Here is a 115,343-nt window from a genome sequence, read left to right as displayed (position 1 = left end):
GTAATTGAACTGCTTCCACCATTTCTGGCGTTGGTAACGCGTAACCTGGTCCTACATATTCATCAAAGCATGTAACAGCTTCGCGCGGGATAAAGTTCGGAATACCAACGTGAGCTGAAGTTTCCTCTACAAGTTTTGCTACTTTCTCTTCTTGTTCTGCTTTTCCTCTACTTACGTTGATTCCAATTACAGGAATGTGACTTTGTGTTCCAGCAAAACCAGTAATTAAACCAGCGTGCATACCAGCGCTACCGCTTACGCAAACGACTGTACTGAAATCAATTCCTTGGTCAAATGATTGTGCCATAATTTCTTGCGCACAAGCAACGTATCCCATTGCACCAGTAGGATTTGATCCACCAACTGGTATGACATATGGTGTATTACCTTTTTCACTAACTTCTTTCGCTACTTTATGCATCTCTTCCATAAGATCTGCCCCGTTTGGTACAACAATTACATTTTCAGCACCTAGTAAATGATATAAGAAATAGTTTCCGTTAAAGTCTGGCTTCTCTTCTGGCTCAAGCCCTTCTTCTAATACAAGGATACATTTCATTTTTTCTTTTACCGCAGCTGCCAGTGTTAGACGGCAATGGTTTGACTGAATACCACCAGCTGTAATTAACGTATCTGCACCTTTTGCCTGTGCATCCGCAACTAGAAACTCTAACTTTCTCGTCTTATTACCACCAGCTGTTAAACCAAGTAAATCATCTCGTTTAAAATAAATAGTCGGCCCACCAAGTGCTTCAGAAAAATTGTTTAATTTTTCAATTGGTGTATATGACTCTGTATATTTTTTTCTCGGGAATTTAGCTAAATTCATAAATAACGCTCCTTTTGTACTTCTTTCACAATGTATGTAACGATACTATTATTACATGTAAAAATGATGAAGTCATCTTTCCGGGTGAAAAATGTGTTGGAATTCGGTGTTAGTGAATGAAATTGTATTAACACTTCGGCTCTTAATACGATACATGAAATTTATATCGGCGCAACTCGAATTATATCAGCGATTTTTCAAATATATCGACTTACCGAAAAGAACAAACAACACCAAAAGGCACACTCGATGAAAAGTGGGCCCTCTTCCAATCACTTATTTGCCGAAAATCGAAGAAGCTGCGTTAATCCTGGTTCTACATTCATTTCGCCTTTATGGCGTACGTATACAATCTTGTTCCCATCAAATTTTGGAGGATTTGCTGGATTATACGTCAGCCACTCGTTCGTTCCTTCTACAGAGTACTCCATATACTCCGTTGCACCGACGATTATATTTTTACTATCATCAGCGGCTACATTTGGTGCCATTTGTGCAATTTTCGAATCACTAATTAATAATTTTTTTATCTCCTTATCACGTTTGTAATCATAAGCTGTCACCATTACATCGCTACCATATGCTTTTACTTGCAACCCTTGTTTAAATGAATAGCCATCAGGAGCAGTCTTCTCTCCGCCATTTGGCCCAGCCGACATCCAGCCCGTTTCAATCCCGCCTGTATTTACAACAGTAAATCCTTTATTATCTCCGCCTGTAATTTTCTTTTTACCGGCCCAGTCTGGTAGGTTTAAATCCCAATGCGTGTGGCTTGTGAAGAAAACAACTTGCGGATAGTCTTTTAATATATCGTACAACTTATCAACGTTTAAATAATCTTGTAAATACGGATTTTGTCTTGATCCAGATACTGTATCAGGTAAAACGTGATGAGAGAAAATGAAAATCGGCTTATTTTTATCTTTTTGGCTATATTCTTCTAAATTTTGTTTTAACCAACCTAATTGCTCATCACTCATAAATACTTCATCCCACATTTTTGAATCGTGGTATTTCATATATTTTTCAGTTCCTAAAAATAAAAGCGGATGACCGTCTAATTCTTTTTTATGATATACCTTTTCTTGCCCGCTAAATTGTAAGTAGCGGTTGAATAGCGTTTCTTCCGTTACACCATTTGGCCATGTACTTTGAGAGAGCTTCCCATCAGCTGTCCATTTACCAGCATAAAACTCATGATTCCCAACAGTTGACCATACATTCTCTGGATGCTTATTTTTGTTTAACACACGCTTCACATCATCATATTGTGACTGTTGTCCCGTTGGCGTTATATCCCCATTCATAATAAGCGCTCTAGAAAGTGGTGTCACTTTGTTCATATCTTTTAATACGTGATCAAAATCCCCCAAATCCCCTTGAATATCACTAATAACGTTAAAAGTGGTAGCTGATTTTCGAACTTGTTCTTTCCCTTCCGCATGTGCTGAAAACGTCGGTAATAATGCCGTCATAACTGCTAACGAAGCAACTGTCTTTTTCATACAAATTCTCCCCCTAATCATAAAATGTATAAACTGACATGTTCTGCTTTCTCTAAGGTGCTTGTCCAATTCACATTATAAGGAGGGATTGTAAAGATAGATGACGTTAAAAGTTAAGTGTTTCTTAAGAGATTTTGTCGTTTTTTGCAAACCACAATTAGCGATTCACGCCAATCTAGCTTTCTAGCCTTTAACATTACATACATGTAAATTTTGATGTTAAATCTTTTAGTCTCATACGTTGTTTTTTATTACTTCTAATTTTCGGGAAAAATCCACTAATTAATAATGTTATAATCCATACCATTATTAGAATAAAGTTTATTGTATTACCGGAATTCAAGCTGAAAACTCTCCACAAATAGGCAGCAGAAAAAACGAGAATAGCAGTAATAATAAGTAAAAATGTCCTAACTACTAATCCGATGTAGGGTTTCTTCTCTTGCTTAAAAATGAAAGTTCTTCTACCTTTGTACAATCTAATTACAAATAGCAGCAAATATACACTAAGTGTGGCTCCAATAACAATTGATGTAATGGAATTGCTTTTTCTCTGCTCAGCTAGAGAGAAGTAACTTTCAGGTAATTTTCCAGTTTCATATTCCATCCATGCGTGGTAAATATCCTGTCGTAAATCTATACCACCTTCACCATTTGTAAGGATTACCAATCCATCTTTTGTATTAGGAATGAAACCATAAAAAGAGTGCCAGCCTCGATTGTCACCAGAATGATAAATTAATTCCCATTGATTAGATATTTTTTTTTCAAATATACCTAAACCATTCTCCCCTAATACTGGCTTTTGCATTTCCTCAACACGTTCACTTTTGATGACACCATTCCCTTTATTATTTGCATCCATGCTTGCAAGTATTAATGTCATCATATCCGTAACATTTGTCTTGAGACCTGCAGCAGCTTGTTCAGTAAATTGGTAACTAGGAAGTTCCTCTCCAAAATATCCATAAGCTTTCGAAAGGTTATAGTTTTCAGGACGTTGTAAGAATGAACTAGATTTCATTCCTAAAGGTTTCATAATTTGTTCTTCCATATAACGATTAAACGGTATTCCGGTAACCTCTTCAATTACAAGTTGTAAAATTGTATATCCGCCACCAGAGTAAATTGTTTCTGAACCTGGTTTATTGGTAACCTCCACTGGTTCATTAAGCCATCCTTTTCCAGACAGAGACTCCTCGATAGAATTAAGATTTTTCCCTGGTACAACCCCAAGGTATCCTTTATGTGCAGACAGTCCTGCTGTATGACTTAATAATCTTCTTATCGTAACTTCATTATTATTAAACTCTGAATTAGGTAATTTCCATTTGGTCAGATATTTTCCAACGGGATCATCTAGTGATAAACGACCTTCATCTACAAGATGTAGGATTCCCCACGCTGTAAGGCTTTTAGATATGGAACCAGCTTGAAACAAAGTATCATCACTCACCGCTTTTTTTGTCTTTTTATCTACATAACCGTAGTTTAGTGTATAAGCAATACGCCCCTCATGTACAATCCCTATTGCAATCCCTGGTACCTCATAATTCCCCTGCCATTTTGGTACCTGTTCATCCAACTTTTTTTTGAAATCCTCTATACTCCTATCAGTCAACATACCCGATTCTGCCCTCACCACATTTGTAAAACACGCTTCATTCGTAATAAATATGCAAATAATTAAACATAAAATACTTTTGCATATTATCGATGCTTTTTGCCTATTCTTCATTTGTTCCACCCCTTTTTTCAGAATATTCTACCCATCAATCAGAGTATCCCATTCTAATATCCCGTTCTATCGATTTTTATTACTTAACCTTACATAATTGTAATAAAAATCAAAAATTTACATGCTTAGGGGTTTTACTGTTCTTTATTCAAGGGCAGGAAATTTAATAAAAAAAGACACAGAGATTTCTCACCATGCCTACTAATCCTCTACCTCTTCACCGCATGCACATAATGCACCGTCTCAAAAGCTTCTAAATAATCATTTCGTCCTTCAAAGTATAACTTATCAATATCCTCTGGTGATAAGTGCTCATAAATGAGTAAGCCCGCCTTCTCTAATAGTGCTTCCATTTCTGTATAAGAAAAACACGATTTCATCGGTTCTCCGCCTACTGCAGCTATTTTCACCATATTTTCAACTCGATTGGACAGTCCTTTTTCCGTAAATAAATTTTCATCCGGATAATCAACAACGATAGAACTTCCATCTGGAACCATCGCAAATAAACGTTCTATTAAACTAGATAGTTCCTCTTTCGTTAAATAGTACGTAACACCTAATAGGCTAAAAAACGTCTTTTTATTTTCAAATCCTTCATTTACTAATGTTTGCTTCGAGAAATCTTTAGTGAAATCCATCGAAACAAAATGAAGATTGTTTGGAATTTCATACTTTGCTTCTTTCACTCTTTGTATTTTAAACGCTTGCGTAGAAGGATGATCCACTTCAAATATTTCTATTTTATTCTCTAACTCTCGGTGTCTAAAACTAAATGTGTCTAAGCCAGCACCGAGTATGACGTATTGTTTTGCGCCTAATGTAATTTCATGTAGTAATACTCTTTCACAATATGCCGCGCGTGCCAAAGGTGTTGGTGATAATTGAACTTGTGTAATCCATTTTAATATTTCTTGTGGATTGTCTTGAAACTGCTGTGCAATGTCTGTATTGAAAAAATGTATCCCTTGAACCATATTCGTTTCAATATCGTTACGTTCTTTTGGTGAAATGAAATCTTTAGCTACATAATCATCAAAGATTTTAGGACGATCAAATTCACTATGATACGCTCTTCCGAAAGCTGATACTAGCGACGTTACACTCGCTTCACCTTTTTTCACGCACATACACTCCTTCATTTTTACAACAAAAATAGGGTTCCCCTGGCCAGGAGAACCCTATTATACACTTTATTTATATATTGGTAAATTATAGAATAAATAAGTTTTTTTGTCAAGTTTCTAGCCTGCTATCAAACCAACAATTTGTATATTCTCTGGCAGGAAAATTGTCGATTCACACAGAATGTTCCAAATTATAACAATACATATGGAGGCCAATATGAAACGATTAGTCATTATTACCGTAGGAAAAACACACAGCGGAAAAACTACATTTGCTAAAGAACTAGAAAAAGAGTTACCCAACTCTTTCGTTATGGATCAAGATAACCAAGCTGAATTTATCAACACACATTACGAAAAATTACAGCCGGATGAAGGCACTAATACATTTAAGCACGGTTTTTCGAAATTCATTGTTGATTATGCAAAAGAACATACGAGTTTACACCTTATTATTTGCAACTCAAATAGAAGTCGAAACGGCAGGATGTATTTACTCAATGAATTGTTTCAGAAAGATGACTATGTACGCATACTCGTTCATTTTGATATTCCAGATGATGTCCTTTACGAAAGAGTAGCTCGAAGCACGCGAAGTACAAATATTTTTAGAGGTGATTATTCTAGTTTCAAAGAAGTACTCGATCGACAACATTCTGAATCACTTCACGAAGATGTGGTAGATCCTATAGAAAACGAGGCTGATTATTTGTTTGTTATTCGCAATAGCAAGGATATAAACTCTACTATAGAAGAAATTGTGCATCTTGCTAAAGATTTGTCCCCTACCCAAAAATAAGAGACTATAAAAATTACATAATCATAGATTATTATGCAAATACTTCCTCTAGACATCGTACATGGTATATAATGATAAGATAATCTACTTCTATATGCTCAATTTTACACAAAACAGCTCATGCATATGAAAGAAAAGAGGTACAATAATATGAAAACAAAACAAACAATTGCTGCGTCTACACTAGCTTTAGCAATGATTGCTGGCGCAAACTCTGCTCATGCGGAAGTAACTGATGCTACTCCTCAGCAAAGTACGGGAGATCGATTAGCTGAAATTAAGCAACATAGACAAGAGTTAGATGCGAAATTGCAGCAGCACAAAGAAAACGTGGATCAAACATTGAATGAACTTAACCAAGTTAAGGAAAATGTTGATACGAAGGTTAATGAACTACATGAGCGTAAACAAGTTGCTGATGAAAAAATTAACGAAATGAAACAACGTAAACAAGAGTTAGATGCAAAACTTCAGCAAGACAAGCAAATCGCCGAAGATAAAATCGCTGAAATTAAAGAGCATAAAAAACAAGTAGAAGACAAAGTTGCTGAAGTTAAAGAACATAAGCAAAATATCGATAATAAGGTTAATGAGATTAAAGAACATAAACAAACTGTCGATGAAAAAGTGAATGAAATTAAGCAACATAAAGAAAATATCGATCAAAAGGTTAATGAACTTAAGGAAGTTAAAAAACAGGTAGATGAAAAATTAGCTGAGTTAAAGAAAGCAAAACAAACTGCTGAGGACAAACTTGCTGAGCTAAAAGAAAATAAGCCGAATACTGGGAACACGTTAGAGGAACTTAAGAAAATTAAAGGCAATTTAGATAGTCTTTCCGCTAACTTAGAACTAGCTAAACAAGATGTAAAAAACAAACTAGCTGAATTACAAAAAGCTAGAGAAGATTTACTAAATAAAATTAACGAAATAAAACAAGCGAAACAAACTGTTTCAGACGATTTAACAAAGAAAAAACAAGACTTAGATATTAAAATCAACGACTTTAAACATACTGAGAAAAAAATTGATGACAAATTAGCTGAGGTACATACAACGAAGCAAAATGTCGATAACAAAATTAATGAAGTATCTCATTCGAAACAAACTGAAACAAAGACTGGTACTACAAACGCAAACAATAACGCTAGAGAGCTACCTAACGCTGGTAGTGAGCAATCAAATAATATGGCTTTAGGTATGTTATCTGTCTTAGGCGGGGTTTTATTAGTAACACGAAATAAAATTAAAGCGTTATTCTCAAAATAAAGCAATTATACCTATTTTAAAATAATTATACGAAAGACAACCGCACATTTATGTGTGATTGTCTTTTTTCTTTATATTAACTTCCCATCTCTAAGCGTCAATATACGATCACATACATCAAGCATTCTTTCATCATGCGTAATCATAATTGCTGCTTTTTGGCTCTCTTTCACTTCACGTTTCATCATTTCAACGACTTCACGTGCGCGTTTTGAGTCTAAACTTGCTGTTGGTTCATCCGCTAATATTAAGTCGGGGTTGTTCATAAACGCACGAGCGATTGCTACCCTTTGTTTTTCCCCGCCAGATAGTTGATTTGGATAATGATTTTTTCTTTCTCCTAATCCAAATGCCGCTAATAAATGATCCGAACGCTTTTCTGAGTCTTGTTTGTTTTCTTTTTTAAGCTTTGCAATATAAAGCAATTGTTCTTTAACATTTAAATATGGAACAAGATTTGCAAACTGGAAAATGAAGCCGATTTTTTTCAAACGAATATCTGTCATTTCCTTTTCTGATAACTGTGTAATATTTTGCTCACGAATGTAAATATCCCCTTTTGAAGGTGATAATAATGCACCCGCGATTGATAATAACGTACTTTTCCCTGATCCAGAAGGACCAACGATTCCGATAAATTCTCCAGCTTTCACATCAAGGGACATCGGATGAAGGGCTGTTACTTCCGTATTCCCTTCTCCGTACACTTTACTTACTTTGTCTAATTTCAATAATGAAGTCATTACATCCCGCCTCCAATTGCTTCTAATGCATCAACTTTTAATACTTGGTATAACGAAATAAGTGTTCCTAAAATACTAATTACGATAAAGATTGCTGCATATTGTGCAATCATCGGTGTTGTTAATAAGAACGGCATACCTGCTGGTAAAATTTGTTCTAATCCTTGTACAAGGACAATACTAATTACCATCGCAACGACTGATAAGAATAACGCCTGCACGACTAAGCTATTTGCTAAATAAGAATTCTTTGTACCGATTGCTTTTAATACACCTAATTGTTGTGTTTTTTGCAGTGTAATGACGTAGAAGAATACACCGATTAGTAACGCAGCGATAACAAGTAAGAACGCAATGATCATCGTTAATGTTCCTTGCTCTTCTTTAAATCCTGGAATACTTTGTAATACTTCTTTTTTGTCGATAACATGTGCATTTTTAATTTCTTTATCTGTATGCAGCGCAATTGCACTATAATCTTTTTGGTTTGGTTGTGAAATAGAGCCCCATACGTCTTCATTTACATACACGACTGGTGTATGGCTAAACATTTGGTCTTTCGTAAATCCAACAATTGTAAATTCTTTCTTTGAAACAGGATCAATAATTGTATCGCCAATATCGATTCCTTTTTCTTTAATTGATTCATCAGCAACCATTTCGTTATTTGCTGTACCTAATTTCTTACCTTTTACAATGTTCGGTTCTAAAAATGAATCACGTTCACTGGAGAAAATAGCAACATCCACTTTTTTCGAACTATCTTTCTTTTCATACGTTGAAACTTTCACACGAAACGGAACGGCCTCTTTCTCGCCTACTTGATTTACTACGTTATCTACATCATCTTTCTTAATTTGTGAACGAAGTAATTTATTTTCCGCATCATCTGCTAAAACAAACTTGTTTGCCTCCATATTTTGAATCGATGAAGCATTATCATATGATAGTCCATTTGCTAATCCTGAAATAACAAGAACTAAAAATGATAATAACACCATAATCAGTCCGATTAATCCGTATCTTAATTTTGATTGTTTCAATTCACGCAGAGCTAAAAACATTTCGCTCGCTCCTTCCTCTTTTTTTCTATGCACTAATCATAAAAAAGAAATATGAACGGAATATGAACAGAAGATTACAGAGGAGAAGATTTAATTTTCAGAAAGTATTGAAAATAACTAGAATCCTTGATACAATTCAGTCAAATAATCTTGACCGAGTAATTTTATTTAAGGAGTTGATCATTTTGAAGCCCATGTTAACACTCACTACTTATAGCCAACTAAAAGCAATAAGCGATCCACTACGTGTCGAAATGATGATGCGTCTATGCGAACGTCCTTATACAGGACAACTACTATCTGAGAAATTCGGCATTCCAAGGGCGAAAATTCATTATCATTTAAAAGAATTAGAAAAGAATGGTTTTATAGAAATTGTTTATACAGAAGAAAAGAATGGCATCATTCAAAAGTTTTATCAATCTGTCGCTAAAGGCTTCACCCCTGCCGCGAACCTATTACCTCATTTAGAAATATTAAGCGAATCCGGTCGCCAAATCTTTTTACAAATGACGGAAATGACGAAAAGCCATATTCTCGCTGCACCTGAAGAAGCTTTTACATTACGGAAAATCAGCGAAGATCCAGCTGAGTGGAATTACGTTTCATCTTGCTGGGAGTTTGATGCTACGCCAGAACAATTTCAAGTGTGGGTGAAAAAGTTTTATGAAGTGATGTCTGAATTAAACGAGATTACAAAAGATGCAGATAAAGATCCAAATAGTAAATCTTATTACATTTCTACTACTGCACTACAAATCGACGAACGAGCGATGCAGCGCTTTGTGAAAAAAGAAGAAAAATCGTAATACGATTTTTTTTACATAAACGGTCAAATTTATTTTACCGAATAAATTTATTATAAAGGAGTAGATTAAATGGACATATTGAAAAACCGGAATTTCCTCTTATTGTTTTTAGGGAGAATTTTTACAAACATAGGAGATAGTTTGTATTATGTAGCGGCGATGTGGCTCGTATATAAACTGAGTGGTAATCCTTTTTATTCTGGATTGGCTGGTTTCCTTACATTATTACCTTCTGCACTTCAATTTCTTACCGGTCCATTCGTTGATAGATGGTCAATCAAAAACACCCTCGTCATTACACAAGTTTTGCAATGTATTCTTATATTAATCATTCCTATTACACACTACTTCGACCTATTAACTGTTCAACTACTACTCATCATTATGCCCATCGTAGCCTTTATCGAACAATTCACCTATCCCGCACAATCAAAAGCTTTACCACTTCTATTGAATAAAACACAATTATTAAAAGGAAATTCACTCTTTTCATTTGCATATCAAGGCATTGATTTAATTTGCACGACGCTTTCTGGCATATTAGTAGCACTACTTGGCGCAATCACTTTATATGTAATCGACTCTTTCACATTCGCGATTACTGCCCTTTTGTTCTTTTCATTGAAAATGCCAAAGCAAGCGGAAAACAATACATCACTTTCAACTAAACAATATTTCTCTGATTTAAAAGAAGGCTTTTCGATCGTCTTCCGTTCATTAATGGGCGCCTTCTTAATCGGTTCAGTTGTCGCTAATTTTTCAATCGGTATGACAATGGCGATACTCCCTTCTTACGCTGATTCTGTTGGAGGCGTGAAATCATATGGCTTCTTCTTAGCTGCTATATCAGCAGGTAGTCTCATCGGTGCATTATTCAGTTCATGGGTTGGCAAACGTAATGTTGGCCGTGTCTCCATTATTAGCTTTGCGACTGGCGCTATCTTTTGGTTTCTCTCTACGATTGTACCGTTTCAATGGCTATCTATTTTCTTATTCGGCCTAGCTTGGATACCAATCGGTGCCACCAACATATTATTTGCGACAATTAGTCAAATTGCAATTCCAAATCAATATCTTGGACGCATTAACTCAGTCATGCGAAGTATGGGCACAATTGCTATGCCGTTCGGTTCTTTAATTGGCGGATACACCGCAAATGTATTTAGTAGCCAACTCATTTTTGCGCTCGCTAGCATCGGTATTTTATTTATTTCTCTCATATGGCTGCTTCATCCGAAATTACGAGCATTGCCGAAAGCTGATGAAATTACAGCGGATACTTTTGGAGTTCATTTTAGGGAAGAGCGCGGGAAAGGTACAGCTTTATAGCAGGAACAAACATAACCCCGTTCTAGATTTGGGACGGGGTTAAAATGTAGTTATTTAATTTTGGATGTAAAATACTTCACTAAAAATATAACAATAGCACCAACTAAAACGTTCAATTAACGATTTGATGGCCAAGACCCCTGCATTTTCCTTAATTGAATAATTTGGCCTGTATGATAAGCATCATGAAGCATGATGTCCAGTAATTTCTTCTCAAGTGAATTTTGTTCAAGCTCTTTTTCGGAAATCGCGCTCAATACCTGTCTTAAATTACGCTGAGCATTTTCAGAACGTTCAACGACTTCCTTCCATTCCGTGTCATCATTAGATTGCTTAGTAAGATAAAAAGTGTCATTACCGTCAAGATTATGTGTCCATTCACGGCCTTCCAAGTTTGCAGCAAGCCTCTCTTTGTAATAAATGAGATGATTAACGCTCTCCCAAATGGTATTCGTTGCCTCACCATATGGTTTCCACATAGCCTGTTCGGCTGTAAGTCCTTCTATAGCATGTTTAAACGGTGCATACCAACTCTCTTTATCGAATGTTGAATCTAGTACGTTTAATAACAAGTCAATTCGTTTCAAAGTAATTTCCTCCCTATACGGTTCAAATTTTAATACAATCCTTATAACTCTGTAGAGATTCTACATGTTTAAATAAACTTCCTCCTGAGCTCACTCCACAAACTCGTCCGATTATGTAATGAAAATGACTCACATTTTTTCACTTTACACGTATACTAGAAACCAAAAAAGAAGAGGCCCTTCCGTAGCAGCCTCTTTCATCTATTTCGGAAGCTCCACCTGAACAGTAGTCCCTTCCCCTTTCGTACTATACACTGAAACGTTTCCGTTATGCAGTTCTACAATCTTCTGTACAATCGATAATCCTAAACCGCTACCTTCTACGTTTCTTGCTCTTGCTGTATCTACTTTGTAAAAACGATCAAATATACGATCCATTTCTTCTGTTTCCATACCAATTCCGTTGTCTGATATATAGATCATCACACTTGATTCTAATTCTTCTACAACAAATTCAATCGTTCCGCCGTCGTTTGAAAACTTAATACTATTCGTAAAGATGTTACTCCATACTTGATGAAGTAAGTTTTCATCGCCTTGTATTGTAATGTCTGGCACATCAAATTCAACAGCGATATCTTTTTCACGCCATTTCCATTCGAGCATAAAAATGACGTCTTTAATTTGCTTCTGCAGATTAAATTCTTTTATTTGCAATACTTTCTCTTCTTTGTCTAAAGAAGCGAGCGTAAGTAACTGTTTACATAAACTAGACATTCGCTTACTTTCGCCCTCAATAATTTGTAAGTAATGGTTTCTTTCTTCTTCACTCATCTTTTCTGTTTGCAATGTTTTCGAAAAACCTTGTATGGATGAAAGTGGCGATTGAAATTCATGTGAAACGTTCGAAACGAATTCTTGTCTCATTTCATCTAACTCTTTTATACTTTTCGTCATCTTTTGGAAGCTTGTAGATAACGTACCAATTTCATCTTTTCGTTTTACATCTAATTCAATTTCATATTTACCACTCGCAATTTTTTGCGTAGCCCTCGTGAACTTACGAATTGGGCGAATGATATACCCTGCTGCAATCGCAATAAAAATAATACTTAATAAAACGATAAACCCTAGTAATACCGCTAGAAAAATTCGCATCTCACCAAATTGTTGCTGAATGTCAGGACGAATGAATAAAGCGTACTGTTTATCACCGTGTTTTACCGGCACACCGACACTATTAATTAATTCATTATCGAAAAACCCCGTAATAAAGAGGCGTGTTGGATATGTAGAAACGCCGTTAAACGTTTCCCCTTGCAATACTTTACGAACGGTGTCATCACTAATTGTCGTCTTACGAAACGCATTGCCAATACGCTTTCCGTTCTTTTGATCATCGACAATATAAATTTCATATCCTAATTTCGCGATAGACTGTAAGTACGCCTCTTGATTTTCTTCACTTTGCTTTTCATATAACGATTTTACTTCTTCCGCATACATTAAAATCTTTTCACTATTGTACGGTTTTAACTTCACTTGATAGTATACATTTGTTAATAAAAAACCGATAATACTGCTAAGTAGCATGATTCCAACCGTCATAAAAACAAATCTAGAGTATAATGATTTCATCTTATTTCAACTCCAACTTATAACCGAGTCCGCGTACTGTCGTAATTTGAAAATCATCCGTTCGTTTTGAGAAACGATCTCTCAGTCGCTTCACATGAACATCAACTGTTCGTTCGTCCCCTTCAAAATCCATTCCCCATACTAATTCAATTAATTCTTCTCTTGAAAATGTCCTTCCCGGATAACTAGCAAGTTGTGATAATAACTCAAATTCCTTTAATGGAAGCAGAATCGTTTGACCATTACACTTTACTTCGATACCTTTACGATCAATTGTTGTTCCATGAAGTGTAATAATATCAGCACTCACCATTTGATAACGACGCAGTAATGCCTTCATACGGAAAATGACTTCAGCTGGTTCAAATGGCTTTACAATATAATCGTCCGTACCAGAAATGAATCCTTTTTCTTTATCAACTAACTGATCTTTCGCAGTTAATAAAATAACCGGTATATCATGATACTTCCGGATTTCTTCACATAACGTATAGCCATCAACAAACGGCATCATAATGTCTACTATCGCAAGGTGAATATTCTCTTTCTCTAATACGTCTTGTGCTACCTTTCCATCTTCTGCTTCAAAAACTTTAAACCCCTCTTTTTGCAAATGGTAATGTAACAATTCTCTAATATGCTTATCATCATCAGCTAATAAAATATGTATCATCTTCATTAAACCCTCTCTTGTTCATCCTTCTACATCCTTACCTTAAGAAACAATTGGATTTTTTGCAAGAAAAAGAAAAACAAACCAACATTTTAAGATAAATAAAAAGAATCTATTTTGAAAAAAGATTATTCAAAATAGATTCTTACGTTTTAGTATTAAGATTATTTTAATGAAAAGTAATTTCTATGCTTTAGAAATATCTACGAATCCTTCTCCAAATACGTCACGAACATCGTGTATAGCAATGAACGCAGCCGGATCTGTAGTTTGAACAATCCGTTTTAGCTTGACTACTTCTTGCTTATTAATAACAACATAAAGAATTTCCTTCGGAGTTTTCGTGTAATAGCCATGACCTGAGTACACAGTAACCCCTCTGCCCATTAAGGTAGTTACCTTCCCGGCAATTTCATTCGGGTTATCAGAAATAATCGTAATGGCTTTCTTCGGATTTAAACCTTCAATTACAAACTCCATCACTTTCGTTGCTACATATAGCATAATAATTGTTATCATCAGTTTTTCTGCACCAATGATGAAATAAGATGAAAACGCAACAATTAAATCGAAGAACAGTAGACCGTAGCTAATGCTCCATCCTAAATATTTATGCGTCATCCTTGCTAAAATGGTAGTACCTGCTGTTGTTCCGCCAACGCGAATAATAAGACCAATCCCGCACCCAATAAATATTCCTCCGAAAATGGCATTTACAAGCATTTCATCCGAAGCAATCGTCCAACCTTCTGTCAAATGAAGGAATAGCGAATTCGTAACTACAGCGATAATCGTATAAATTGTTGTAATCTTATTCAAAAATTTATAACCAGCTATTAACAAAATCGCATTTAAAATTAAGTTAACTAAGCCTGGTGACCATTCAAATAAATAATACGTAATAATCGTGATACCAGTTACTCCACCCTCACCAAACTCGTTCGGGATAACAAACAAATTGACACCTAACGCAAATAGAAATGCACCAATAATAATAAAAATAATGTCTGTCGTTCTTTTTTTCATACAGTACCTCACTTCTTATGTAAATATTTATTCTGTCATAAACTCTCACCATTATATCGTGGAATATTCAAATCGAACAGTGGTTTATTTTTATTTTAATATAGGATGATAAAACAACTTTATCCTATATCCACATGTAATTTAAAAAGTAAAACAACTGTATTTATTATGTACTACAAGTAAAGTTTTGATTTCACATGCAGTTGATGCTAAAAAATGAATATGAACACTCACTCGCACAAACTTCGAATACAAAACAAATAGGCGAAGCTATAGAATAGACTTCGCATCAAACATTTGATCCCAGAGATTTATATTCATACATTCCAGAAATAAATTTACTTATCTTTCTCCATATATTCTTTAATCTTTCGTTCTTCCCACTCTTTTCCGAATATCCCAACTGGAAAAGTTGTCAAACCGTGTATAACGATACCGATCCCCCAACCTGCAAGTGGATATACAAACCATAATTTACTTGAATCAGAGCTTATATTTATAATAAAAAGCATTAAGTTCACTAGTATATAGACCGTTAAATGAATATAAAACGCTTGTAAATTCTCTACCCTTTTTTTAGCTCGTAAATAAACCTCATCTCGCTCCACCCTTAAACACCTCTTTTCATATTGTTTTTTTCACCTTCGCTCCAGTATTAACATCATATTCTAATCAGAAATCCGTTATTCTCAAAAAAACATAAAACAAAAAAGTACCCATCGAATTATCATACATATGATGATTCGATGGATACTGCATGATACATTTGTTATTTACAAGCGTCTAATTAAGACCAAATCCAAACATCATCATTATTTTCAACGTCGCTCTTTACCTCATGAACTTTTTCAATGTTGTCCGTTGTGTTCCAGTTAATAGAACTTCCGCCCCATCCTACAAACTTCATATCAATTTTTACTTTCTCACCCGTATGAAATACTTGTCCCTTCGTTAAGAAAACATCAATAATAACTTTCTTCCCGTTTAGTGATGGATACTCAACTACGACATATTTAGTAGAACCTTCTCCTTCCTCTTCCCTCGTTCCTACTTTTGATACTTCCCCAATCACATAATCAGGAGAACCATCTTCTTTCATGTGCATACCTAATTTATGTGACGTATTTTCAACTGAATTTGCAATCATATATTCCGTGAAATTACGCATCATAGATCCAGTAACTTTTACTTCATCTCCTACTTTCACATTTGAAAGGGAATCCATATACACACTAACAGGTTCCTCATATTGCTTAGATTTTACGACAATTACACCGTTATCTACTTCTATTACTCGTCCTTCTAACGTCGAGAAATTGGATTCCATAGAAGCGGCACTCGCTTTTGACAGTTCTAATCCTGGTAAATTCGTTCCTGATAATGCTGCGATTCCTAAAGCACCTGCTAAAATTATTTTTTTCATACCCATATGTAACCTCTCCATTCATGATGATTATATTTTTTGATTGGATACGACCAACCTGTAACCATTATAGTTACAGGTTGTACAAAATAGCAACTATCTTTCTTATGCAATGTTGCATACTGTAACTTTTAAATATACTCAACACTAAGACTGAATTCTTAAATACTGGCAGGTAAACGGATTAATGATGAAGAAAATAATGTGATGCATCATATTTTTTCAATGCTACAGTTTGTATAATCGTAGTCCATTACATTATGTAGGAGCGGAGTTAATATGTTAAAGAAACCAAAGAGATTACAGGCAGGAGATATTGTGGCAACAGTAAGTCCTTCATGGGGAGGCGCAGGCGATTCTGAGATAAGATGGCGTTATGAACAAGGAGTAAAAAGATTAGAAGAAGTTTTCGGTCTTACGGTTATCCCAATGCCAAATAGTTTAAAAGGTAGCGAATTCATTTATAACAATCCACAGGCTCGTGCGGAAGATTTAATGACAGCTTTTAAGGATACGCGCGTGAAAGCAATTATTGCGAATATTGGCGGTGAAGATAGCATCCGCTTACTTCCTTATATAGATTTTAATGTAATACGTGAAAATCCGAAAATTTTTATGGGGTACTCTGACGTTACCGTTTCACACTTGTTTTGTCATAAAGCAGGAGTTTCCTCTTTTTACGGTCCAGCCATTTTAACTGATTTTGCCGAAAATGTAGAGATGGATCCATATACAGTTGAAATGGTAAATCGGACTCTCTTTTCAAATGAGACAATTGGCGAGATTCAACCAGCTCCTGAATGGACAAGTGAGCGTTTAGAATGGATAGAGGTAAATAAAGATACAAGGCGTACGATGCAACAAAACAATGGCTATGAACTACTTCAAGGCTCTACTACCGTACAAGGACGCTTAATTGGTGGTTGTATAGAAGTATTGGAATTTGCAAAAGGTACGGAGCTTTGGCCTGAGAAAAAATATTGGGAGAATCGTATCCTTTTCTTTGAAACTTCTGAAGACCATCCAGAACCAAGCTATATAAAGTATTGGTTACGAAATTATGCAGCACAAGGCATTCTGCAAAAAGCAAGGGGCATCATTTTTGGTAAACCAAAAGACGAAATGTATTATGAAGAATATAAACATGAAATACTGCAAGTTATGAAAGAACATAATTTAGAAGATTTGCCGATTCTTTATAATTTAAATTTCGGCCATACCGAGCCAAAGTTTATTTTACCTTACGGCGCAATGGCAGAAATTGATTGTGAAAATGGATCTTTCTCTATTTTAGAGAGTGGCGTGGAATAAAGGAAAACTTTAAATAAGTATAGCCATTTTCCTGATCCTACAGAAAAAATAGCGTGTTTTTTCATTTTAGAGAGTATTTTATTTTGGTTAGCTTGATAGCGCCATGAAAGGACCCCAATAAATAAAATCACTCCTATGAGATATAACTGTGAATTAATACTTTTTAAAAGTATATAATTGGAGGGAGATTACGTGTATGGAAGTAACATTTACAGTAAGTAAATGGGATGAAAAACTAATCGATGATACTAGAAAAGATTTCCCTATCAATATTGCCCATGTTGAATATGATATTGATGGTGAATTAAAAGGAAAAGCTTTTGTTGAATACTTGTTATATTATTTAGACTCAAATATAAATGATGGTCACTTGGCTACTGCTAAAATTTCTGGATTTTTACACTTTGAAGGAATTTATAAGGGGCAACAAGGGACATTTACAGCTATAGAGCAAGGAATATTTGATAAAGGAAATCTAGATTCCCCAGGAACAATTATTAAAGCTACTGGTAACTTAGAAAATCTGAGAGGGTCCTACCATTATCAGTTTACAGGTCAAACTAGTAAACTGATTTTAGAGTTTGAATTTTAGCAAAATATCCTATAATTTAGTGGAAAGGACATTTCTTGTAATACTAGGAATGTCCTTTTTTTGTTGACGAGCTTATTCAACTATTCTTCTATTAGTTAAGAAAAGAACAGAGTATATTACATAACGTCTTATTATCAGTATTCAACGATGCATAAAATTTTCGTTATGGTGGAATTAAAAATCTAAGCTCGAGAGGCATGTGGCCCCCACCTATTCATTACTTTTCCTACTAACTAAAGAATAATCCCAGAAAAACTCCCCTTCATAACTTCTTTTTCAAGTTGATTCCTACATACAAACATCGCAATAATCTTTGTACGATTTTTTTCATCAGGCTCAAATTGTTCAATGGTTACGTCACAACGAATCGTATCACCGCTAAACACAGGACGTAAAAATTCAAAATCCATCTTGCGAGCTAATACGTTATAATCACCGCCAATTTTTGTAGGCAATGTTGATGTTAACAGTCCTTGTACAACGAATCTCCCCTGCTCATCTGGTGTAACATGATGAAGACCTTCATCTTTCGATACTTCCGTAAATAACGCAACATCTTCTTTTGTAAAAGTTCGTTCAAAGGTGATTTTTTCTCCTACTTTCAATTCCATCCATACCCCTCCTCAAAAACACTTTTAACATAAGAAAAACCGAAACTATAATCATTTCGGTTTTTCAATCTAACGAAGTCTATATTTACTTTAAAGAATGTACAAACAACCCACTACGCAGTTTCGGTTCAAACCACGTTGATTTCGGCGGCATAACTTCTCCAGCGTCTGCGATTGCTAATAAAGATTCCATTGATGTCGGATATAGTGAGAACGCTGCTTTATATTCACCGCTATTTACAAGGCGTTCTAGTTCTTCTAATCCGCGGATTCCTCCTACAAAATCGATACGTGAATCAGATCGCGGATCATGTATTTCAAGTACTTGGCTTAATAAATGATCTTGCAGAATAGATACATCTAAACCTTTTACAAGGTCGTTCGCATCAAATGTTTCCTCTTTCACATTGAGCTTATACCATTTCTCGTTTACATACATTCCAAATGTTTTTGGCTCATTTGGTTTATACGGAGAAACAGCTGCTTCTTCTACATAAAAGTATTGTGCAATTTGCTTTAAAAACTGTTCTTCTGATAAGCCGTTTAAATCTTTCACAACTCGGTTATAGTCCCAAATGGATAATTCATCGTGAGGGAATAATACAGATAGGAAGAAATTAAACTCTTCTTCTCCTGTGTAATTCGGATATTGTTCTCTTCGCATGATCCCTACTTTTGCAGCTGATGCAGAGCGGTGATGTCCATCTGCAATGTACAGGTTAGGAATATCTTCAAATAAGTTTACTAAACTTGCAATTACTTCTTCATCAGCTATTTTCCAAGCAACGTGCCTAACGCCGTCTTCTGCTGTAAATGTATAGATTGGCGCATGTTCTTCTTTCCAGCTGGCAATGAAACGCTTTATCTCTTCTTTTGTACGATACGTTAAAAAGATAGGACCCGTATTTGCGTCACATACATCTACGTGGCGAATGCGATCTAGTTCTTTTTCATGACGTGTTCTTTCATGTTTTTTAATTGTATCATCTTCATACTCATCAATCGATGTACAAACGACAAGGCCTGACTGCGTTCTTCCTTGCATCGTCAGTTCATAAATGTATAACGCTGGCTCTTCGTCTTGAGTGAACACTTCTTCTCGTATAAATCGATTTAAATTTTCACCCGCTTTTTCATATACACGATCATCGTACGGTGAAAGTGCCGGGTCTAAATCAATTTCTGCTTTATCAACGTGTAAGAAAGAATACGGATTCCCTTTTACAACCTCTCTTGCTTCTTCACTATTTAATACGTCATACGGTAAAGCTGCAACTTCCCCTGCTTTTTCTTCTACTGGACGAATGGCCCGAAACGGTCGGATTTTTGCCAAGTTCCTCTCTCCTTTACACAATCATTCGAACGGCTACAACACCTGTAATTTTGCTTATATTTTCCACTATATTCTCTTTTATTATATCATCAATTCCGTTATCAATATCAATCATTGTGTACGCCCAAGAATGTTTACTACGATTAATCATATCGGCAATATTAATATGATGTTCTGCTAAACATCCTGTAATTTGTCCTACCATGTTCGGAACGTTTTGATGCATAATCGTAATTCGTTTTTTTCCGATATACGGCAGTTCGACGTTTGGATAGTTTACTGAATTACGAATATTTCCTGTCTCTAAATATTCACGTAATTGGCGCGCTGCCATGATCGCACAATTTTCTTCCGATTCAGACGTAGATGCACCAAGATGAGGCGTCGCTGTTACATTTTTCATCTTTATCACATTTTCATTCGGGAAGTCTGTTACGTAATGCGTAATAACATCTTCTTCTAACGCTTTTTGAAGAACATTTTCATCTACAAGTTCTCCTCTAGAGAAATTGAATAAACGCATACCTTTTTTCATCTTCTCTACAGCGTGTTCACCAATAATTCCCTTCGTTTGATTCGTAAGAGGAATATGAAGTGTAATATAATCACATGTTGCAAAAATTTCATCTAAACTAAATGCTCTTTGCACATGTGTTGAAAGGCGCCATGCAGTTTCAACTGAAATGTAAGGATCATATCCGACAACGTCCATTCCTAAAGCTAACGCATCATTCGCAACTAAAGCACCGATTGCACCAAGGCCGATTACACCTAGACGTTTCCCTGCAATTTCTGATCCAACGAATTGTTTTTTCCCTGATTCAACAAGCTGCGGTACTTCTTCACCCTCTAAATTTTTCGTCCAGCTTACACCGTTAATAATGTTACGTGAAGACATAATAAGACTAGCGATAATAAGCTCCTTTACTGCATTGGCATTCGCTCCTGGTGTATTAAATACTACAATCCCTTTTTCTGTACATCTCTCGACAGGAATATTATTTACACCAGCACCAGCTCTTGCAATCGCCTTTAATTCTTTTGAAAATTCTTCTTGGTGTAAAGAATAGCTGCGAAGTAAAATACCGTCTGGGTGGTCCATTCTATCCCCTACTTCATAACGCTCTCCGTCAAGAACTTGCAAACCCTTTTCCGCAATTTGATTTAACGTTTGAACACGAAACATATCCCCATCTCCCTATCTATTCTCAAACTCAAATTCCTTCATATAATTTACTAATTGCTGTACACCGTGTACTGGCATCGCATTGTAAATACTTGCACGCATACCACCGACTGAGCGATGTCCTTTTAACGTAACAAGGCCGTGTTCTTTCGCTTTTTGTAAAAACTCATTGTTCAGCTCTTCTGACTGTGTTGTAAACGGAATATTCATAAGTGATCGATACGTAGGATCAACTGGTGAAGTAAACAATTTTGATTCATCTAAGAAATTGTAAAGAAGTGAAGATTTCATTCTATTCTGTTCTTCAATCGCAGATACCCCGCCTTGCTCTTTCAACCACTCTAGTACAAGTTTCGTTACGTAAATACTAAAGGACGGCGGTGTATTATATAAGGAGTTATTTTTGCTGTAAGTTTCATAGTTTAACATTGTAGGACAAGAGCGTTCTGCTCCCCCAATTAAATCTCTTTTTATAATAGCAATCGTTAAGCCCGCTGGCCCTAAATTCTTTTGCGCTCCCGCATATATAAGACCAAACTTCGTAACATCATATTGTTCTGATAAAATATTTGAGGACATATCCGTAACGAGCGGTACTGTATCTAAACGTGGAATGTCCACATATTTCGTACCCTCAATTGTATTGTTTGTTGTAATATGTACATAATCTAGTTTTTCATCGCCTAGTAAACCATCCAGTTTAGGAATTGTAGTAAACTTCTCTTTTTCAGAAGAAGCAAGCACTTGTACTTCTCCTACTTTTTCAGCTTCTTGCAGTGCCTTTTTAGACCATGAACCAGTCAATACGTACCCTGCTTTTTTGTACGTATTCATTACATTTAACGGTATCATAGAGAATTGTAATGACGCACCGCCTTGTAAAAACAGTACTTCATACTCATCAGGAATGTTCATTAATTCACGAAGTAGTTTACTCGCTTCATCTATAATACTTTGAAAATAAGAAGATCGATGACTCATTTCCATAATAGACATGCCTGTCCCGTTATAATTTACAAGCTCCTTTTGCACTTTCTCTAAAACTGGCAAAGGGAGTATTGATGGTCCAGCTGAAAAATTATATACTCTCTCCATCACCTTAATAACCTCCCTATTTCTCATTTTTATTAATTTTTAAACTTTCTGAATTATAACCCGAAATATAATACGTGGTCAATTTGTTTTCCACTATTACGGCGCAAGACGCAATGGAATCGCTTGCAATTGCAAACTATTTTTTATAAACATACAAAAAAGTGTTAAGTACATAATCGTACTTAACACTCTAGTAATAAAGTATAATTGCTAATTGTCCGTGAAGAACCTATCAAAAATTTGATAAATAGCAGAAAGACCAAAGAGCCAATAAATAGTGTCCACAAGCGCCGGCATAGAACCAAACCATTTCTCAACTACATTGTAATCTAACGCTACAAATAACCAATTCAAACCGCCAAGAATCACCAAAATTACTGTAAGGTAAGACAAAAATTTCATTATGATTGCCCCCTAGGTGATAAGATGGTGAAAGGCCTTTCTCTAGAAATATATGTGGTAAAATTCAAAACTTACCTATTTAATAAAAATTATTTTTGATACCAGCCATTAATAACCGTTTCGGCTTCTTTACTATGTATTTGATACGCATGTGTACTATCATTAGAGCCAATAAACCAAATAGAAAAACCTTTAAAATACGGTTTCGTTTCTAATACTTCTCGGTAAGCGCGCCATCCGTTTAATTGTACGTCCTTTGAAAACATATTAGAAACATCTGGATTCCACGGATTTTGTAATCCAAGCTCACGCGCCGGAACGTTAAATCCACCAAAATAAACGGGCTTTCCTGTTGCTTTATGTAATTGTTCCAATTGCTGCACAACATTTTGCCCACGATTATACACTGTCGTCGCAAATAAACTTTGCTTTACTTCTTCGTATGTTGGATTTCTTTTTCCCGAAACTTCAAACCAACTATCGATACTTACAATATCAACCTTTTTTAAATACGGACGATTGATTTTCTCCTTAAACTTTGCTTCATACGAAAGATCAAAGCTTGCTGTTAACCACCAATTCATTTGATACAAAACATTTCCTTTATACTGCTTACGAACAAAATCAATCGTATCGTTCCAGTATCCTTCTGCATATTCCATGTTCACGAAATTAGAGGCAATCTTAAGTCCGTACACATTGTATTTACTCGTAATCGAATGAAAGATGTCTTGCAGAATAACCGTTTTCCAATTCCAGAAGAAATCATTAATATTACTCGGATTCCATTCCGTTTCCCCAACATTTCCTTGCTGAATATATGGGAACGGTTCCACAATAACTTGAATATTACGCTTTGATAATTCTTGAATTAAAATAATAGCCTGTTGCTTTTGCGCTTGATTAATTACCATGTTCGTAGAAGTCACGTTCGGAATATCTACCTGAATCGGTACATTTACTGTATTTAAATTTAAGCGCTCTACATCCGCTAACACTTTCGATACATTTCCAACTTCCCACACCGTTACGTTTCCTGACTTTATCTTTCCTGATTGAACAGTATTCACATCTGCCTGTACATTTCCTTGGAAACAAAAAGAAAACAACATCATACACACTCCTAAAAAACTTACTAAACTCTTATTTTTCTTCACAACTTTCCTCCTATAATTTTTGGCATTCTTGCTTATTCTATACAACGTTTCACATATATTCCATTAAAAAAAGAGTGGAATTTTCATCCATAAAAATGCTATTCATCCTTTATTCATATCTTATTCATACTAACCTCCTAAAAATAGTAAGGTAAATAAAAAGGAGCTTATTTCCGCTCCTTTTTTGTCCTTATACAATTGAAATTGTCGCCTTCCTTCTAACGGCCTAATTAAATTATATTTTTCATATAAATAAATTTTTATAATCATAAATGTATCAAAAAAATTTTATCTATATTCGCTTTTTATTTGTATTACTTTTATATTTACTTCATTATTTACTTTTGCAGTTAAGAATTCCTTTGTTCTTCTTTCAAAAATCACACCATCATACAAATAAATGCTTAACTGTGTACAAAGTAATAATTACTTCTTTAAGAAGTACCCATTTTCTTGTCTCAATATATGGACAAGAAAATGGGTACCAAATGAAAGGTGTCTATAGTTAATTCAGCATTCTACACTGTATAATTAGTTCCTACTTTCATGTCTTTCTACATCACAGTTATTGACTTTCTTGAATCCATATTGTTTCCGTATCTCCAGTAATCTTGTTTAAAGCTCGTTCAGCTACAATAACTGTTGATGCTGTAATATAAAGGTAATCCAAAAAAGTAATCGTAATTAAACTTGAGAAAGCGGATGATGGTTAGAAAATTAGTAAATCATAAAAAAACGTCCTAGAATTCTAGGACGTTTTTTTAGTTCCCTCAATCTTCTTCTTCGAAATCACGTAGACTAGCAAGTAATTCTGTAAATGTTGAGCAAACAGGATATATTGCTTCCTCTATGTCTTCTTCCTCATGATCCCAGAATACGATTATTGGTGAATCAGTGTTGTTTCGATAATCAAAGCATAGAAGATTGCCGAATGGATCTCTAGCAAAAGGATATATTTTGTCAGGTAATCTATCTTTCGTACTATTATATGTTTCTAGAATTGAATATTTTCTATCAGAATCTAAGGTTAAAAGATTATTAAGTGAATTTTCATCTTGATTTGGAATGTTAAATGTATCTGGCGTTGGATATCCACCATCATATTTTTGTACACAATCAATAAAATCATTAGGAAATTTAATATTTAAGTATTGTTCTAATTGTTTAATTTGGTCATCTGTTACTCTTTTTTCATTTACATTAATCCATGTAATGTGACTCATGGCTAAATACCTCCCTATTTATCGCTATCTTTTCCCCAAATTTTATATCCACCTGTATGACCAGTATCATGATGAGTCTGATAATCTACAATTTGCATCCTTCCAGTGTCTTGATGATGATGCCATGTATAATGCTCTGGAGTTTTTCCCATTTTAAATAATTGAATTTCTTCATCCGTAAATTTTAAAGCTAATTCAGGACTTTCCATTATTTGTTCATATAATGCCTTACTACACTTTCTAGACTGTGTTGTTCTAGACTTTTTGAAATCTGCCTCTTTTAACATTACCTCGCCTTTTGATTCAAAAATAGGAAATCCTTCAGCATCATACGGAATACCTGTAACAGGGTGCTTATCTCCTGCTAAGTCTCCTTTACGCAAACGAATCGTTTTTGGTCCATTTGCACCTTCATAAGTATACGTAGCTGCTTTCTGTAAATATGGTTGTGTACTACCGACACCTGCATATGAAAGATGATTACCAGCTTTAAATTCATAGTTATTTAATATGTGTAATGCATTTCTGTATGCCGGAGAATTAGTCACAAGTGATTTTCCCTTTAGTAAACCCTGTAATAGCAGCCACCTTACCTGCTTGTCCTACTTTATCTAGCCTTTGCTACCAACAAAGCCTGTGAGTAGCGTAGTGACTGCGTAAGCTGCATAATGTTCTCTGCTTTCCAGATCTCCATTCCAAAAATTATTCATAAATGTATCTGATACAGTGTTCCATACAGCAGGAATAGTCTCTCTATAGTTTACAATCGCATCTCGCATATTTAACTAAGTTTCTTTATCTCCTAAAGCTACGAATCCTTTCCATGCATCTACAACACCATCTACAAAACCAGTAGAAATACCCGTCCACGCAGCATTTAAATCCTTTTTATTGAAAAATGACTCTTCTGATTTTGGAGGGAGTTTTCCACACATGGCTCCTTCTTGAATATCAGAGTCAACTAAATTTCCGTCATACGATTCATCCGCTTCTCGGAATTTAACAGCTGCACGTTCTAATTCTACTGCGATTTTATCTAATTCTTGCAAAATGTTAAACATCATTGGTTTTGCTTCATTAAACATCTGATAGAAACGATCACTGCTTGCTCCGCTCCACTGAGAAGCTATATATTCAATTTGAGAGTATAAATCTTTATGTATATATTCTAATGATGATCTCGTATTGCTTACGGTTTTAGCAGCTTGTTCTAATTGTTCCGGTGTTACCTTTATTTGTGTGCTCATTCCATCCTTTCTTTGCATATATATTATGAAAATTATAACATATCATTATTTCATTAAGGGTTAGCATTTGAAAATATCCGTTCCTAAAAGTGAAAGTATATTCCATCATAAAAACAGCTCCAATTCCTCATTAGAAAAATGAACTGCCCCCTTAAATAACCCTCGTTGTTATAAAAGACATCACGTTTTTATACTGATAGTATTATAAAATAAGCGGTTTATTAATTTTGCAATGAAATTCATTTTATAGACCCCTCTCTTTGTCAATAATTTATCTATTCAACAAAATTATATATTCAGATATATAATTAATAAAAAAAACAAATTTCCGAAAAATATATTTCGGTCATTACATAATTTTTGATATTCGATTGATAGTCATAAGAAAAACATAATAGGGTAACGCCACATGCTCATCAAGCGAAGTTAAAATTATATCCTCAAAATAAAAAAACGCTATACTTATTGTAAAAACTTTCAACTGGAGTACTGATGAAATCAAAAGAATTGAATCAATGCTTTCAGTATCCGTTGTATTTCTTCCAGAAGTCCTTACTCCTCTTTTTACACAAAAACAGACTGTGGAGAAGATTTTCTCCACAGTCTGAAAAGAATCCATATATGTTTTTTTATTTATCACCTTAACTTACTGTAACCTATATTGTCCTGTTAATTGTTCTTCTGTCATTCGAACTAAGCGTTTTGTAATTTCTCCACCGACAGAACCATTTGCACGTGCTGATGTATCCGGTCCTAATGTGACTCCTAATTCACGAGCAATCACGTACTTCATCTGCTCAATAGCTCTCAGCAGAAATAAGAATCTCATTTGTATTACTTTCATGTCTTTGAACATCCATAATTGCGCCTCGTCATATTTCACTAATTGAATTTAAAACACATCCGTATGCTATTTAGTAAGATTTACTATTCGAGACGTAATTATTGCAGTAATTAAGATAATACTAGCGGTTATCAAGCCAGATTCTCCAATCCAAATCTCAGTTTGATATCCTGTACTTGCACGTGCGAAAGGTCCTTGTATAATGGCATTCCAAGTGGTATGGATGATAACCGAAGGCCAAACGCTACCTGTGATAAGTCGTAAATAAGCTGTAATATAACTGAAGGGCACAATACAAAAATAGATGCCAAGTACTGAAAGTAGGATAGATGATCCCTCTACATATAGACCAGCAATAACAATTGGAACATGCCACGTTGCCCAAATCAATCCACTAATAAGGATAGGCCGTGAAAACTCTGCATCGACTAGCCTTGTGAGCATATAACCTCGCCAACCCATTTCTTCTCCTAAAACTGGGATTAAGTTAAGCAAACTTCCTAAAATGCCGCTCAATATTACTAGATAAATGAAACTGAATGGTTCCGGTAGATACTGAAGTCCAAGTATATTGTAGATCGGTTCTAACATACCACCTTCGGGATGCTGAAACTCCGCAATTCCGCTCAACCAGGCGATAGAATAAGTAATTCCACAAATAATCATAGGTATTAGCAGAGCAAACCCAATCCCCTTCCATATCTTTAAGTTACCGAGACTAAAAGATACATCTTTAAACCCTTCTTTCAGTATTATGCGAGTCAAAATAGAAGAAAATGCTGGGGTAAACATATATACCACAATAAGCGGCATACTTTTAGTAATTATTACTACTACATTTAAGATAATAGAAGTAATGATTAAGATACTCAGAAAGAGTTGAAGTCCTATTTTAGCACGTTGGATTTTATCTTTATTGTGAAACGATTTTGCGTGTAATATCATTGTAATCCGCCCTTCCCCTTTAATTCACTTGTTTATCGAATTTACTTCTTCTCATTTCCACAGACACAACTTAGCATAAAAATATTTTGGCATACAGATTCATTCATCTTTAAAATCCCTCCCAAATTTATAATCTAGTCTTACTTGCGACTCATCAATGTAATTATTATTTATAAGTTGTCATAGCCGATAGTACAAAAGTGTAATGATTAGTCTATGACCTGTGTCAATTAACCTTATGACAATATGTAACTAGAAAATATGATATGGGATAGATAACAATTGAATGAAGGCAATTGATACGTGCAAGTACATGAATCAATCTTGCTTTTAAAAATAATTCAATTGGGGTGGAAAAAAATGAATAAGAAAAGAATAATTGCAATGGTTAGTACAGCTTTATTAGTCACAGGATGTGGGGAAGTAGGAAACGCTCAAACGGTAGCAGTCGAAAATTCAGGTCAATCAATCCAAAAAAATATAGTTAAATCAATACAATCACAGGCTTATCCATTAAAAACGATAGAGCCGTCAAAATCATTTGAGGATTTAAAACCACTTAAGAAAATGATTGGGAGTGCACAATATGTAGGATTAGGAGAGAATACTCATGGAAGCTCTGAAATTTTCACTATGAAGTTTCGACTTGTGAAATATTTGGTTACTGAGATGGGTTTTACAAATTTCACAATGGAAGAAGATTGGGGAAACGGCTTAAAGCTAAATGAATATATCCAAACAGGAAAAGGAAACCCTAGGGAATTTTTAAAATTGTTATATCCTACTGATGAAATTATAGCCATGATTGAGTGGATGAAAGATTATAATGCTGATTCATCCAATAAAAAAAAGATCCAATTTATTGGGCTCGACTTAAAAACGTTGGACCAAGGTAGCTTTAATAAAGTAATTGATTATGTAAGGGTGCATCGACCAGATTTGCTGGCAGAAGTAGAAGAAAATTATAAAGAATTATCGTCTTTTACTGGAAGTGTACAGGAATATATGAAACTTACTCCTGAATTGAAAGAGCAGTTCAAAGCAAACGCTGAGAGAGTAGCCCGATTACTAAAAGATGAGAATGTGCAAGCCAACACAGAAATAGTTTCACCTGAGTACATCTGGGTGAAAGCAACGGCAAGTGCAATAGAGAAATTTACCACAATGCTACTGCCTAACGACTATCCAAGTATGATAAAGCTACATGAGCAATACTTGGCCGATCATGCAATGTGGGCACAAGAGACATTTGGTGGTAAAACGATGGTTTGGGCACACAATATTCATATTGCTAAAGGCATTATCGATGAGGAATTATACCCTGATGTTGCGGGGCAGTTTTTAAAGGAACGTTTAGACAATAATTACGTCACAATTGGTAGTACAACTACGGAGGGGAATTTCACCTTATACAGCGAATATAATCCTTCCACCGGGGGTAAGATTACAACGGATACGATTCCACAAAATGTAAATAGTTTTAACTATACCCTCGGAAAAGTACCATATAACATGTTTTTATTGGATAACCGTCACCTTAAAGGACAAGCAGAGAAATGGGTTAAAGCAAAAAGACCATTACTAAGTTTAGGGGGACAAATCCTCCCGAACAGTTCGTTATACTTTGATACTTCATTGCTTGAGCAATTTGATATTATTTTTCACATTCGAAAAACAAGTCCATCTCATATTAAATAAAAGTACAAAACAATCCCTTCTTGCATCTGCCAGAAGGGATTGTTTTATGGAGATTAATATAAGCATCTTTTTTAACCAGAAGTAGGTTACTCTCCCCTTTTTAGCATCATTTAGAACTGTCATATGACACTTTTACACTAGTGAGAATGACAAAAAAAGCAGTACAATTCGGTTATTACATAGATAGGAGCGATGAACTTTATGAAATCAAGATTCATCCAGAACGGTTATTTTTTATTGCTAACTTTCGTTACAGGCTTGTTTTATTTTTGTTTTTATCTAATAGCTCTGCTATTCAGCTTCACCCTTTCATTCACGGTAATTGGGATTCCACTAGTTATACGCGTACTACAGACTACTACACCTTTTATCCAATTCGAGCGCATACAGACGAAAATTTATACAGACATTTCAACAGACTCTTACGATAGAAGGATAACAATGGATACATCGAACTGGGCTCAGATGAAATTAGTGCTTACAGATCGTCGCACTTGGTCTGCTGTCTATTGGTTAATGCAGAAATTTGCGATTGGCATTATTAGTCTCATTAGTGCAACCATTTTTTATGTAATGCCACTTATGTTGCTGTTGGCACCACTACTGTATCGATACATCGAAATGAACATTATATTCATACAGATAGATACTTTTACCAAGTCACTCTTTGTAATGTTTATGGGTATAGTATGTATCGCCATAAGTATTAGAATAGTAGATGGTTTGACAAAGAAAATTGGAGGCTATACACGTAGTATGATTCGGCAACTAAATCAATAGAAATTTGCAGTCTGTGAGTAGTATCGCCGTTTTAAAATAAAAAGTATAATAAGGCAGGAAGGATTAAATTATAATATAGGAAGTAAAAAGGTAGGCTATTTAGGGGGTAAATGACTTGTTTGATATGGTTAAATATTGGTTTTGGTATGATTGGATTATGTTAGGAATCCGTCTACTTGCTAGTGTGTCTATCATTCTAGCTACATTAAATTTTCAGGATGGTTTAACATTACCACTTTGGATTATTATTCTTTGGGAAATTATTGCCTTCTCTGTTCCATGGGTAGCCTTACTATTCAATTATAAATATTATTTATTCACAGAAATATTGCTTTATGGTGGACTATGTATATATTTAACCTCTTTATTTCCAGAGGCTTACAATATTTTTCTTATATCAGTGTTTCTTATCGCAGCAAATAGTAAGCATTTGTCCTATTATTGGACAGCTCCAACAACAGTTTTTATAACAACTGGAATTTTCTATGCGGTTGCGCCAAGTAATAGCTATTGGGTTATGGTCATCTATTATGGATTCGCTTATGTAATGGGATTCGCCTTTCATTTATTAATTGTCAATCATAAGCAAAATGAAGCAATTCGTAAACAAAACGCGGTACTTGAGCAGTATATGTCTCAGATTGAACGCATTACACTGGCAGAGGAACGAAACAGACTGTCGAATGAGCTTCATGATACAGTTGGTCACGCTTATACTTCTATTATTATGGGAATGGAAACGTTGCGTACCGAAATTTCTACTGAAATGGGTATACAGAGGCTAGACTCTCTGCTTGAAATGGGACGGAAAAGCATCGAGGACGTGAGAGGTTACCTACATCAAATGGATTCTCCGTGTCAATCGCCTTCCTTGATTCAATCTCTACAAAATCTTGGAGCCGAATTTCAGGAGCACGCCCAGGTAAATGTAAGTTTTCGGACATTCGGAGAGGAATATCAATTGTCTCGGCAAGCGAAGATCGCATTCATTCGTTGCTTACAAGAGTCTCTTACGAATGCAGTACGTCATGGTCAGGGAACTGAAATTATAGTTTCATTGCAGTTTGAACAACAATATACGAGGTTAGAAGTTCAAGATAATGGAAAAGGAAATGTAGAATGGCAGGAAGGCTTCGGGATGAATGCGATGAAAGAGCGGGCAATGAACTTGCAAGGTCAATTGTCTGTATATACAAAGCCAGAGGAAGGAATGCTTGTTACATGTACCATACCACGACAAACTGAAATAAAAGATGGACTTATTCGTTTGTTAATTGTAGACGATCAGCCATTTGTTCGAGAAAGTTTGAGGACATTACTCGATAGATATGAAGATTTAAATGTAGTCGGTTTGGCTGAGGATGGCAATCAAGCCATCGATTTGTGTGGGCGCCTTCAACCCCATGTTATACTTATGGATTTAGATATGCAGCACATGGATGGAATCAAAGCAACCAAAAAGATTAAGCAACAATGGCCACATATCCGCGTATTGATTTTTACAACGTTTCAAGATACCGAACAGGCGTTGGAATCGCTTCGCAACGGTGCGGATGGTTTTTTACTCAAATCTATTGAAACGTTGGAGCTAGCTAATACGATCCGACTTATTCACAAAGGTGGGACACTAATTGATCAGGAAATGTCTCACAAAATATTTGAGAAGTTTGATGAGCAAAAAGAGACACCACAATCAAAAGCAACCGCTTATGAGCTAACAGCTAGGGAGATAGAAATATTGCAGCTAGTAGCAAAAGGACTTCGTTACACTACCATAGCATCAAGGTTATATTTATCGAATGGTACGGTCAGAAATTATGCTTCCACAGCTTATACAAAGCTAGGAGTTCGTAACAAAGAAGAAGCTGTTCAAAAGGCTCTAGAAATTGGAATTATTGAATAACAAAATGTTTTGCGGTGTATAAAAATGAGTAACAAAAAAAGAACGCTTTCTGTGGTTTCTTTTGTAACAGAGTAAATAAGGCCCGTTATCGTATAAGTAAATGTTAAAACACTTACTGTTTTGTCATAATAAAATCATTGAATCTTATCCTCTAAAATACAATAGCCTACTATCAATTTATCTGATAGTAGGCTTTTAAAATTATTTAAGAACTTGGTTATGTTCTAATTTAACAGTTTTCATCAGTGGAAATATTATCACTTCGGCTCTAAAGTTAACACCTTCCCCTCTATCCCCTCCGTATTCAATGAAGTCGTATGATACGTTCCGTTTACCCAATCATCTATTTGATCATGGTACCAATCGCTTCTAAAATGTCCCGATTGTCCTGGTCCTACGATATGATAACCGTTTGACATATCTTTCGTATCAATCACGAATCGCCAAGAAGCTCCGTGATTGACAATACCGTTTTCTCCGTAACTCGCTGCTTGAACGGTAACTTGGCTGCCGCCGATTGGAATTGGTTTTTCACGATTAAATGCAAGTAGTGCTAGCATACTAGATGATTTTGAAATTGGATGTGTGAACGCCAGTTGATGGTAATCGCCCCACTTCCACTCCGCAACATCAGGGCCATATTCCTTCTGTAATTTCTTCATTACATTTTCGTACGATGTATGCACAACTTTCGTGAAACCTCCGTACTTCGTAAACCAAGCGCTATTTTCTCCTGCCACTTCTTTTCGAATCAATTCATCAACTACTTGTGACTTCCCTTCAAATAACTCCATCACATCTTTCGGTATTTCTTTTGAAAATAACGTATTCGAAATCTCTTTCATTAATAAATGGAATAGTAATGGTGCTGCTTCATCTTTACTATCGTTAAAATTCCACTTTGTTAATTGTTTTACGCCTTCTTTCTCTACTTCATTTAAAGATGCTTTATTTAACTCTTTTAACAATATAGGAGCAAATTCTTTCCCGTATAAATTTTTTTGATCCATCTGTAGCTCTTCTAAATCTTTCACCGTATACTTTTCTTTCTCTTGTAAAAATTCTTGAATACGCATTTGTCTATATGGCTGCGCCCACGTATTACTAATATGGTACGGATAATTATCATCCACAATTTTATTATTTGCAGTTGAAATAAACCCTTGTTTTGGATTTATTACTTTTGGAAGTTGATCATATGGGATATACCCTTCCCATTCATATTCATCTGTCCACCCTGGCACTGGCAAACTCCCGTCACCTTTTTTACGCACTGGTATATTTCCATTCGCTTTATAAGCAATTGTGCCGTCATTTGATGCAAATACAAAGTTTTGAGTTGGTGTATGAAAGTCTTGAAGTGCCGTTTCAAACTCATTCCAATCTTTCGCTTTGTTCATATTTAATACGGCCTTTAATTCAGCAGAAGGCTCCAAAGCAGTCCATTTCAAAGCGAATACCGTTTTCGTTTTCTCTTTTCCTTTATCCGCAAACTCTGAAATAACTGGTCCATGCCTCGTAACCGTCACATTATACGGAACTGTTTTCCCGCCTTTTACTTTAATAGATTCATCAACAACAGTAGCTTTTTCCCACTTATCGTTATACAAAAATTCATTTTCATTATTAGGATTTCGCTTCTCAATATATAAATCTTGCACATCAGGACCAGTATTCGTAACACCCCATGCTATTTTGTCATTGTGACCTAAAATAACACCTGGTACTCCTGCGAAAATAACGCCACTCACATTCAAACCTTTCATTTCAAGTTTCGATTGATACCAAATAGAAGGCGTCGCAAGAGATAAATGAGGATCATCCGCTAAAATTGGCTTACCAGACGCACTCTTCTCACCGCTTATGACCCAATTATTACTACCATTAAACTCTGGCGGAATGACCGCTTTTGCAAAACTTTGTGCTACGTCCACATTTGTATTTTTCAGTTCAGCTAACAATCTAGGTGCATCTTTCGGATATGTAGGAAATAGCTCATTTGCTTGCTCTTTCGGTAAATTTTTTAGCGCCCAATATCGAAACGCCTGTCCGTGCCAATGTCCACCTAAGTCAAATGCCATATACTTTCCAATCGTTAACGTATCAACAATGGACCATTCAGCAGGCTCATATCCTAATATAGTAAACTCAACTGGCAATTTCTTTTCCTCTTTTGCCTCGCGTATAAAAGCGTTCACCCCATCAGCAAATGACTGCAGGGCATATTTCGCTTCCCCGTCATATTGACTAACAGACGCTTCGGCTGCTCGTCGTAAACCGAGTGTTCGAAACAACTTATCTCGATCGACAGCTGCTTCCCCTACAACTTCACTTAACATCCCAGAAGCTTGCCTTCTACTTAAATCCATTTGAAACAAACGATCTTGTGCTTGTACATACCCTTGCGAAAAATATAAATCGTGTGCATTTTCCGCTTTAATATGCGGTACCCCTTTACTATCCCGCTTTACCTGAACAGCATGTTGTAAATCCTCTAGCTTTATCGTCCCATCTATCTTTGGCACAGAACTAAGCGTATATATGTTCAAAAAAATCACTGTACAAATAACTAACAAAAGAACGATACTACTAGACCAAATAAAAATTCTCTTACCTCTAGTTCGTTTCTTCTTTATGACGACTTCCATATAACCCCTCCTTTCTCAAACTATTCGCTTCTATTTAATGAAGAACCTTTTAGAAAAGTTGAAAAACCCATACTTTCTCATACTATGGATCATACAAACTACATACCTCTCTCTTATGTACACCTTCCTTTCTTTCAATGAAATCTACTCGCCCTTTCTTACACCAATTCCTCAAAATCCCCTTCACATAAGCAAGCGCTCGCTTATTATGTTCAAACGCAATTTTAAGTGCCTTTCGTACTGTCTCTCCTGAAACCTTTTGTATCCACTCTTTCAATTCTTTCACGATATATGGAGATAGATTACTTATATGTCGTTCGTAAAACTTATAAACTTCACTATGCAACGTATCCTCTTCTATCTCTTCTTCCTTCTCCTCAACAACTTCTTGTAAACTACTATTATCCTCTTCTTTTGGCATACCAAAATGCTGCAATAACAATGGAATCTTCCATTCTTCAAGACATTTACATAAAAACATATGTATGAACTCTTTATTTTTTACAGTCTTTAACTCACGTAACACACACTTCTCTACATTTGTATTTAAAATAGGGTTATAGTGTAGCCAATTTAGTATGTATAACTCTTTCGTTTCCGCATCGTATAAAATCTTTCCGTATTCAACAAATCTATTTAACAGCTTCTCAACAGTTTCCATACTGTAGCCTGTTTCCAGTTCTGCCACACGCTTCGGTAATACGTAAATTCCACATTGCTTCGTTTTCGTACCAGTTAACAAATATATGTAAAAATAACGCTCCTCTGGCGTTAAATCTAATATGAATTCATCTTGCCAAAAGCTCACCTGCACATTACGGTACACCGCCATATATTTACCTCCTCCTTTTATTCATAAAAAGGCAGAATTCAATCTTTCAATATACATATAGGAATAAGGGCTTTGTTTTTGCATTTGAATTCCAAACTTTTTTAACTACTACAACGCCGGTTTTATTTTTTCGCGCTTTGTTGTTCTTGTAGTTGTTTTTGTTTTTGTTTTTGTTTTTGTTTTGTTTTTTTAGTGATTTATTACTTGGTAGGTGCTTATGAGGGGCTTGGAAGGGGCTTCATAGGGGCTAAAATAAAAAGGAGCTGTTCCAAATTTTCATTTTGGATAGCTCCTTTACCATTCTTTCTATTTTTGACTTGCATCTAACATCTTCACTAAAAAGGCAGCTGCCTCACCACGAGTTGTTGTACCTTTAGGATTAAACTCATTATTTCCAACGCCAGTAACTACCTGCAAGCTGTATAATCGTTGAACAGGCTGTTTGTATGTGATCAAATGTGTATCCCTAAATGGTAATGCGACTAATTCACCTGTAACACCTTTATACTGTAATGCGTTATCAATCATAATCGATGCTTCTTCACGAGTGATTGGTGCATTCGGGTCAAAAACCCCTCCGCCACGACCGCTAATAATCCCTGCACTTGCACTACGTTTAATACCGCTATGAAGTGATGAATGCGCTTTGTTAATATCTATAAATGACTTATTTCCTTCTGGTAGTTTAAGAGCATTTGCGATTAATGTCGCAAACTCAGCTCTCGTTACATTACGGTAAGGCGCAAATACACCATTTCCTTCCCCATGCATAATACCTAGACTGTGAAGTTTACGAATATGTCCCTCAAACCATCCACCTGTAATATCATCTTTTGGCTTTTGTACTTCTTCTTTTGGTACATTGTAGTTAATTTTAATCCAACTTGGATTATAAAAAATCCATTCTCCATTTCCTACTTTGTACCAACCGTCTTTAACTGCTAACACTTTGTAACGGTCTCCGTTTGAAGCTTTACGAACAGTTTGATGTTCAATTCCTGCACCGCTACGTACGTTTATACCGTCACCATTAACGACTAGCTCCATGCTAGGTTCCGCTGGATTAAATTCATTTGAATCAAATAACTCGTTTCTTTCTTGTAAAGGCGAGTCAATTTGCGCATTAACATTTGCATACCATTGAATACCTTGTACGAAGCCAGTCCAATTCCCACGAGAAATTAAAATATCAGGACATTTTTTTCCGCTCCATTGTTGATGCCTGTAAATGTGATCCGCGCTAATTCCTTCTTTATTCATTAAGTAACCTGCAAGTCGCTTCGCATTCTCTAACGCTTTATTGTAATCTCCGTCTTGGTTAACTGAAATTTCAATACCGATAGATTCTCTGTTTCCTGAGCCATCACCATCTCCTGCATGCCAACCATTTTCATTTGTTGGTAGGTGCTGATAGATTTGTTTATCGTCTACTGTAAAATGCCATGAAGCTGTTCGGAACGTACCTTCCGTTGCTTGTTTATACAAATATTTCGCATGATTTTCAGCATTCGCACCGCGAGCTGTGTTTGCAGTCTCATGAATTGTAATGTAACGTGCTTTCATCGGATTGGCCGGGCGAATATCAGGATTTCCTGCTGGAACAATCCACTCTACAAACGGGGCACCTGCAAGTGTTCCATATTTCTTTGTAGTCATCGATGCACTATACTGAATAGCTCTTGGCTTTTCAACCGGCTTCATTTCGCGAGGAGAACCATCATTTCGACCATCTACATGTTCAAATGCCTTTTCAATGTTTGAAATAGCTTCATCTTCTGCTACTTGACCTGTTTTAGCTTCTTTCATTTTATTTAGTTCTTCTGTTTCAGAATGTTTATGCTTATATTCTTCTAGAAGTATTTTCTCGTTTTCTGATACTTCTGTTTCGTTAATTTGCATGTGATCTGGGGTTTCTAGATTGAAATCAGAATAACTTAATCCGCTCGTTCCACTCTCCCCTTGTGCAATACGAAGTTGATCAGTTTGAAGGTTTTTACTCTCTTCTGCTGATATCACTAAAGGTGCGCTCCCTAACATTACTAAACTTGTTGATAGTGCAATTACTCTTTTTTTTATAATTGTATTCATTGCTATATGTAATATTTACACAGCTCGTGTAAATATCTTAACCTCCCTTTATCTTCTCATTAGTGAAAGACTATGAATCTACTATGTACTTCTAATATAACTTTTTCATCACTTATGTATGTATAAAAATATGTTTATTATATCCTTTTATAAATACTTTCTATCCTCAGCAGGCAAATCATAGTTTCTAAGTCAAATTTCTATAAAATCCCTTAACGAACATTATTTTACAACTAATTATAAGTACCGTCAAAAACACTCACAAAAGGGATAATTAATAAAGTAAACTTACATTTTTTCATTTTAACTTTTATTACAAATTCCCTTTAACGTTTTCGACAATCTCATTTATCGTATTTCGATCAAACTTATCACTAATTTCATATGGATCACGATCTCCTACTAGTTGTACGCCTACGATATCGTTGCGGTCCTTACCAAATTGCACTTCAATAATAGCTCCCCGCTCTACTTGTTTCCAAATGTAACTTGCTTCATCTTTATTATCTAAAATAATACAGTCCTCGATATTTTCATCAATCCCTATTAACTTGTTATCATCTATAAACCCAACCTCGTATTGTTGACGCTCTTTCGCTTTGCCACTTACTAATATACCTTTGCTACCATATGAATAATCCATATAGTCCTTTTTCTCAGATTGTACCACTTTCGGCTCTTTTGCTTTAGTTTTTTCATCGTTCTCACAACCCATAATGAAACTGATTGGCATCACCGTAGTTAGTACCACTCTAGTAAATTTCTTTATCATTTAGAATCGACCTCACATATTTAATATAAAACCCCATTTATTACCTTATTAAAGGATAACATGATACTACAGCAAACGCGTCAAAGAGAAAGCATTATTTACATCCCCTCACTATGCGGAGAGCCATACATCCATATTGTTTCTCCCCCCTTTTATCTTCATGTTGTATCTTCACAACAATAAACAACTAACTAAATTATCGATAAATTACACAAAGTGGACATCCTACTCACATAAGACTTAAAATTGAGATGTATGGAAGACATGATAAAAAATATAGGCTAGTTGTTCGCAGTTAAAATGGTCTTTATATTAAGGAAGGAAGTGCACAGCAATGGATTTTAATACAGTTATGCAAGAGCTTGAGGCCCTTGGTAAAGAAAGAACAAAAAAAATATACATATCTAACGGCGCACACGAGCCAGTTTTCGGCGTAGCCATAGGTGCTATGAAACCAATCGCTAAAAAAATAAAATTAAATCAAGAATTAGCTGAAGAACTTTATGCCACAGGCAACTACGATGCTATGTACTTTGCAGGCATTATTGCCGATCCAAAAGCTATGAGTGAATCGGATTTTAATCGGTGGATGGATGGGGCGTATTTTTATATGCTATCTGATTATGTTGTAGCAGTAACTTTATCAGAGTCAAATATAGCACAAGACGTTGCTGATACATGGATTGCAAGTGGAGACGAGCTACGAATGTCTGCAGGCTGGAGTTGCTACTGCTGGCTTTTAGGCAATCGTAAAGACAATGAATTTTCCGAAAGCAAAATTTCCAATATGCTTGAAATGGTGAAAAATACGATTCATGATTCGCCAGAACGAACAAAATCCGCTATGAATACTTTTCTAAACACAGTAGCGATTTCATATGTGCCACTACACGAAAAGGCAGTCGAAATCGCAAAAGAAGTTGGTATAGTCGAAGTAAAACGTGAAAATAAAAAGAGCAGTTTGCTAAATGCTACAGAAAGTATTCAGAAAGAACTTGATAGAGGAAGACTTGGTTTCAAACGTAAGTATGTTAGATGTTAAATGATCAAAAAGGTGTCAATCTAAGCAAGATTGACACCTTTTTGATGAGAAAAACGAATGAACTTCCCCTGGAAATTATTCATCCCCTCTTGTACACCTTATGCGTTAAACATTTCTTCATTCAATTTATAAACCCTATCTCTTTTCTCATCACTTTTGACAAAAATAAGCTTTCCTTCTTTAACAAAACCTTCTAATAGTAAGCATACTTCTCCATATGCTTTAGGCTTATTCGTTGTGAATCTTTCATCTGATATTTTTCCAGCTCGTATTAATTGTTCACATAGCTCAAGTGCACTTATTTCTTCAGAATCCATTAATTCCAATATATCTTTTTGCAGTGGTGATAAAGGTACTGGTATTTCAGTCACCTCCACCTTTCCTTTCTCGTTTTCTTCTTCAAATAAATCTTCAAATGAAATTTGATTCATTACTTCTTTTCCTTTCTAACGATCGATTTGTATAACATGAACTGAATCCTATAGCGTAGTTATTGTTATGTATTCCTTACTTTATTACATAAATATCAAACTCATGTACATCGTTTCATATAGTATGTTTTGATTATACCAAATATATGTTCTATCTTCTATCGTAGATTGAAAAAAGGAACGTTTTACTGTTCACAAATAGCGAAAAGGGATTTAAATAATTTCGTTGAATGGATTTATAGAAATAACTTCAAAATCAACTTTTATTGTATATTTTTGAGTTACTTTACATTTCACTCTATATACCATTTTTAAATAGAGATGAATATTTATAGATACTATGATTAAGTTTCATGCAGATTAGCAAAATAGATATTTATTCCATAGAAATTTATGGTAAACATTTATCATTTATATGTTATAATCTCGATGTAAACATTTAAGTATATTAAATGTTTACTAAGGTTATTCAATACGTTTACTTTAACAAGGGGGCACACAAATGAGCAGAAAAACAAGTAAAGTTAAAAAGTTTTTTGGATTCGTACTAACCGCAGCACTAGCAACTACAACGATGGTAGGCACAGTAAATGCAGAAACAACTACGAAAACAAATGGTAATGCAAATAGCTATAAGGTAGTTAGCAATAATGACACTGTATTTACAGATGTACCAAAGGACCACTGGTCAAAAATTGCTATTGATTACTTAGCATCAGCAGGGATTTATAAGGGATACGGAAATGAGAAATTTGGTTTTGGGGACAATGTTACTAGAGGACAGGTAGCTTCTTTAGTCAATCGACATTTAGGTTTAATAGCAGACGATAAACAGGCGAATATGTTTAGTGACATTACAAATCATATGTTTGAAAAGGATATTAAAGCCATTGCGCAAGCTGGAATTATGACAGGTGATGGATCAGGTACATTTCGTCCAGATGATGTATTAACTCGGTATGAGATGGCAGTAGTGTTACAAAAAGCATTTCATCTAGAATCAAAAGGACAAGGGAGCTTTAAAGATGTACCAAAAGGTCATTGGGCCTATGAATCTGTAAATGCAGTGCGTAGTAACCGTATAGCACAAGGTGACGAATCAGGTAATTTTAATGGCAACATGATTGTGAAGCGTGAGCAATACGCACAATTTTTCTATAATGCAATAGCCAAGAACAGATCTTATAATTTCAACATCAACTCAAAAGAAGAACTGAAACAAATGTTAACAACAGCTTTACAGAATGGGACGTTTGGTCCATTTAAATTAGATGCACTAGGTAAAGATATATCTGAGGTAAAAAAAGAATTTGGAGCGCCTGATGTTTGGAAGCAAGCACCATGTACAGAATGTGATGCCCCTAATACAGCGGTATACGGAGATTATAATATTGATATGTACCCTTCAGACGCTAGATATATATGGGTGAAAATGGATATCTCTATCAACGAATTAAAAGAGTGGTTTGGTGAACCAGATGGAATCGGTGAGGATATGACTAGTGAAGGCTTTATATATAATCGAGGAAGCTATTCTCTTTATTTCAGCTTCTCTGATGGTTATATTCAACGCGCTGAAATATCTAAAGCTGAAGATCGTTATTAAGTTACAAACAATATAAATATATAAAGTATAAAAAGATCCTTCAAGAACACGCTTTTTCTTGAGGGATCTTTTTGTATTCCTATCTATTTTACATAGTACAAATCTATAAAGCTCCCACTGATTAAACTTTATTTTTCTTGATGCTCAGCATCCCATTCACTTAAATACGTTGCATATTCTAATTCATCTGGATCATCATATAACATGGAAATAAACTCTAATTTATTTCCATCACAATCTAGAAAATATACGCTTGCAGCTGGCATCCATCTTTGGACAATCGGTTCTCGATTTCCTTTTCCCTGACTCCCTACTACCTTTATTCCACGTTTCTCTAACCATAATTTTGAAGCATTTAAAAACTCTAAATCTACACGAAAGGCGAAGTGTTTCGTCTCAAACTCTTCATTCGTATGCATTTCCCATAACCCGAGCATTTGCTCTTTACTTTCTCCTATCCAAAAGAATGCAACTCGTCTTTTCGATAGTCTTTTTGCTACTGTTAAGCCTAACTTATTTTGATAGAAATCTATCGCCTTTTCTAAATTCCTTGCATGTAAATGTGTTTCATATATGCTTTGTATCATTATATATTTCCCCCTCCCCTACATTCTGATTTTTAAAAATATGTTTTGTTTTTATCATACAAATTAATATATTTTTAAGCATCCTACTTTTGTATAATTGTTCTTTCCTACAAAGGTATAGATATCCAGCTTTCGCTAATATCCCAACACCGGAATTCAATACAATGAAACTAGTGAGGTTTTATTCCCACACACTAATCATGCTTTTATGGACAATTGGCTCTCACCTACTTTCCTCTCATTAGAAGCTTTGCTGCCCACAAATAGCAGGATAAAAATTCTATTTACATTCATAAATTTTTATAATGTAATAAGATTAACATCTTAATAATAGAGGAGGAACCATTCTGGATAAAACCAAAGTTATGGCTTATTTTAGTGCAACGGGTGATATATTCCCTGTTGAAGCAATTACTGACGCCCTAAGTATCGAGCCTACAAGAACTTATAAAAAAGGTGATGTTGTTGCAAGACGTGATACTCCGAATCTTGTATCCACCAAAATCATATATAGAAAAGAGACGGATTGGACTTTAAGCACTGGATACGAAGAATCATACGATATAAATAATCAGTTGCATGTTATTCTAAAATCCCTTGAAAGAAAAACAGAACAATTAAAACATCTTAAGAAGAAATATAGTTTAGAGTTTCTTCTTATGATAGTAATTCAAGTGGAGAATAACGAATCACCCGCGATGTATTTACAAAAAGATATAATTGATTTTGCTAGTTCCATTCAAGCAGAAATTCATTTTGACCTGTATATTTTGTAACAATAAAAAACGCTATTGATATTGGAATCAACAGCGTTTTTTATGTGACTATATGTTTTATCTTGCTTGTACCCAAAAGCACATTCTTTTTATATAACTTATTACTTCAATTTTCCCTCAAAAACAATTTTCCTACCGCACGGTTCAACTTCTGTTTTGCCGTTTTTCTTCACTTCATGAAAGATTGGCTCTTCCATGCGACGTGATGGCGCATAGCCTTCTCGTTCCATACGTGCTAAGCAGTCTGTAATTGTTTCGTTTTCGAGTACTTCAAATTTCTTTTTATTAGGTTGTTTTGTCATGCCCTAACCTACTTTCTATTTTTCTTGATGCGAATTGATTCTTCATGTAGACCATATATACCATTGCGAGAATTCCCATTATAATCATAACCGCAATAAAAAAGCTTGTATACTGTATTTTTTCTATAAATACGCCTCCTAATACAGGTCCCATAATACTACCTAAACTAAAGGCGATTCCAGATAATATATTACCTGCTGGTAGTAAGTGCCTCGGTAATAAATCTGTCATAAATCCAAGACCTAATGAGAAACACGATCCAATGACCATACCAGCTAACAGCATACAGACAAAAACGATCCAGTAATATTGATCAAATACTGCTGTAAGTAGGAAAATTCCCGTACTTACGCTGAACGTCCACGTTAAAATACGATCTCTTCCGTATTTATCACTTAATATACCGAGTGGAATTTGTGTAATAATGCCCCCAACTGCGAACGCTGGTAATAAGAAGGATACATCTGAAACAGACCATCCTTTACGAAGCGCGTATACTGGTAAGTTACTATTTAACATCGCTTCCAGTACACCATATGCAAGCGGTCCTAGTAATGCAATCCATCCTAATCCAACAACTTGTTTATAACGAGAAAATGATGATTCACCCTTCACTTCTCTTTCATCTTGCGCCGGGAATGCATTTTTCGTTGGGAGTAATAAAAGCCAACCTATTAAGCAAAGTATCGTAGATATAATAAATGGCGTTGCAAGACCGTACTGCACAGTGCTTGCTAAATACGGACCAACCGCAAAACCAATTCCGAAGAATACACCGTATATCGATACTTGTCTACCAATTTTACTCGGGTCTGATGTTGTCGTAATCCATGTTTGTGTTCCGACATGAAGCATATGATCTCCGACTCCAACTAGAAATCTAAGAATAAACCATACCCAAAATGAAAAAGTTTGTGTAAAAAAGAATAATGAAATAATAACGAGAAACCCACCAATAACGATAATTGGCTTCATTCCAAACTTTTGCATCGGTTTTTCAAGAAACGGTGAAATAACTAATATCCCAATGTATAATGCCGTCGCATGAATACCGTTAATACTTGAACTAACCCCTTCTTGTTCAAAAATCATTGCAATGGCAGGTAAGAGCATCCCTTGTGACAAACCCGAGATTGCTACAATTCCAACCATAATCCAAAATGTAAAACGCATTGACATCCCTTTCCCTCTCCTTCTCACGCTGTCCACCTTTTATTATAAACTGTTTCTTCAAATGCGTGTACGAATATTCGCAATAAAAAAGAAGCTAAAAGAATGAATCTTTTAGCTTCTTATCCTTCCCATACTTGCGCTTTCACATTGTGGTGAAAGTGCTTGAAATATGGATTTCCATAAAATGATGAGCCATATAAGTATTGCTGTGCACTAGCAATTGGTGGCTGCGGGTATTGCATTTGTAATGGAACTACAGATGGTGAAACTTGCATATACATCGGATCAATAATAAATTTTATATGTTGGTGATGGTTATATGGAGAATGATATATTAAAAGCGGATTATGCATTGACTCTCTCCCCTTATACATACAAATGTTATAGTATATGCAACACTTCTCATTTCGGGGATTATTTCTATTCTAACCAATCTTCTACATGTTTTATAAATACATCTAAACAATCAATAAAAGGCGAATGACCGCAATCCTCTAACACTTTTAACTCTGCATTTGGCAAATGTTTTGCTAATTCCTCACCGACTACTTGCGGTACGACGTAATCTCTGTCACCTTGTATGACGAGTGTCGGAGCTTTAATATGATGAATTTCTTTATTTCCCTCTACAACTCCGTTATGTTCATCCGAAATATTAAATGTAATGAGCGCATAATTCACATCTACGAAATTACGCTGCGTTAACATATCGTCTAAATACTTGTCATAACGGTCCGGTTCAGGTTGATTATGTGTATATATTAATAGATTCCATACTGTACGGTAATATAATTTATTCATATTTTTTATCGCATCTAGCACTGGAGCAATTTGTACGGGATCTTGTGCAACCTCTTCTTTCGTCTTTACTAAACTTGATACGATTGGCTGCCCGTTTATATCTTTTTTAAAAATTGGATATCCCTTCATGCCTACTGATTCTACTAAAATTAACTTTTCAACAAATGTTGGATGATTCGCTGTAAATTGCATCGCAACACCACCGCCCATTGACCAGCCCATTAATGAAAATTTCTCTAGTTTTAATTGATCGATAAATAGTTTTACATCTCTTGCAAAGTCTTGTAATGAATCTATCGATTGATTATATGTTGATTGACCAAATCCTCTTAAATCAAGAGCGTAAATATGGTATCGATCTTGCAGCTTTTCAATTACTAAATCCCAATGTTGTGACGATGTCATGTTTCCGTGAATGAGTACAAGAATTTCTGTATTTTGCCTTCCAACTTCCTGATACGCAATCGTTTCTCCGTTCGATAGTGAAACAAACTCCATTGTTGCAGGCTTAATCATCACAAGTTCCCCCATTCTAATTAATAGAAAGAAAATTCTTTACTTACTTAAAGAATAACATACAGAATGTACGTTCTCAACATAAAGCCTATACGAAATTTTTACATAACTCAACATGTCTATTACTAGACAATTATAATAAAAAAGTATATAGTTAGCTAGGTAACTAATTTGAAAGGATCAAAATACATGGACGAAAAACAACATTTTTTTCACATTGTCAGCCAGACTTCTCGAAAATTCACAAAGAAATTTAATGAACGCGTATCTCCAACTGGGCTATTCAGTGCGCAATGGGCTGTTATTTTCCGCATTAATCAAACCGGTTCTTGTACGCAAACAGAATTGTGCCAATACTTAAATGTTGAATCACCAACGATGACTCGTACGTTAACACGTATGGAAACGATGGGTTGGATTATTCGTACAGAAGGAAAAGATCGTCGTGAGAAGCTCATTTCTTTATCAGAAACAGCGATAAAAATGATTCCGGTATGGCAAGAAGAAGTTGATACTTTCGAAGAAAAAACACTAGAAGATATTAACGAAGATGATTTACATCAAGCATTTGAAGTGTTACAAAAAATCATTAAAAATTTAGATTAAATTGGAGGGATGACGATGCAAAGTGAGAAACTTTGGACAAAGGATTTCCTCGGAACTTGTTTTAGTAGTCTATTTCTCTTCTTAACATTCTATATGCTTATGACTACTCTGCCTGTCTATGTAATAGACGGCCTAAAAGGAAAACCTGAGGAAATTGGTTTAGTTGCAACTGTTTTTCTTATTTCATCTGTTTTATGTAGACCATTTACAGGAAAATGGCTCGATGAATTAGGGAGAAAGAAAATTTTATTTATTTCACTTTCATTATTTTTAGCTGCTACCGTTATGTATTTCGGTGCACAAAGTTTATTTTTATTACTTGCCCTTCGCTTCTTACATGGTATTGGGTTCGGTATGGCAACAACAGCCACAGGAACAATTGTAACTGATGTTGCGCCAGCTCATAGACGAGGCGAAGCACTTGCATATTTCGGCGTATTCATGAGTCTGCCTATGGTAATTGGTCCTTTTTTAGGTTTAACAATTATTTCTCATTTTTCATTTACTGTACTATTTATCGTTTGTTCCGTATTTTCATTACTTGCATTTTTATTAGGACTACTTGTAAATATTCCGCATGAAGTACCAGTGAGCAAACAAAAACGAGAAAAAATGAAATGGAAAGACTTAATTGAACCATCCTCTATTCCGATTGCTCTGACAGGATTTGTTTTAGCCTTTTCTTATAGTGGTATTTTATCCTTTATTCCTATTTATGCGAAAGAAATCGGTTTAGGAGAAGTTGCTAGTTACTTCTTTATTGTATACGCACTCGTTGTTGTAATTTCTCGTCCATTTACAGGAAAGATTTTTGATCGCTTCGGTGAAAATGTACTTGTTTACCCAGCTATTATTATTTTCACAATTGGGATGTTCATTTTAAGTCAAGCACAAACTCCGTTTTGGTTCCTTGGCGCAGGTATGTTAATCGGTTTAGGTTACGGAACATTAATTCCAAGTTTCCAAACGATTGCGATCTCTGCCGCTGCAAACCATCGACGTGGTTCTGCGACAGCTACGTACTTCTCATTCTTTGATAGTGGTCTCGGTTTTGGTTCTTTCATTTTAGGTATCGTCGCAGCGAAATCAAGTTACCATAATATGTATTTTATCGCAGCTATTATCGTTGCTTTCACTTTACTTCTCTATTATGGATTACACGGACGAAAACAAAAATTCAAGAAACAACATACAGACGGAAAAGTTTCCGCTTAACACGAATAAGGAAAGTAAACGGGGAAGTTTACTTTCCTTATTTTGTATTTCTTTCACTAGAAGCGTATACTTATAATAATAGAAATAAAAAGGAGGGACCGATATGAAACTTAAAAAATCTCCCCTACACTTACTCATAATTACATTTATATTTGTAATTACAGGGCTCGGTTTTACATACTTCAAACATAATAAAACAATCCCATCGAAAAATAACGTGACGAAGAAAAATTGGTTAGATGATCCGTACTTACGTTGGTCGTACACACATATGAAAGAATTCACTTTAATTAACGAGGTAAAACATAACCCGGATCACGTTTCTAATTTCTCTACCACATCGCAAAACTTAGACGATTTTGCTGTGGAGCGTAGATTTGGAAATACAACTCCTCTAAAAAAACTTTTAGACGATAACAAAACGGATGCTTTTGTCGTGGTACACAATGGACAACTTGTTTATGAACGATATTTCAATGGATATAACGAGAGTGAACCTCATGGCATGGCATCATTAGCGAAGGTCTTTACTGGTGCAATTATACAATCTCTCGCTGAAGAAAATCGTATTGACTTAGAAAAAACAGCTGACGCATATATAAAAGAATTAAAAAATACACCGTTCGGTAATGCCACACTTCAGCAATTAATGGACATGCAAGTTTCTGTAGAATATCCTACTCACGGATACGAACATCCAGCGTTAGAAAATCAAGATGCACAACTATATTTAGCGAGCAATATTTTACCTAGAGGTAAAAACTACGACGGTCCGATGAAAATTTATGATATGTTACGAGAAGCAGAAGAAACTGCATCGCCTGGTTCCGATTTTTCTTACGATAACGGATCAGCGGAAACACTCGCTTGGGTTATTCGAACGATCACTGGTAAATCATTAGCGGATAATGTTAGCGAGCGCATATGGTCTCAAATTGGTATGAAAGAAAATGCTTATTACGTCACCGATGAAACAAAAGTTGAACAAGCTAGCGCTGGTTTAAATGCAACTGCTAGAGATATGGCTAGATTCGGGCAATTACTATTAAACAACGGGGAATATAACGGAAAACAAATTCTCCCTTCTTCTATTACTGAAGATATAAAAAATGTCCAAGAAGGTGAACTTGCAGTTGGCCCTGGAGCTTCCATTTCTTATCATAATCAATGGTGGATTCCGCACAATGAACAAGGTGCTTTCGAAGTGTTAGGCAGTTACGGACAAACACTTTACATCGATCCGAAAGCAAATATGGTCATTGTCCACTTCTCTTCTAACGCTACGCCAAGTAATGAAATACATTCAGTTTACTCAAATATGTATATTGATATTGCACATCATTTAGAGAAGCTTCCACAGTAGTGGAAGCTTTTTCTTATTGGGGTGTTTATTTTAATAAATCTCCTCATCACGATTATTCTTTTCTTATTCATACGTGAATTTTTTATTAACAATCCAATAATTTGTTAAGAAGAGTGTCAATAAGATCCAAATAATCGTTAGTAGTACATTGACCACTGCGGTTGCATTCACTCCCCCCGTGACTAACATTTCCATTGCATGTTTACTCATACTGGCTGGATTAACCTGATCTATTATTGGATTCAAACCGACAATTATTCTACAAGCTAAAAGAAAAATAATTGAAATTAGCGCAATAATACCTTGAGTTTGAAAAATAGCACTTATCATTATTGTGAAAGATACGATAAAAAGAACCCAAATTAAATAAAATAGTAATCCAGTAATCATGTGCAAAAACGGAACAGCAGTAAAAAGGTAGTTTATATATAGATAAGAAGTAAAGTACCCAATCATTACACTGAACGCTACTATTACATAATTTGATACTATTTTCCCCGCTATATATGAAGTAACCGTAACAGGTCTTGTTAAAATAAAGGCCAACATACCGTTGGCTTTATCTGTTTGAATGGCACCCATCATAGAAATTACTAGAATCATAAGTCCGAGCTGATCAAACTGAGACCCCAAAGTACTTGCTAGTACTTCGCCTCCTTGTTGTGCTGTCATACTCGGATCGATGGTAATCCCCTGCCCTCCACCTAATGATCCTAAAATGGATGGCAAGTAATGCGTTACTATTGGCTGTGTTGCCCCTAAAAATATAAAAACAATTGGTAGCCAAATCATCTTAAAATCACGTATCATTTGAACACATTCTTTTTTTATCAACACCATTAGATTATTCATTTTTGCACCACCAATTTCAAGAAAATTTCTTCTAAAGTATCGTTGTTTATTTCAAATTTAACGATGTCCACTTTATGCTCGAGTGCATTTTGCAGTAACATATTTTTATTCATTTCGATACTTTCAACCTTCACTTTGACTTTAAGCCCAATCACTTCTACGTCCTTCACATAGGGCAACTTTTTTACAACGTCAATCCACTTTCGATCTTTAGCTGTGATTTCAATGATTAACTTATTTTCGCTATTACGGTGTAAAAGCTGAGTAATTGTTGTATCTTCTATTTTTGTACCATCTTTAATCATGACAAATCGTTCACAGATTTCTTCTGCATCACTTAATATATGGGTTGATAATAAAATGGTTGTATCTTTTTTTATTTCTTCAATGAGATTTAATACTTCCCTTCTGCCAATTGGATCTAATGCAGATACTGGTTCATCCATGACAATAAGCGAAGGCTTATGTAATAATGCTTGTGCAATACCAAGTCTCTGTTTCATTCCCCCAGAAAAGGTACTCACCTTTGAACCATCTGCCCCACTTAATCCAACTTTCTCCAAAATTTTTGGTATCGACTTTGACAATGCTTCTTTTTTCATCCCTGAAAGTTGCCCCATAAACATTAGGGTTTCTCGCGCCGTCATCCAATGAAAGAAATTAGGGTACTGCGGTAAGTAGCCAATTTCCCTTTTCATTTTTGATATTTTTACCCCATTCAATAACACTTCACCAACATCTGGATTAATAATATCTGAAATCACTTTTATTAATGTAGATTTCCCTGCCCCATTTGGTCCGATTAACCCTACACATTCCCCTGATTGCAGTTCCATCGAGAAAGTATTGACAGCAATTTTTCCTTTAAATGATTTTGTTACATTTCTAATCTCTAATTTCATAATTTCTCACCGTCCTTTCTCCCTATAACAAAGTACAGAATAGGTCCCAATACGTTAACAAAGATAATAATTAGCGTCCATGCAAATACATTTTTTCTTGTTTTTCTATTTCGATATAAATCAATTAATGCAATGAAAACTAAAAGTGCCCCCACTGCAATAACCGGCAATATTATCGGGAGAAACGCCATAATATCCATGTCTTTAAGATCATTCCATCCATAATGTAGTTGCATTTTTATCATTCCTTCCTAAACTCATTATCATTATTGATAATAATAATGATAAATCAAGAGCAGATGCATTGCAAACATTATTCTCATTATTTATAATGAGAATAAATAATGAATAAGGTGATATATAGTGAGTAATAAAGTTGAAATCTTAATGCATCCAGTAAGAATGAAGATTTGCCAAGTATTAATGAGAAATAAAAAAGATGGACTAACACCATTAGAAATGGTAAAAATCATTAAAAATGTACCACAAGCAACACTATATAGACAGCTACAAACTATGGTTGATTCTGGTATTGTCCATGTAATTAACGAAAAAAAGGTAAAATCTGTTTCTGAAAAATATTACGCAATCAATGAAGAAGATGCAAAAATTGAAGGAAGTGAGTGGAAAGGATTATCTGATGATGACAAGTTAAACTACATTTCTTATTACCAGTTATCACTTATGACACAATATCAAAGTTACCTTAAGAAATTAGAGGAACAAAACAGTCAAGAAGATAAGGCTACTTTTTCTGTTGTGGAATTAAAGCTCGATGAAGAACACTTTGGAAAATTTCAAAACGAACTTAACGAATTAATGATTAAGTACTATAATAACCAAAGTAAAGACAACGAAATAGAGGCTCCGGTTCGGACTGTCGCTATTACAATTATTCCAGAAACGTAAACTAACTCAATATAAATAATACAAGCCGATGTTTCCTATGTTAAGGAAACATCGGCTATCTTCATTTCAAAAATTGTTTAGCTTCTGTTTTAACTTCTGCTGTAAGGCTAGCGAAAAAACTGATTTAGAATTCGAATGTGCTTAAAGCCCTTGTCTTTCTTTTATTAAATGAACTCTTTTCTTTCTTTTTTCATGTTACTCTCATACCATCCACACTCTCTCCAAACACTTTTAAAAAAGAAGCATGGGTAAACTAATAAATATAAATTAGGAATCCACCAAGAAATATCGGAATCTAAACGGATTGTCCAAAATGCTAGAGCTTGTAATCCTGAACAAAAAGTTAAAATTAATGATAAGAATGCAAAGTGGCTCCAAATATGTTTTTGTTTAGAATGTAAATACATGAGCATACCCCTGTTGTTCCCTCTTATTAAAGGAGGAACTATTATGGGATTTGGTGGTAGTTGCGATTTTACTGAAGGTTTTACTTTATTAGTTGTATTGTTTATTTTATTAATCATCGTCGGAGCTGCTTGCTTCTGCTAAAAAACTATAAGAAAAGACACTCTTATCATAGTGTCTTTTCTATTCTCTTTAAAGAATGTATATCGACCTCATAATTATTCCCATATGGTCTAAGCGCCGAAAGTTCTTCCTTTGGCCCATAAAATAATACTTTCAAATCATCATCTTTATACTGAACTACAAAGAAGTCATCAAATTGGTCAAATGTATTTTGATTGATCGTGATAAACCCTTTTTCTTGGGCAGTTGTTTTAACACTTATTCTTCTCCCATCTTTAATGACATCATATCCATGCTGATTAGTCACGTTGGATAGCTCACCATTTGTGTAAAGAACACAAAAAAATTCACCTAGACGACCTATAAGATGCCTTAATTCAGTCGCCTTACAACCAAGAACATTCATCTCAAATCGTAACATTTCAAAGTATGCCTCATATAACTTTTTGATTTGTGAGATTCCTATTTTATCCTTATCCTTATAAAAAAGAAGTTTACCATTATCCCACTCACCTACAACAGATTCACAATCTGCCCCTTTAGGTTTGTGAAAAACTAATCCTGTATAAGGATAATTTTCACCTACATATCTATAAGTTTTTTTATTTATATATATAAACAGATTTTTATTAAACACTCTCCCTTTGTTATAACGGTTATAACAATAATCAGCAGGATTAATACTCCCCGGTTTCGTATTAAATTTTGTTATTAATCTGTCCTTTATCTCTGCAAATGTTACAGTATCGCCTATTTTTTCTTTAAGAGCCTCTATAAATTGCTCATAAATAGTCAATGTAATCCTCTCCTCATGCTTATCAATATTTTTAGCCATAGTACAACCTTTACTCTATAATTTGACCCGATTGTAGAATAACGTAACCGATGTTTTTAACTTTTTTATATAACCATCTATATAAATTTTACATTTAATTACTTAAATTTCATAGCCTAATAGAGTAAAATATAAATTGGAGAATTTTATTAAAAATAAAGATAATACTCCATTAAGAGCTCTTTTTATTTAGGAAACGCGTCTTTTTTATATTGGCTTTTTAAATAAGGTAAACGTGAAGAAGCATTATAAAAAACAGGACAATAATATTAAATTGACTTCCATTCGAAGGAGTTTAAGCTTTGCATGTATGACTATTTGGTTGAGCAATCGATATGTTGTGCTGAAACGTCAATATATAAAAAAGGATCTCTCTTGATAAAGAGAGATCCTTTTTTTACTTCTTCTTCTTTTCTGTCGGTTGGCTTTGTTTAGCGAAATTAGATGAATCATCGAAATTCGGTTGCTTTTTACCAGCATTATTACTTCTACCTTTTCCCATATGTAATGCACCTCCTCTCATCCTTACTATTCCCTATAAAAAAATCCTCTTGCATCCAGGAGGATTTTTTTATTGTCTCTTATTAATCATACCCAACTGTTCTCGTAGTACTTCCAACACTCCCGGTTCTGCCATACCATTTTGGATAGTTTTAACCATAGCGTTGATGGTAATTATCATATTCAGCTTGATAAAGAACAGCTTACGAATGAATTTGATATTGGCCATGAATTAGCATGTATCATCCTTTCTAAAAAACAAAAAAAACACTATCCCTCCTCATGTTTTTACAGAAAGAATAGCGTTTTTTTTCATTTTAATGGTATTACTTGATAGTAATGTATATCCCTATGAAAACTAATATAGAAATAACATCAATAAACTTGTAACAATCCCGACCCAAATGCAGAGAATGAAACAATAACCCATAATATCTTTAATTTTCAATCCCAGTACTCCTAAAAGAGGTAGTGCCCAGAACGGCTGAATTAAATTTGTCCATGCGTCCCCCCATCCTACCGCCATAGCGATAGTAGCCGGATCTACAGGGACCTGCAGTGGCCCTTGCAAAGCCCATTGCCCCCCGCCAGATGGTGCCAATAAGTTCACCAATCCCGCTGACCAATATGTAAATATATCAAATGTATCCTTTGACGCAATAGATGCCATCCATTGAATGATTGAGCTCCCCAATCCTGAACTACCTAAAACAGCGATAATCCCCGCATAAAATGGAAACTGTAAGATAATTGGAGAAATGGATTGCGCAGATTCTTTGAATCCTTGCGCAAAGTTGCCAAGAGAACCATGCAAGAGTAAACCAAGTGATAAGAAAAACAAATTAATGATATTTAAATCTAAACTATGGCTGTTCATGAATTCATAAACACAATACAACGTGCCAATTCCGCCTAATACTATTCCTAGAACCGGTGTCCATTCCAGTTTTTCCGCAGCAGTTAAATTCTTTTGAGGAGGTTTTACAAAAGAATTTGTATCTGTTTCGATTGCTTTATAGCTGATAATCCCACTTTTTGGAGCCATAAGGACAATAATAATTGGCATCGTGATGAATAAAATGAAAAAAATAATTAAAGTAGAGTAACTAAAAATTGTTTGTGAGGTAGGAATAATTCCAATCATATCTACAAGAAAATGATCCTTTGTGGCAATTGTCAGGCCAATAGAACTGGAGAGACCTGCGCTATATAAGGCTGTCGGAGCGTAAGCAGCAGCTACAAGTAATGGAAAATGTGCATTCGGATTCTTTTTCGCTACTTCCTTCGCAATGATCGCTCCCACAACTACGGCTAGTCCCCAATTAATATAGTATGCAATTGCACTGATCAAAAATGTCATCGTATAAGCCTTTTGGGGTGTATCGGCTAACTTTGCAACGGACTGCAAGCCTCTATTAATAAAAGGGACAGAAGCTAGCGTCATCCCTGTAACCATTAATAATACCATTTGCATTGTAAATGTTAAATAAGTCCAAAACCCATCCCCCCAAGATTTTACGATTTTGTACGGATTTGAGGGATTCATCAATAAAGCTATAATGAAAGTAAATAAAGTTAGCAATACAGCAATAACAAAGGCATCTGGGACATATTTCTGAGACCATCTCGAAAATACATTTGCACATCGTGTAAGCAATGATTCTTTCTTTCCTGGTTCTGGATTTGTCTCCAACAAGGAATGTTTCATAAATATTCTCCTTTCTAAACTTTAATAAGGTAAATATAAATAACATTCCACAAAAGAAAATAAAATCCTTTTGCACTTGCTGCATACTAATCAACTAGAGTTACACTTAGATGCCGTTACTTTCACCCTCTCATTGATGATTCATTCCCACGGACGTGTTACCCTCGTATTAATAAATATCATTTTATGTTCATTTCCAATTAACTTTATAAATGAAACAAGTTGCCCAGTAGTAAAGGCTCCATTTGTATCTAATCCAACAATGAAATAGTTTCCTAAATTCGCTTCATTTTTTAACTCTTTAACTACAGGCATTATTATTTTAAATCCACAGGAATAACCAATTTCAAAACAAAATTAACAATACTAATTGGCGGACAACCATTTACAATTCTTCAGGGATGGTTGTCTATCGAAGTTAGCGCAAACGGACGTAACTTTCAGATAATCAATACGCATTTAGAGCCGTTTTCTCCCCCTGTTCAAGTTGCTCAAGGGAACGAATTACCAACAGAACCAGCCAATACAAATCTACCGCTAATCCTTCTAGGAAATTCAAATTCAAGTGCTAACGGAACCAGTTCACCAACATATAGAAATTTCATCACGATATTGTATTAATTCAGCTTCTTATCTTAATAAAAAAATGTATTTCAATTTATAATTTTAATAGAAGGAATAGATTAAGTAGGAGGAGGTACTTTGAGGATAGCGCCTTTTCTTTATAAAAACTCAAAGTGCTGGCATCGTTAATATTTTCGTTCCATCTGGTGGCGGTCAATGGGCTGTGCAAGCACCCATTATGATTCCAGCTGGCGCTGAACTTGGTGTACCTGCCGCAAAAACAGCAATGGCAATTGCGTGGGGCGATGCTTGGACGAATTTGATTCAACCATTCTGGGCTTTACCGGCATTAGCGATAGCTGGTTTAGGTGCTCGTGATATTATGGGATTTTGCGTTGTTAACTTACTATATGCAGAATTTATCCATTAGTCTATGTTTCTTATTTATTCAAACAAAAAGCTAGTTTTATACTAGCTTTTTTACACAATAAATCATTTATTTCCCATGCAATTTATAACCCTCTTCCACTCTATCTCCGTAAGATGTAACGCCTCAAATGCAAAAAAGTCTTCACATACTTTTTCAATTAAATGTGGATTTTTCTTAAGGAAATTCCATTGTAACGCTTTAGGAAGAAAATACGCTTCATACTCTTTACTTCCTCTTACTACCTCATCCACTTCTCTTTCACAAATTCCTCTTATTAAGTAATCATTTCTTAATTGTATTTGAATTTGTTGAAACGTTTCACTACATTTCTTCAATTGGACTAAGCAATTAATATATGTACGAAAAAATTCATTATCATAATTGCAACACTTTATAATACGTTCCATTTCATTCATAATGAACGAGCTTTTTCTTCTATTTGTAATAGCCACTTTTCCCGCTTCTCTACTTTACTCGTTTTCACAGATTGAAAAACAGATCGTTTTATATCGCGAATGCCGCAAAAACGTAAAACGCCTCTCTTCATCATAATCCAATCTACTGATCGATATAATAGTGCAACGTACCATAACGGTGAATCTAACGTATTAATTACCCATGCCTTCTTCCCTTTCAATAAGCCTTTCGGCAGGGCTCCTTCATATTTATAAGCAAAACCAGCTACGAAAATGCGATCAATAAACCCTTTTAAAATAGCAGGCATCCCCCACCACCATATCGGATATATAAAGAGAAGCGTATCCGCTTCTTCTACTAACGTTCTGTACCGAGCTGTTTCTTCTTCATTTACTAAATCACGTCTTTTCTTCTCTTCATTAAATACAAGGACTGGATCAAATTGTTCCTTATATAAATCAAGTACCGTAACCGAATGATTTGTTTCTTGTAATCCTTTTTGCACATACTTTAATATCGCTGCGTTAAAACTGGAAGGACTAGGATGAGCGTATACAATTAGTACATTCACTTCATAACAACTCCCTCTATAAGTTAAAGTTTCCCCTTCTTTAACATCTTCTCTACAATTTGCACGTTTTTCGAACTTTGTAATAAACAATTTAATAATGTAAGTAACTCTTCCTTTTCTAAACCTTTCAGCTTCTCTTTAACCGTACTTTCACCAGCACCTTGAATATCATAAACGACCGCCGCCATATGCTTACAATAATTTTCATATGGACACTCGCAACTACTTTCTGTAAAACTTTCAAGATCAATCATTACTTCATAGTTTCCTGCATTTCCAGTAACGAAAGCAAATATTTTCTTTTCTTGTATTTCAACATCTTCTACATGTCCTTCTTCATAATATTCATAACCTTTATCCATAATGTACTTAGGAATCCATTTCGTTATATCATTTAGTAAGTAAGCGTACATAACAACACCTCTTCCTTTAATTCCCTTTTGACTTCCAAAACCCTGCATGTTATTCTAATAACTGTCAAATAGCAAGTCTATATGACAAAACGACTGACACCTATTCGGCGGAGGTGTCTCTTTTCATTTGCAGCCGATATGAAGTGCCTCTTTCAGGCACATTCAATCTTTGACACTACACACTCAACACCATTCCCTTGTATCAGGCTGCTTAAGCAGTCTTTTACTCTACATACTTCAAAAAAAAGAGAGCTTAGCTCCCTTTTCCCGCCTTATAAAATACCCCTTTTTCAGTATAGAGATATTCATCAGCTAATGTAATTTTCCCATCCAGTTTCAGTTCATCTAATAGTCTTGATAAATAAAATTGATGTAACATCTTTTTCGTGAATTTTCCTTCATGATGCGAAACGATATGTTCTTGAATATCTAACAATGATATTGGCTTATCTTGCTCTATCATATATTCATAAACTGTACTACGCAGTTTTACGTATTTTTCGAGTGTCACAGTACTTCGCAACCCCTTTCTTCTTAATATAAATTTTCGTAATCGGTTTTTTTGCAACAAAAAAACCTCTCCGATAAGAAGAAGTTACGTATATATCTTCGTCTTATCTCCCAGAACAAATATGTTCTGCTGGAATTAGCACCTGCATCGCGGTTGCTGGGTTTCATCGGGCCAGTCCCTCCACCTCTCTGGATAAGAAAATATTCACTTAATTCCTACTATACGTAATTTCGTTTTAATTGTCAAATAAATATAACAAATTATATTTTGTTCCTTACTGTTCATACTATACATATATGAATATGCAAGGAGGATTATGAAATGCACGAGAATGCTCGCGGATATGTCCAAAATTCTTTTCAATCATTACAAGAAGCAAAACATTGTTTAGAAGAAGCGCTACAAACTGTTGAAAAAGATTTTAATCGCGCTCGTATTGAACAATCACTTTATGCGATCGAACAAGCTATTCAACGCTGTGATTACACGGTTCATATTTTAGAACAAGATTGAAAAAGCTTCCCATCATAAGGTGGGAAGCTTTTTCAAATGGCATACTTCATAATTATTGCCGTTATAATTAAAAAATATACAGAATTAGCAATTTCTAAAACCCCTACTTTTATAATAGAAATTTTTTTGCCATACAACATAATTGCTCGAATGACACTCGGTATAAAAATAAGAGAACACCACGGATTCATTGAAAATACAATGATTGTTAATACAATATGATACCCCCATGATATACGGCGATACTTCGGGTTATTTTTCTCGCGAATCATCGTTTTTACATAAAATGTACTTCCTAAAAAATATAAAAATGAAATAAGCGCAATAAATAATGCTGTTTTATCTATAAGTTTCATTGAAAAATAATAACTAACTAAACCACCAATACAAAAAACAATAATCGCACTAATGTCATTTAGTAACGCTCTTTCATTCTTTTGACGGGCGTAATACATATTTACTATAAATAATGGAATCATTACTGCTACGAATAAAAGAATGCGCCATTCATATAATAGAGAAATCATCCCAAATACGAAAGCGATGATAAAATATACAATTGCTGCATGTAAAAACTCTTTTTTTCGTTTTTGCTTTATGTACGTAAGAAATGGATACGTAGCTAAATAGATAAAGAACCAAGCTAAAAACAATGGAATATGATAAATAGTAGGTTTCCCAAGTATGACACTTAATAGAAATGGTATAACGAGCATGGCCCATGCACCATGTTGCTTCGGAATAACTAACTTCATTAACTATACACCTCCCTTTTGAAAATAGTTCTCACCTACTATTATACAAATAATTTTATATAGTAACGGATATATATTGGACTATTTTTTGACAATAAAAAATGCTCCTTACAATATGTAAGAAGCATGAAAGAGGCAAACGAATATGTAAGTCGCGACCCTACCTTATATGAGTATGCTTTTCTATGCCATGTTATGCTTATCTAATATGCCAAATTTCTTTTTGAATCTCGTAAGAATCGTAATCCAAGACGTACTAAATAATAGTAAGAAAACAACATTCGAAATCGCATGGCTCAAATCGAAATAAAAACTTGCAACATAGTACGCGACAACTGTTTCCCACGTTGCTTCCTGTATAAAACCGAGAAGCCCCCAGAAGTTCATAATCCAGCCAAATAAAAATCCAACAAACAATCCGTATAGAAGTCTTCCCCATAGCTTTCTCATTAAAAATGTATTACGTAAGAATCCAGCTATAAAACCAATCATACCCCAGGAAAACATTTGCCATGGCGTCCACGGACCTTGTCCTAAAAAGATGTTAGATACGATAGCCGCTGTTGCACCGATCATAAAACCAGTTTCACTCCCAAACACAATTGCAGAAACGATAATGACAAATGAAGTCGGTTGTACACTTGGCAATATCGAAAATGGCACGCGGCTAACTGCTGCAATTGCCGCTAACACAGCAACGAGCACAATTTCACGTGAAACAAAAGCCTTTCTTTCAAAGCGGATATAGAAAGGTAACATAATAATAACTAATAAAAACAAACTACTTAACATGTAATAACCGTCCATGATAAGTGTAGTAAAGAGTAATGTGCCTATTATTACTGCAAAAATACATATTATGAATGCAACATATCGTTTGGACACGCTTCGTACACATCCTCCCACGTTAATGCATATGGCAATTCTTTTCGAATGAATCGATTGATAGATGTTGTATAAAAGAAGTTTCCACTAAAAAATTCCTTCGGTGCATCATTCATAATAACTGCTCCGTCAAATAACATCATGCATTGATCAACGTATTTCGCTGCAAACTCAATATCATGCGTTGCCATTACAATTGTTGTACCTTCTTTTTGTAGCTTTCTAAATAGCTCTCCTACTCTTTCTTTTTTCCACGGATCTAATCCCTTTGTCGGTTCATCAAGTAACAATAAAGTCGGCTTTGATAATAACGTTGTACATAACGCAAGTAGTTGTTGCTCTCCCCCGCTACAATCATGCGGATGGCGTTCTTTAAGCGAATGTAACCAAAACTGTTTTAGCATATCTTCTGCTATTTCTTTTCCTTGTTCTCCATATAACTCACGTGCACGTTCATACACTTCTTCCCACACTGTATCAAATGTAAAATGATAATACGGATGTTGTGATACATACCCGATCCTTTTAAATCGTTCTTTCGAATCAATTTTATGTATCACTTTCCCATTCCACTTTACTTTCCCTCTTCTCGCTTTTTGCAATCCCGCTAAAATCGTTAACAGTGTAGATTTACCTGTACCATTTTTCCCAACGAGAGCTACCCATTTTCCTTTTTCAATCGATACGGTTAAATCTCGTAAAATAAGCGGACTATTTTTTTCATATTGGAACGAAATATGCTCTGCGCTTAAAATGACTTCTCGCTTTTCACTTTGTGCTATTGGCTCATTCACATATGATATATCTGAAAAGTTATTCAGTTTCATTTGTGCTTCTCGCACTGTAAACGGAATATCTTCCACGTCCCATTCTAAAAACAATCTTGGAATTTGCGGAATAAATGGACGGAACTTTTCAACTTCCCACATGTTCGCTATAACCGTTTTAGGACTGCCATCATAAACGATGCGGCCGTTATCCATACAAATAACGCGTGTTGCAAGTGGTATCACTTCATCTAAACGATGTTCACTTAAAACGATCGTAATTCCAAGTTCTTCGTTAATACGTTTTAACAATCCTAAAAACTCTTTCGCAGCGATTGGATCTAACTGCGCCGTTGGTTCATCTAATAATAATAATTTCGGCTGCATAACTAATACCGCAGCTAAATTGACAAGCTGCTTTTGCCCGCCAGATAACGTATGAACAGATTGATGCAATAAATCTTGAAACCCTAAAAAGCTAATGAGCTCTGCTATTCGTTTTTGAATAATCTGTGATGGTAACCCGATATTTTCTAAAGAAAATGCTAATTCTTGAATGACCGTATCCATTACGAGCTGATTCTCTGGATTTTGAAATACCATACCAATTTCTTGCGCAGATAATAAATCCGGTACTTCCTCTAATAAAACGTCATCATAAAAAATTTCTCCTGAACGTGTACCAATTGGAAGTAATTCCTTTTTAAAATGTTTTAATAATGTCGTCTTTCCAGAACCTGACCCTCCAGCAAGTGCAATAAACTCTCCTTTTTGAATAGAAAGAGAAATATGCTGTAACGCATATTCGTTTTCATCAGCATATACAAATGATAAATTGTTTATTTCTGCATGCGCCACCATATCCATTCCCTTCCTTCCATTATAATTGGTAAACTAATAAACATCGTAAGTACGACAAACATCATTCCATCGTATTGCTGAAATAGAATAGACTCGACTTTTGGATAAATGATTAACTTTCCTCCGCCATACGTACTACATATAATAGCAATGATAAGTAGAATACTTAAATAACTGAGCATATACCAATCGCGTCTTTCCATTCTATACCGAATATATGTCGTACGCTTCGTTACACCAAACCCACGAGCTTGCATAGAATCTGCTGTTTGCAGCGCATCTTCTAATGAACAAATTAATAATACTTGCAGCAATTGCATACCGTTTTTCACCCGTTCAACAATTGAGCCTGCATCTACTTGTACACCTTTTGTCTTTTGGACGAGTGTTATTTTCTGTAATCGCCTCATAAACAAAGGAACAAACCTCACTGTAATCATCGTTAACAATACTACTTTCGGTGAAATTCTAGAAAATAAATATAAAAATTTATGACTCGAAATAATATCATTATACGAAGCAAACGTAAACATAATCGCAACTAATAATAACCCCATTACTACTCCATACATAATTGACTCAAGCTTAATACGGCTATCCCCTAACCAAAATAACGTAGTTCGGCCTCTATGCGTTAATAATGAATTAAATAAAATGACCATAAAAAAGAAAACAATTGTGCTCGGTAACATCTTTCTTATCTTTTCGCTATTCCCTTGCATCACATTAATTATAACGATTAATAGAATTGCTCCAATTAAAAAAAGAGGATGAAGACACATCATACATAGTATCATCACCCCGATATAATAGAAAAAATTCACAAAAGGATGTAAAGAAGAAAAACTTATTTTCATAGCCCTTTACCGAATGCCTTTCTTATTTTAATACAAACACCCACTCAATTGTATCTCCTGGTTTAACTGTTACTACACCAGCACTATAGTTTGGAAAAGCACCATTCACACGATATTTCCACCCACTAGTAGTAGTAATATCTTTTTCATATAAATCATTAATACCTTTTACATAAATATCACCTTTAGAACCCATCACATCAAGCTCTAATCCTGTGTTCTTTAGCACATTATAGACCGTGTCACCTTCTTGTACATCAACCTTTTTCGCGCCTAATATGTATCCTTCATGTCCTTTTACGGAAATAGTAACTTGTTTTGCTTTAGGTTCTGGTGGTACTGGGTTTGGTGGTGGTACCGGTGTTGGCGGAGTTGGTACACTATTGTTCTCTTCTGGATTTTTCTTTTGCTCCTGTTTCGGTGTTTCTTTCGGTTGATTCACAACCTTCGCTTCTTCTCTTACTTCTGGTGCTTTCGGTTGTTGCTGTTGTTTCTCTTCTTGTGCTTTTTGTTGCTCTGGCTGCTTAGTAGCAGGCTGTTCCTGAGGTTTTTCTTCCTTTTTTACTTCTGGTTGTGCCTGCGTCTTTTCTTCTTTCGGCTTCTCTTCTACTTTTTGTTCTTGCTTCTCTTTCTGTTCTTCTTGCTTATTTTGTTCTTGTTCAGCTTGTTTTTCCTCCGGTTTTTCTTCCGGTTTCGCTTCATCTTTTTTCTCTTCTTGTTTTGCTACCTCTTCTTGTTTTGGTTCTACTTTCTTCTCAGGCTTAACAGCTGCCTCTTCACATCCGGCAAGTAGCCCAAGTGAAAGCATTAAAGAAATAAACCACTTCATCTTACTCATGTTGTCTCTCACCTTTCATAATAAAATTAGGAGCAAATGATTGCTCCTAATTTTTGTTAAGCTGCTTTACGTCTCCATAATACATATGCAGCAGCAATACATATTACACCCATACCTACTTCTGTAGCTGCACTATGAGAAGATGCTCCTGTTTTTGGTAACGTGCTACCATTTCCGGATTTTTTATTTTTAACCGGCTCATTATCGACAACAACTTTTAGCGTGTCATCTTTCGTTTCTTCTTGTACTTGCTTTTGTTCTTCTGGTTGTTCAGTAACTTCTTTTTCTACTACAACATTTTCTGAATCCACATTCGGTTTCTTATCGATTTCAGGAACAGATACATTTGACCAATCATAAATCGATTTTCCAAGATCCTCAAACTGAAGTAAAGCTAAAAATGCTTGCTCTGTAGCCATTCCGCTACCGTTTTGATCACTTGGTAACCATTTGAATTCACCATTTGGAAGTTGGTATGATAGTAGATTTTGCATTGCCTTATGTAGACGATTTTGATCTACATCTTTCACAAGTGATAGTCCAATAATTGCTTGCGCAGCACTATTAGAATTTTCTTGTCCATCAGCAGAAAAACCACCATTTTCTAACTGTTCATTATATAAGTAAGCAACAGCTTTTTCTACAGCTGGCTTCACATCTGGTCGATCTTGATAAGGAGCTAATGCTGATAAAACCATACCTGTTACATCAACGCTACTAGCACTGTCTTTACTGCTTACACTATCGTAAGTCCAGCCGCCATCTGTATGTTGCGCGTTTAAAAGCGCATCTACTAAAGCAACTCGATTCCATTTTGAATTCACTGGAACTTCATATTTCTTCGTATCAAATGCAAGTAAAGCAAATGTATAACCTGTAACAGAATTCACTTTATCTGATTCGTACAATTTTTGAACTAAATTATGTTCGCCAACCTTTGTAGGGTCTGCTTGCATTGCATTCATCATAATAATCGTTCTAGCTAAATCTGTCGCTGAAAAACGGTTAATGCGCTTTTCTACTTTTTCAGTTACTGACTTAACATAATTTAATTTCGCCTCAATTGGAACATTCTTTCCAGAACGAGAAAGGCCTAAAGCTACCCAATCACTTTCAATTCCATCTTGTAACATCTTTTCAGATGTCTTAGAGATCGCGTCATTTACTTGCGCTGCTGGAACTTGAATGTTCTCTTGCTTTGGTTGCTCTGGTTTTTCTTGTTTTGGATTATCTGTTTTTGGTTCTTCTGGTTTTTCTTGTTTTGGATCATCCGTTTTTGGTTCTTCTGGTTTTTCTTGTTTTGGATCATCTGTTTTTGGTTCTTCTGGTTTTTCTTGTTTTGGATCATCCGTTTTTGGTTCTTCTGGTTTTTCTTGTTTTGGATCATCTGTCTTTGGTTCTTCTGGTTTTTCTTGTTTTGGATCATCTGTCTTTGGTTCTTCTACAGTTTTACAAGTACCAAATTTATCTAATGTTTGCTGTAATGTTTCCTGGCTCATATTACTCCAGTCTGCAACAAAACGAAAGACAACAACATCTCCAGCATTTAATTTATAACTATCTGCTCCAACTTCTGCAGATTTATCATTTACATCATATAACCAGCCACTTGTGTCCCCAGCCATTAAACCGTCAATGCCTTTAACATACGTTCCAAAAGACATTGTCTCTGCTGTTACTTTGTCCCCCATGACTTTTTGCAGCAAACTTAAAGCTGTTTCCCCATCTTTAATTTGCTCTTCTTTCGGACATAACATAATACCCTTTTGTGATTCACCAATAATTGCAAGTTTTGCTGTATTTCCTTCAGCAAACGTAATATGTACTGTATTCGCAAAAGAAACAAATACAAGTGTAACTGCCATTAACGACGTAAGCAGCCATTTTTTTAACATTGCCATCCCAAAATTTCCTCCCTTACTACTATTTACACAAAAAAAGGCCCTTCAAGGGCGTGCAATTGACACTCTTTTTTTGTAAGTGTCGAACAAACTGTACAACACCTCCGACCCGCATCATTCGCGGCTATATTTGTATAGGAAAAATAATTTTGTTTATGAACGTATCATTGTGATAACATTCACTTTTCTAGGCACAACTGACTTCCATTCAAGTTATCGTAAAACGATAAACCTATACATTCTGTTAATTTTAAATTTCTGTATTATTTTACTATTGACAAAGAATTTTGTCCATGCTTTATCGGATTTATTTTCTAAGAATAGTAACTTACTAACCTTTAACGATGCAAACTCTTTTCACTAATAATGACGCCATCTTCATCCGCATACACATATTCATTCGGCTTCCATTCTACTTGTCCAAATCGCAATGAAATATTCCGCTCTCCTTTTCCTTCTTTTACACTTCTATTTGGCATCGTCCCTAACGCTAAAATACCAATATTAATATTCTTTAGTTCACTAGAATCACGAACATATCCATTTACAATAATTCCTGCCAGCTTCCTTTCCTCTGCAATAGCTGCCAAATTATCACCAAGTAACGCACAATTCGTAGATGCTCCGCCATCCACAACTAATATCGTTCCTTCTGGTAGTGTTTGCAATCCTTCCTTCACTAGTACATTATCATCCTTCACCTTTACCGTTGCAATTTTCCCGTGAAATTGTTCTTTCTTCCCAAAAGACCGAAATGACTGGCGACATATTTGTAATTCTTTTTCAAACTCATCACATAGATCCGTAGTTTTCCACATCTTTTTCCCCTCTTTTCCTTATTCCTTCTATATAACATATTCTTGGGTTATTTTCGTTTCCCTGTCTAACGTTTCAATAATTTGTATGTGCAGGAAAAGCATAGAAAAACTATTGCCTTAAGAAGCCACCTTTATTATAATCTATTTCACAGATAAATTTCAGAATATTAAAATTAACCAAGTGAAAAAGGAGGGGTTTTATGCAATTACATACCGAGGCAAAAAAACAGCCGAGTAAACGAAAGTTTAAAATGCCTGACGCGTACGTACTACTATTTTTTATTGCTTTACTTTGTGCAATAGCTACATATTTCGTTCCTGCTGGAGAATTTAAAAGAGTTACAAACGGTACTGTTACAACGACAATACCAGGAAGTTATCATTCTGTTCCACAATCGCCAGTAGGGTTTGTTTCTTTTTTTACCGCTATTGAAAAAGGAATGACACTTGCTGCTCCGATCATCTTTTTAATTTTATTTACAGGTGGAGCCATCGCCATTCTTGAAAAGACAGGTGCCCTTGACGGTTTAATCTATCATGTTATTAATAAATTTCGCAATCAGCAATTACTTTTCATTTGTATTGTCGCTGCACTCTTTTCTATTCTCGGAACGACTGGTATTATCGTTAACTCAGTTATTGGCTTTATCCCCATCGGCATCATCGTTGCACGCACATTAAAATGGGACGCTATCGTCGGCGTAGCAATTATTTATTTAGGCACTTATGCTGGTTTTAATGCTACTATATTATCTCCCTCACCTTTAGGCATTTCACAAAAGATCGCAGAACTTCCGATGTTTTCAGGGATTGGTTTACGTACAGCAATCTATATCTCTTTTTTAATTGCTACCATTTTATATATTAATTGGTACGTAAAACGTTTGAAGAAATCGAATAAAGGAAGCATTCTCGGTGACAACTGGTTTCCAAGTAACGCTCTTTCAAACGAAAAAGAAATAAAGAAAACAGAAGTTCCTTGGACAATACGCCACAAATTAATTTTACTCGTTTCAGCTTTATCGTTAATTGCATTTTTAATAGGCGCTTTTCGTCTACATTGGACGGACGCAGAAATGACCGCTACTTTTATTTTCATAGCAATTACAGCGGGAATAATAGGTGGTATGAAAGCAAACGATATCGCTTCTACTTTTCTAGCAGGCTGCCAAAATCTCATATACGGTGCTTTGATCGTCGGAATGGCTCGTTGTATTTCAGTCATTTTAGAACAAGGGAAATTACTTGATACAATCGTTAACCAACTCGCACAGTCTCTCGAAGGGCATAGCCCTGTATTTGGCGTTATCGGTATGTATGTAAGTAGTGCAGCATTACATTTCCTCATTTCATCCGGGACAGGAGAATCTGTTATTTTCATTCCGATATTAGCTCCATTAGCCGATTTCATGCACATTACACGCCAAGTTACAGTACAAGCTGTTATGCTTGGAGAAGGTGTAGTGAACTGTCTCAACCCAACTTCCGGTGTTTTAATGGGCGTTCTCGCAGCGAGCGGCATTTCTTACGGAAAATGGATTCGATTTATGGCTCCACTTGCATTCATTTGGTTTATCATTGGACTTATTTTTCTTATTATTGGCGTGAATATTGAATGGGGACCGTATTAAAAGACTCATATTATACTTAACTTAATAAAATATCTATTCTATTCTCCAATCCTATAAAAATCACTTATTCTAGTATAGATATAAATAGGGATTGATCACTATGATCAATCCCTTCTCTCAAAGTAAAAATACCTTTAAATATTTTAATTCCAAATTTTATTTACCCATTCCGGATGATCAATAAAAGGATTACGATTATGTTGATATTTCGTAAAAATCACTTCATTACGCTTTCGCTCTAAATCATCTACCGGGTCTTGTTCATTCCATTTTAGTAAAACGGATAGTTTGCCCATGTATGGATCTTTATTGTTATTCACCTTTTCATTTAATTCTAAGTCTATTTCCCCATTGTCTCCTTCATAACGAACAGCCATGTAAAATAGCATTCTAGCGATATCTCCTTTTACACTATCACGAGGTTCCCAAGAATCACTATCGTATTTACATTCTGTCGCTTCCGAATGATTTACACCACCATTATCAAAATCCAGATTTCCACGTGAGCTATTTACAGATACATCCGTCGCTCTTAAATGATGCAAATCAGTTCCAGCTCCTGCAGTCGTTCCAAAATCACCGTGAGATTTTGCCCAAACATGCTCTCGGTTCCAATTATCAACTCCTGAACCATTCGTAAGTTTCCCTTGCGAACGCCCAGTATATAAGAGTATCACATTGTTTTTATTATTTGGATCTTCATCAGTATCTCTTAGTGCTTCCCAAACCGCACTGTATGATAACTTTGTATGATCATCAATAATATTATGAAGTTCCTTCTTTAATTCTAAACCCGTTTTTCCTATTGCATTATTATAATATGTATCATCATAGCTTTTTACAGTAATCTCTTGTGGTGATGCAGAAGCTACTTCACCGTGTATGATATCTGTGAATGATAGAGATGCAGTACCTAAAATAAAAAATGAAGATAGTGTAACCATAGCAAGCTTTGTATTTCGAAACTTCATATACCCATTTCCCCTTTAACATATAATTTGAAGCTATTAACTAAAAAGTGCTTTCTAACCCCCAAAAACTTTTAGAAAGCCATACCCACCCTTTTCTTTTTATTTAATACAAAAACTCTATTGAGTCTGTATCATTTCCACACTTTTGGTTTATCTACTTTTCAAGGAATATCCTTCTCTAGTAAAGATTATTAAAATATTCCTTACAATTAAAAAGTAGTTTAATGTTAACTCATAAATTTCAATTTTTTTATGCAATTATGCATATTTGATAAATCGACTTTTCCTTTTTCTATAACTGTCTTTATTTTTTGTGTAAAACCCTTCTTCCTCTGAAGAATAAGTACAAAAATAGATTGGATACCATGTAAGGCACCAATCTATTTTAATTAAAGAAACTGTGTCAATTCTGAGTTCACAACACGTTGTGCAGTAATGATAACACTTTCAGCTGTTAGTCCATAAACACTATATAGTCCACCAGGTTGATTAGGAACAATTTGAACTTCATATTCAAATGCTTGTCCAAAAGCAGGATGAACTAAACTTAGAGTTGCAAAAGTAGAAGCATTAGAATTCACATTGAAGTTTATCTGTTCAATTAATGCTAATGAACCGTCAAGTCTAAAAACTCTAGCTACTCCAGTAAGTGGGCCCGCAGTACGGTTAAGGATCTTCACCCTAACTCTATTTGCATTAGCAGGTTGATTTCCTACATTTTCAATTGGTCCTGTAGTAAGAGCCATATAACATCACCTCCATTATAATATTATGATATTCAACGATAAACATTGACGTTATAGTTTAATTACCCAATTTATTTTAAATAAAAAAGCTTGTTTCTTATATTTTTTATAAGAAACAAGCTTTTCTTTTTCAACTACCATTCCTAAGACAAGTTTATCCATCTCGAAAACATTTACAGTTACTTGACGTTTATACTGGGACAGAACTACTACTATTTACTTTGCATTGAATCTATATATTTTTTCACTACTTCATAAACATATTCTTGATTTGCCGCTGCTGTGTTTGGATTATATTTTCCGCCGTTTGTTTTATTGTTAGATAACACTCGAATTCCTAAAAATGGTACGTCATACGCTTTTGCGATTTGCGCTGCTGCAGCGCCTTCCATTTCCTCAACAGATGTACCGTATTTTGTATGGAACCATTTAATTCTATCAACTTCATTATTCCAAACATCTGCTGAACCAATCGTACCTTCCACTACTTTACCTTTTGTATATTTATCTTTTACCGCATTAGCTGCTGCAAGTAAATCCTTATCTCCCTCGTAGTATCGGATTTTCTCAGCATTTGGATCTTCTCCTGCACTTCCTTCCGAAGCCATTAAGTCCATAGAAATCCATTTTGTCGGCTCAATTCCTTGATTCTCATCCATATTTGTTGTTTTTAATGAACCTATGTTTGCTACTTGTTTTCCTAAAACAATATCAAATACGTTTAAATTTGGATCGTGTCCACCTGATGTTCCTTGGTTAATAATCGCCTTAGGCTTATATTTTTCAATAGCCACTGCTGTAGCGGCTGCTGTATTTTCCATTCCTTTACCTGTTTTCGCTACGATTACAGGATAATTGTCGACAGTGCCTTTATAAAATACGAAAGTTCCAGACTTTTCTTCTTTCACATTTTTTAATCTTTTTGCAAACTTCTCAGCCTCTATCGGCATTGGCCCTTGAATTAAAAGAGGTTGTTGATTACTTTTTGCCTCAACTTGTTTTGGACCCGCATTACATCCCGCAAGTATTGAGAATGACAATGCAACAGTAGTTACTAGGGCAGCACATTTTTTCAACGTATTCTTCTTCATAAATAATCTCCTCTTTCTCTTGTTGTTTTCTATACTCGATGCTTTTGGTCCAAACAAAAAAGTTCTAGAAATTGTAGAAGAATCTCTACTTTCTAGAACTACGGTAGTCAAAGTTAATTGAGCAAAAGATAAAACAAATGCCAAATTATAGACGGTAGCGCTCATAAAATAGCACGGCCGAATACTTTAACCCGTAGTCCAGTTCTTTCATTGGGAACTAGGTAGAAACGCTCGGACCATATTACCGAGTATATACGAGTGATGATGTGTAAAATTATTATATTGGTAATATATCAAACTTTTAGTGTGCACGCAATATATATATGAACATTTTTATCAGAATCATTCCTAACGTTCGTTTTTAAAGGTTAAAATAATAGTATTTTTCATTCATCAATGAATAACAACCAGAAAAAACTTACAATCCAAACTCTAAACTACATTCACCTACAACAACCGATCTTTTACCAACAATTAATCTTCCTCACTTTGAGCTATAAGTCTTATTCCCCTCATATAGTGAAATAAAATATGGATTTAAAGTCGACTTTCGTTAACAAAATCAACCGTTAGGAAGCATTCATCTAAAATAAAAAAAAGCTCCAAATTATATTATATTTAAGTCATAGATATTAAACTTAATAAAATTAAAGGCAGGAACATATTTGAAATGTTCCTGCCTTTTTATTGTGGGATACCGATACATAGCCATCTAGCTAAGATTTTGAAGTGCTGTAAAATCAAAAATTTCATCTCACCACAGTTTTCTATGAGAATCCAGTGATTAGCTTATTTACATCATTTTCGAAAGTGGAAGTTAAAAGTTTTTAGTTTCTTGCGCAATTAAAGCACTACATTAATCTAGAAATTTAAGTGATTCCAATTTCCCAATTATCATTGACTTATATTTGATAGCTTCATACTGTGAATTATCAATTTTTGTCTTTTTTATATTTAACATATCAAATATTTCTCTTTCAATATCTCTTCTTGCTTCTAAAACTTTAATTGTTCCGTCTAAACCGTGATAGCCTTTCATCTTCCCATACCCTTGATTTGTATAATACTCAATAAATCCAGCAGACCATTCTTTATCTCTTTCATTAAATACCTTTCTGAATGAGAATTCCAAATCATCTTGTTCTATATAAAACAATACTGGATTTAATTTCTCTATAATTTTCTCTAATGCATTAATATAACTTATAACTTTCTCTTTTTTTGCACCATATTTAACCATCCCGATTGTTAATGGATTTTGTATGAAGCAACATTCAAAAATATAAATTTTATTTTCGTTGTTGGCTATTTCAACAAAATCCCTCCATTTTTCAGTTATTAATTCAATATTCCTCTCTAGCGGTAATTCATATATATCATTTTTGAAAATGGTATTTAATAAATTTTCAGGAAAATTAGAGCTGTATTCATTTTTAATTTTTTTATATGGCAATAAATAATTGTTTTCTCGCTTCGTGACTCTATCACTAATTACTTCCTTAAAATTACCACTATTCACTAACAAACTTTCGAATTCACTTTTATCAAAACAAGATACCCCATCATAATCAGCAGGGTGGTCTGGATTCCCTTCAAGAAATAACTCAGCGTCAATATTTTTTTCAATTAGAATATCGTAAAGCAAGCTTGCAGTGGTGGATTTCCCAAAGCCAGGAAGCCCTTCTACTATGATTAATTTCGTATTCAAAAAATCTACACCTTTCAAAGACAAAACGGACTAATTATCCTATAAATCTTTATCTAAATTTAATAAAACTAGAACTTCTTTTCCTATGTATCATTATTTCGTTATTTCACCAAACTGCGCTCTCGTTACTTTCGCTAAGTCATCCACTTTCAGCTCGATTTGTATACCAATCTTCCCGCCGCTTACAATGATTGTTTCAAGCGATTGAGCAGTCGCATCAATGCATGTAGAAAATAACTTCTTCATTCCTACTGGTGAACAACCACCGCGAATGTATCCTGATACTTTCGTAATATCTTTTACAGGAATCATTTCAATCTTCTTTTCGCTGACCGCTTTTGCGGCAGCTTTTAAATTTAGTTCCTCATCTACCGGGATGATAAACACATGATAATTTTTACTATTCCCTTGAGCGATTAACGTTTTATATACTTCTCTCACTTCTCGTCCAATTTTCTCAGCTACTGATACGCCATCAATTTTTCCATCGTCCGGATCATATGACATCATCGAATATTCGATCTTTTCTTTATCTAATATTCGCATCGCATTTGTTTTATCTTTTTTCATGGGTTTCTCCTTAAAAGGTTATTTCATATTATTAAGTTTTATTATACACCTTTTTCCATTTATCCTACATAACTTCACGTATATTTCAAAACTAAAAATATTGATAATTCAAAAATCATCTGATATAATTTGGAAAAACTTATGTTAAGGAGAGATTTGTCATGCGAAATATTAATACTTCTTTCCAACTTCATCATCATACGTAATGCCGTGTATCCGAAGAAAAATTTTTCTTCGTGGGTACAGGGCTTTTCCTGTTGACCCACGAAGCGTTCATAAAGCTATGTGGGTATTTTTATACCTGCATAGCTTTTTTAAATTTAAAAAGGAGAGATTACAATGGAAATGAAAAATGTAAAAGGAACGAAAGACTATTTACCAGAGGAACAAGTGTTGCGAAATAAAATTAAAAGAGCTTGTGAAGATACGTTTGAACGATACGGATGTAAACCGTTAGAAACACCTACGTTAAATATGTATGAGCTTATGTCTTACAAGTACGGCGGTGGCGATGAAATTTTAAAAGAAATTTATACGCTTCAAGATCAAGGAAAACGTGACCTTGCCTTACGCTACGATTTAACCATTCCATTCGCAAAAGTCGTAGCGATGAATCCGAACATCCGCCTCCCTTTTAAACGGTATGAAATTGGGAAAGTATTTCGAGATGGTCCAATTAAACAAGGGCGATTTCGTGAGTTCATTCAATGTGATGTTGATATAGTCGGTGTAGAATCAGTCATGGCAGAAGCTGAACTTATGAGTATGGCGTTTGAGCTGTTCCGAACGTTAAACTTAGAAGTAACGATCCAATATAATAACCGAAAATTGTTAAACGGCATTCTCGAGTCCATTAACATCCCTACTGAACGAACGAGTGACGTCATTTTATCATTAGACAAAATCGAAAAGATTGGGATTGATGGTGTACGAAAAGATGTATTAGAGCGCGGAATTTCTGAAGAAATGGCTGATACGATATGTAATACCGTTTTATCTTGTCTAAAGCTTTCAATTGCTGACTTTAAAGACACTTTTAATAATCCACTCGTTGCCGATGGAGTAAACGAATTACAACAATTACAACAATATTTAATCGCTCTTGGAATAAATGAAAATGCTATATTCAATCCGTTTTTAGCGCGAGGACTTACAATGTATACAGGTACCGTGTATGAAATCTTTTTAAAAGATAGCTCGATTACATCCAGCATCGGTAGCGGTGGTCGATACGATAATATTATCGGAGCATTCCGTGGTGATAACATGAACTATCCAACAGTCGGTATTTCATTCGGTTTAGACGTTATTTATACAGCACTCTCACAGAAAGAAACGATATCATCTACAGCGGATGTATTTATCATCCCACTCGTGACAGAATTACAATGCTTACAAATTGCCCAGCAATTACGTTCTACAACTTCCTTAAAAGTCGAACTCGAACTAGCAGGCCGCAAATTAAAACGTGCCCTTAATTACGCAAATAAAGAGAATATCCCTTATGTGCTTATTATTGGTGAAGAAGAACTTAGTACAGAAACCGTTATGCTGCGGAATATGAAGGAAGGTAGTGAGGTGAAGGTTCCCCTTTCTTCTTTAAGTAGTTATTTATAATACGAATCACCCTCGTTTGGGTGGTTTTTCTATTTTATAGATAACGAAACAATTAGTTAACATAAAATAATTATATTCCACTAAAAACCACAAGTATTTAATATCCAATCACCTATTATTTTTGGTAATATATAGATATTGATTGTTTTAGGAGGATTTACTTTGAAAACTTACATACAAGCAATAAAGTGGACTACAGGAATCTATCATCTTTTATTACTTCCTTGCTATTATATATTTCCAAGTCTTGTTAACCTAGATGGGATACCTTTACTACTATTGATTGCTTTACATATCACTACTATTTTATTAGCTAAAAAAGCAGGCATGAATACGTACGCTCATTATATAGGTATTATCGTTACTCTAGTTGCCTTCTTTTCTTATATAAACATCGTTCTACATATTATAGCAGCCATTTTCCTTTTATTAGATGCTGCTTCCACAAATAAAAAAGAAGTGTATGATTCATAGCTGGATAATATAAAACTTTAATCAGTAAAGTTTTGAATTAGGTTAGCAAATCACAAAATCATCTCACAAACTAAGCTTATTACTAACACCCAAAAAGGATTTACTTTTTAAGTAAATCCTTTTTTATTTAAACTTGCATTTCTTACTCCAGACAAATAAAAGAATATTCTGTTTCATTTTTATAAAATTCTAAATATTTACAATAAACTCCAATTAACATACATTTTAGTTATGCAAAAAATCTAAGTTTAAAGGAGATGAATTCATGTTTAAAAAATTAATAGTAGGTGCAGCAGTAGCCATTACAGCATTAACTGGCGGAATGGGTTCAGTATCAGCTAGTACCGAAAAGGATTATTCGATTAGCTCTTTTGAATATGTAACTGTAGATGAAAAGACTGTAGATTCGTTTAACAAATTGGATGCTCCATCTAAGGAAGACGTAAAAATAACTGTAGTTCTACCGAAACAAAATCAAAATGGAGACTGGTTATCTTATGGATTTTCGAACAAAGAAAGTTTAGATTCTTTTATTGAAAAAGACAAACAAAGGTTGAATAATACAATCAATCCCCTTGGTGTTGGAGGGAGCGGACCTAATAGTACAGATTTCTATGAACATGCAAATAAAGGTGGCGAGTATTTTTCTCTTAGTAGCGGTTTTAAAAATTTGCCTCCTAATTGGCAAAATAGAATTTCTTCTGTAAGTACAGCATCCCCTACTGCTAGCTATTCGACAACGCTATGGGATCGTACTTCAACTGAAGAATATGGTAAAGGTATCGTCTTCAAACACTCTGATTGGTATGGTAAAACTGTAAACTTGAATGACTTTGCAATTTCAGCAGTTGAAGTTAAAAAGTAAAAAATATAGAAATAAAAGGTGTCTTCACCTATGGAAAACACCTTTTATTTCTACAACTCTTAACTATTATTTTTCGTATTCCTACTCTCCAAAACTTTCTCCATATTATGAGTTGCCCATTCCATCATTAATAGAATCATTGGACGTAGTGATTCACCAAGCTCAGTTAACGAATATTCTACTTTCGGAGGAACTTCACGGTATACTTCACGATGGATGATGCCATCTGCTTCAAGTTCTCTCAGCTGCAGTGTTAACATTCTTTGTGTAATATTAGGTTTTAATCTTTTTAATTCATTAAACCTCTTTGTACCATCTAATAAATGATACAAAATAACCCCTTTCCATTTTCCACCAATAACCTCAACCATAGCTTCAACTGGACAAGAATATTTATTTAGAAATGGGTAATTTATATTATTTTCATTCGAACAATCCATCATAACTCCCTTCCCTTACCAATAGTATCTTTTTTGATACTATAACACAAAAATGTGCGTACTTGTTTCTACGTTACTTTAAAAATATAATTTACTTACAAAAACAAATTAATGAAAAGAGGTACTTTTATGACAAATACAAAACAAATTACAAAAGAAAAAATTATGGAGGCTTTCCATTTCAGACATGCATGTAAAGAGTTTGATCCTATGCACAAAATTTCAGAAGAGGATTTTAAATTCATTTTAGAAACAGGCAGATTATCTCCTTCTTCTTTTGGTTATGAACCATGGAAATTTATTGTCGTACAAAATAAAGAAGTAAGAGAAAAACTACAACCGTATTCATGGGGCGCTGGTGGGCAACTTGCAACAGCAAGTCACTTTGTCATTGTTCTTTCAAGAAACATTAAAGATATGCATTATGATGCAGAGTATATTAAATATATGATGAACGATATTATTGGATTACCTGAAGACACTCAAAAAATTAGATATGAATTCTTCAAAAAGTTCCAGGAATCCGATTTTAACTTGTTACAATCGGATCGTGCTGTATTTGATTGGGCGTCTAAGCAATCTTATATTGCTTTAGGTAATATGATGACGAGTGCAGCTCAAATCGGCATTGATTCTTGTCCAATAGAAGGATTTGATAAAGAGAAAGTAGATTCTTTACTTCGTCAAGAAGGTATTATAAAAGATGATAATCTTGAAGTATCTGTTATGGTTGCCTTTGGTTACCGTAAAGAAGAGCCAAAGCGTGATAAAACAAGACAGACTATGGATACAATTGTTGAATGGATTTAGTAATATAGCACTCACAAATAAAACTCCTTCTAGCTAAATACTTATTCTATTGAAGAATCAGTTGTTTTTCCAATGTATGAAATTGATTTTTCATGGAAAGATATGTTAGTATGTATACAGTTTGAGCGCTCTATTTTTTAGAGTCGAACAGGAGGAGAATGGATATGTCTGATATTGAAGTTGGCGAAGTGTTTACTCTCAGTGATGAGAATAATGAGGATCAGGAAGTAGAAGTACTCGGAGCGATGGATGTCGAAGGCGCAGAATATATTGCGGTTGCCTTCGTAGAAGACATTCAAACAGAATCTGAGGAAGACATTGATATTTTCTTTTTAAAAGTAGAAGAAGATAATGAGTTTTCATACATTGAAAATGATGAAGAGTTTGATAAAGTATCTGCTGCTTTTGATAAAATTTTGGATGAGCAAGAGCAAGAATAATATGAATGAAAAACACGAGGGTGGATGCATATCCGCCCTCTTTTTATTTATCCCGCTATTCGCCGGGCAGTAAGAGCCCGATTGATGAGGGCTGATAATCAGTGGGGGTGGACAAAACCCCCACTGATTAAAGTTTCACTTTATCACTCATCCAAAGACTTATGCAGCAATTCCAATACATCTTTCATCACAAAAGGACCGTCTTTTTTCACATGCTCAGCGAATTCAGAAACGAGACGTAATGTTTTTACACTTTCAATCGGATGCTCGCCTGATGCACTTTCAGCGGAAAGCATAACTGCATTCGTTCCGTCCAGTACAGCTTGAAACACATCAGTTACCTCAGCCCTTGTTGGAATAGAATGATCTACCATTGATTGAAGCATTTGTGTCGCTGTAATAACATATGTATTCGTTCGATTACATTCCTGAATCATCATTTTCTGCAAGAGCGGAATAAATTGATACGGCAACTCTACTCCTAAATCGCCCCTTGCAATCATAATTCCGTCTGCTTCTTTACATATATCTTGAAAATTCTCGATCGCTTCCATCGTTTCTATTTTGGCAATTACATTCGGTGAAGTTTCTTTGTACTGTTGTATAAAATCTCGTATTTCTTTTATATGACTAGGTTTTCTTACGAAAGAACATGCGATAAAATCAACATCCTCTTCTAGAAGAAACTGAATGTCTTTTTTATCTTTTTCTGTAATAGCTGGTAAACTAACGATTGCCCCTGGTAAGTTCACCCCTTTATGAGATGAGATATTACCACCTGTTTTCACCTTTGTTTCTATTTTATCCGTACTTATCTTTTCAACGATTAATTCAACTTCGCCATCATTAATTAAAATTCTACTGCCAACTTTCACGGCATTCGCGATTCCTGCATAATCAACACTTGCTTCTCTATTGCTCCCTGTAACTGGTTGCGTATGTAAAATAAAAGAATCTCCCGCCTGAAGTGTAATTTGCTCTCCTTTTATTTCACCTAACCTTATTTTAGGACCTTGTACATCCCCTAAAATTTTAATAGAATCGTCTAACGATTTGACTAAACGAATGATGTCTTTATGACTTTCATGCGTGCCATGTGATAAATTCAACCGCACTATTTTCATACCATTATTTATTAACTGCGCTAACGTTGCTTTATTATTACTTGCTGGGCCAATTGTACAAACTCTATCGATTGTCATTTTTATCACCATCTTTTTTAGATAAGTTTCCCACATAACCTTAAAAATAACAGAGATCATGAAATGATTAGATTTAAATTTACACGAATTTCATAAAGTTAAACCTGTTTCCCTTGCTGGCTAAGCATTAGAAGGGATATTCGATTTTTTACAAATGAAGAAATGTTGAATCAAAAGTAAAAGGTAAGTTAAGTATGGGACAAGTTATTGAGAGTTTCAAAATTTTCATATATTGTATGAAATGAGTTCGAACTCAAAAATTTAAAAAAGGTGGGAAAATTAGTGAATATGAAAAAATCTTTAGCGGTGGCAACTTTAGGGTTAGCGGTTTTAGGTTTTGGTTTTACTAATTACGCAAGTGCTTCAGAGGTGGGTGCTGCAGACAAGCAGCCCGTTTTGGTTAACTACGATACAGTTCAATCAGCAAAAACATCTAATGTTCCTAGTTTGGTTGTTGCAGCTGCACCTAAAAATGACCCTAACATTAGCGTGTATACTCCCTTTTTCGGTACCCCATATGCAGTTGCTAAATCGAAACCAACTACGACCGAAGACTATATTTATGCAAAAGCAAGAACTTTCAATGGCGATGGCTCATTAGTGAATACGAAAAGTAATAGTACCAAAAAATCAACTTATGTAAGTGCTACAGCGACCCACACAAGTGTTTATTATGGAGATGATTACGCTATTGGTAATCATACCTATAAATTAAATGGTTATAATGATGTAAATCACGAAACAAAAGCTTCCTGGTAAGAAAGAGAAAAAAGATATGCATCTTGCATATCTTTTTTCTCTTATATTTTAAATATATTGAGGTGCTATTTATGAAACAAATGTATATTATTATCAGTGTTATACTTATTTCGTTAATTATCATTTATGTTTTGTTCCCTACTTCAATCATACAACCACATACATCTCCTACAGAAAATAAGCGAGAGCAACAAACCAATACTATTTCTTACGGATTGAAGAATACTAAAGGTCAACATATTAATAATGGTAGTGAAATTACTATGGAGAATAATAAAATAAATGTATCGTTATCATTCATACATAATGTTGATGAAGACCGAAAATATGGATTAATTGTCCTAGAAGATTACGAACAAAAGCCTTTTAAAATAGAAGAAGCTGCTAATGAAGTATTACACTATTCTTTTGATATGAAACCAAATAGTTCAATTACTACGAGAATCACTTTACACACTTCTCCTAATGCAAGTGAATTAACCTTTTTATAATTAAAAAACCTGAATATAAATTAAAAGATAATGACTTAAATAAAGCGGTTATATTAGAAGAGATTTTAAGTATGCGATACTCCATAAATTCCTCTCAGGAGAGAAGCAAAAAAATAAAACTCACCTTTATACAACCAAATGCTATTTTAAAAGATGGTCTTTATGAACCATTATTTGTTACGAAAACTGAAGGAAAATTACAAACTGTCTTCTCTGAAAAAGAAGGCAGACAATTAACCTTATCAAACGGTAATGAAACAAAAGATGAAATGACTTACGCAATCGTGGCCTTTAAAGATTGGGAACAAGTTGAAATATTTAATGATAAAAAAATCGTTTATACTGCGGTCGCACCTGAAACGAGACAAATTTTCAATTTCACATTGCCTTCAGTGGATCAGGAAAGTAGTTTTCAGTTCGTCGCTTTTCCATTTCCTTATAAAACTAGTGAAGAAGATTATGTCAGTCAACAAGCATTCGGTTCATTTCGTATGGTAATTGAAAATAATTAGGCTTTTACAAAAAAATAAAAAAGCCTACTTCCACAGTAGGCTTTTGAAACTACGAAAGTTTCGTTATTAGCTGATTTAAATCTTTTTTCGTTTTCGTCGTTAAAGACTTCATTTTAGTAATATCTATCTTTTCTTTCTCCGCTCCTACAATTAACGGATACATACTTTGCCCAATTGTTTTATATTCAGCTGGATGTGATGCTTCTAACTCTTTCTCAATCACATCCCACTTTTCATTAATTTGTTTTCCAAGTTTATTTACTGTTTCTAATTTCGGATTCGCTGCTAATTGCTTGTCTAAGCTTTCAATTAATGCAGCAACTTCTTTTACATTTGTTTTCACGGCTACGCTTTTCTTCGGATCTTTCGTTGTTTTTCCGTTTGAGTTTGTACTTGTACCTTGATCTGTCGTTTTTCCGCTAGTCGTTTCGTCATTCGTTTTTCCTGTCGTCTCTTTTTCTTTTGTTTTTACATTCTCATTTTGAGATGACGTTTTACCGTTACTTTCTGTTCCTGATGATTCTTTCGTATTTTTTGCATCTTTATCGTTTTTTTCATTTGAAGAAGTATTTGTATCTTTTTCAGTATCTTTCGTTGTTTTTGACGTCTCATCTACACTTGTCGTTTTTGCTTCTCCTTCATTTTGCGCTGTTACTTGTTCTTTCTTTTCTGTCTCTTTCTCTGCTGAAGGACTACAAGCTGCCATAGTAAGCATTGTACCAATTGTTATCGATGCGATAGCGACCTTTTTCATTTTCATATAAATCCCCCTATGTTTACTTTATTTATCCTCCCCTTTACGATTCGATTTCCCCTTAAAAAATCCCTTTTCATACGAATCACCATCTTTCCGACAGTAATCTTCATAATAATACGTACAAAAACTGATAAACCAATTTGAATATTCGAGTTTCTTCTACTTCATTTTTCTTCTCTGTAGTAAAAGAAAAAGAGTATATTGTCACATGAAGAATTACTATCTTCATATGACAATGTACTCTCCTATCAAATTTTTATCTTTCTTGACATTTTATTTATACAAAAAAATAAAATTTTCTTTCATTTTTTGTTTCTCAATAATTGTTAACATAATATATTTATGAGTAACCACCGTTCGAATGAATGACTTGCCCCGTAATCCATTTTGCTTCTTCACTTACTAAAAAAGAAATTAAGCGCGCTGCATCTGACGGTTCTCCTACTTTACCTTGCGGGAACTTCCATGCTAAATGATGCTTCAGGTCCTCTGTAATCCATCCTGTATTCGTCGGCCCTGGATCAACTGCATTCACTGTAATCCCCTTCTCCATCGCAACTGGTGCTACTGATTTTGTAAATGCTTCAATTGCTCCTTTCGTTGCTACGTATACTAATTCATCTGGCATCGGACCTAATGACTGTCCTGAAGTAAGATTAATAATACTGCCACTCGTTTTCAGTGCATAATGTTTTATAAATAATGAACTTAATAACATAGTAGCGCGAACATTCACTGTATAATGTTTATCTAACTGTTCTACATTTAATTCTTCAATTCTCGTATGAGTAGCATACGCTGCATTATTAATTAAAATAGATGGATCACCTAAACGTTCTGAGGCCATATAAAACAAACGATTTGGTGAATACGAATGCGATAAATTGATTTCTGCCATTTCACAGCGAACACCTAAACTTTCAATCTCCTCTTTCAACAAAAAGGGCTCTTTGTCATGCATTCCCCACGGCATCGCTTTATCATACTGAGACCAGTACGTGAAAAAAATGTCTATCCCTTCTTGAGCAAGCACCTTGCATACAGCTGCACCGATTCCATTCAGACGAGTTGCCCCTGTTACAATTGCTATTTTCTTCACCTTTTCTCCTCCATCTATGGATAAATCCCCTGCACGAATACAGAGGATCTATCTTTTTATTCAATATTTGACAATATGCGTTCTGCACCTAATTTTAAAATTTTAATGAAGATATAATTTACAATCGTAAACATTACAAATAAAACGATAAACATAACCCATAGTCCTACTTGAAGGAAGAAGTATAATAAACTTACTCCCGCTACAATAACTAAAGCTATAAAAATATTAGCTAAAAAATTCCACAAAGTTGTATATCGGCTCTTAAATAATTTCTGCTCTGTATCCCAATGTATATCTGCAGTTTGTGCATCCCAACGTGTACCGATTAAATTAATTAACAATAACCCGTTCGCACTTAGTAAAAACCACAGTAACATGAACACAGGAGAAATCCCTGCTACAACTGCCATCGTAATACCGAATACTGCTAAAATAATTACATTAATTAACCAAGCAGTGATTGCTTTCGCAAAAAAGATATCCGAAGCTTTTACTGGTAAATATCGATTCACAAACCATGAACTTCCATCTCGTGAAAATGACGTTGTTGCGATGACGTTACTTCCCATTAAAAATAACGATGCACAAAGACCAACGCCAATTGCAAGTCCTGCTGATTTTGGATTATCAATATACCCTGTGATCCACTTTAAATTCCCATCTTGCACGAATAAAACAAAGAATAACATAATCGGCATAACAAAAGTTTGTACGATACAATTTAAGAAAAATTGTGGTGTACGGAATAACGTTTTAAATTCTTTTTTCACATACGCTTTCAAATGTGAACTTTGTACCGTTGATTTCTGTAAACCTTCTGCTGAAATGACCTCTTTTTTTGCTGTACTCGTTGAAAGTCCAATAACCCCTTTTAAATATGTACGCTCTGCAATGTAATAAAACAACACAAAAAATACAAATGAAATAAGTGCAAAGATGATTACGTATAAAGGACCCTTCCAATTTGCATTTTCTACTAATGCCACTGCCCCAAAATATGTAGTTGGAAAATAATTTGTCATTTGTACTAGAAGAGAAGATTCGTTGTTCGCAAGATAATTCGTAAGTGCATCTTCAGAAAACGAACTTTTATTTTTCCACTGTAAAAACACATTAATTCCTACAATAAATAGTATACTTACGATTCCAATAAATATATTGCCTCGATCTTTATTTTTCGCTATATTTGTATACCTCATAATAACTGTCATTAGTAATGAAGCTAATACTAACGGCACAATCGGGAAGAGTAAGTAAATGAAAATCATGTATATGTAATATGTAATAAATGCACTACTTTTTAACCCGTACGTAATAAAGATTGGTAATAAAATAAATGAACTCATTACGTATTGTGTAATTAATACCGTTAAAAACTTTGCCGAAATAATCTGCGCTGGCTTCAATGGTAACGGCAATAACATTTCAATGTCATTACTATAGTAAAATACAGTTAAAATGTTCGTTATACTCATTAAAAATACCCATATACTCGCAATCGCAAGTCCCATTGCGATAATCATTCCTGGGTCTTGCCCTAAATGTTTCATCCCTTCATACAATCCGTGCGTCATCGAACCAAATATTAAAAAGCCAACAAATAAAATGGCTGCAAATGAAAATACATACGCCCATCGCTTCTTCTTATCTGTTATAAAATCTGCATAATTTAATTTTAATAATACTTTCGTTAACGTCCAAATTTTACTCATTGCCCGTCATCTCCAAGAACATTTTTTCAAGTGATTCATTGGATTTAAAATGATCTCTCATTTCACCTAAATTCCCTTTAAACTGAAGATTTCCCTTATTAATAATCGCGACGCGGTCACATATTTTTTCTGCCACCTCTAATACGTGTGTAGAGAAAAATACAATCTTTCCTTTATCCGCATGTTCTCTCATCATTTCTTTTAAAATATATGCGGATTTCGGATCAAGCCCCGTTAACGGTTCATCTAAAATCCATACATCTGGCTCATGCACGAGCACACCAATAATAACGATTTTTTGTCTCATACCGTGCGAGTAACTTTGAATTTGATCCGATAACGCATTGTAAAGATCAAATTTCTTCGCTAAAGACTCGATTCGCTCTTGTCGTACTTCTTTCGGCACTTCATACATATCTGCCATAAAGTTTAAATATTCAATTCCCTTTAATCGCAAAAACATATCTGGGCTATCTGGAACATAACCAAACGTCTTTTTCGCTTCCATCGGATTTTTCATAATATCTTTACCGTTAATCGTAATCGTCCCTTTGTCCACTCCATGAATACCAGTAATCATCTTAATTGTCGTTGATTTTCCCGCACCATTTGGCCCTAAAAATCCAAAAATTTCTCCGCTAGGCACAGATAAACTTAAATCTTTTACTGCATAGGTAGACCCATTATAACTTTTTGACACATTCGTAATTTCAATCATTCCATCCAATCCTTTCCTTAATTACCAAATAACTATATCAATATTATAGCATACTTCTATTTTTAGATTTTTATATTTTTTCAGTTTTTTTAGCCTTTAAAATATATATACACACCTAATCCAACGATTAAAAAGACAGCTAGTATAATATAAATCATTGTCAGCCGTTTAATATTCCCTTTTGTCGCTTTACTATAATTCGCATCACCATTCCGCCCAATTAACACCGTTGCCACTACAGTAATCACTACAAGTAATACAACGATCATGATCCAAGTTAGCATTCCTTCCTCCCCCTCCTTACAACCATTTTACAATATTATCCTCTTTATTTCGCATTATATTTCCTCTTTTTACTATTATTATGAAAAGAATTGGAAAACTATTATTACTATACATTTCCATATGTGATATATTTATAACATTGTAAGGAGGACCTATTATGAAAACAACTTGGATAAAATATTTAGGATTTCTCGGTTTCTTCGGTTTCCTCGGCTTTTTTTATGAAAAAGGGTTGTTTACTATGTTCTGTTTCTTCTCCTTTTTCACAACGTATAGAACGGTTCAACACGATGAACTATTTGAACAAATCGTCAATAAATCATGCCGCAATGCCTTTATCGTTACATTACTAACTACCGCTGTCATTATGTTTATTGAAATGTTATTTCCAAACCCGGTGCTACAAGAGATTGATATCGCTCTTATTTTCAGCACACTCATTCTTACGTTCGGCTTCTCTATGTTCTTTTACGATAAACCAGTTGATGAATTGGAAGATGCACCATGGCGTTCGTAACGAAAATAAAAGAATACCGCGCCAAATCGAACATGACACAAGAAGATTTAGCGAAAACTGTTGGTGTACGCCGTGAAACAATTAGTCATCTCGAAAAAGGAAAATATAACCCTTCCTTACAGCTTGCTCACGATATTGCGAAGGCTCTTCATAGTACCATTGATGAAATTTTTATTTTTGAGGATTAATTGAGGACACAAAATCATATAAAAATACCGGCATTCTTTTCACAAAGAATACCGGTACTTCTCTTTTATCACCCATACAAAACAGCATGAAATACGCCTAACAGTAAGTATTGATCCTCTATATAATCTTCATCATATACATCCATCTCGATAGAATACATATCTTCCTCAAGACGAATATTCCAATCTGCGATTACATAACCGTTTCGTAATAACTTTCCAAGCCCAATTGAAGTTTTGTGAACAACATATTCTTCTCTCTTATATGTAAAGGTAAATAAGAAATTGGCATCTAATAACTTTCCATCACATACAAGTATTTCATGCTCTGTATCATTATGATCGATGTACGTTACTAAAATCCTTCTTTGACGCTGCCTACTTACATCCTTTGCAATAACGCGAATATTGTCCTTACTATCCTTTATTTCATAAATGATATTACTACCGACTTTCGGAATAAAGTCTAGCACTCTCATCAACGTATTTTTATAATAACCCCGTACTGCGCCTACTCCTTTGCTTCCATTGTAAACCTCTATCGAAGTCGTATCCGCTTTACTATCACACAGTCGTTTATAAGAAAGCTGCATCATTCGCTCTCCTCTTAAGTACTGATCAAACGTCACAGGATATTCTATCGCGCGCAGTTCCTTATTGAGCTCATTCAAATAACGTTGAACGCTCTCTACTAATGTTGTAGTTGATATACGCTCTTGAAGTTCAAATTGTTGCCAACTTGAAAAAACTCTCCACTGATCTTCCTCTTCATATACGAATCCGAGAATTACTTCCTCACGGTCACTCGTTTCATAATTCAATTGTTCTTTCTGCCCATGTTGCACTTGTTCCATCCACTGTCCTAAATAAATGCCAAGCTCTGCAACCTTCATGCATGGCTTCTGAAAAAATACGCTGTCACTCGCGCGAATTGTTAAATCCCCTTCAATAAAGCCATTTGCATAAGCGGCATACCGTGGCTCATCCTTCTGCGGAATACTCTTGTCTAACTCAAATAAAAACGTTAACATCTTTCACTCACCTCTAGTTATTACACCGATCTTACCTATAAATTGAACGCAACTCAAATTATATCGACGATTTTTCCAACATATCTACCGTAACTCAAAATATATCAACACGATTAAAATGAAACTACCTTTTCTTCCGCCACTTCCACAATTCCTAAAATTTGTAGCAGACTCTCCACCTCATAAGTCGGCTTAACACCTGTCATATTTTCTTTCAAACTCGGATTATACCAACACGTATCAATGCCGTAATCTTCTCCGCCTTTCATATCAGAAGTTAGCGAATCTCCAACCATTAATACACTTGATTTATCAGTAATTCCAAACTTCTCAAATGCATAATCAAAAATCTCACGTGCTGGTTTTTGATGACCAACCTCTTCTGAAATAATAATATGATCAAAGAAATTACATAAAGGCGAATTTCCAATTCTAGATTGTTGCACCTTCGTATATCCATTTGTAATAATACCTAACTTGCAATCTTGTAGATTCTCACATAATTGCACTGCACCTTCTATAAGGTGTACTTCTTTCCCTAAGTTTTCAAGGTATACATCACTAAATTGCTGCGCATCTACTTCTATATTATGAACGGCAAATAATTGTCTAAATCGATCTACTGCTAATTCACTTAGCGTAATCATTTTATTTTCTAAATCTCTCCATAATCCATTACTAATCTCTTTATAACTTGCAAGATAATCATTATACCCTGTAGGCATCCCGAACTGTACAAACGCGTTATACAAAGCATTTCTTTCCGTTTCAGGAAAATCTAATAATGTATCATCTACGTCGAATAATATAACTTTATATTTCATTATGCTCTCCTCAACTAGTACGTTATTTACAACTTGTATTTTCTCATTAATTGACTCTTAAGTCGAACTTTTTCCCTTTACAAATAGTATCTGTACAGAGAACTTAAAGTTGCTTTTAGGCACACGAGTTATGTTATTCAAAAATAATTAATTGTGAAAACACTATAAATTTGAGATAATTTGGATAATGAATCCAATTTTCAAAAGGGTAATACAGGAATAGAAAGGGGGCGGAACAACATAGTAAATTCATGGGGAAGACCTAAAATACAAATCCCAAAAACAAAAAGTGAATGGGTTGGAGATATCATTGGATATTCATTGTTCTTTGGATCAATCATTTTTTTGATTATTATTTGGGGAAGATTACCCGAGGAAGTACCCGCACATTATAACGCATATGGGGATGTAGATCGCTGGGGATCAAAGTGGCAACTTTTGCTTCTGCCATTAATAGGAGCTTTCATACTCCTATTAATGCAAACTTTAGAAAAGTTTCCAGAAGTTCATAACTACCCACAAAGATTGAATGAATCAAATGCTAAGCAGTTTTATTTGAATAGTAGAAAAATGCTAAATCAATTAAAAAATGTCTGTTTACTTATCTTTGCTTTCATCCAATTTGAAACAATTTCAATCGCTTTAAATTGGAGCGGCGGTTTTGGAAAATTATTTTTACCGATATTGTTAATTGGTACAGTTATTCCAATTGTAATAGGAATAATAAGGCAACGAAAAATTTCATAATAGAAACAGGAGGCTAATCCAATTAGCCTCCCTCCTCATTATTTATCTTCTAGCAATAATGCTTTCATTTCCTCTAACGACTCTTTCGTAAAGCCAAGTGCTTTTTCAGCATACGCTTCAACTGAACCGTATTGCTTTTTCACTTCATCAATCGCAGCTTGTAAATATTCAGCGCGCGCTTCAAACATCGCACCTAATATCGCTCTACTTTCATCGTTTTGAAGTTTTGCACCTAAAAAGGCCATCATTTTTTCATTTAACTTTTCACGGAAACCGTTACTTAGTAAATAGTCTTCCATTACTGTTTTTTCCGGTACACCTAGTAAAAGTAATAATAGTGCTGATCCGAATCCAGTACGGTCTTTTCCAGCTGTACAGTGGTTTACTAACGGTAAGTTTTCTGGGTTTTGCGCTAAGTTTAAGAAGCTCACGAATGCTTCATTACCACTTACGAAATCTTGATTCATTTTCACAAGGTACTCGCCTGGTTTCCCTAACATAGAAAGGTCACCAACTTGGAAAAATTCATTTATGTTCAAGTCTTTCGCCAATTCTTGCATAACTGGTAAGCATACTTGACGAGCACCTGTAATTTCTGGATTCGGCTTATGCTTCACTTCAAAGTCTGTACGGTAGTCACAAATTAACTTTAAGCCAGACTTTTGTAAATAGTCTATATCCCACTCTGTTAGTCCTGCTAATTCTTCAGAACGGTACAAATTGCCCCATTTTACTTTACGACCTTCAATCGTTTCATATCCTCCCATATCACGGAAGTTAAACGCGCCTTTTAATGGTAATCTACGCTCAGCTACTGTCACTGCTTGTCCATTACTTCCAACTAGTCTAAAATATGGACGCTCATTTTCACTCGGGTTTACAAGTGTACATGATGATTCTCCATTTACCGTTGCAAGTAATTCTCCCGTTTCTTCAATATGATCTGGTGAAGTACTCCAATAAATGCGAACTTCTTCTATATTATTTTCCCATTTTATATGTAACGTATTGTCTTCATTTCTTTCTACAGTTGCTTGTAACCAATTTCTTTGCTGCTCCATTCTTTCACCAACGCTTTCTCATATAATCGAATCTTTCTCTATTGTATTATAGGAATATCTATTTTGTCGTTCTCATTTTTCTTTTTATCTTACAAATAGGCAAGAAGTTCTTTTACTTGTTCATAAGTTGTACACGGATTCCCGCTAAATAAGTTCAAGATAGTACTCCTAAAACTTCCTCACATATCGCTCAGTGGAACTAAGCAGCTGACATCCATTCTTCCCAAAAACATCCTTCATCCACTCATTTTGTACATTTGTCTCGCCAATATAATAAGATGCACCTATTTCTTTTAAGACAAACATTGCCCCTGTAAAGAATGCTGCTTCATACCCTTTATTTCGCATATTTGGAGCCACTGCGAAATACATTAGTTTTCCTTCTTCTAACGTCCCCTTTTCAATATGCGGGATTACAATCCCTATCGGCTCTTCATCGATACTCGCTGTTAAACAATGTTCTTTCCATTGCTCACCAATTTCTTGTAGCATCATATTTACAAATTGATCATAAGTGACTTGTTCTTCTGTCATCTCGTTCCAAAGAGAATAAAAAGCTTCTTCTCCTACTTCTTCAATAAGCTTAAAATTAATATCACTTTCTACATCTTCTACTTCATATATATCCTTAAACACAATCATGTTTTCAGTAGCATATTCAAATGAATACGTTTCGAAACATTTCTTATACACATCATAATTTGGGCTTTTTGAAGAAATTTCAAAATGCAAGTTTTCTATTCCCTCTTTTTCAGCCTCAGCAACGCAATATTGCATGATTTCCTTTAATTTCTCTTCTGTAAAAGGCTCTGCATTATTTTCTTTTATTATTATAGAAGAAGCATTTCTTCTTATTTTAAAATGTTTTTCTAACTGTTCTATAGTCATCATATACTTCCCTCATCTATATCATACTAGAATTTCTACTTGTTCTCCTTGCATGAGCAGGATTGTCCTTGAATATATAGAATACTAGAAAACATTGCATCTTTAAAGTGCGGAGGAGGTTCTCCATTGGATATTACAACATTGCAACAACAGTTAGAGCTTATACAACAAAATGACTATACGCAACTGCAACATATAGATTTGAATGAGTTAACGCTCAATATGCTTCAGTATATCGGAACAACTGATAGTTACGTTCGTTACCAACTTATATATAAATGTTTTGCACATTTCATTCATCATGAATTCCTTATGGATGATCAACTGAAATTACTTCTACAAACTTGTTTAAGTGATGAGTATTTATATTATGACATTTACTCCCCACATACAGATGGGGTTTTCACACGTTCTTACACTGTTTCATTAATTGCGCTAATACTCCAATTCGCTAACTCGCACTACTTTTTCACAGAGGAGGACATTGAAGAAATAAAAAACAAACTCATTTCATATACAAACTTAGAAACGGATTTTCGAGGCTATATTGAAAATAAAGGATGGGCTCATTGTATTGCCCACGTATCAGATGCCTTTACTGAAATTGTTCACAATTCCTATACGACCTTTGAGTGGTATGAAGAATTAATTCATTGTTTATTAAATAAAATTTTTATCCCATCGGATCTATTTCATAATAATGAAGATGAACGAATTGTTACACCGTTACTATCGATGCTATATCATGATTTTCCGCAAGATGAGTTAATTTCAATTATTTATAAAAAAATAAAAAGGCTTCCTCAAATTAGAAAACGCCTTTCACTTAATGAGTATTGTATATTATGTGCCAACATTAAAACCTTTTTACGCACATTATTTTTCAGAACGAAAGATGATCATAACTTAGCCTATACAGCACGTAAAACAGAAAGAATGTTAAAAGAACTTCCTAACTATTATTAAAAGCAAGGAGAAATAACATGGGTTATATTGAAGACATGAGAAATTTAGTAGGAAATCATCCACTTATTTTAATAGGTTCACACGCCATTATATTAAATGAGAACAATGAAATATTACTGCAGCTCCGTACAGATTTTAACCGCTGGGGTATTATTGGCGGAGCCTTAGAATATAACGAAACGTTAGAAGACGCTTTAAAGCGAGAAGTATATGAGGAAACTGGACTTTTCATCAAAAATCCAGAACTATTCCGTACATACTCAGGACCAGATTTCTTTCAAATCTATCCAAACGGCGATCAAGTACACGGTGTACTCGTTGTTTATATTTGCCGCGAATTCAATGGTGAACTTGTATGCGACCAAACAGAATCGAAAGAACTACGCTTCTTTCCGCTAGATGCGTTACCTAGTAATCTTCCTCCTGTTATTGATAAAATTATTAAGGAGTTTCAGCACTCCAATTAAAAAACATTACATAGTGTATATAGAAATAAAACAACCTCATTTCCCGTCATAATAACGCGAAATGAGGTTGTTATCGTTCACCGTAAATCCCTATTCCCCCAAAAATAACCAAATGATATTAACGTTCACTTTCTACAGCTGTATATCCCCTTACAAATAAGAGTGTTATATAAGAAATAATGAATGAAAAAATAGTATACATGCCCACCCAAAAGAAAAATGATGGATCATACAATGTAACATTTAACATAAGAAAAATAAGAAATATTACCATTGGCATCACATAAAATGCACCTAATTTATATGTCCCAGCTATTGAAAAAATACAAATAAGCAATGGATATATACAGAAAATAAAAATGAATTCACTCACTGTTATGTCCCCCTTTCTGAAGAAATAATAGGTTTCTCGTAAACATTTGGGGGAACAACAAAGTTTTATTTTTTATCAGTTATTAATAAATATAATGTTAGATTGTTATCTCAATCTGGTTTCCTTCAAGGTCACTTACTACACTTTCATAGTAACCATCCCCTGTAGTACGCGGGCCATTTAACACAGCGTACCCTGCTTCACTTAATGTATTGGTTAATTCATTCACTTTTTCTTTACTACCTACAGAAAAAGCAATATGCGCATATCCTATTGTTTGTGTTTGTGTAGTATCGTCTATCCCTACTTGCCTCATAAGTTCTAGACGCGCTCCACCTTCAAAAGTTATAAAATAAGATTCAAACTGCTTTTTCGGATTGTGATATAAGCTATTTTCTTCACCACCGAAGTACTGTTTATAGAAATCACGCATACCTTCTAAATCATTTACCCAAATTGCTACATGTTCAATTTTCATAATCGACACCTTTTCTTTCACAGGATTCAACCAACAATTTGATATTTAATTTTCTTTGCTTGCTCTTATAATCATCAGATCAAGTCCAAGGCTTTTTAATCCATATAAATAATCTTCTTTCCAATCGCTCACTGTTATTTTCGGAATATGTTCCGCTGGAATGTACTTCGGACAAGTTTTTACAATTTGATCTATTACAAATTGGTTCACTTCATCATCACAAAAGATAAAGGCATGCGGGTTAATAATAGCTATACATGTAGCTATTAAACGAGTAATAGCATCTATATTATATTGCTCTGGATTATTTGAATCTCTTACTGCATCTTCACTTCTCAAAGATTGTAAGAAGTTTTTATTATCATACTGTGGAACGAAAGATATCTCCCCTGAGAAAAAGGTACTCCCTCGTACCACATCTCCATTTATCATAATCCCCGCCCCTGGGCCGTTTTGACCTGAATACAAATATACAAGAGATGATTTATCATTATTTCCAGTATTTTTATAATAGCCAAGGACTGCGGCATTCATATCATTTTCTATTACTACAGGTATAGAAAACAGATTCTCCAAATGACTTTTCAAATTAAAATTTTGGAACTTTTCATAACCAGGTATATAAAAAATACGACCATTATCAACCGAACCAGGCACACCAATTGATATAGAGCTTATTTTCGGGAATGTAGCTATAAGACTTTCAATATGTTTAGATAATAGATTTATGCCAGTATCAATTAATACACTTGAAGTACTTCCTTGTTCTTTTACTTCCCCTAAACAGTTAAAAATGGTATAGTTTGTTTCATTTTTCTCTAAAAATATCGCTAATCCTAACATATATTCCGGATTATACGCATATCGTTTCGCTCTTCTTCCGCCACTTGAATCATCTAAACCGACTAAAGTGACTTCACCATCTTGTTTCATATTTTCTATAAATTTACTTATCGTTGGAAAACTAATTTCTAATGTATTACTAAGTTCAACTTTCGTCGCACTTCCTTGCTCTAGAAGAGCCGTACGAATGCCTCGAAGGATCGTCTCTTTAATCGATTTTTGAGTAACAAATTGTTCACTCAAATCGCTCACCACCTTAATCAACATACTTATTAAACACTTTTAATAAGTTGCGTTGACAATATATCATACATCATTTTCTAAAGCAATAGAGATGATATATTTCCGCTGCATGCAATCCTTATTTAGCTCGGTGTATTCTCTCTTGTAATAGACGATACAATTCCAGACAAAAGAACAAATAATAAAACAGCTAGCAAGGCATTACGTATTCCGAATGCTTCCCCAAGTATCCCTAAAAATGGTGGTCCGACTAAAAAGGCTGTATAACCAATGATAGAAACTGCAGCAACATTAGAAGTCGCATTTTCACGGTCATCTCCAGCAGCTGACAGACCAATTGGGAACCCTAGCGCTGCACCAATCCCCCACAGTACTACGCCAAATGCTAGAAAATACGAATTACTCCCAAATATTACGATTGAAATTCCTAGAATCGCCATCATAATAGTGGCACGTACGACAGCGACACGACCGAATCGATCAAGGAAATAGCTGCTACACATACGAGTTAACGTCATTGCTAATACAAAAATTGCGTACATAATAGAACCTGCCACTATACTTTGCTCATGTCCATCTACCATCACGATAGGTAGCCAATCATTTGCACTACCTTCTGCAAATGCCATTCCAAGCACAAAAAGACCAATTAAAAGCACCTTTTTTTCCATACGTAAGGAAGTACGCTTCTCTCTCCTTTTGTTCCGCGATTTCTCCTTCTTTCCTGTTCCGTGCGGAAGAAAACGATACACCATACATACAAGTAATAGAAACACGACCGAAATCACAAGAAACTGATACAGAATCGGGATGTGAAGCGACGCTGCGACAGAACCACTGAGCGCGCCTACTAAAGTTCCTACACTAAAAAAGCCATGGAATTTCGGAAGAAGAGTTGTTCCTAATTTCTGCTCAATGGAAGAACCTTCTACATTCAATGCGACTTCCGCCAATCCGTAGCCTACTCCAAATACTAGTAAGCTACTAAAAGCCCCCATACTAGAAACAAAATAAATATTTATACCTAAACAAATCAATCCAACAATCATAAAAAACATACTGCCTATAATAACGTCTCTAGCTCCCTTACAGTCAATGAAGCGGCTTGCACTCAGTAAACCAATTATTGAACCGACAGATAGTCCGAACAAAATCCAGCCCATTTCTGCATTTGACACTGCTAACATATCTCGAGTAGCTGCTGTTCTTGAAATCCATGTAGCAAACGCGACACCTGGCAAAGCAAATAAGAGAAAAAGAGCGTTTCGAGAGGCAAGTAATGTCTTTGTATGATTATCCGCACTATATTTCTCCATATGAAACACCTTTCACATTGTCTATACGATAAGACACCAGTTTATTCATATACCCGTAAAAAACGATTTCTATAAGTCTATCGTTTTAATAACTTTAGCTGGATTGCCACCAACAACTACATTATGAGGTACATCTTTTGTCACAACTGCCCCTGAGGCAATTACAGCGTTGTCTCCAATTGAAATACCAGGGTTAATTATAGCTCCCCCGCCAACCCAAACGTTGTTACCAATCTTTACAGGCTTTCCATATTCTTTACCAGAATTCCGTTCCACCGGATGTAAAGGATGAGTGGCCGTATAAATATGGACACCTGGTGCAAACATACAATTATCACCGATTCGTACTTCACAAACGTCCAAAATCACACAATTAAAATTTGCGAAAAAGCTCTTTCCAACATGGATATTGTAGCCGTAATCACAACGAAAATCAGGATTAATTTGGGCTTTCCCATCAGCTGAAGAACCTAAAAGCTGATTTAATAATGTAAAACGTTTTTCATCTCCTGTCTCCATCGCCTCGTTATAAAGGCGTGTTAAACGTTTTGCCTCCACCCTATCAGCCACTAATTCTTCATCCTCCGCAACATACATTTCTCCCGCTAACATCTTTTCTTTCTCTGTTTTCATACAATCCTCTCCCTCGTTATAGAATGAATCACACTTATTAAACTCGTTTAATAAGTAACCCTATATTAGCATACTTTTTAATATGTGCAACTAATAAGTTTTGAAAGGAAATGTGAATTCTTACTTCACCTAACGAAATAGGGAACGCTCAGCGTCCCCTCTCAAATCCAATCCGTTTTTTTATTTCTGCTAAATTTACCCTCGCGATTTTTCTTGCCCGCTCAGCACCTTTTTCTAACGCTTCATATAATAAATTTGGCTCATTCATATACATAGCGTATTTCTCCCGAGGTCCAGCTAATTCGCGGTCTACAACGCGAAACAACTCTTTTTTTACATCGCCCCATCCGATTCCAGTTTCATACTTTTCGCGCATCGACTGTATTTCATCTTCCGTCGCAAATTCTTTATATATCATAAATAACGTTTCTAGTTCTTTCGGTTCATTCGGAAGTGAGGAGTCTGTTTTGATTTTAAATATTAACTTTCGTAGTTTTTCTTGTTCTGCAAATAATGGGATCACATTTCCGTAACTTTTACTCATCTTCCTTCCATCAAGACCAGGTAAAATGGCACCTTCTTCTTGTATGACATAATCCGGAAGCGTAAATGTTATGCCGAATGTATGATTAAAATACGACGCAATATCACGGGCAATTTCAATATGTTGAATTTGGTCTTTCCCGACTGGTACATGAGTAGCTTGAAATAATAATATGTCAGCTGCCATTAAAATCGGGTACGTATATAATCCCATATTCACTCCAGCATCTACCTCTAACCCTGCTTCTTTATTTTGCTCTACTTTCGCTTTATACGCATGAGCACGGTTCATAAGACCTTTCGGAGTTAGACAAGCTAATATCCAAGCTAGTTCTAAAATCTCTGGCACTTCTGTTTGTCGGTAAAAAATAACATCTTCTCCAAGTCCGAGTGATAACCAAGTAGCTGCTACCTCTTTCGTATAACTACTGAACTTTTCTGAATCATGCACAGCATTTAACGCATGATAATCCGCTATAAAATACAATGCGTTTCCTTCATTATTCTTTGACATTTGCAGCGCAGGTTTAATCGCACCAATATAATTTCCTAAATGCGGATAACCAGTTGGCTTAATTCCTGTTAACATTATTTTTTCACTCACACTAACCCCTCCTTTCTCAAAATAAAAAAGCCCCTCATCCTAAAAAAGGACGAGAGACTCCCGCGGTACCACCTTCATTAGCTATCATTAATAGCTCACTTCAACTTCTTAACGTGAAGTAACCGTCTTTACCTACTCATTTCAGTTAGAAGCTCCAGAGCCCATTCCATATTCATCCCTTACTGATTTCCACCACATATCAGCTCTCTGAAAATTTTTGAATATGTACTCTTCTCTTTCATTGCTTTTTCGTTATTTTTTACAGTTTATCACATTCCCTTTCCAATTAAACCCTAATTTTCTGTTTTATATAGCAGGAATTTTCACCTTGATTGTCTAATAATATATAGGTTTGCAGAAATACTCGAAACAACTTTGGAGGTTTTTTCATGGTAAAATATATATCCATTTTAGGTTCAACGGGATCCATTGGCACATCTGCATTAGATGTCGTTTCCGCTCATCCTGAACATTTTAAAATCGTCGGTTTAACCGCAAATTATAATATCGATCTTCTCGAAAAGCAAATCGAATCGTTTCAGCCTCGTATTGTAAGCGTAGCGACAAGAGAATTAGCGGACACATTGCGTTCTCGTATTTCAACAAATACAAAAATTACATATGGAACTGATGGTTTAATTGAAGTATCTACCCATCCTGATACAAATCTTGTATTAAGTTCAGTTGTCGGTGTTTCAGGTTTACTCCCAACAATTGAAGCATTAAAGGCGAAGAAAGATATCGCCATCGCTAACAAAGAAACTTTAGTTGCAGCTGGACATATCGTAACCGAACTAGCGAAACAAAACGGATGCCGCCTAATTCCAGTCGATAGTGAACATTCAGCTATTTTCCAGTGTTTAAATGGGGAAAATAATAAGGAAATCGAAAAATTAATTGTTACAGCTTCTGGCGGCGCTTTTCGTGATAAAACACGTGAAGAAATGAAAACATTACAAGCGAAGGATGCTTTAAAACACCCAAACTGGTTAATGGGGGCAAAACTAACGATAGATTCTGCCACGTTAATGAATAAAGGGTTTGAAGTGATGGAAGCTAAGTGGCTATTCGATATTCCTTATGAAAAAATTAATGTTATGATTCATAAAGAAAGTATCATTCACTCTTTAGTAGAGTTTATTGATGGATCAGTCATGGCACAGCTCGGTGCCCCTGATATGAGAATGCCGATTCAATATGCATTTCACTACCCTACTCGACTACCTTCATCCTATGAAAAATTAAATTTATTAGAAATTGGTAGTTTGCATTTTGAAAAACCAAATTTAGAGAAGTTCCCCTGTCTACAATACGCATTTGAATGTGGCAAAATTGGCGGTACAACTCCAGCTGTATTAAATGCAGCGAACGAAATTGCAAATGCACTATTTCTTAAAAATGAAATTGCATTTTTCGATATCGAAAAAACAATTTACAATACAATTGAAGCTCATCATAATGTAAAAGATCCTTCACTCGATGCTATATTAGAAGCTGATCAATGGGCACGCCAATACGCAAATCAATTATTAATAAAAAAGAGCTAAAACAGTTTTATCTGTTTTAGCTTTTTTTTACGTATTCAACTTAACAAATCTATAACTATGCGTTACTAACACTTTTAATATCGCATATCCTGGAATTGCTAAAATAATCCCCATAATTCCAAATAAATTTCCGGCAGTTAAAATAATAAAAATGATAGTAATCGGGTGAATGTCTAGCTTTTTCCCCATAACTTGCGGAGAAATAAATTTACCTTCTGCTAATTGTACGACCATCATTACAATAATTACTTTTAACACCATTGATGGCGAGTCAATAAATGCGATAATTAATGCTGGTGTAATTGCAATGATTGGTCCTACGTACGGAACGATATTTACAATCATCGCTAAAATTGCAAGTAATACCGCATATTTAATACCAATAATAAGGTAACCGATTAATAGCATAATACCGATAAACAAGCTAACGATAATTTGCCCTCTAATATACGAGCTAATGGCATAATGCATATCATCTAGTATTCTCATCGCTGCTGGGTGTCTTTGTTCTGAAATAAACTTTAAAAAGTGATTCGGTAATTGTTCACCATCTTTTAAAAGATAGAACAATATAAATGGAACCATTACAAACGTTAAAACGACCTCTGTAACAGTACTTAAAAATCCAGTTACATTTCCAGTTACTGATGATAACGACTTCGTAAAATCAACTGTGTAGTCTTTTACCATACTCGCTACATCAATATTTAAATTCTCTTGAATTTTGCCTAGTAAATTACTTTCCCCGAATCTACGTGCCGCTCGCTCAATTTCATGACCGAAATACGGTAAGTTATCTATTAATGCATCAATTTGATCTTTAATAATCGGGATTACTGTTACAACTAAAAATACAAATAATCCTAGTACTATTATATATATAGAAGCTATTGATACGATTCTTGAAACACCTTTCTTTTCTAAAAGCGAAACGAATGGATGCAATATATAAAATAGCACACCCGCTAATAGTACGGGGAAGAAAATTGTTTTTAAAAAGACGATAAACGGAGTAAACACAAAAGAAATTTTCGTTAGCAATAATATGTTGATAAACAATAATGCAAATCCAAGTAGCACCGCTAAATAATTTTGTTCTCTAAAAAACTTTTTCAGCTTATCTCTTTTTCTTATATTTACTTTCTCCAACGAAACCACCTCTTCGAATGATGAAAAGCCCTTATTCAGGGCTTTTCGTCATGATCTATATTTTTATTTTTTTGCAGCTTTCACTACAAATGATACAATAAGAATTAATACGATTGCACCTAATAATGCTGGCACGACATGAATCCCACCAAAAGATGGCCCAAAAGATCCAAATAATCTACCACCTAACGAAGCACCTAATAAACCTGCGATAATATTTCCAAACATACCACCCGGAAAATTTTTACCCGTTATAGAACCTGCAATTGCACCTATAATAGCACCAACTATTAATGTGATAATCCATCCCATTTTTAGTCCTCCATTTCTATTATAGTGTATTTCTTTTTGATACTAAATTATTATGTAACTATTATAATTATTATATCCAATAAAGAAAAATCTTGTCAAATCTATGAAAATAAAGCTTACAAGGAGGTTTTACCGAGTGATTCAAAAATTAATAACAACTTCTCACAAAACCGCTACTTCTATTTTAAGCATTCAAATACCAGCTTATGAAATCGAGGCACAATATATAAATAGTACAGCTATCCCTCGCCTTTATGATACTGTAGCCGATATTCAATCATGTGATGAAATTTTCTACGGCTATTTTTATGAAGATACACTTGCCGGGTTTATTTCTTTTAAAATGGATGAAGAGGAAGTTGATATTCATCGTTTAGTAGTATCCCCCGATCATTTTCATAAAGGAATCGCTACAAAACTACTACTTTATGTATTTGACATGTTCTCCCCTTCACAAACATATATTGTACAAACAGGGAAAGAAAATACACCTGCTCTGTCTTTATATAAAAAATATGGATTTATTAAAATAAATGATATTATATTATCCGATGGAGTGGTTTTAACCTCACTAAAAAAATCAGAAAACAACAAATAGTTTGACTCATCAATTTATTTATGTTATCTTTTACTTTATAAAACCTTTTGCTGAGTCCAAAATTTGGAGCGGGGGAACCATTTTTGTAGCCATGCTACTTGGGGCGAATCTTTTTTAAGTAGGGAAACTCTCACTTCCCGAGTCCGACAGCTAACCTCGTAAGCGTAATGGGAGAGGAAGGTGCTTTTTGCCTATGTTACACAGTGTACCTCCTTAATTATAAATATGGGATCGATACCAATAGACACCTATATTTATAGAAAAGGAGACATGTATAATGTTACGTTTATCTGATCACGCAATAAAAATGATGGAGCAAAGACTTCGACTCGAACAACATCGCACATATCAAGCAAATAAAGTTGTAGATAACTTACATCACAAATACTTCTTTCAGCATATTTTTCAACCGAAAAGATAAAGAGAAAAACACAAGGAATGTCTATACAGACATTCCTTGTGTTTTTTATATTCCTTATAATATTCTCACTACATTTAAACTTGCCGTAATCGCACCTGCTATAGTGGTCACATGCCCTACACCTAATGGACCGTTTTGTAATATTAATGTTGAATTGGCACTCGTTACATTCACAAGAAGCGTATTTGAAATGGCAGGTTCGATTACTACAGTTACTGTCGTTACGTTTTGTATAAAACTCCCTGCTAGTTGCGTCCCATTTAATAGTAGTCTGACAGATACCGTCTCATTCCCACCAGTCGCGTCCCCTTGGAAATAATAGCTTACTAAATATATTCCTGGGGTGGATACTGTGACAGTTGTAGCACTAGTTAAAGATACTCCTGTTCCATATACTGTAGATCCTGAATTAATTGGAATGTTGGCATTGGCTGCAATTGTACTTGTTGAAGTAGAAAAGAAATAGCCGCCACCTGTTGATATTGCAGATGATCCAGTTGCTCCTGTTAAACCGGTTGGGCCCGTGACACCTGTTGGGCCTGTTACTCCCGTTCCCCCTGTTGCTCCTGTTATTCCTTGTATGCCTTGGATTCCTGTCGGTCCTGTTGCACCAGTCGCTCCAGTCGCTCCGGTTGCTCCGGTTGCTCCCGTCACACCTTGTGGACCTTGAATTCCTTGTATTCCTTGAGGACCTGTTATTCCCGTCACTCCAGTTGCTCCCGCCGGACCTACTATCCCTTGTGGACCTTGGATTCCTTGCACGCCTTGTGGACCGGTTGCTCCTGTCGGGCCAGTTGCTCCGGTTACTCCGGTTACCCCTTGTGGACCTTGGATTCCTTGAGGACCTTGAGGGCCCGTTACTCCCGTCGGTCCGGTTGCACCCGCCTGACCCGTTGGACCCGTCGAGCCAGTTATCCCTTGTATCCCTTGAGGTCCAGTTGGGCCCGTTGGACCAATCGGACCTTGGATTCCTTGGATTCCTTGAATGCCCTGTGGACCGGTTGGACCTTGTAAACCTTGTATCCCCTGAATTCCTTGTGGGCCTGTTGCCCCTGTTGGACCAGTCGGGCCCTGTGGACCTTGGATTCCTTGTATTCCAGTTGGACCTGTTGGACCTATAGCCCCTTGCGGCCCCTGTATGCCTTGTATTCCTTGAGGACCAGTTGGACCCGTTATACCACTTGGGCCTTGCACTCCTTGCAATCCTTGTGGACCGGTTGGACCGATTGGACCTTGAATTCCTTGAAGACCTTGTAAACCGGTTGGGCCGGTTGCTCCCATTACTCCTTGCTCACCTTGCATTCCTTGTATTCCTTGCGGGCCTGTTGGGCCGATTGGACCTTGTGCTCCTTGCACTCCTTGAAGACCGGTTGGACCTGTTGCTCCTACCGGTCCCTGTACGCCTTGTAAACCTTGTAAACCCGTTGGACCTGTTACTCCCATTACTCCTTGTGGACCTTGAATTCCTTGGTCACCTGTTGGACCTGTTACCCCCATTGGACCCTGTACGCCTTGCAAACCTGTTAAACCAGTTACCCCTGTCGGTCCCTGTATTCCTTGCACTCCTTGGATTCCAGTCGCTCCTGTTGCTCCGGTCGATCCAGTTGCCCCAGTTGCTCCAGTCGGACCTGTTGGACCTCCCGGTGATCCTGCCGGACCCGTTGGACCCGTTGGGCCTCCTGGCGGACCTGTTGGACCCGTTGCTCCTGTTGGACCTGTTGCAGATCCAGTTGGACCAGTTACTCCCGCCTGACCTGTCGAGCCCGTTGGACCGGGATCCCCTTGCAAGCCAGTTGCCCCTGTTGGGCCTATTACACCTTGCACCCCTTGTATCCCCTGAGAGCCGGTTGGACCGGTTAGCCCCATCTCACCTTGTGGACCTTGTAAACCTTGAACACCAGTTGCCCCTGTTGATCCTATTGGCCCTTGTTCTCCTTGTATTCCTTGAGAACCAGTTGGACCCGTCGGGCCCACCGGACCTTGAATTCCTTGTATACCTGTTACACCTTGTAAACCACTACTCCCTAAATTACCTTGAACACCTTGTATTCCCGTATTTCCTGTTGGGCCCGTCGGACCAATTTCACCTTGCACTCCTTGTATACCCTGTATTCCTGTTGGACCCGTCGGGCCGATTTCACCTTGTATTCCTTGTATACCTTGTATTCCTGTTGGACCTGTTTCTCCCATTGGCCCAGGTATACCTTGTATCCCTTGAATTCCAGTTGGGCCAATCGGACCCCTTTCGCCTTGAATTCCTTGAACACCTTGAATTCCTTGTGGACCTTGTTCCCCCATCGGCCCTTGACTACCTTAAGCACCCCGTGGTCCTGTTAAACCAGTTGGACCTGTTGGGCCAATCTCTCCCTGTACTCCTTGTACTCCTTGAATTCCTGTTGGACCAGTTGGGCCAATTGGTCCTTGTACGCCTTGTATTCCTTGCGGGCCAGTCGGTCCACCTAAAGACCCTGTCGGACCAGTTGGACCAGTTGGGCCCGTAATACCTGACGCCGGAAAAGGAATAGGTGATTGAAACTTACTACACTTATCTTGCTCCCTCACAAGCATCTCCCCCCGTTATAACTAACGTGTCAAACTATTTTTAATACATTTAAACTAGCAGTTATCACACCAGATAATGTCGTTACATGCCCAATAGATAATGGACCATTTTGCAAAGATAAAGTAGCATTTGAAGAAGCAACATTAATGACCATCGTATTAGAAATCGCTGGTTCTAATACAAAGGTACCTCCTGTAACATAAAAAATAAAACTCCCTGCGACTTGCGTTCCATTTAAAGTAAGCCTCACGGAAATCGTTTCATTCCCCCCATTTGGATCACCTTGAAAATAATAGCTGACTAAATATATTCCCGGTGTACTTAACGTTACAGTTGTTGCATTTGTTAAACTAACACCAGAACCAAAAGTTGTAGATCCTGAATTGATTGGTATTAACGCATTCGCTGCAATTACACTCGTTGAAGTAGAAAAGAAATAACCGCCTCCGCTAGGTAAGCCAGTCGCCCCTGTTGCACCTATTATTCCTATGGAACCTATAACCCCTATACTTCCAGTTGCGCCTGTTGGTCCCACAGCTCCAATCGATCCTTGACTACCTTGCGCTCCGGCTGGCCCGACACTACCGCTAACCCCTGTCATTCCACTTACTCCAGTTGGGCCTTGCAGACCTTGAATACCTTGAGAACCTTGTATCCCGGTTACTCCCGTTGCTCCTGTTGGTCCGGTCATTCCTGTACTTCCTTGTATCCCTATAATCCCTTGAACGCCTTGTATTCCTTGTGCACCTGTCGCCCCTGCTTCTCCTGTCGCTCCTGTTTCTCCAGTTACACCTGTTATTCCAACATTTCCTTGTGGTCCCTCAGCTCCTTGACTACCTTGTGCACCTTGCACTCCTTGGGGACCTGTTATCCCGTTTTCTCCTAAAACCCCTTGGGGACCTCTAATTCCTTGCGCTCCTGTCGGACCTGTTATTCCTTGTATTCCTTGCATACCTTGAGAGCCTTGCGCTCCTGTTGGGCCTACTATACCTTGTATTCCTGGAGACCCTTGCAAACCAATTGCTCCTGCCTGACCTGTTATTCCTTGAACTCCTTGCATACCTTGAGCACCTTGTGGACCAGTCAATCCATTTTCCCCTTGTATTCCTTGAGGTCCTTGTATCCCTTGAACGCCAGCTGCTCCTGTTTCTCCTCGTATTCCTTGAGGTCCTTGTATACCTTGTGCTCCAGCTGCTCCTGTTTCCCCTCGTATTCCTTGGGGACCTTGGGCTCCAGCCGCTCCTGTTGTGCCTGTGGGACCGATTATTCCTTGTAATCCTTGTATACCTTGCGCTCCTGTTGGACCTGTTATCCCTTGTATTCCTTGCACACCTTTAGGGCCTTCTGCACCAGTTGGACCGATTTCTCCCTGTGGACCTTGAGTTCCTTGGGGACCTTCTGCGCCAGTTGCTCCTATTATTCCTTGATTACCTTGAGAACCTTGTGCACCTTGTACGCCAGCTACACCAATTACCCCTTGAGAACCTTGTGCTCCCCTTACACCTTGAGGGCCAGTGGGACCAGTTATACCTTGTAATCCTTGCACTCCTATTAGACCAGTTCCCCCTGTTACACCCCGCGTACCAGTTACACCAGTTGGACCTGTTGGCCCCCCAGGTGGACCGGGTGGACCAGATGGACCAGTCACTCCACTAGAGGGACCAATTGGACCGGTTGTTCCCGTCGGGGCACCCGGAGGTCCTTCTGGTCCTTGTATACCAATACTTCCAGTTGCTCCTGTTATCCCTCGTACTCCTTTTGCTCCTTGAAAACCTGTGGATCCGTTTATTCCTTGTATTCCTTGAACACCTTGTGGACCTTGGGGGCCTATTACACCTGTTACTCCCCTTATTCCGCTTATACCTTGAGGTCCTTGTATTCCAGTAGAACCAGTTGGACCTATTACACCTTGTATCCCTTGATCACCTTGGTGTCCTTGCTCTCCAGTAATTCCTTGTATTCCTTGGGGACCTTCTTCTCCTTGTATACCTGTAGTTCCATCCTCCCCTTGTATTCCTTGCGCTCCTTGGGGGCCTTGTGGACCTGTTACACCTGTAATACCAGCTTCACCTATAACTCCTTGCATTCCTTGGGCTCCCGTTTTTCCTCTTCCTCCAATTTCCCCTTGTATCCCCGGGGAACCTTGTAGACCTCGACTACCAGCAGGGCCTGTAATCCCTTGTATCCCTTCCAGTCCTTGTAATCCAATATCACCAACAGGACCTTGCTCTCCAATTAATCCTTGAGGACCTTGTAAACCAACCGGACCTGTAATTCCTTGCTCTCCAGTATCACCAATGGCACCTTGTATTCCTTGAGCTCCTGTTGTCCCTCGCGGACCTTGTATTCCCTCGATACCTTGGGGGCCTTGTGGACCCGTTGCTCCTCTAGGTCCAGTAATTCCCGGAGGGCCGACCGGACCTTCATGCCCTCCAGTTGGACCAGTTGAACCACTATTACCAGTAGGACCCGTTGCTCCTATAAGTGGAAGAGGCAGTGCCACTCCAAATTTTTTGCACTTTTTATGATGACGCACAACAATCCCCCTTCCCCAAAATAATTACACTTTTTATATGAAATGCATTTTCATATGAAAAGTACACCTCTAACTTCATTTTTTTAAAAATAAAGAAGCCCATCATTTCATGTATTTGAAATGACGGGCTTCTTTTTATAAAACACTTTACTTCCTCGCCTTAATAATAAAAGTAGTTGGCACCACTCTAGCTTTATATAATGAATAATATTTCGTAGACGGCTCAGCTAATTCTTCATCAAACGCGCTAGATGGTTCAGGTTCTTCTATTCTCTCAATTGTAAATCCCGCTCTATTTAACTCATTTATGTATGTACTTATTTTTCTCTTATATAATGTCGCTTGTACATTTTCTCCTTTAAATGTTTCAAACGTAATAGGAGTTTCCTCATGATAAGAAGACTTAAAAGCAATTTCTTCTGTACCATACTGTAAATTTGAATATACTGGGTGCTCCCAACTAAAAATAAAACTTCCTCCTGGCTTTACATACGAATAAATTAGTTCCAACGTTTTTCGTAAATTTGAAGTCCAACCTAATGCATAAATGGAATATACAATATCGAAATACCCTTTCGGAATATCACCTTCCTCTTCCATTGCTCCGCATACTAACTTTGAATTCCAACTCTTCAACGTTTCATTCGCTGTTTTAATTTGTTCACTTGAAAGATCAAGACCCCATACTTCCTCTGCCCCATGTTCTGCCATATATTGCAGCGAATGCCCACTTCCACATCCAATATCAAGAACCTTTTTATTTCTAATTGAATCGAACAAATGAATCTCATCTTCAGACGCCGTATACGGACCATATTTCGGTAAACAATCCACTTGAAAGAAATATGGTGCAACTGTATCCCAACACTTTTTGTTTAAAGCTAACATTTGTGTACCTTTCATATTCTACATTCCCCCATCCTATTTTCTTTCCCTAATATAAATTACACATTATAACCTGATCTCCCTTTTCTCTTCTCCCGATAATTTTTCACTTTCGCAATCGTACCGCACGCTCTTCCTCCTTCTTCTCCAGCATACATACCGCACCATCTTTTACTTCCATTTCGCGAATGATCATAAAATACCCAGCGACAATCTGGGCATGCTTTTAACCTCCCCCACAAATTTTCTTGAATTGACATTAACACAATGCTTAATACTTTTGTATATACATTCTCTTCGTGCACAGGCTCATATGTAATACCTTTCATATCTTCCTTTACATGTACATGAAATGGGTATTTCTCTAACCACTTTTGCAATGATCCTTCGCCTTCAACCGTTAACCGAATATCTTCTCGAAAACTTTTTAATTCCTCTATCGTATGAAATGGAACCTCTTTATGAAAATATTTTTTCATAAAGAGGTTTATATCCTCTTCTGTTTGTAGCATATCAATTGGCTCTCTCGTATCGTTTGGTATTTTCCATGTATTTAAAAATTCCCGAATATATTCTAATTCATTTGGTGCATTTTGATTCAATTCCATCCACCTTCTTCTTAAAATTTACTTTTTTCTGACTTTATGTATAATTATAATATAAATTAGTTAACCATTAAATATTTTTACTGGTTACAATATCAGGAGGAGTTCTATGAAAAGTTTCTCAATACCGATACGTTTCATGCTTATTTCTTCATTTTTTATGTCTTTTGGGTATTTCGCAGTATACGCATTTTTAGCTATTTATCTATTAAGCTTTCTTCATTTTACTGCTGTTCAAGTAGGAACAGTGTTGACGGTTATGACAATCACATCACGAGTTATCCCATTATTCTCTGGATTAATTGCTGACAAAATAGGCTATATCATTATGATAATAGCCGGATTATTTTTAAGAGGAATCGGATTTATCGCTTTAGGAATATGCTCTGATTTTTATACAATTTCTATTTCTTCTGCACTTATTGGCTTCGGAACTGCATTTTACGAACCTGCTGCGCGCGCCATATTCGGCTCACAACCAGCTCATATGAGAAAAAATTTATTTACATATTTAAACCTTAGTTTTAATTGCGGTGCAATAATCGGACCAATTGCAGGAGGGCTCTTACTCTTACCCTTACTCGATCCAATCTATGCTTTTTCTCTAACAGGATCTCTTATGCTGTTATTCGCTTTTATCTTTTACTTACTTAAAAATCACTTCCAAGTCACTACTGAAAACACGTCTATTACATTAGGGATACAAGCTATCTCACAAAACAAATCTTTCCTTTTGTTTTCATTTATTATGATTTCCTTCTATATTATGTTTACTCAACTTACTGTCGCACTTCCACTTCATATGAAAAATATTAGTAATAGCAATCAGCTTGCTACACTAGTTATTACGATAAATGCAATAACAGGCGTCATATTTATGGTGTTATTCCGAAAACTATTTCATAAATACAACACACTTTCGATTATTAAATACGGTGTTTTATTAATGAGTATTTCCTTTTTACTTATCCCTTTATTTCAACACCCATATTGGCTATTTATTTGTGTAATTTTATTTACAATCGGTGAAACACTCGTATTACCTAACGCTGATATCGCTATTGCAAATTACAGTAACGAATCATATACAGCTACTTACTTCGGATTTTATCAACTATCACTCGCATTTGGTTTTATCATCGGTAATTATACCGGTACATCTTTTACATCCAATTTAAGCGGAATGTATACACCATGGCTTATTTTCGGCGGAATAGGAGTTATTGGTTTTATTTCACTCCATATTTTAAATATTAAAAAAGAGAGCTCTAAAGAGGATATATACCTATGTAATGAGACGAAACCTCTTTAACACATTACAATTGAGATGGTACCTTTAGACAAGCAACCTATAATAAAAAAATTCGACCATCACATGTGACAGTCGAATTTTTTTATTCTTCATATTCCAGATGATTATGTCTTTTACAACCAAATAAATAGCAACCCCCTAAATGATAAGTTTCAAATTCTAACTCTGGAACATATCCAGATTTGATACGTTCTATCATTTTTTTATAACAAATATTCTCTTCCGTATATTCCTCAATTAACTCTTTCTTATCTTTTTCTGTCCAGTTTTCTTCTACTTCTTCATTCTGAACATCTTCTATTTCTGCTGTTTTCGCTTCGATAGATTCCCGTATCACTTCATTTATACGCGTGAAATTATTAGCTTTATATAGAGCATAAACAAATCTACCAATCCAATTGGGACTTTTCCAGTATTCTTTGTATCCCTTTTCAAACCATTCAATTGCTTCGTTATAGCAATTCAACTCAACATATAAATCTGCTACATTAACTTCTCCTAAAAAATCATCAGATTTCCTGTTAAAAGCATCTAACTTCTCTTTCGCTTCTGTCGTTCTCCCTAAATCAATTAAACATTTTACATAGCTATACTTTATATAGTCCGAATCCCCTGCAACTCGCAAGAAAAATTCCGCAGCTTTTTCCAGCTCTCCAAGGTTATAATGCGCTACAGCTACATTGTGAAATGCTTCATTGGATGGCTGAATCGAAATAGAATTTTGTAATACTTCTTTCGCTTCTTCCCATCTTTCTTGTTTCGTGTAAATTTCCCCTAAGATGTTATAAGGAAAGTATGAGGAAGGATTCAACTTAATAACTTCTCTTATTAATTCAAGAGCTTTATCATCATCCTCTTCCTCATAAAAGTACATCCAAGCAAGATTATTGAGAGATTGTACACCTCTAGATTCATGTACCGCTCGTTGAAACAGTTCCATTGCTTCCTCATATTTATTTTGTTCAAACATTTCAATTGCCTTCTCATTAATATTCAAGTAACTACCTCCGAAGTGAATGAATTCATCTATTCCATATCTTTATTTTAATATGTAAAAATTGTAATTTCCATAAAAATAAGTTCTTTCGCCTGTCTACATGACATCATATAGTTGGATATCCAATTCATAATGATTTTAACAACACTGCTTTCTACAGAAAATATATACCTACTGGAAAGATACTAATTTAAAACAATAAGTAAACTTTTCAAACCCCTTAAATTGGATATACAGCCTGTTTTAATTTACATATTATGGTACAATTAAAAAGTGTGCTAGCTAAACATTTACGTTCCACACTAGCAGTCTAGCAATACCAAAATCAAAAATCACTTGAAATTGGGGGATGTTATGAAACAGAAATTAGCTGTTCTTCTATTCATCGGAATCATATTATCCGGATGTTCAACTATAGTAGAAAATTCTTTAGAAACTGGAAAAGGCAGTATTGAATTATTAACACCAACGATTACAACAAAAGATAACGAATTAGAAATTAAGACTGAAGGTATTGATGAAAATAAAGTGACGTTTATTTATGTTGCCAATAAAAAAGTATTGGAACAAAAAATTAATAATGGCGAATCCTACAAAGTTAACATTAAAGATATCGAGCACGCTCATAAGACAGATTACAAACCAAAAGTTCAACTTTTGCAAACGAAAGATGATACTCAAGATGGAGACATGGTAACCTTTAAACAAGTTAGATATACAGTTAAAAAAAATTAATTTTATAGGTATTTCATTATAAATGTAACGAACGAAAATTTACTTTTAACAGAGGGTAAATGTAAGGGGGGCTAGCATGAAAAGAAGATGGATTTATTGGTGGATTGGTAACATATTTTGGATTATAACTTTCGGGATATTGGCAGCTATCATTTGGCTAAGAGAGGTTGATGGGACCGGTGTTACTCAAACACCGGAGCTGAAATTAATAGCCTTTATCGTTTTATTAATTGCGTTTATATTACCAATCATTATTCAAGTTGTATGGTTACTTGTTAATCTGAGAAAGAGTAGAAAAAAATAACGCAGAAAAAAGAGATGAATCTTTTTCAAACTAGATTCCTCTCTTTTTATTTTGGGATTATGCCGTGCTTTTAAAGCTGCACTACTCCCTTTTCTTTACGATACATGTTCATCTTTCTTCTTCATTAACGCTCTTTTCTTCATCGCCTTCGTTAAATATCCGCCTTTAAATGAACGGATTTCATAAGAAGACATAAACGCTTTCGGTGCAATTTCATTAATAATTTCTAACAGTTCTTTTTCTCTAGAACGCTTTGCAACGATATCTAAACGATAACGTATAGAATTAATACCTTCGCCTTCAAATACTGTAACGCCAAATCCTGAGTGACGTAATTCATCTACTAATTCATTACAACGGTCTAGTAAACTAACTTGATACGTAATATAACCAATTGCTAATTTGTTCTCTATATAACCGCCTAATAATAGTCCCGTACTAAAGCCAATGACATAGGCAATAATGTTCATCCAATTTGATAAATCTTGAAACACAATACCTAAACTGACAATGTAAATAGCTCCTTCTAACAATCCAACACCAGCAGCGGATCTTGTTTGATTCTTTACAAGCAAAATCGTACGGATTGTTAAAATTGGAACGTAAATAATTTGAAGCACAAAAATAAGTAACGCTTGTAACATTGGTATCCACCTCTTTCAAAAAGTCTTTTGTCATAATAACATACATAACCTTTAGAAATCGATGGGTTTTTAAATTTTTTTACATTATTTTTCATACTATTGAAAAACGTAAAAAAGAAGCGTATTATATTTGTCGTAAATTTGATTCCTTTCATTAGCTCGCTTAAACACAAAAAAGGAACCCCATTAGGCCCCTTTCATCATAGCTCTATGTTTTTCGAAGCATGTTCCCTTTGCTTCTCTTCCTCTTTCACTAACTGCATATTTGCATAAGCTAAATTTGCAATCATTAAAAAGTGACCACCTAAAATGCCTGTACCAAATGCCCACATTTCCATTTCATGCTCAATTTCATACATGATGATTGCTCCTAAAATGGCAGCTGCAAATCGGTTTAGAACTCCTAATCCAGGAGCCTTTTCCTTCATTACGATACTTTTCCCAAGTTTCTCCACTCTGCGAGCTAATAACCAAAGACAATAGGCACTTACAGCTAATCCGATACCAAACCCTGTTACTTGTTTTCCAAACGGAGTAATCGTCCACATAAGTAGTAAACCACTAAAGATCGCATACAATTGTAATCGATATACACGTAAGGCTGCTTGAATCAAAATATCCGCTCCTAATTTCGCATTTTTTATACGTTAGAAGAAAAGCAGCAACTTACACAGTTGCTGCTTTCTCTTCTTCTTGCTCTTGTTCCATTTTACGAATTTCAACACGTTTAATTTGGTAAGCGTCTTTTTCTAACACTTTAAATTCATAACCTTCCGCCTCAACATGTTGTCCTTCTTCAATTTCATGATTTTGCATCATAATCCAGCCACCGATTGTATCCACATCGTCTTCTTCAATGTGTAATCCAAACAAATCTTTTACTTCTGAAATAAGCACTTTTCCATCAACGATTTTATGGTGCTCATTCACATGCTGAATTGGTGGTGCTTCATCTTCATCATATTCGTCACGAATTTCGCCGACGATTTCCTCCAAGATATCTTCAAGCGTTACAATTCCTGCTGTTCCTCCGTACTCATCATATAAAACAGCCATCGGAATTCGCTTCTTCTGCATTTGAAGTAATAAATCGTGAATTGGAGTTGTTTCCATCACTTCAATAATCGGACGCATATACGTGCGAATGGATGATAAATCTTTTTGATCTTCGGTCATATATCGAATAAAGAAATCTTTTACGTTGACCATACCGATAATATCATCTTTATCTTCTCCAAAAATCGGATAACGTGTGTATCGCTCATTTTGGATTACTTTCATGTGTTCTTCTACTGAATCTTCCAGGTAGAAACCAATGATTTCTGTTCGCGGTACCATAATCTCTTTTGCAATACGATTATCAAATTCAAAAATGTTATTTACATACTTGTATTCAGCCTGATTAATTTCGCCACTTTCATAGCTATCTGAAAGGATAAGGCGTAATTCTTCCTCTGTATGAGCTACTTCATGTTCTGAAGCTGGTTTTAAACCGAATAAGCCAGTTACAACACGAGCTGAACCGTTTAATACCCAAATAAATGGATACATGACTTTATAGAACATCATTAACGGACCTGCCAATAACAATGTTACTTGTTCAGCCTTTTGAATTGCCATCGTTTTCGGAGCTAATTCCCCTACTACAACGTGTAAATACGTCATTAGCATAAAGGCAAGACCAAATGTTAATACTGATGAGATAGAAGGATTTATGTTCCATTTCTCAAATAACGGGTGTAATAACTTTTCAATTGTCGGTTCACCTAACCAACCTAATCCCATAGCTGTAACTGTAATACCTAATTGACAAGCAGATAAATATTCATCTAAATTTGTTGTTACCTTTTTCGCTGCTAAAGCACCGCGTTTCCCTTCCGCAACAAGCTGATCAATACGACTTGAACGTACCTTTACAATCGCAAACTCTGCTGCTACGAAAAATCCAGTAAATGCGATTAAAATCGCAACCATGACTAAATTAAATATTTCCAATGAATCCCCCTAGTTTAAAAAACTAAGGTGTCCACCTCCTGTATACTATAATGTTTTCTTATTTGTTCATTAGAAAACATAGCCCGATACAAAAATTAAAGAGGTCGGATTTCACTTTTTTCTATAATAATAGAGCAAGTGTCTGTATTAAAGCTGTCGTTTGACCAGATAAAGATTTCGATATTTTTTCACGTTGTGAATCAGTCAATCCATCTAAAAGCGGCTTTAACTCCGTTAACTCTGCTTCTAACCGATGAATATGGTCTGTCACTTCATTCACTTGTTTCGAAACGTGTTCATTGATACCGAGCAGCTTCTTCTTCTCCTCGATTTTCTCTTTAATCTCACAAAGCGGCATATGCATTTCTTTGCACTTCTCAATAAATTGTAATGTCTCAAATGCTGTTTCATCGTAATAGCGATAATTAGATTGAGATCGCTCCGCTTTTAAGATACCTAGATTCGTATAATAATCAATCGTGCGTTTCGACACGTGAGCCATGAGAGCCAACTGTCCGATTCGATACACCTTCCCAACGATCTTCCCCCCTTGTTTATATTACTAACATCATACAATACATAAACTGTACAGTCAAACGTGATGGTTTATTATTCATAATTTATACAATTTTTATCGTTTCATCTTATATAATCCAATCTATTAATTTAATTGTATAACAAAATACTTAAATATAAAAACCAAAACGAACGAAATATAACCATGAAATTGCCGGTTCCATTCTCATTTAAGTACATATCATAATAACATCGATATCAAATTCTTTTTATAAGTAGGAGGAAAAAATGAAAGCTGTTATTCTTGCAGGTGGATACGGAACAAGGATTGGGGAAGAAACTCATTTAAAACCAAAACCTATGATTGAAATTGGAACAAAGCCTATTTTATGGCACATTATGAGTTTATATAGCCATTACGGGATTACTGAATTTATTATTTGCTTAGGCTATAAAGGATATGCAATTAAAGAATTCTTTCTAAATTACAACTTACACATGTCCGATTTCACGATACATTTAAACGACAATACGATTACTAACCATTCTCATCGTATAGAACCATGGACAGTTACACTGATCGATACCGGTCTAAATACCGAAACAGGTGGACGAGTTAAAAAAATACAAAATTACATCGGGGACGAACCTTTCTGCCTCACTTATGGCGATGGATTAAG

General features: G+C 35.5%; 117 protein-coding genes, 6 pseudogenes, 3 riboswitches and 1 other annotated feature (2 of these 127 only partly in view). Of the genes and pseudogenes, 39 read left to right on the top strand and 84 right to left on the bottom strand.

The window, feature by feature from the left end:
• The 4 genes from cuyA to ILT06_RS15495 form a co-directional block, all read right to left on the bottom strand.
• On the bottom strand, positions 1-829 hold the 5' portion of the coding sequence (cuyA, locus tag ILT06_RS15510) for a D-cysteate sulfo-lyase (RefSeq protein WP_001046585.1). 167 nt of this gene lie to the left of the window's left edge; only the first 829 of its 996 coding nucleotides appear in the window; it begins with the start codon at positions 827-829; its stop codon lies off the left edge, out of view.
• Between the two features lie 272 nt (positions 830-1,101).
• Positions 1,102-2,334, bottom strand: coding sequence for a DUF4073 domain-containing protein (locus ILT06_RS15505; protein WP_222655268.1), 1,233 nt, complete (start codon positions 2,332-2,334; stop codon positions 1,102-1,104).
• A 196-nt stretch (positions 2,335-2,530) separates the two neighbouring features.
• A complete protein-coding gene (locus tag ILT06_RS15500; protein ID WP_222655267.1) occupies positions 2,531-4,072 on the bottom strand; it encodes a serine hydrolase domain-containing protein in 1,542 nt (513 codons plus the stop codon).
• A 209-nt stretch (positions 4,073-4,281) separates the two neighbouring features.
• Positions 4,282-5,202 carry a class I SAM-dependent methyltransferase gene (locus tag ILT06_RS15495; RefSeq protein ID WP_088047170.1) on the bottom strand — a complete coding sequence of 307 codons (921 nt, stop codon included), beginning with the start codon at positions 5,200-5,202 and terminating at the stop codon, positions 4,282-4,284.
• Positions 5,203-5,404: 202 nt separating this feature from the next.
• Here ILT06_RS15495 and ILT06_RS15490 point away from each other — a divergent pair, with 202 nt between their 5' ends.
• Together ILT06_RS15490 and ILT06_RS15485 are read left to right on the top strand one after the other, a co-directional pair.
• Positions 5,405-5,998 carry an ATP-binding protein gene (locus ILT06_RS15490; protein ID WP_149174103.1) on the top strand — a complete coding sequence of 198 codons (594 nt, stop codon included), beginning with the start codon at positions 5,405-5,407 and terminating at the stop codon, positions 5,996-5,998.
• Between the two features lie 150 nt (positions 5,999-6,148).
• Entirely contained in the window at positions 6,149-7,267 is a 1,119-nt protein-coding gene (locus tag ILT06_RS15485; RefSeq protein WP_222655266.1) for an LPXTG cell wall anchor domain-containing protein, read from the top strand.
• Between the two features lie 71 nt (positions 7,268-7,338).
• Here ILT06_RS15485 and ILT06_RS15480 read toward each other — a convergent pair whose 3' ends face one another.
• Entirely contained in the window at positions 7,339-8,010 is a 672-nt protein-coding gene (locus ILT06_RS15480; RefSeq protein ID WP_088047167.1) for an ABC transporter ATP-binding protein, read from the bottom strand.
• Positions 8,010-9,074 (bottom strand): ABC transporter permease, encoded by a 1,065-nt coding sequence (locus tag ILT06_RS15475; protein ID WP_149174087.1) that lies wholly within the window; start codon positions 9,072-9,074, stop codon positions 8,010-8,012. Before ILT06_RS15475 ends, ILT06_RS15480 begins: the two co-directional genes overlap by 1 nt.
• A 185-nt stretch (positions 9,075-9,259) precedes the next feature.
• Between ILT06_RS15475 and ILT06_RS15470 the strand changes: the two genes are divergently transcribed.
• Positions 9,260-9,883: an ArsR/SmtB family transcription factor gene (locus tag ILT06_RS15470; RefSeq protein WP_048559929.1), complete on the top strand. Its 624-nt coding sequence runs from the start codon at positions 9,260-9,262 to the stop codon at positions 9,881-9,883.
• Positions 9,884-9,952: 69 nt separating this feature from the next.
• Positions 9,953-11,212, top strand: coding sequence for an MFS transporter (locus ILT06_RS15465; protein ID WP_222655265.1), 1,260 nt, complete (start codon positions 9,953-9,955; stop codon positions 11,210-11,212).
• Between the two features lie 116 nt (positions 11,213-11,328).
• Here the strand turns inward: ILT06_RS15465 and ILT06_RS15460 are convergent, their stop codons facing one another.
• The 6 genes from ILT06_RS15460 to ILT06_RS15435 all read right to left on the bottom strand — a co-directional run bounded on the left by ILT06_RS15460 (position 11,329) and on the right by ILT06_RS15435 (position 16,505).
• The gene (locus tag ILT06_RS15460; protein WP_064475810.1) at positions 11,329-11,799 is read right to left on the bottom strand and encodes a DinB family protein; all 471 of its coding nucleotides are present in this window, start codon (positions 11,797-11,799) and stop codon (positions 11,329-11,331) included.
• Between the two features lie 201 nt (positions 11,800-12,000).
• The gene (locus ILT06_RS15455; RefSeq protein ID WP_064475811.1) at positions 12,001-13,377 is read right to left on the bottom strand and encodes a sensor histidine kinase; all 1,377 of its coding nucleotides are present in this window, start codon (positions 13,375-13,377) and stop codon (positions 12,001-12,003) included.
• Position 13,378: 1 nt separating this feature from the next.
• Entirely contained in the window at positions 13,379-14,056 is a 678-nt protein-coding gene (locus ILT06_RS15450) for a response regulator transcription factor (protein WP_222655264.1), read from the bottom strand.
• Between the two features lie 180 nt (positions 14,057-14,236).
• A complete protein-coding gene (locus ILT06_RS15445) occupies positions 14,237-15,076 on the bottom strand; it encodes a YitT family protein (RefSeq protein ID WP_000747488.1) in 840 nt (279 codons plus the stop codon).
• A 338-nt stretch (positions 15,077-15,414) separates the two neighbouring features.
• A complete protein-coding gene (locus ILT06_RS15440; protein WP_000438999.1) occupies positions 15,415-15,684 on the bottom strand; it encodes a 2TM domain-containing protein in 270 nt (89 codons plus the stop codon).
• A gap of 179 nt (positions 15,685-15,863) precedes the next feature.
• Positions 15,864-16,505: an ATP F0F1 synthase subunit alpha gene (locus ILT06_RS15435; protein ID WP_064475812.1), complete on the bottom strand. Its 642-nt coding sequence runs from the start codon at positions 16,503-16,505 to the stop codon at positions 15,864-15,866.
• Positions 16,506-16,778: 273 nt separating this feature from the next.
• On the opposite strand from ILT06_RS15435, the gene ILT06_RS15430 reads away from it, so the two are divergent.
• Both ILT06_RS15430 and ILT06_RS15425 read left to right on the top strand, forming a co-directional pair.
• Positions 16,779-17,810, top strand: a complete 1,032-nt coding sequence (locus tag ILT06_RS15430; protein WP_064475813.1) for a S66 family peptidase — start codon at positions 16,779-16,781, stop codon at positions 17,808-17,810.
• A 196-nt stretch (positions 17,811-18,006) separates the two neighbouring features.
• Positions 18,007-18,402 carry a DUF3224 domain-containing protein gene (locus ILT06_RS15425; RefSeq protein ID WP_000454078.1) on the top strand — a complete coding sequence of 132 codons (396 nt, stop codon included), beginning with the start codon at positions 18,007-18,009 and terminating at the stop codon, positions 18,400-18,402.
• 233 nt (positions 18,403-18,635) lie between these two features.
• Here ILT06_RS15425 and ILT06_RS15420 read toward each other — a convergent pair whose 3' ends face one another.
• The 10 genes and pseudogenes from ILT06_RS15420 to ILT06_RS15375 form a co-directional block, all read right to left on the bottom strand.
• Positions 18,636-19,013 carry a hotdog family protein gene (locus ILT06_RS15420; RefSeq protein WP_222655263.1) on the bottom strand — a complete coding sequence of 126 codons (378 nt, stop codon included), beginning with the start codon at positions 19,011-19,013 and terminating at the stop codon, positions 18,636-18,638.
• 85 nt (positions 19,014-19,098) lie between these two features.
• Positions 19,099-20,346: a DUF1015 domain-containing protein gene (locus ILT06_RS15415; protein WP_222655262.1), complete on the bottom strand. Its 1,248-nt coding sequence runs from the start codon at positions 20,344-20,346 to the stop codon at positions 19,099-19,101.
• Positions 20,347-20,359: 13 nt separating this feature from the next.
• Positions 20,360-21,532 (bottom strand): 3-phosphoglycerate dehydrogenase family protein, encoded by a 1,173-nt coding sequence (locus ILT06_RS15410; protein ID WP_064475817.1) that lies wholly within the window; start codon positions 21,530-21,532, stop codon positions 20,360-20,362.
• A 12-nt stretch (positions 21,533-21,544) separates the two neighbouring features.
• On the bottom strand, positions 21,545-22,627 hold the full coding sequence (serC, locus tag ILT06_RS15405; protein WP_222655261.1) for a 3-phosphoserine/phosphohydroxythreonine transaminase: 1,083 nt from the start codon (positions 22,625-22,627) through the stop codon (positions 21,545-21,547).
• A 210-nt stretch (positions 22,628-22,837) separates the two neighbouring features.
• On the bottom strand, positions 22,838-23,029 hold the full coding sequence (locus ILT06_RS15400; RefSeq protein ID WP_000670800.1) for a DUF378 domain-containing protein: 192 nt from the start codon (positions 23,027-23,029) through the stop codon (positions 22,838-22,840).
• 89 nt (positions 23,030-23,118) lie between these two features.
• Positions 23,119-24,186: a glycoside hydrolase family 113 gene (locus tag ILT06_RS15395; RefSeq protein WP_064475818.1), complete on the bottom strand. Its 1,068-nt coding sequence runs from the start codon at positions 24,184-24,186 to the stop codon at positions 23,119-23,121.
• Positions 24,187-24,956: 770 nt separating this feature from the next.
• The gene (locus ILT06_RS15390) at positions 24,957-25,409 is read right to left on the bottom strand and encodes an SMI1/KNR4 family protein (RefSeq protein WP_000018399.1); all 453 of its coding nucleotides are present in this window, start codon (positions 25,407-25,409) and stop codon (positions 24,957-24,959) included.
• 14 nt (positions 25,410-25,423) lie between these two features.
• Positions 25,424-26,656 (bottom strand): annotated as a pseudogene (locus ILT06_RS15385) (WXG100 family type VII secretion target).
• Positions 26,657-27,302: 646 nt separating this feature from the next.
• Positions 27,303-27,516: pseudogene (locus ILT06_RS15380) on the bottom strand (alpha/beta-type small acid-soluble spore protein).
• Between the two features lie 50 nt (positions 27,517-27,566).
• Positions 27,567-28,445 carry a CPBP family intramembrane glutamic endopeptidase gene (locus ILT06_RS15375; protein WP_088047162.1) on the bottom strand — a complete coding sequence of 293 codons (879 nt, stop codon included), beginning with the start codon at positions 28,443-28,445 and terminating at the stop codon, positions 27,567-27,569.
• Between the two features lie 360 nt (positions 28,446-28,805).
• Between ILT06_RS15375 and ILT06_RS15370 the strand changes: the two genes are divergently transcribed.
• The 3 genes from ILT06_RS15370 to ILT06_RS15360 all read left to right on the top strand — a co-directional run bounded on the left by ILT06_RS15370 (position 28,806) and on the right by ILT06_RS15360 (position 32,826).
• Positions 28,806-30,143, top strand: coding sequence for an erythromycin esterase family protein (locus ILT06_RS15370; RefSeq protein WP_088047161.1), 1,338 nt, complete (start codon positions 28,806-28,808; stop codon positions 30,141-30,143).
• Positions 30,144-30,344: 201 nt separating this feature from the next.
• A complete protein-coding gene (locus ILT06_RS15365; protein ID WP_088047160.1) occupies positions 30,345-30,923 on the top strand; it encodes a sensor domain-containing protein in 579 nt (192 codons plus the stop codon).
• 115 nt (positions 30,924-31,038) lie between these two features.
• Positions 31,039-32,826, top strand: a complete 1,788-nt coding sequence (locus ILT06_RS15360; RefSeq protein WP_064475823.1) for a helix-turn-helix transcriptional regulator — start codon at positions 31,039-31,041, stop codon at positions 32,824-32,826.
• A 257-nt stretch (positions 32,827-33,083) separates the two neighbouring features.
• Here the strand turns inward: ILT06_RS15360 and ILT06_RS15355 are convergent, their stop codons facing one another.
• From ILT06_RS15355 to ILT06_RS15340, 4 genes are all read right to left on the bottom strand, one after another.
• Positions 33,084-35,474 carry a penicillin acylase family protein gene (locus ILT06_RS15355; protein WP_149174090.1) on the bottom strand — a complete coding sequence of 797 codons (2,391 nt, stop codon included), beginning with the start codon at positions 35,472-35,474 and terminating at the stop codon, positions 33,084-33,086.
• 82 nt (positions 35,475-35,556) lie between these two features.
• Complete coding sequence (locus ILT06_RS15350) at positions 35,557-36,306, bottom strand: DnaD domain-containing protein (RefSeq protein ID WP_222655260.1); 750 nt, start codon at positions 36,304-36,306, stop codon at positions 35,557-35,559.
• A gap of 306 nt (positions 36,307-36,612) precedes the next feature.
• A complete protein-coding gene (locus ILT06_RS15345; protein ID WP_222655259.1) occupies positions 36,613-38,394 on the bottom strand; it encodes an S-layer homology domain-containing protein in 1,782 nt (593 codons plus the stop codon).
• A gap of 313 nt (positions 38,395-38,707) precedes the next feature.
• The gene (locus tag ILT06_RS15340) at positions 38,708-39,166 is read right to left on the bottom strand and encodes a hypothetical protein (RefSeq protein ID WP_064475827.1); all 459 of its coding nucleotides are present in this window, start codon (positions 39,164-39,166) and stop codon (positions 38,708-38,710) included.
• A 334-nt stretch (positions 39,167-39,500) separates the two neighbouring features.
• Between ILT06_RS15340 and ILT06_RS15335 the strand changes: the two genes are divergently transcribed.
• A complete protein-coding gene (locus ILT06_RS15335; RefSeq protein ID WP_222655258.1) occupies positions 39,501-40,208 on the top strand; it encodes a DNA alkylation repair protein in 708 nt (235 codons plus the stop codon).
• Between the two features lie 98 nt (positions 40,209-40,306).
• Here the strand turns inward: ILT06_RS15335 and ILT06_RS15330 are convergent, their stop codons facing one another.
• Entirely contained in the window at positions 40,307-40,639 is a 333-nt protein-coding gene (locus tag ILT06_RS15330) for a DUF3895 domain-containing protein (RefSeq protein WP_064475829.1), read from the bottom strand.
• 502 nt (positions 40,640-41,141) lie between these two features.
• Here ILT06_RS15330 and ILT06_RS15325 point away from each other — a divergent pair.
• Entirely contained in the window at positions 41,142-42,245 is a 1,104-nt protein-coding gene (locus ILT06_RS15325) for an S-layer homology domain-containing protein (protein WP_222655257.1), read from the top strand.
• A 128-nt stretch (positions 42,246-42,373) separates the two neighbouring features.
• Here ILT06_RS15325 and ILT06_RS15320 read toward each other — a convergent pair whose 3' ends face one another.
• Complete coding sequence (locus tag ILT06_RS15320) at positions 42,374-42,832, bottom strand: VOC family protein (RefSeq protein WP_103655728.1); 459 nt, start codon at positions 42,830-42,832, stop codon at positions 42,374-42,376.
• Positions 42,833-43,197: 365 nt separating this feature from the next.
• Between ILT06_RS15320 and ILT06_RS15315 the strand changes: the two genes are divergently transcribed.
• Entirely contained in the window at positions 43,198-43,608 is a 411-nt protein-coding gene (locus tag ILT06_RS15315) for a DUF4279 domain-containing protein (protein WP_222655256.1), read from the top strand.
• A 101-nt stretch (positions 43,609-43,709) separates the two neighbouring features.
• Here ILT06_RS15315 and ILT06_RS15310 read toward each other — a convergent pair whose 3' ends face one another.
• The 4 genes from ILT06_RS15310 to phaZ all read right to left on the bottom strand — a co-directional run bounded on the left by ILT06_RS15310 (position 43,710) and on the right by phaZ (position 46,416).
• Positions 43,710-43,910: an NETI motif-containing protein gene (locus tag ILT06_RS15310; protein WP_064475833.1), complete on the bottom strand. Its 201-nt coding sequence runs from the start codon at positions 43,908-43,910 to the stop codon at positions 43,710-43,712.
• Positions 43,894-45,090, bottom strand: coding sequence for an MFS transporter (locus ILT06_RS15305; RefSeq protein WP_064475834.1), 1,197 nt, complete (start codon positions 45,088-45,090; stop codon positions 43,894-43,896). The genes ILT06_RS15310 and ILT06_RS15305 overlap by 17 nt, the downstream gene beginning before the upstream one ends.
• Before the next feature lie 113 nt (positions 45,091-45,203).
• Positions 45,204-45,437: a hypothetical protein gene (locus tag ILT06_RS15300; RefSeq protein WP_064475835.1), complete on the bottom strand. Its 234-nt coding sequence runs from the start codon at positions 45,435-45,437 to the stop codon at positions 45,204-45,206.
• A gap of 67 nt (positions 45,438-45,504) precedes the next feature.
• The gene (gene phaZ, locus ILT06_RS15295) at positions 45,505-46,416 is read right to left on the bottom strand and encodes an intracellular short-chain-length polyhydroxyalkanoate depolymerase (RefSeq protein ID WP_141669121.1); all 912 of its coding nucleotides are present in this window, start codon (positions 46,414-46,416) and stop codon (positions 45,505-45,507) included.
• A gap of 174 nt (positions 46,417-46,590) precedes the next feature.
• Between phaZ and ILT06_RS15290 the strand changes: the two genes are divergently transcribed.
• From ILT06_RS15290 to ILT06_RS15280, 3 genes are all read left to right on the top strand, one after another.
• Positions 46,591-47,007, top strand: coding sequence for a MarR family winged helix-turn-helix transcriptional regulator (locus tag ILT06_RS15290; RefSeq protein ID WP_064475837.1), 417 nt, complete (start codon positions 46,591-46,593; stop codon positions 47,005-47,007).
• 15 nt (positions 47,008-47,022) lie between these two features.
• Complete coding sequence (locus ILT06_RS15285; RefSeq protein ID WP_001190340.1) at positions 47,023-48,222, top strand: MFS transporter; 1,200 nt, start codon at positions 47,023-47,025, stop codon at positions 48,220-48,222.
• A gap of 103 nt (positions 48,223-48,325) precedes the next feature.
• A complete protein-coding gene (locus ILT06_RS15280; protein ID WP_088047156.1) occupies positions 48,326-49,585 on the top strand; it encodes a serine hydrolase domain-containing protein in 1,260 nt (419 codons plus the stop codon).
• Positions 49,586-49,648: 63 nt separating this feature from the next.
• On the opposite strand, the gene ILT06_RS15275 is transcribed toward ILT06_RS15280, so the two are convergent.
• The 3 genes from ILT06_RS15275 to ILT06_RS15265 are packed head-to-tail and all read right to left on the bottom strand — an operon-like array spanning position 49,649 to position 51,575.
• Positions 49,649-50,437: an ABC transporter permease gene (locus ILT06_RS15275; RefSeq protein ID WP_088047155.1), complete on the bottom strand. Its 789-nt coding sequence runs from the start codon at positions 50,435-50,437 to the stop codon at positions 49,649-49,651.
• Positions 50,434-51,339 carry an ABC transporter ATP-binding protein gene (locus tag ILT06_RS15270; protein WP_064475840.1) on the bottom strand — a complete coding sequence of 302 codons (906 nt, stop codon included), beginning with the start codon at positions 51,337-51,339 and terminating at the stop codon, positions 50,434-50,436. The genes ILT06_RS15275 and ILT06_RS15270 overlap by 4 nt, the downstream gene beginning before the upstream one ends.
• Positions 51,336-51,575 (bottom strand): PLD nuclease N-terminal domain-containing protein, encoded by a 240-nt coding sequence (locus ILT06_RS15265; RefSeq protein ID WP_064475841.1) that lies wholly within the window; start codon positions 51,573-51,575, stop codon positions 51,336-51,338. Before ILT06_RS15265 ends, ILT06_RS15270 begins: the two co-directional genes overlap by 4 nt.
• A gap of 127 nt (positions 51,576-51,702) precedes the next feature.
• Between ILT06_RS15265 and ILT06_RS15260 the strand changes: the two genes are divergently transcribed.
• Positions 51,703-52,248 carry a transcriptional regulator gene (locus tag ILT06_RS15260; protein ID WP_222655255.1) on the top strand — a complete coding sequence of 182 codons (546 nt, stop codon included), beginning with the start codon at positions 51,703-51,705 and terminating at the stop codon, positions 52,246-52,248.
• Positions 52,249-52,412: 164 nt separating this feature from the next.
• Here ILT06_RS15260 and ILT06_RS15255 read toward each other — a convergent pair.
• Positions 52,413-52,655: pseudogene (locus ILT06_RS15255) on the bottom strand (DUF5360 family protein); the annotation flags it as partial.
• A 43-nt stretch (positions 52,656-52,698) separates the two neighbouring features.
• Between ILT06_RS15255 and ILT06_RS15250 the strand changes: the two are divergent.
• Positions 52,699-52,797, top strand: coding sequence for a YjcZ family sporulation protein (locus tag ILT06_RS15250; protein ID WP_081257294.1), 99 nt, complete (start codon positions 52,699-52,701; stop codon positions 52,795-52,797).
• 25 nt (positions 52,798-52,822) lie between these two features.
• Here ILT06_RS15250 and ILT06_RS15245 read toward each other — a convergent pair whose 3' ends face one another.
• From ILT06_RS15245 to ILT06_RS15235, 3 genes and pseudogenes are all read right to left on the bottom strand, one after another.
• A complete protein-coding gene (locus tag ILT06_RS15245) occupies positions 52,823-53,572 on the bottom strand; it encodes a DUF7225 domain-containing protein (RefSeq protein WP_154131389.1) in 750 nt (249 codons plus the stop codon).
• 898 nt (positions 53,573-54,470) lie between these two features.
• On the bottom strand, positions 54,471-55,820 hold the full coding sequence (locus ILT06_RS15240) for a short-chain fatty acid transporter (RefSeq protein ID WP_222655254.1): 1,350 nt from the start codon (positions 55,818-55,820) through the stop codon (positions 54,471-54,473).
• Positions 55,821-55,964: 144 nt separating this feature from the next.
• A pseudogene (locus ILT06_RS15235) lies at positions 55,965-56,135 on the bottom strand (SGNH/GDSL hydrolase family protein); the annotation flags it as partial.
• Positions 56,136-56,556: 421 nt separating this feature from the next.
• Here ILT06_RS15235 and ILT06_RS15230 point away from each other — a divergent pair.
• Positions 56,557-56,848: pseudogene (locus ILT06_RS15230) on the top strand (TIGR00366 family protein); the annotation flags it as partial.
• 28 nt (positions 56,849-56,876) lie between these two features.
• Here the strand turns inward: ILT06_RS15230 and ILT06_RS15225 are convergent.
• The 4 genes from ILT06_RS15225 to ILT06_RS15210 all read right to left on the bottom strand — a co-directional run bounded on the left by ILT06_RS15225 (position 56,877) and on the right by ILT06_RS15210 (position 58,786).
• Positions 56,877-57,230, bottom strand: a complete 354-nt coding sequence (locus ILT06_RS15225) for a group-specific protein (RefSeq protein ID WP_141547156.1) — start codon at positions 57,228-57,230, stop codon at positions 56,877-56,879.
• Positions 57,227-57,802: an NAD(P)H-dependent oxidoreductase gene (locus ILT06_RS15220; protein ID WP_098653453.1), complete on the bottom strand. Its 576-nt coding sequence runs from the start codon at positions 57,800-57,802 to the stop codon at positions 57,227-57,229. Before ILT06_RS15220 ends, ILT06_RS15225 begins: the two co-directional genes overlap by 4 nt.
• 23 nt (positions 57,803-57,825) lie before the next feature.
• Complete coding sequence (locus tag ILT06_RS15215; protein ID WP_222655253.1) at positions 57,826-58,263, bottom strand: SWIM zinc finger family protein; 438 nt, start codon at positions 58,261-58,263, stop codon at positions 57,826-57,828.
• Positions 58,264-58,468: 205 nt separating this feature from the next.
• Positions 58,469-58,786: a hypothetical protein gene (locus ILT06_RS15210; protein ID WP_002096439.1), complete on the bottom strand. Its 318-nt coding sequence runs from the start codon at positions 58,784-58,786 to the stop codon at positions 58,469-58,471.
• A gap of 40 nt (positions 58,787-58,826) precedes the next feature.
• A riboswitch (SAM riboswitch) is annotated at positions 58,827-58,925 on the bottom strand.
• 122 nt (positions 58,926-59,047) lie between these two features.
• Here ILT06_RS15210 and ILT06_RS15205 point away from each other — a divergent pair.
• Positions 59,048-59,239: a hypothetical protein gene (locus ILT06_RS15205; protein WP_000545003.1), complete on the top strand. Its 192-nt coding sequence runs from the start codon at positions 59,048-59,050 to the stop codon at positions 59,237-59,239.
• Between the two features lie 32 nt (positions 59,240-59,271).
• Here ILT06_RS15205 and ILT06_RS15200 read toward each other — a convergent pair whose 3' ends face one another.
• The 7 genes from ILT06_RS15200 to rraA all read right to left on the bottom strand — a co-directional run bounded on the left by ILT06_RS15200 (position 59,272) and on the right by rraA (position 66,921).
• The gene (locus ILT06_RS15200; RefSeq protein ID WP_098653452.1) at positions 59,272-59,994 is read right to left on the bottom strand and encodes a YwiC-like family protein; all 723 of its coding nucleotides are present in this window, start codon (positions 59,992-59,994) and stop codon (positions 59,272-59,274) included.
• Between the two features lie 183 nt (positions 59,995-60,177).
• Positions 60,178-60,879: an ECF transporter S component gene (locus tag ILT06_RS15195; RefSeq protein ID WP_222655252.1), complete on the bottom strand. Its 702-nt coding sequence runs from the start codon at positions 60,877-60,879 to the stop codon at positions 60,178-60,180.
• A complete protein-coding gene (locus ILT06_RS15190) occupies positions 60,852-62,513 on the bottom strand; it encodes an ABC transporter ATP-binding protein (protein ID WP_064475848.1) in 1,662 nt (553 codons plus the stop codon). Before ILT06_RS15190 ends, ILT06_RS15195 begins: the two co-directional genes overlap by 28 nt.
• Positions 62,486-63,364 (bottom strand): energy-coupling factor transporter transmembrane component T, encoded by an 879-nt coding sequence (locus ILT06_RS15185; RefSeq protein WP_222655251.1) that lies wholly within the window; start codon positions 63,362-63,364, stop codon positions 62,486-62,488. Before ILT06_RS15185 ends, ILT06_RS15190 begins: the two co-directional genes overlap by 28 nt.
• Before the next feature lie 22 nt (positions 63,365-63,386).
• Positions 63,387-64,202: a DUF4430 domain-containing protein gene (locus ILT06_RS15180; protein WP_222655250.1), complete on the bottom strand. Its 816-nt coding sequence runs from the start codon at positions 64,200-64,202 to the stop codon at positions 63,387-63,389.
• A 56-nt stretch (positions 64,203-64,258) separates the two neighbouring features.
• A complete protein-coding gene (locus tag ILT06_RS15175) occupies positions 64,259-66,103 on the bottom strand; it encodes a DUF4430 domain-containing protein (RefSeq protein ID WP_222655249.1) in 1,845 nt (614 codons plus the stop codon).
• 338 nt (positions 66,104-66,441) lie between these two features.
• A complete protein-coding gene (gene rraA, locus ILT06_RS15170) occupies positions 66,442-66,921 on the bottom strand; it encodes a ribonuclease E activity regulator RraA (protein WP_222655248.1) in 480 nt (159 codons plus the stop codon).
• A 200-nt stretch (positions 66,922-67,121) separates the two neighbouring features.
• Between rraA and ILT06_RS15165 the strand changes: the two genes are divergently transcribed.
• Entirely contained in the window at positions 67,122-68,552 is a 1,431-nt protein-coding gene (locus tag ILT06_RS15165; RefSeq protein WP_222655247.1) for a YfcC family protein, read from the top strand.
• A 143-nt stretch (positions 68,553-68,695) separates the two neighbouring features.
• Here ILT06_RS15165 and ILT06_RS15160 read toward each other — a convergent pair whose 3' ends face one another.
• From ILT06_RS15160 to ybaK, 5 genes are all read right to left on the bottom strand, one after another.
• The gene (locus ILT06_RS15160; protein ID WP_016135002.1) at positions 68,696-69,523 is read right to left on the bottom strand and encodes an endonuclease I family protein; all 828 of its coding nucleotides are present in this window, start codon (positions 69,521-69,523) and stop codon (positions 68,696-68,698) included.
• 389 nt (positions 69,524-69,912) lie between these two features.
• The gene (locus ILT06_RS15155; RefSeq protein WP_016129918.1) at positions 69,913-70,269 is read right to left on the bottom strand and encodes a hypothetical protein; all 357 of its coding nucleotides are present in this window, start codon (positions 70,267-70,269) and stop codon (positions 69,913-69,915) included.
• A gap of 212 nt (positions 70,270-70,481) precedes the next feature.
• Entirely contained in the window at positions 70,482-71,360 is an 879-nt protein-coding gene (locus tag ILT06_RS15150; protein WP_064475855.1) for a 5'-methylthioadenosine/S-adenosylhomocysteine nucleosidase, read from the bottom strand.
• A 174-nt stretch (positions 71,361-71,534) separates the two neighbouring features.
• Positions 71,535-71,638: riboswitch (purine riboswitch) on the bottom strand.
• Between the two features lie 578 nt (positions 71,639-72,216).
• Positions 72,217-73,068 (bottom strand): P-loop NTPase family protein, encoded by an 852-nt coding sequence (locus ILT06_RS15145; RefSeq protein WP_098111987.1) that lies wholly within the window; start codon positions 73,066-73,068, stop codon positions 72,217-72,219.
• 93 nt (positions 73,069-73,161) lie between these two features.
• The gene (gene ybaK, locus ILT06_RS15140) at positions 73,162-73,638 is read right to left on the bottom strand and encodes a Cys-tRNA(Pro) deacylase (protein WP_064475857.1); all 477 of its coding nucleotides are present in this window, start codon (positions 73,636-73,638) and stop codon (positions 73,162-73,164) included.
• A gap of 339 nt (positions 73,639-73,977) precedes the next feature.
• Here ybaK and ILT06_RS15135 point away from each other — a divergent pair, with 339 nt between their 5' ends.
• The 3 genes from ILT06_RS15135 (at position 73,978) to ILT06_RS15125 (ending at position 76,594) form a co-directional block, all read left to right on the top strand.
• Positions 73,978-75,255 (top strand): histidine--tRNA ligase, encoded by a 1,278-nt coding sequence (locus tag ILT06_RS15135; protein ID WP_222655246.1) that lies wholly within the window; start codon positions 73,978-73,980, stop codon positions 75,253-75,255.
• Positions 75,256-75,417: 162 nt separating this feature from the next.
• Entirely contained in the window at positions 75,418-75,729 is a 312-nt protein-coding gene (locus tag ILT06_RS15130) for a hypothetical protein (protein ID WP_222655245.1), read from the top strand.
• Positions 75,730-75,994: 265 nt separating this feature from the next.
• The gene (locus ILT06_RS15125) at positions 75,995-76,594 is read left to right on the top strand and encodes a hypothetical protein (RefSeq protein WP_064475859.1); all 600 of its coding nucleotides are present in this window, start codon (positions 75,995-75,997) and stop codon (positions 76,592-76,594) included.
• Between the two features lie 59 nt (positions 76,595-76,653).
• Here the strand turns inward: ILT06_RS15125 and ILT06_RS15120 are convergent, their stop codons facing one another.
• Complete coding sequence (locus ILT06_RS15120; protein WP_000340656.1) at positions 76,654-77,034, bottom strand: winged helix-turn-helix transcriptional regulator; 381 nt, start codon at positions 77,032-77,034, stop codon at positions 76,654-76,656.
• 129 nt (positions 77,035-77,163) lie between these two features.
• Here ILT06_RS15120 and ILT06_RS15115 point away from each other — a divergent pair, with 129 nt between their 5' ends.
• Both ILT06_RS15115 and ILT06_RS15110 read left to right on the top strand, forming a co-directional pair.
• On the top strand, positions 77,164-77,844 hold the full coding sequence (locus ILT06_RS15115) for an NAD(P)H-dependent oxidoreductase (RefSeq protein ID WP_064475860.1): 681 nt from the start codon (positions 77,164-77,166) through the stop codon (positions 77,842-77,844).
• A 158-nt stretch (positions 77,845-78,002) separates the two neighbouring features.
• Positions 78,003-78,284 (top strand): DUF1292 domain-containing protein, encoded by a 282-nt coding sequence (locus ILT06_RS15110; protein WP_002008111.1) that lies wholly within the window; start codon positions 78,003-78,005, stop codon positions 78,282-78,284.
• A 143-nt stretch (positions 78,285-78,427) separates the two neighbouring features.
• Here the strand turns inward: ILT06_RS15110 and ILT06_RS15105 are convergent, their stop codons facing one another.
• Positions 78,428-79,498 (bottom strand): pyruvate kinase, encoded by a 1,071-nt coding sequence (locus tag ILT06_RS15105; protein ID WP_081257298.1) that lies wholly within the window; start codon positions 79,496-79,498, stop codon positions 78,428-78,430.
• Positions 79,499-79,768: 270 nt separating this feature from the next.
• Between ILT06_RS15105 and ILT06_RS15100 the strand changes: the two genes are divergently transcribed.
• Positions 79,769-80,245, top strand: a complete 477-nt coding sequence (locus ILT06_RS15100) for a hypothetical protein (RefSeq protein ID WP_064475862.1) — start codon at positions 79,769-79,771, stop codon at positions 80,243-80,245.
• 71 nt (positions 80,246-80,316) lie between these two features.
• Positions 80,317-81,248, top strand: a pseudogene (locus tag ILT06_RS15095) (hypothetical protein).
• Positions 81,249-81,297: 49 nt separating this feature from the next.
• Here the strand turns inward: ILT06_RS15095 and ILT06_RS15090 are convergent.
• The 5 genes from ILT06_RS15090 to ILT06_RS15070 form a co-directional block, all read right to left on the bottom strand.
• The gene (locus tag ILT06_RS15090; RefSeq protein ID WP_064475863.1) at positions 81,298-82,008 is read right to left on the bottom strand and encodes a hypothetical protein; all 711 of its coding nucleotides are present in this window, start codon (positions 82,006-82,008) and stop codon (positions 81,298-81,300) included.
• A 337-nt stretch (positions 82,009-82,345) separates the two neighbouring features.
• Positions 82,346-83,104: an SDR family oxidoreductase gene (locus tag ILT06_RS15085; protein WP_098101594.1), complete on the bottom strand. Its 759-nt coding sequence runs from the start codon at positions 83,102-83,104 to the stop codon at positions 82,346-82,348.
• A 56-nt stretch (positions 83,105-83,160) separates the two neighbouring features.
• On the bottom strand, positions 83,161-84,819 hold the full coding sequence (locus ILT06_RS15080; RefSeq protein ID WP_000036858.1) for a putative ABC transporter permease subunit: 1,659 nt from the start codon (positions 84,817-84,819) through the stop codon (positions 83,161-83,163).
• Positions 84,812-85,537: an ABC transporter ATP-binding protein gene (locus ILT06_RS15075; RefSeq protein WP_046957932.1), complete on the bottom strand. Its 726-nt coding sequence runs from the start codon at positions 85,535-85,537 to the stop codon at positions 84,812-84,814. Before ILT06_RS15075 ends, ILT06_RS15080 begins: the two co-directional genes overlap by 8 nt.
• A gap of 89 nt (positions 85,538-85,626) precedes the next feature.
• Positions 85,627-85,821, bottom strand: coding sequence for a hypothetical protein (locus tag ILT06_RS15070; protein WP_222655244.1), 195 nt, complete (start codon positions 85,819-85,821; stop codon positions 85,627-85,629).
• A gap of 158 nt (positions 85,822-85,979) precedes the next feature.
• Here ILT06_RS15070 and ILT06_RS15065 point away from each other — a divergent pair, with 158 nt between their 5' ends.
• Entirely contained in the window at positions 85,980-86,339 is a 360-nt protein-coding gene (locus tag ILT06_RS15065) for a DUF3796 domain-containing protein (RefSeq protein ID WP_098101597.1), read from the top strand.
• Positions 86,327-86,527 carry a helix-turn-helix transcriptional regulator gene (locus ILT06_RS15060; RefSeq protein WP_061678929.1) on the top strand — a complete coding sequence of 67 codons (201 nt, stop codon included), beginning with the start codon at positions 86,327-86,329 and terminating at the stop codon, positions 86,525-86,527. The genes ILT06_RS15065 and ILT06_RS15060 overlap by 13 nt, the downstream gene beginning before the upstream one ends.
• 68 nt (positions 86,528-86,595) lie before the next feature.
• Here ILT06_RS15060 and ILT06_RS15055 read toward each other — a convergent pair whose 3' ends face one another.
• Together ILT06_RS15055 and ILT06_RS15050 are read right to left on the bottom strand one after the other, a co-directional pair.
• On the bottom strand, positions 86,596-87,558 hold the full coding sequence (locus ILT06_RS15055; protein WP_098101598.1) for a tubby C-terminal domain-like protein: 963 nt from the start codon (positions 87,556-87,558) through the stop codon (positions 86,596-86,598).
• 113 nt (positions 87,559-87,671) lie between these two features.
• On the bottom strand, positions 87,672-88,382 hold the full coding sequence (locus tag ILT06_RS15050) for a YjjG family noncanonical pyrimidine nucleotidase (protein ID WP_088047137.1): 711 nt from the start codon (positions 88,380-88,382) through the stop codon (positions 87,672-87,674).
• A gap of 321 nt (positions 88,383-88,703) precedes the next feature.
• Between ILT06_RS15050 and ILT06_RS15045 the strand changes: the two genes are divergently transcribed.
• Positions 88,704-89,129, top strand: a complete 426-nt coding sequence (locus ILT06_RS15045) for a DUF1648 domain-containing protein (RefSeq protein ID WP_000464977.1) — start codon at positions 88,704-88,706, stop codon at positions 89,127-89,129.
• A 38-nt stretch (positions 89,130-89,167) separates the two neighbouring features.
• On the opposite strand, the gene ILT06_RS15040 is transcribed toward ILT06_RS15045, so the two are convergent.
• Positions 89,168-90,190 carry a tyrosine-protein phosphatase gene (locus ILT06_RS15040; protein ID WP_098101600.1) on the bottom strand — a complete coding sequence of 341 codons (1,023 nt, stop codon included), beginning with the start codon at positions 90,188-90,190 and terminating at the stop codon, positions 89,168-89,170.
• A 168-nt stretch (positions 90,191-90,358) separates the two neighbouring features.
• Entirely contained in the window at positions 90,359-91,081 is a 723-nt protein-coding gene (locus tag ILT06_RS15035; RefSeq protein WP_000988268.1) for a GNAT family N-acetyltransferase, read from the bottom strand.
• Between the two features lie 123 nt (positions 91,082-91,204).
• Between ILT06_RS15035 and ILT06_RS15030 the strand changes: the two genes are divergently transcribed.
• Both ILT06_RS15030 and ILT06_RS15025 read left to right on the top strand, forming a co-directional pair.
• Positions 91,205-92,044 carry a DUF2785 domain-containing protein gene (locus tag ILT06_RS15030; protein WP_098101601.1) on the top strand — a complete coding sequence of 280 codons (840 nt, stop codon included), beginning with the start codon at positions 91,205-91,207 and terminating at the stop codon, positions 92,042-92,044.
• Between the two features lie 17 nt (positions 92,045-92,061).
• Entirely contained in the window at positions 92,062-92,511 is a 450-nt protein-coding gene (locus ILT06_RS15025; protein WP_222655243.1) for an NUDIX hydrolase, read from the top strand.
• Positions 92,512-92,629: 118 nt separating this feature from the next.
• Here ILT06_RS15025 and ILT06_RS15020 read toward each other — a convergent pair whose 3' ends face one another.
• The 6 genes from ILT06_RS15020 to ILT06_RS14995 all read right to left on the bottom strand — a co-directional run bounded on the left by ILT06_RS15020 (position 92,630) and on the right by ILT06_RS14995 (position 97,544).
• Entirely contained in the window at positions 92,630-92,884 is a 255-nt protein-coding gene (locus ILT06_RS15020; RefSeq protein ID WP_098101603.1) for a YbeF family protein, read from the bottom strand.
• Positions 92,885-92,981: 97 nt separating this feature from the next.
• Entirely contained in the window at positions 92,982-93,362 is a 381-nt protein-coding gene (locus ILT06_RS15015) for a VOC family protein (protein ID WP_098101604.1), read from the bottom strand.
• 45 nt (positions 93,363-93,407) lie between these two features.
• A complete protein-coding gene (locus ILT06_RS15010) occupies positions 93,408-94,448 on the bottom strand; it encodes an ROK family transcriptional regulator (protein ID WP_142289336.1) in 1,041 nt (346 codons plus the stop codon).
• Positions 94,449-94,570: 122 nt separating this feature from the next.
• The gene (locus tag ILT06_RS15005; protein WP_088047132.1) at positions 94,571-95,764 is read right to left on the bottom strand and encodes an MFS transporter; all 1,194 of its coding nucleotides are present in this window, start codon (positions 95,762-95,764) and stop codon (positions 94,571-94,573) included.
• A gap of 69 nt (positions 95,765-95,833) precedes the next feature.
• Positions 95,834-96,397 (bottom strand): maltose O-acetyltransferase, encoded by a 564-nt coding sequence (locus ILT06_RS15000; protein WP_048560029.1) that lies wholly within the window; start codon positions 96,395-96,397, stop codon positions 95,834-95,836.
• A gap of 148 nt (positions 96,398-96,545) precedes the next feature.
• Positions 96,546-97,544 (bottom strand): tryptophan--tRNA ligase, encoded by a 999-nt coding sequence (locus ILT06_RS14995; RefSeq protein WP_098111763.1) that lies wholly within the window; start codon positions 97,542-97,544, stop codon positions 96,546-96,548.
• 42 nt (positions 97,545-97,586) lie between these two features.
• Positions 97,587-97,795, bottom strand: a binding site (T-box leader).
• A 138-nt stretch (positions 97,796-97,933) separates the two neighbouring features.
• Between ILT06_RS14995 and ILT06_RS14990 the strand changes: the two genes are divergently transcribed.
• On the top strand, positions 97,934-99,091 hold the full coding sequence (locus ILT06_RS14990; protein ID WP_064475868.1) for a 1-deoxy-D-xylulose-5-phosphate reductoisomerase: 1,158 nt from the start codon (positions 97,934-97,936) through the stop codon (positions 99,089-99,091).
• Positions 99,092-99,118: 27 nt separating this feature from the next.
• Here the strand turns inward: ILT06_RS14990 and ILT06_RS14985 are convergent, their stop codons facing one another.
• Both ILT06_RS14985 and ILT06_RS14980 read right to left on the bottom strand, forming a co-directional pair.
• Positions 99,119-100,240 (bottom strand): AI-2E family transporter, encoded by a 1,122-nt coding sequence (locus tag ILT06_RS14985; protein ID WP_000416918.1) that lies wholly within the window; start codon positions 100,238-100,240, stop codon positions 99,119-99,121.
• A gap of 63 nt (positions 100,241-100,303) precedes the next feature.
• Complete coding sequence (locus ILT06_RS14980) at positions 100,304-100,552, bottom strand: GlsB/YeaQ/YmgE family stress response membrane protein (RefSeq protein WP_000539720.1); 249 nt, start codon at positions 100,550-100,552, stop codon at positions 100,304-100,306.
• Positions 100,553-100,688: 136 nt separating this feature from the next.
• On the opposite strand from ILT06_RS14980, the gene ILT06_RS14975 reads away from it, so the two are divergent.
• The gene (locus ILT06_RS14975) at positions 100,689-101,150 is read left to right on the top strand and encodes a GNAT family N-acetyltransferase (protein WP_064475869.1); all 462 of its coding nucleotides are present in this window, start codon (positions 100,689-100,691) and stop codon (positions 101,148-101,150) included.
• A 38-nt stretch (positions 101,151-101,188) separates the two neighbouring features.
• Positions 101,189-101,331: riboswitch (cyclic di-AMP (ydaO/yuaA leader) on the top strand.
• A gap of 96 nt (positions 101,332-101,427) precedes the next feature.
• Complete coding sequence (locus ILT06_RS14970) at positions 101,428-101,571, top strand: hypothetical protein (RefSeq protein ID WP_000945246.1); 144 nt, start codon at positions 101,428-101,430, stop codon at positions 101,569-101,571.
• Between the two features lie 54 nt (positions 101,572-101,625).
• Here the strand turns inward: ILT06_RS14970 and ILT06_RS14965 are convergent, their stop codons facing one another.
• The 5 genes from ILT06_RS14965 to ILT06_RS14950 form a co-directional block, all read right to left on the bottom strand.
• Complete coding sequence (locus ILT06_RS14965) at positions 101,626-103,869, bottom strand: collagen-like protein (protein ID WP_308010587.1); 2,244 nt, start codon at positions 103,867-103,869, stop codon at positions 101,626-101,628.
• Between the two features lie 15 nt (positions 103,870-103,884).
• Complete coding sequence (locus ILT06_RS32525) at positions 103,885-104,133, bottom strand: collagen-like protein (protein WP_261784511.1); 249 nt, start codon at positions 104,131-104,133, stop codon at positions 103,885-103,887.
• 29 nt (positions 104,134-104,162) lie between these two features.
• Positions 104,163-106,670 (bottom strand): collagen-like protein, encoded by a 2,508-nt coding sequence (locus ILT06_RS14960; RefSeq protein ID WP_222655242.1) that lies wholly within the window; start codon positions 106,668-106,670, stop codon positions 104,163-104,165.
• A gap of 147 nt (positions 106,671-106,817) precedes the next feature.
• Positions 106,818-107,573: a class I SAM-dependent methyltransferase gene (locus ILT06_RS14955; protein WP_088047127.1), complete on the bottom strand. Its 756-nt coding sequence runs from the start codon at positions 107,571-107,573 to the stop codon at positions 106,818-106,820.
• A 41-nt stretch (positions 107,574-107,614) separates the two neighbouring features.
• Complete coding sequence (locus ILT06_RS14950; protein WP_064475873.1) at positions 107,615-108,157, bottom strand: CGNR zinc finger domain-containing protein; 543 nt, start codon at positions 108,155-108,157, stop codon at positions 107,615-107,617.
• A gap of 112 nt (positions 108,158-108,269) precedes the next feature.
• Here ILT06_RS14950 and ILT06_RS14945 point away from each other — a divergent pair, with 112 nt between their 5' ends.
• Positions 108,270-109,472 carry an MDR family MFS transporter gene (locus tag ILT06_RS14945; RefSeq protein WP_222655241.1) on the top strand — a complete coding sequence of 401 codons (1,203 nt, stop codon included), beginning with the start codon at positions 108,270-108,272 and terminating at the stop codon, positions 109,470-109,472.
• Positions 109,473-109,554: 82 nt separating this feature from the next.
• Here the strand turns inward: ILT06_RS14945 and ILT06_RS14940 are convergent, their stop codons facing one another.
• A complete protein-coding gene (locus ILT06_RS14940) occupies positions 109,555-110,469 on the bottom strand; it encodes a tetratricopeptide repeat protein (RefSeq protein ID WP_088047125.1) in 915 nt (304 codons plus the stop codon).
• A 354-nt stretch (positions 110,470-110,823) separates the two neighbouring features.
• Here ILT06_RS14940 and ILT06_RS14935 point away from each other — a divergent pair, with 354 nt between their 5' ends.
• A complete protein-coding gene (locus tag ILT06_RS14935) occupies positions 110,824-111,204 on the top strand; it encodes a hypothetical protein (protein ID WP_064475876.1) in 381 nt (126 codons plus the stop codon).
• A 76-nt stretch (positions 111,205-111,280) separates the two neighbouring features.
• Positions 111,281-111,508, top strand: a complete 228-nt coding sequence (locus ILT06_RS14930) for a DUF3923 family protein (RefSeq protein ID WP_000830332.1) — start codon at positions 111,281-111,283, stop codon at positions 111,506-111,508.
• Positions 111,509-111,603: 95 nt separating this feature from the next.
• On the opposite strand, the gene ILT06_RS14925 is transcribed toward ILT06_RS14930, so the two are convergent.
• The 4 genes from ILT06_RS14925 to ILT06_RS14910 all read right to left on the bottom strand — a co-directional run bounded on the left by ILT06_RS14925 (position 111,604) and on the right by ILT06_RS14910 (position 114,676).
• Complete coding sequence (locus tag ILT06_RS14925; protein ID WP_000938437.1) at positions 111,604-112,152, bottom strand: DUF2179 domain-containing protein; 549 nt, start codon at positions 112,150-112,152, stop codon at positions 111,604-111,606.
• A 200-nt stretch (positions 112,153-112,352) separates the two neighbouring features.
• The gene (locus tag ILT06_RS14920; protein ID WP_046957915.1) at positions 112,353-112,766 is read right to left on the bottom strand and encodes an ATP synthase subunit I; all 414 of its coding nucleotides are present in this window, start codon (positions 112,764-112,766) and stop codon (positions 112,353-112,355) included.
• A 52-nt stretch (positions 112,767-112,818) separates the two neighbouring features.
• Positions 112,819-114,147, bottom strand: a complete 1,329-nt coding sequence (locus tag ILT06_RS14915) for a hemolysin family protein (RefSeq protein ID WP_002096424.1) — start codon at positions 114,145-114,147, stop codon at positions 112,819-112,821.
• Positions 114,148-114,268: 121 nt separating this feature from the next.
• Positions 114,269-114,676 carry a MerR family transcriptional regulator gene (locus ILT06_RS14910; protein WP_000285637.1) on the bottom strand — a complete coding sequence of 136 codons (408 nt, stop codon included), beginning with the start codon at positions 114,674-114,676 and terminating at the stop codon, positions 114,269-114,271.
• A 275-nt stretch (positions 114,677-114,951) separates the two neighbouring features.
• Here ILT06_RS14910 and rfbF point away from each other — a divergent pair, with 275 nt between their 5' ends.
• Positions 114,952-115,343, top strand: partial view of a glucose-1-phosphate cytidylyltransferase gene (gene rfbF, locus ILT06_RS14905; protein ID WP_154131382.1) — the 5' portion only. It continues 376 nt past the right edge of the window; 392 of the gene's 768 nt are visible here — the first part of the coding sequence; it begins with the start codon at positions 114,952-114,954; its stop codon lies beyond the right edge, outside the window.

Origin of the sequence: Bacillus sp. 17RED48, assembly GCF_019837545.1 — a bacterium.
Lineage (GTDB): Bacteria > Bacillota > Bacilli > Bacillales > Bacillaceae_G > Bacillus_A > Bacillus_A wiedmannii.
The sequence above is the reverse complement of the archived record's forward strand: the minus strand, read 5'-3'. Positions and strand labels throughout refer to the sequence as shown.

Bases quoted from the DNA above. Each gene is read 5' to 3' on its own strand.
- ILT06_RS15505 (WP_222655268.1), bottom strand. From the start codon at position 2,334: ATGAAAAAGACAGTTGCTTCGTTAGCAGTTATGACGGCATTATTACCG.
- ILT06_RS15500 (WP_222655267.1), bottom strand. From the start codon at position 4,072: ATGAAGAATAGGCAAAAAGCATCGATAATATGCAAAAGTATTTTATGT.
- ILT06_RS15495 (WP_088047170.1), bottom strand. From the start codon at position 5,202: ATGTGCGTGAAAAAAGGTGAAGCGAGTGTAACGTCGCTAGTATCAGCT.
- ILT06_RS15490 (WP_149174103.1), top strand. From the start codon at position 5,405: ATGGAGGCCAATATGAAACGATTAGTCATTATTACCGTAGGAAAAACA.
- ILT06_RS15485 (WP_222655266.1), top strand. From the start codon at position 6,149: ATGAAAACAAAACAAACAATTGCTGCGTCTACACTAGCTTTAGCAATG.
- ILT06_RS15480 (WP_088047167.1), bottom strand. From the start codon at position 8,010: ATGACTTCATTATTGAAATTAGACAAAGTAAGTAAAGTGTACGGAGAA.
- ILT06_RS15475 (WP_149174087.1), bottom strand. From the start codon at position 9,074: ATGTTTTTAGCTCTGCGTGAATTGAAACAATCAAAATTAAGATACGGA.
- ILT06_RS15465 (WP_222655265.1), top strand. From the start codon at position 9,953: ATGGACATATTGAAAAACCGGAATTTCCTCTTATTGTTTTTAGGGAGA.
- ILT06_RS15455 (WP_064475811.1), bottom strand. From the start codon at position 13,377: ATGAAATCATTATACTCTAGATTTGTTTTTATGACGGTTGGAATCATG.
- ILT06_RS15450 (WP_222655264.1), bottom strand. From the start codon at position 14,056: ATGAAGATGATACATATTTTATTAGCTGATGATGATAAGCATATTAGA.
- ILT06_RS15445 (WP_000747488.1), bottom strand. From the start codon at position 15,076: ATGAAAAAAAGAACGACAGACATTATTTTTATTATTATTGGTGCATTT.
- ILT06_RS15435 (WP_064475812.1), bottom strand. From the start codon at position 16,505: ATGGGTATGAAAAAAATAATTTTAGCAGGTGCTTTAGGAATCGCAGCA.
- ILT06_RS15430 (WP_064475813.1), top strand. From the start codon at position 16,779: ATGTTAAAGAAACCAAAGAGATTACAGGCAGGAGATATTGTGGCAACA.
- ILT06_RS15425 (WP_000454078.1), top strand. From the start codon at position 18,007: ATGGAAGTAACATTTACAGTAAGTAAATGGGATGAAAAACTAATCGAT.
- ILT06_RS15420 (WP_222655263.1), bottom strand. From the start codon at position 19,013: ATGGAATTGAAAGTAGGAGAAAAAATCACCTTTGAACGAACTTTTACA.
- ILT06_RS15410 (WP_064475817.1), bottom strand. From the start codon at position 21,532: ATGTTTCGTGTTCAAACGTTAAATCAAATTGCGGAAAAGGGTTTGCAA.
- serC (WP_222655261.1), bottom strand. From the start codon at position 22,627: ATGGAGAGAGTATATAATTTTTCAGCTGGACCATCAATACTCCCTTTG.
- ILT06_RS15400 (WP_000670800.1), bottom strand. From the start codon at position 23,029: ATGAAATTTTTGTCTTACCTTACAGTAATTTTGGTGATTCTTGGCGGT.
- ILT06_RS15390 (WP_000018399.1), bottom strand. From the start codon at position 25,409: ATGAGTCACATTACATGGATTAATGTAAATGAAAAAAGAGTAACAGAT.
- ILT06_RS15375 (WP_088047162.1), bottom strand. From the start codon at position 28,445: ATGATATTACACGCAAAATCGTTTCACAATAAAGATAAAATCCAACGT.
- ILT06_RS15370 (WP_088047161.1), top strand. From the start codon at position 28,806: ATGAATAAGAAAAGAATAATTGCAATGGTTAGTACAGCTTTATTAGTC.
- ILT06_RS15365 (WP_088047160.1), top strand. From the start codon at position 30,345: ATGAAATCAAGATTCATCCAGAACGGTTATTTTTTATTGCTAACTTTC.
- ILT06_RS15355 (WP_149174090.1), bottom strand. From the start codon at position 35,474: ATGGAAGTCGTCATAAAGAAGAAACGAACTAGAGGTAAGAGAATTTTT.
- ILT06_RS15350 (WP_222655260.1), bottom strand. From the start codon at position 36,306: ATGGCGGTGTACCGTAATGTGCAGGTGAGCTTTTGGCAAGATGAATTC.
- ILT06_RS15345 (WP_222655259.1), bottom strand. From the start codon at position 38,394: ATGAATACAATTATAAAAAAAAGAGTAATTGCACTATCAACAAGTTTA.
- ILT06_RS15340 (WP_064475827.1), bottom strand. From the start codon at position 39,166: ATGATAAAGAAATTTACTAGAGTGGTACTAACTACGGTGATGCCAATC.
- ILT06_RS15335 (WP_222655258.1), top strand. From the start codon at position 39,501: ATGGATTTTAATACAGTTATGCAAGAGCTTGAGGCCCTTGGTAAAGAA.
- ILT06_RS15330 (WP_064475829.1), bottom strand. From the start codon at position 40,639: ATGAATCAAATTTCATTTGAAGATTTATTTGAAGAAGAAAACGAGAAA.
- ILT06_RS15325 (WP_222655257.1), top strand. From the start codon at position 41,142: ATGAGCAGAAAAACAAGTAAAGTTAAAAAGTTTTTTGGATTCGTACTA.
- ILT06_RS15320 (WP_103655728.1), bottom strand. From the start codon at position 42,832: ATGATACAAAGCATATATGAAACACATTTACATGCAAGGAATTTAGAA.
- ILT06_RS15315 (WP_222655256.1), top strand. From the start codon at position 43,198: ATGGCTTATTTTAGTGCAACGGGTGATATATTCCCTGTTGAAGCAATT.
- ILT06_RS15310 (WP_064475833.1), bottom strand. From the start codon at position 43,910: ATGACAAAACAACCTAATAAAAAGAAATTTGAAGTACTCGAAAACGAA.
- ILT06_RS15305 (WP_064475834.1), bottom strand. From the start codon at position 45,090: ATGTCAATGCGTTTTACATTTTGGATTATGGTTGGAATTGTAGCAATC.
- ILT06_RS15300 (WP_064475835.1), bottom strand. From the start codon at position 45,437: ATGCATAATCCGCTTTTAATATATCATTCTCCATATAACCATCACCAA.
- phaZ (WP_141669121.1), bottom strand. From the start codon at position 46,416: ATGGGGGAACTTGTGATGATTAAGCCTGCAACAATGGAGTTTGTTTCA.
- ILT06_RS15290 (WP_064475837.1), top strand. From the start codon at position 46,591: ATGGACGAAAAACAACATTTTTTTCACATTGTCAGCCAGACTTCTCGA.
- ILT06_RS15285 (WP_001190340.1), top strand. From the start codon at position 47,023: ATGCAAAGTGAGAAACTTTGGACAAAGGATTTCCTCGGAACTTGTTTT.
- ILT06_RS15280 (WP_088047156.1), top strand. From the start codon at position 48,326: ATGAAACTTAAAAAATCTCCCCTACACTTACTCATAATTACATTTATA.
- ILT06_RS15275 (WP_088047155.1), bottom strand. From the start codon at position 50,437: ATGAATAATCTAATGGTGTTGATAAAAAAAGAATGTGTTCAAATGATA.
- ILT06_RS15270 (WP_064475840.1), bottom strand. From the start codon at position 51,339: ATGAAATTAGAGATTAGAAATGTAACAAAATCATTTAAAGGAAAAATT.
- ILT06_RS15265 (WP_064475841.1), bottom strand. From the start codon at position 51,575: ATGCAACTACATTATGGATGGAATGATCTTAAAGACATGGATATTATG.
- ILT06_RS15250 (WP_081257294.1), top strand. From the start codon at position 52,699: ATGGGATTTGGTGGTAGTTGCGATTTTACTGAAGGTTTTACTTTATTA.
- ILT06_RS15240 (WP_222655254.1), bottom strand. From the start codon at position 55,820: ATGAAACATTCCTTGTTGGAGACAAATCCAGAACCAGGAAAGAAAGAA.
- ILT06_RS15225 (WP_141547156.1), bottom strand. From the start codon at position 57,230: ATGAATGAAATGGAACGTATTATAAAGTGTTGCAATTATGATAATGAA.
- ILT06_RS15215 (WP_222655253.1), bottom strand. From the start codon at position 58,263: ATGCAGGGTTTTGGAAGTCAAAAGGGAATTAAAGGAAGAGGTGTTGTT.
- ILT06_RS15205 (WP_000545003.1), top strand. From the start codon at position 59,048: ATGCACGAGAATGCTCGCGGATATGTCCAAAATTCTTTTCAATCATTA.
- ILT06_RS15200 (WP_098653452.1), bottom strand. From the start codon at position 59,994: ATGAAGTTAGTTATTCCGAAGCAACATGGTGCATGGGCCATGCTCGTT.
- ILT06_RS15190 (WP_064475848.1), bottom strand. From the start codon at position 62,513: ATGGATATGGTGGCGCATGCAGAAATAAACAATTTATCATTTGTATAT.
- ILT06_RS15185 (WP_222655251.1), bottom strand. From the start codon at position 63,364: ATGAAAATAAGTTTTTCTTCTTTACATCCTTTTGTGAATTTTTTCTAT.
- ILT06_RS15180 (WP_222655250.1), bottom strand. From the start codon at position 64,202: ATGAGTAAGATGAAGTGGTTTATTTCTTTAATGCTTTCACTTGGGCTA.
- ILT06_RS15175 (WP_222655249.1), bottom strand. From the start codon at position 66,103: ATGGCAATGTTAAAAAAATGGCTGCTTACGTCGTTAATGGCAGTTACA.
- rraA (WP_222655248.1), bottom strand. From the start codon at position 66,921: ATGTGGAAAACTACGGATCTATGTGATGAGTTTGAAAAAGAATTACAA.
- ILT06_RS15165 (WP_222655247.1), top strand. From the start codon at position 67,122: ATGCAATTACATACCGAGGCAAAAAAACAGCCGAGTAAACGAAAGTTT.
- ILT06_RS15160 (WP_016135002.1), bottom strand. From the start codon at position 69,523: ATGAAGTTTCGAAATACAAAGCTTGCTATGGTTACACTATCTTCATTT.
- ILT06_RS15155 (WP_016129918.1), bottom strand. From the start codon at position 70,269: ATGGCTCTTACTACAGGACCAATTGAAAATGTAGGAAATCAACCTGCT.
- ILT06_RS15150 (WP_064475855.1), bottom strand. From the start codon at position 71,360: ATGAAGAAGAATACGTTGAAAAAATGTGCTGCCCTAGTAACTACTGTT.
- ybaK (WP_064475857.1), bottom strand. From the start codon at position 73,638: ATGAAAAAAGATAAAACAAATGCGATGCGAATATTAGATAAAGAAAAG.
- ILT06_RS15135 (WP_222655246.1), top strand. From the start codon at position 73,978: ATGGAAATGAAAAATGTAAAAGGAACGAAAGACTATTTACCAGAGGAA.
- ILT06_RS15125 (WP_064475859.1), top strand. From the start codon at position 75,995: ATGTTTAAAAAATTAATAGTAGGTGCAGCAGTAGCCATTACAGCATTA.
- ILT06_RS15120 (WP_000340656.1), bottom strand. From the start codon at position 77,034: ATGGATTGTTCGAATGAAAATAATATAAATTACCCATTTCTAAATAAA.
- ILT06_RS15115 (WP_064475860.1), top strand. From the start codon at position 77,164: ATGACAAATACAAAACAAATTACAAAAGAAAAAATTATGGAGGCTTTC.
- ILT06_RS15110 (WP_002008111.1), top strand. From the start codon at position 78,003: ATGGATATGTCTGATATTGAAGTTGGCGAAGTGTTTACTCTCAGTGAT.
- ILT06_RS15105 (WP_081257298.1), bottom strand. From the start codon at position 79,498: ATGGTGATAAAAATGACAATCGATAGAGTTTGTACAATTGGCCCAGCA.
- ILT06_RS15090 (WP_064475863.1), bottom strand. From the start codon at position 82,008: ATGAAAATGAAAAAGGTCGCTATCGCATCGATAACAATTGGTACAATG.
- ILT06_RS15080 (WP_000036858.1), bottom strand. From the start codon at position 84,819: ATGAGTAAAATTTGGACGTTAACGAAAGTATTATTAAAATTAAATTAT.
- ILT06_RS15075 (WP_046957932.1), bottom strand. From the start codon at position 85,537: ATGATTGAAATTACGAATGTGTCAAAAAGTTATAATGGGTCTACCTAT.
- ILT06_RS15070 (WP_222655244.1), bottom strand. From the start codon at position 85,821: ATGCTAACTTGGATCATGATCGTTGTATTACTTGTAGTGATTACTGTA.
- ILT06_RS15065 (WP_098101597.1), top strand. From the start codon at position 85,980: ATGAAAACAACTTGGATAAAATATTTAGGATTTCTCGGTTTCTTCGGT.
- ILT06_RS15060 (WP_061678929.1), top strand. From the start codon at position 86,327: ATGGCGTTCGTAACGAAAATAAAAGAATACCGCGCCAAATCGAACATG.
- ILT06_RS15055 (WP_098101598.1), bottom strand. From the start codon at position 87,558: ATGTTAACGTTTTTATTTGAGTTAGACAAGAGTATTCCGCAGAAGGAT.
- ILT06_RS15050 (WP_088047137.1), bottom strand. From the start codon at position 88,382: ATGAAATATAAAGTTATATTATTCGACGTAGATGATACATTATTAGAT.
- ILT06_RS15040 (WP_098101600.1), bottom strand. From the start codon at position 90,190: ATGGAGCAGCAAAGAAATTGGTTACAAGCAACTGTAGAAAGAAATGAA.
- ILT06_RS15035 (WP_000988268.1), bottom strand. From the start codon at position 91,081: ATGATGACTATAGAACAGTTAGAAAAACATTTTAAAATAAGAAGAAAT.
- ILT06_RS15025 (WP_222655243.1), top strand. From the start codon at position 92,062: ATGGGTTATATTGAAGACATGAGAAATTTAGTAGGAAATCATCCACTT.
- ILT06_RS15015 (WP_098101604.1), bottom strand. From the start codon at position 93,362: ATGAAAATTGAACATGTAGCAATTTGGGTAAATGATTTAGAAGGTATG.
- ILT06_RS15005 (WP_088047132.1), bottom strand. From the start codon at position 95,764: ATGGAGAAATATAGTGCGGATAATCATACAAAGACATTACTTGCCTCT.
- ILT06_RS15000 (WP_048560029.1), bottom strand. From the start codon at position 96,397: ATGAAAACAGAGAAAGAAAAGATGTTAGCGGGAGAAATGTATGTTGCG.
- ILT06_RS14990 (WP_064475868.1), top strand. From the start codon at position 97,934: ATGGTAAAATATATATCCATTTTAGGTTCAACGGGATCCATTGGCACA.
- ILT06_RS14980 (WP_000539720.1), bottom strand. From the start codon at position 100,552: ATGGGATGGATTATCACATTAATAGTTGGTGCTATTATAGGTGCAATT.
- ILT06_RS14970 (WP_000945246.1), top strand. From the start codon at position 101,428: ATGTTACGTTTATCTGATCACGCAATAAAAATGATGGAGCAAAGACTT.
- ILT06_RS14965 (WP_308010587.1), bottom strand. From the start codon at position 103,869: ATGGGGGAACAAGGTCCACAAGGAATTCAAGGTGTTCAAGGAATTCAA.
- ILT06_RS14955 (WP_088047127.1), bottom strand. From the start codon at position 107,573: ATGAAAGGTACACAAATGTTAGCTTTAAACAAAAAGTGTTGGGATACA.
- ILT06_RS14945 (WP_222655241.1), top strand. From the start codon at position 108,270: ATGAAAAGTTTCTCAATACCGATACGTTTCATGCTTATTTCTTCATTT.
- ILT06_RS14935 (WP_064475876.1), top strand. From the start codon at position 110,824: ATGAAACAGAAATTAGCTGTTCTTCTATTCATCGGAATCATATTATCC.
- ILT06_RS14930 (WP_000830332.1), top strand. From the start codon at position 111,281: ATGAAAAGAAGATGGATTTATTGGTGGATTGGTAACATATTTTGGATT.
- ILT06_RS14925 (WP_000938437.1), bottom strand. From the start codon at position 112,152: ATGTTACAAGCGTTACTTATTTTTGTGCTTCAAATTATTTACGTTCCA.